The sequence below is a fragment of the Hathewaya histolytica genome (genome assembly GCF_901482605.1).
GTDB classification, from domain to species: domain Bacteria; phylum Bacillota; class Clostridia; order Clostridiales; family Clostridiaceae; genus Hathewaya; species Hathewaya histolytica.
Genome location: NZ_LR590481.1, coordinates 1 through 115,343, shown reverse-complemented (window position 1 = coordinate 115,343; position 115,343 = coordinate 1). Strand labels below are relative to the sequence as shown.

Genomic DNA, 115,343 nt, shown 5'->3' with positions numbered 1-115,343 from the left:
TGCATGAAACATCATTGCCATATCAACATCATCAAAATATCCTTTTTTAATAAGTTCTTGCTTTCCGCCAAAGAACTCAATCTTACCTTGTTTTCTTAATTTTTCTCTAAATTCAATTTCAATAAATTCCTCTGATGGAGTTGCCATAAAATCAACATTAGCATTTAACTCTTTTAATGCACCAGAATTGATTAATCCTATTGCACTACCTATTAATCCTGCTACTTGAATGTTATGGCCACAGCCATGAATTTTACCACCATTTTTTGCATCTTTATGTCCATAACAGCGAATACAGTCTAGCTCACCCATAATAGCAAGCCTTGGTCCATTACTACTACCTATTCTAGCCCTACATCCAGTAACTGCAATATTTTCTTCCACATTACAACCTAATTCTTTAAAGACCTTAGATACCTTCTTAGTAGTATTCACTTCTTCATATCCTAGTTCAGGCTCAGAATATATATCTCTTCCCAAATTTATTATTTTATCCCTATTCTTATCTATTTCTTCTATAACTCGCTGTTTTAGTTTATTAATTTCCATTTTTGTCTCACTTCCTATTTAAAATGGGGTTAATTATTCTGTTATCATTTTAAATAAAACTTTTGTAGTGTTACATAAATCTTCAATGTTTAGGACTTCGTCTACAGTATGAACCTTATCCATTCCACAGCTAATTATTGCACAGTTAAATCCATGACCAGTATATTGTTTTCTTTTACACACTCTATGACTTCTAGAACTGATGCTATTCCTGACTTATCATCAGCAGCTAAAATAGTTTCCCCTTTACTTGTCATATAATTACCATTTATAACAGGTTCTATGTTTTCGCCTGGCTCTACAGTATCCATATGACATGCAAAACATATAGCCTCGCCTTCCATATTACCTTTTATATGAACTAAAATGTTACCACAATTTCCATTAAAATTTTCACCACAATTATCTCTAAAAACTTCTACACCTCTAGCTTTAAAGTAATTTTCTATCCAATCACCTATAGCCTTCTCGTTTAAAGATACACTATCTATTTTTATCATTTCTAACAAATTATTTATAAGTCTATCCTTATTTATACTCATTTACTACTCCCCCTGACTAAGCTCCTTAGCATATATTTTTCTACCTGCCAATATTGTTCCGAATACTGATATTATAATAACCGCATAAGTTGGAGTACCTGGTAAGAATCCTAAATAACCAGCTTTTAATAAGAAGGTCATAATACCTGATATAACTATAGCAATCCCTCCTAATTTAAGTCTTTGAATAGCGAACTGCCCAAAAACTGCTCCAAATAGAGCTGGTAATATTAAGTTAAGTACTCCTATAACATTTTTAGGTAATCTGGCTAAAACACTTGAACCTAAAACAACCGCAATAGTTAAGAAAACTACGTTTACAACTATAGATACTGCAATACCTAATGTTGAAATAATTGAACCCTCATTAGTTCCCTCTTTTACACTTGCTGCCTCTTGAGCAACTACAGCACAAGGAATTCTCATATTAACTAAATTTCCTGATAAAAACGCCATATAAGTTCCGGGAACTCCTAATATAGGAAAATATGATATAGGTTCAACAATATAAAATGCTCCACTAACACTTATTTGGGATATAGCGCCTGCAATTATAGCTTCTATTGGTGGCTTATATCCAAAAACAAAAGTTAAAACTAATGCTGGTAATAAAGCACATATAATTCCTAAAAGTAAAATTATTCTACCCCATCTTATTATCCCTGGTATGTATTCGTTATCATAATAATTTTTCATATGCTCACCTCACTATTTTTTTAAAAAAGAGCTCCAATTATCATTCCACCAAACATTGCTATAGATAAACTCCATTGCTTGAGCCATTCAATGTTTTTCTTTTTAGTTAAATAAGTTAATCCCATCATTATTACTAATCCAGCAACACAAGCTATTGAACCTTTATCAAAGTTTAAAATTTTATCTGCATTAAAGTAGGAAAATGCACCTAACATAGCCCCTGCAGATATTATTGGCACCATAGCCTTTTTTCCTTTAGATAATACATTATTCAACTTGTCCATTTTGTGAGTAAATAATAAAGTGAATATTAACCAACCCAATGACCCTAATGTCATCGCCCAAACTGCATTGGTAAACACTACATTAGTCATTCCTTGACCACCTAAAGCTACTCCCATTGCATCTGCACCAAAACCTGCTGCCATAAGTTCGTAAGTAACAGAACCTATAAGAGATAATCTCATCCAAGAAAGTGGACCACCCATTGTAACAATTAAGGACACCATACCAGCTAGTATTACCATTGAAGGCCCTATAGATGATATAGCACTACTCTTCATTGCCGATTTCATTTGTTTGTCTGTTATGCCCATTTCCTTTCCAGCTTTATACGATTTTAGAGAAAATATTATAGCTTGAACAATAACTACACATACAGCCAGTCCTGCAAGTAACCACATTATAGGATGGTTAGCTAATTTTAAATAATCCATTCTTATCCCTCCAATTAATTAAAGTTATTTCCTTAATATGTCCTAAATATAAAATATCATTTTTTTATAAACTTTGCAATAGATTTTAAAGACTTTTTAAAATTTTGTGAAAATTAAAAAAGTCTAGAAAAATAACTTTTCTAAGACTTTTTATATAAACGTGTAACCTTAAAGTATATTTAGTTTAAACATATTTAGAGGCCTTCCAACAGAGTTAGTTTGTATAGATGTTATTAACTCTCCATATCCTGTATCCACCAATTTTTTAAGAATTCTTCTAGCACTTCTATCTGTAATTCCCAAAAGCTCACCTAAAGCCTTGGAATCTACATATTCTATATTGCTATTTTTTAGTAAAAATGCTATTTTAGATAAATAAGTTGTACTAATACCCGTTTCTTTTGATATATTGTTTATATTTTTATTTATAATTAAGGACTTATATTGTATAGTTTCCTTATTACCTAAAGGACCATTTATATTCCTTTCATCATCTACTATAAAATATGCAGTCTCTCCCAACTCATAAGATTTATTTAAAGCTGTTCTGGCATTAAAATCTGCATCATAGGCCGTATTTCCAAATCCAACTCCACTATATACCGTAACTTTTTCTTTTTTTAACTGATTTAATATATCTACAAATTGTTTTTGAGAGGATTGATTTTCTATAGCCCCTCTAGTACTTATTATCTGTAAATGCCCCACTTTATTTGAAAAAGGTATTCCTTGTATTATAGATATATAATCTATAAGTTTGCTTTCAAGTAAAGAGCTTTTTCTTAAGATGTCGTATCTATACTTATCGTCACTCTTTTCCTTAGAATCTATTTCTACAATTTGAGTGGCTATTTGAGACTTTTTTATACTTCTATTTTTTATCTTATATATTATATGATCTATAGAATTTCTAATAAGATGGTGTGTTATACCCAATCTTAAAACAGGTATTCCTTGGTTTTTAAGTTCATTATATATCCAACCATAACTCGTTATAACTAAGTCTATTTTTTTATCTTTCCACAGCCTTTTATGTTCTTCTTTGTATATTTTCTCCTTTTTATCTTTTTCAAAAGGGAAAACATATATTTCTTTAAACTCCATATCGAAATCCCTACATATATCATCTACTAAACCCTTATCTACTACATCTAAACTAATTCTACTAGCATTTATCCCCCGCTTATTCATATTCCAAAATGCCTTCATTATACTAGTTCCGTCCCTAGATATATAAACATATGGTATTTTAGGATTATGAAACTTCGCAACTATTTTAGCAAACCCTAATCCAGTAAAAATTATACCATCGGCTTTTTCTTCATAACGAGAGACCACCTCATGACTATCATCTGTATTATTTATAAGAACAGGTAAAAATTCAATATCACTATATGCTTCGTTCGCAATATCATATACTTTAGAAACAGAATCCTCCCAACCGATTATAGCTATCTTCATATATACCCTTGCCCCTTCCCTAAGTACTTCTTATATAGTATATATAAACTTATCTATATAAACTTATATAAAACATATTGATATACACACATTATTATAATATAAAAAAATAGGTAATAACAAAAATAATATAAAAAAACCTTCTATACCAAATTTATAGAAGGTTTAAAATTCAAGTTACAAAAATACACCCCCGAAAAATTATTTTTTTGAAGTGTATTTGTTCGTAAACTGTACTCGTTGCCTTTTATTATTTAAATTTTTAATACCCTAGTTCCTCATTTAGAAATATTACATGTATTCTATCTTTTCTACCTTGTCTTTTAATCAATGTATATTCATTACAAATTCTCTCTTCACTATTACAATCCATGCAATATCCTACCTTTTCACAAGGTGTTTTCTTATTTAATCTCTTAGTATTTGCTGGAGCTGCAACAAACTTATTTCTATTTATAGCTTCCTCAACATTTCTGACTATTTTATTTACACCTGCAACTATAATTACCTTATCAGGACCATATAACATAGCTGCAACTCTATTACCATTGCCATCTACATTGTATAGTTCTCCATTTTCAGTAATAGCATTAGTGCTGGCGAAATAAACATCTGCAGAAAAAGCTGCCCTATAAATGCTCTTTATTTCATCGGGAGTTAACCCTTCCTTATATCTATCTAAAAACTCATATCTACCACTTCTTAAATGCTCCATTACCCCTGTCTCAAATAAAGTCATAGAACCACCACATGCCACAACTGCTCCATCATGTACAATTTCTTTTATTTTATCTATTAGCTCTTCTCTATTTTCTACTACATAACCATTCATATTATTTTTCTTAAGAGCCTCTATAGTTCTAATTATCTTTTCGTTTTTAACCCATTTAATATTTTTATCCACCATGATCACCCTCCTGCGTATATTCTAGCATTAATACAATCATATATAAAGATTTCTATGATTATAACTAAATTTAAATCCCTTACTGTATCTAAGTATTTTTATCTTATTCTCTCTATTTTTTAATCCTACTTTATGGTTATTTCTATATAACCGTCTTTAAAAAAGTTATTATAAATTCCGTTCCTTTTCCCTTTTCACTTTCTACTCTAATTGTTCCATTTTGGGACTCTATTATAGATTTACTTAGAGAAAGTCCGATACCCACACTAGCTGGATTTATAGAATTTTCCCCTTTATAAAATCTTTGAAACACTTTATTTTGTAGCGCTCTTGGTATGCCAGGTCCGTTATCTTTTATACTTATACTTAGTGATATTGGGGTTTCTTCAGATGATATTACTATTTTCCCTTTTTCGCCTATATGCTCTATGGCATTTTTAATAATATTTGATATAGCTTCTGCTGTCCATTCTGTATCGTGCTTAAAACAAGTGCTCTCATCAACATCTATTATTATGCTCTGCTCATTTTCTTTTGCCTTATCTAAAAGTCCGCCAAGAGATTTATTTATCGTAATTAAAAGAGGATTTTCTTTAATTTTAAACTCTACAACACCTGCCTCTAATCTACCTACTTTTAATAAATTTATAATTAGCCATTCCATTCTTTTAAGTTGTTCATCACTTAAATTCAAAAAATTCCTTCGATCTTTTTCCGGGATATCACCTTTCATAATATCATTAAACATTATAAGAGATGATAAAGGTGTTTTAAGCTGATGTGATATGTCCGAAATTATATTCTTTAAAAATATCTTTTCCTTTTTTAAATTATCCATGGATTCTTTTAATCTATTGCTCATTAGGTTAAACTTTGATGCTAATATGTAGAAATCTCCTTCTCTATTTTCATCTTCAAACTTTTTAAACCTTCCATCCATAATATCCTCTGATGCTATAGAAAATTCATCTATTCTTTTATAAACTCCTATAAAACTTAAAAATGAAGTTGCAAAAACACAAATTATAAAAGAAATCATACCAATTCCAAGAGTGCTTAGTAAACCCTTATAGAATCTATCTATAACAGGATTTTTGTATAAAGATAAATTTTCATCATAGGAATATTTACTTAAGATATTCTTTCCTAGTTCATAATTCTCATAGTCCTCCATATTCAATGAAGATACTACTTCCTTTTCTAATTCTGGATGGTTTTTTATTATATTTCCTACTATTAGTGTATTTTGTTTTATATAATTTCTATTAAGATTATCACTTTGTAATTTAAATAAAAACCCTCCAAGGGACATAAATACTATGAATATTAATATAAATACAATAGAGAGTTTCTTAATCTCGGGATTACTAAAATATCTTGTCAACTAAATCACCTCTTTACCCTTTTTCACTCCATCTATATCCAATACCACGTACTGTTTCTATATATTTGGGGTCTTTAGAATCATCCTCTATTTTCTCCCTAAGCCTCTTTACATAAACGTTTAAAGTATTACCATCTATAAAATTCCCATCCACGTCCCAAAGCTTTTCTAAGAGTAAATTTCTAGACATAACATTTCCTTTATTCTCGACTAGTATCAGTAAAAGCTTGTACTCTCCAGAGGTTAGTATTATTTCTTCTTCATTTTTAAACACCCTTGCCTTTAATGGTTCTATCTTTAGTTCCCCATCTATGATTTCTGTAACCTCTTTTCTTTGTTCATTTTTAACATCTGTGTTCTCAAAGTTTTTTCTTCTTAAAACTGCCTTTATTCTAGATATAAGTTCCCTTATTCTAATAGGTTTTGTTATATAATCATCGCCACCTATATCTAGACCTAAAACTACATTAGCTTCCTCATCACAGGCTGTCATAAAAATCACAGGTATATCACTTTCTTTTCTAATGACTTTGCAAAAGTCATAGCCACTACCGTCTGGAAGCATTAAATCTAGTAAAATTAAGTTAAATTCACTACTACTAAACTCCGCAGTAGCCTGTGCTAAATTCTTTGCTCTATTAACTTCAAAACCTTCACTTTTTAAAGTATATTCTATACCAATAGCTAAAGCCTCATCATCTTCTACAAGTAAAATTTTATTCATATAATCCTGGTTAAGAAAAATAGTATAAACTTAACCTACTCCTTTCTTAAGTTTAAATCCTTAACCTTAATTATATCTTAATTTGAACTTATCTCCATATATATGAAAAATAATTCATAAATCTTATAAAATAAAAGAACACTTATTTTCAAGCTAAGTTTCATCCATAGTTTGTTTAAATTACAGTAAAAAAAATAGACCTAGCTTCCACTATAATTTTGTAAAATTAGATAGTGAAGTCTAAGTCTATAAATACTCTATTCTCTAGCTCTTATGTTTTCTACTATGCTCATGTTTTTAAGTTTTCTAAGAGGTATTAATGATGCTATTAAAGTTAAAAGGATAACTCCTACAAACCCTGATATGAAAACTCCTATTGGAAACTTAGGATCATACTGTAGGTATCCACTGGAGGATTTTAGCATCATTTTATATAATACATATGAAACTCCGCTTCCTAGTATACCTGTAATTATTCCATGCAATGTTCCTTCTAACACAACCATTTTTCCTAATTGCTGTTTTGTCATACCTATGGCTGTTAGTGTTGCAAATTCTGATTTTCTAAGAAGAAGTCCTATTGTTATGGTATTCATAATATTTACAACTCCTATAATTGTAATAAGAGTTATAAATCCGTAAATAAATACAGCAATTTGAACCATAACACTATCATTTTCTTTCTTCATATTATATATATCCATATATGAACCATCTACTTCTACTGCCTTATCTTCTAGATAGTTTTGAAGATTCTCTCTAGCATTTGAGTCTTTAAATTTAATAGCCACTATTGAGTTCGGCATTTCACCAAATTCTTTATTAAAGTATTCTTCGCTGAAAACTAAACCAATACCACTATGACGTATGTTACCACCAAAGCTATCTCTGCTTAAAACTCCAGCTACAGTTACTTCTATAAACTCATTATTTTCAATGGTCTTTTTGTTTTCCTTATGAATATCAGTATTTCCATCTTCATTCATTAAATGAAATACGTTCTTAGTTTTTGGTATCTTAATTTTATCTCCAACTTTATAATTAGTTATATTGGATATAACTTTCTCACCATTATTTTTCGATATATCATTTCTATTTATTAATAGAACTCCACCTTTGTTTAGTTCATCTATATCTATTTTCCCCTCTTCTAAATCATTTTTAGCTAACTCAAGAGAGTTTTTATCATAAGATGAATATTTAACATTATTCATCAAAGCATAATCTTTTCCATTAATTTTTTCTATCTCTGGTTCTGGTTCTGCTATTTTCTTATAGTAATCTTTATTTACATAACTACTATCAAAATAAAGAATACCTCCTACAACCTTTGGAGTATATAGACTCTCTATTCCTTCTTTATTTCTAATTTCATCTATAACTTTCTTATCTATACTATCTTTACCCCTCGAATCTCTTAACTGAATTGTTGCATCAAATGGATATGAAAACATAAGCTTGCTACTCATATCCCTACCAACTTTACCTATGGATGTAAATACAACAAACATTACAAGTGATATCATTAATGAGAATATAGTAATTAAAAATCTCTTATTATTTCTTCTAATATTCTTATAAGCAACAGCACCTTCAATACCAAATAAAAGTTTTATAAGTCCCGCTCTTCTTCTTTTTATCTTTCCCTTTTTAAGGCTGCTAGAATTTCTAATAGCATCTATTGGAGATACCTTAGACGCTGTCCTTGCAGGTCCCATAACAGAAAGGATTATTGTAATTGCTGTAAGTACTAAACTTATTAATATAATTTCAGGATAAAATGCTACCTTCATCTCACCAAATATGAAACTTTTAGATGTACCTAATATTTTTATTGTAGTATATATTCCTAAATATCCAGCTAAAATTCCAAGAGGAATTGCAATAGCCCCCATAATAAAGCCTTCTTTAAATACAATCCTTCTTATTTTGTTAGGTGTTGCCCCTATACTTCTTAATATTCCAAATTGATTTATCCTCTCTGCAACTGAAATATTAAAAGCGTTGTATATAACCGCTACGGTACAAACAATTATAAGAATTGTAACAAATAATAACATATTCTTCATGCTATCATTTAAAAGAGCATTGTTTCCCTCTGCCATAACTCTTAGAACATTATCATTAAAATCTATTTCATTATCACGAGGATTTTCATGAACTTTAGAACTTAACCCTATGCTTTCTCCTACTTTTTTACCTATTGCTCGTTTGTTTCTTTTCTCTTTTAAGTTAACATATACAGTGTACTTATGATTTTTATTAATGCTATCTGGTGATAGATAAGTAACTCCACTAAGTGGAACATCTTTATCTCCAGATATTACTTTCGGATCGTAAAATCCTACTATTTTATATTTATTTTCAGGCTTTATATGTTTTTTTACATCTTTAGAACTATATAATTCAATATAATCCCCTACAGATTTTTTAAGCTTAACCTTAGATCTTTTGTCTAATAGGATTTCCCCCTTAGCTGCAGGTTTTTCTCCTTCAGTTAATTTAAAGTATTTTACGTTGTTTAGCATATTGCCATCTAATATATTTAATCCCACACTAAAGTTATCATGGTCTTTAATAGCCATAACATTCTCAGCATCTTCAATAGATATTCCGTAATTTAACACCTCAAAATTCTTAGTAATTCTATCTAATTTGTCATCTGTTACATTTCTATATAGAACTTCAAAATTACCGCTTGATCTCCTTTCGTGTTCTAAAAACCAGTCTCTCATACCAAAGAAGAATGTAGAAATACCTGAGAATAAAGATACGGCAAGAATGATTCCTGTTATAGTTAATATAGTTCGTTTCTTATTTTGCTTTAAATATCTTCCCGTTATTTCACTATATGTCCTCATTCTCCATCACCTCATTCCCCTTAACTTCACCATCTGATATAGTTATAATCCTATCCGCCATCTTAGCTATATTAAGATCATGAGTTATAAGTACTAAAGTCTGATTATACTTCTTAATAGAGTATCTCAAAAGCTCTATGATCTCCTTTGAATTCTTAGAATCTAGATTTCCTGTAGGCTCATCTGCGAAGATTATAGAAGGCTTATTAGCTAGTGCTCTTCCAATAGATACCCTTTGCTGTTGCCCGCCAGATAACTCTGAAGGTAAATGATTTTTTCTTTCCTTAATGCCTAATATATCTAAAAGCTCTTCCATATAAGCCTTATCTGGTTTCTTTTCGTCCAGTAATACTGGCATCTCCATATTTTCCTCAGCTGTAAGAACAGGAATTAGATTATAAAACTGAAATATAAATCCTATCTTTCTCCTTCTCAATATAGCAAGCTGTTTTTCCTTTAAATCATAAATACTAGTTCCATCTAATATAATCTTACCTGAAGTAGGTTTATCAACACCACCCATAAGATGAAGTAGTGTACTCTTACCAGAACCAGAAGGTCCTACTATAGCTACAAACTCACCTTTATTTATAGTTAAATTTATATTCTTTAAAGCATCTACCTTAGTTTCGCCTTTTCCGTAACTCTTACAAAGACTTTCAACTTTCAATAATTCCACATTTATCTCCCCTTTCTCTCTTGTAACTTAATAATAAACCTTTATTATTACAAACTCATGAAATAAATTATTACATTTTCGTAATAAACTCATAAGTTTTGCTTACGTTTCTCTTAAAAACTTGAAAAATATTTATCTCCATAATTAACTACCCTAAAAAAACATATACCAAATTTAAAACATAATTATAAATATTATCATTAGATGGCTAAAGATTCTTCAGAAATATATGTAGTATTTAATCCAAATACTAACCTTGTACATGTTATTGAAGAGTTTCATTAATCCTAGAAGTTCTAAATCCCTGTGACAATGAGGTTAAAATGCAGACTTAATGAAAACTTTTTTTAGAACCTTGGGTTATAGAATTACTATTTTGTCAGAATATAAGTAAATGCTCAATTATACTGTGAGCATCATATACTACAGTAATGCTTTTTCTAGGTATTCAATTTAAAAATGTTCTTTTAAAAAATTATATATAATAATTATTTCAATAGTTTACATAAATAAAAGAGACTACTTCAATTTTTTTGAGGTAGTCCCTTTATTTAATCTCTTAGTTAAAATAGTCTTTTCTAAACTCAATTCGTCTATATCTTTAACTGATTATTCTCTTTCAGTTAGTGCCAATAATAGTTCAATTATATGTGCAATAAGCAAATAAATTATAGTTACTGAAAGCATAAAATAAAATATATTAAATAGCATGGATATGTTTTTTATAGCAGCTTCCTTTGTCATATCAAGTGATGTAACGTACTTCATATATTTTCTAATATAGTAACTTTCCATCCACTCTTTCCAAAGTGGCGTCTTGTTTATTAAGGTATCATTCTTATACTTATATTGCTTTTCTTTTTTCAGATATACTGTTTCTGCACTCCTAGTTGCTCTTCTAGATTCTTTTTCTGTTAAAAGCATTGAAGATATTGTTAAGATCTAAAACATCTTGCAGGCCCTTCTCAACGTCTTCTGTAAAATAACATAGATAATATCTATATAAAAATAATATAAATTCTCTATGTCCTTTTAAATCATACTCTCCTAACTCACAAAGCTTTCGTATATCCTGTATTCTTGCATAATAAGGACTTCTCTCTCTGTAAATGAATACCGTCTTTTTAGGTCTACCCTTTTTCTTAGTATGTTACTTTAACTTTGGAAAATAGTTATTTTGAATTTCTCTTAAATCATATATATAATCATATTCATTTAAAATCTTCACTACTGTACCTGTCTTTGAATTTATGCTTCCAGTTAATACATTCCTTTCAAATATAATAAAAAGTGACTAAAAGTATTGATATACAATGCTTTTAGCCACTTTAACTTTATGTACTAACTCTTTTTTATACTAGTATATAACTTCGCTAAACTTCAATTTTACGAAATTATTGATTATATACACCATATATTATTTTTTTATTGTGTTTATTATTAATGTTTTTATATTATTTCTTACCAATTATTTTATTTTAATTATAGAAATATATTATTTAAACTTACTATTTATTACCATGATTGAAATATCTATTTTTCAATTCATCTGTAAATGGAATTACTTTTTGGTCTTCAATAAAATAAATTTTATCGCATAATGTTTCTATGTCATGATGATTATGACTTGTTATCAGAATAGTTTTTCCCTCTTCTTGGCATTTATTTATTATATTGATTATATCACTATGTGTTTTGAAATCTAGTGCATTAAAGGGCTCATCTAATATTAAAATAGTTTGATCTTCCATTATAGCTTGTGCTATACCAAGCTTTTGTCTCATTCCCAGAGAATATTTCTTAACCCTAGTTTTATCATCAGGATTAAGGTTAAGATCTCTCATAGTCTTTCTTATTTTATCCTTATCTATTTTGTTTTGAATCATTGACAAGTAATATAAATTTTGGAAGCCTGTATATATGTCAACAAACCCTGGAGAATTTATAAAAACTCCAGTATTTTCTGGAAAGTCAACATCTCTACCAATAATCTTATTGTTCACAATAACACTTCCTTCATCAGGGGTTATTGTTCCTGCTATAATACTAAATAGAACTGATTTTCCTGATCCATTTCCTCCAACAAATCCTACAGTTTCTCCTTCTTTTATTTCTAAATTTATACTTTTAAAAAGTATTCTATCTTTAAATTTTTTACTTATATTTTCTAACTTTATCACTGCAACGCTCCTCCTTAGAGATCAAATATTCTATTTTTCGCCCATCTATATAAAATAAATCTTGATATAAAAAAAGTTATTATAAGTATTGCAAATATTAAACTTATTTCCCAAATACCATTTAAATTATAATACTTCATTCGTTTTACTGACGATATTCCAAAGGGAATATAGCAAGATATATTATCTGGTAATCCTATCATCATATAGAACAATAACATAATTATAAATGAAATAAGTGAGTTTTTAATACAAATACATAATGTTATAAAGAGTTCTCCTACAACAATTATTTCCATAATCCATAATAAAGAAAAAAATGCAAATGACCATATTTCATTAATTATATTTTCTACAAATAATATTCCAAGTATAAGTGACACTCCGATATATACTAGTGATAATATTAATGTTCCAGTTATAACTGTAAATTCTAATTCCTTTACCCAATTTCCTTTTTTGAGATATCTTATTATGTGGGAAGAAATTCCTTGAGCAATTAGTCTTTCATAAAAAACACCCACAAGGTATATAATGAATAAATTCGTCATGGCAAAAAATGACCAGTGCGGAATAAATAAACTACCAGGTATACATCCTGAGAATGGAGCAACTAGTGAATAGCCTTCTTCAACACCTGAAACCATAAAATGTGCTGTAGATAAAATAATCGAAATTATTAAAGTAATAGTTATATTTAATTTATTTATTAAAAATCTTCTTGTTAAACTCCTCACATTCATCTCCTAATTCCTTTATATTTTACTTTAAACATAAAATGTAATATAAAAATTACTTCTATTGTTATAATAAATAAGCATCCATACACTCCTTTATTATTAATAACAAAAGGTAATGAAATATAATAATTAGGATATATAAACCATATCCATTTAAAGAAATGAAAATAAAAAGACATATCTCCAGCTATTGCCATTTGAGTAGTGAGTACTATTATAAAAATAAATATTATTTTAGATTTTTCCTTACCAACCTTATTTATTATATAAAAATATAATATTCCGAGAAAGAAATATCCAAATATTGAATACAAAATGGACATAGGAATAATTTTTTCTCCAAACATATCTTTTATTGAAGTAGAGTAAGGTAATTTTACTATTGTTGGATCAAGAAATTTATATAGGAAATTAGGCATATCAAATACCTTATAAAATATTCCTCCAATAAAAATTCCTATTAAAGTAATAAGTACAGTTAAAATTGATAAATAAAGTAAATATTTAAACTTATTTATTAAATATTTAAAATATTTATGATATCTTATTTTCTCCAATAAAGTATCCTCTTGAAATTTATTAAACCAAAAAATTGACCATATTATAAAAATAGCAAATTGAAACAATAGCGCACTATCTAATTCATAAATAAGAAAGTCATTAAATGAATTTCTTATTTTCATATAGGGTCCACCTAAATAAGAAATTATTATAGTAAATATAAAAATTAACAATGGTATGGGGCTTTTTAAATATTCATGTAAATATCTATCTTTCATTACGTCAATTCTCTCCTCCTTCTTATGCTTCCAATAAAATTAACCAGTATTATAAACATTATAAATATTATAAATCCAATAATTCTTGCAAATGTACTACTTTGAGGAAATCCTGCTAGTGATTCAGATGAAACTAAACTTATATAACTAAAAAAAGGTGTTATTGTACCAATTAAGTCACTTAAAAATCTATAAATAAAACCACCTGTAGCTATAACAAAAAAGTTTCTTATATTAAAACTTAAAACAACTGCACATATAGCATGAAGAGAAAAAGTAAATGCTCTCCATAAGGAAAATGCAATTGAATCCAAATACGCTGAACCTGAGGACATGCTTGCTAATATTATAAGTGAGGAATTATTTTGTGAGCTTATAATATTTCCTTTTAGTAACACAGCCATATAAAAAATAATTCTCTCCTTAAAAAAGATAAAAAGAAAGCAAGATAAAAAAGTAACTATAAATATTTTTATTTTATAATTAATAATAGATATTCTTGAACCTATATAATTATCAAAACCATTTTTTCTATCACTATAATATATGTAACCATATAAAGAGGGTATCAATAAATATGGAATTAAAAAAAATACTGTTGTATTAGCATTTACGTATAAGTGAACTCCATCTACATAAGCAAAATTATCTGCTATATTCTTAAGTTCAAAAATCTCTGTAATCACAATAAATATAAAAGTAGCTATATAAAATGGCATTATTCTTCTTAAAATCATTTTTATAGTATTCATTAAGCCCACCTCTTTATTATAAAAAGGACAATAGCAAAGTATACAATGTCCTTTTTATAGTCTTTTAGTTTAATATTTTAATTTGATTTCCAGTTTCCTCTACACGTTGTTCTATAAAGACCTGCATCACTCACAGGGGTTGTTGATTGCAGTTTAACGGTTTGTCCATTTCTTATAGACCCAACTGGCAATTTTGAGCCTTGGCCTTGATATAAATTAACAGTAGGGTTTCCTACAGCCTGATTACTTTTCATTCTATAAGTAGATCTTCTTCCATTAGTTGTACTATTTACTCTTACAGATCCATCCCCATTCCATTTTTTAGTATCGTATGATGTAGATGTATCTCCCCAACCTCCACCTACAGGGGATATAGTAGTATAAGAAATATAGACATCATTTGCAAAAGCCCCCCTCCTACAGATAAGAGCATTAAGGCAGCTAAAGAAACACCCAGTTTCTTTTTTAAACTTTTCAACACAAGAAATCACTCCTCACATATATAATACACATATTGTACTATGTATACCCATAACAGTCAATAAATATAAAACATATATTAGCATGGTTTTATAACCATATTAAGGAAGCATAAAAAAGGATACACAGAAAGAAAATATGGAATTACGATCATATTTAATATAAATAGTACAATACCAACTATGAAATAAGCCCTTTTTACCTTATCTCTAAAACACATTTAAGTTACTCCCCCATTTATAATTATATTTCCTTAAATTATTAACGTTTAGATGAAATATAATATCCAACTTTTACTTTTTAAGTTTATTTTGGACTTCTAGTTTTCTTTCAAAGGTAAAGATACTTAATCCTAATATTATAATTGCTGATATACATAAATTCATAATTGCATTATGAGGATTAACACCACTATTTTTAAATGCTATTGCTATATTCCCTTGTAGTACGTTTGATATATCTATATAAGTAAAAGGAATTAGGTGCGCTATACTATTAATAAAACCATGATTGATAATCATATATAATGATACGACTATAATAATTGCTATAGATATTGAACTACTGGTATTACTGCATACTATGGAACTAAATATTGATAAAGCACATGTAAATGTAATAAGTGTTAACAATGATAATAGCCCAACTCCTATGTATCTGCCTATTTCTATATATCCTATCTCTCCATTTATGAAAAATTGGGTAGGATAATTTAAATCTCCAAATCCATTTTTTACTCCTAAAATGAAGAATAATAAGGCAAGCATTGAAAAAATAATCACATTTACTATAATTGTTATAGAAATTGTTTTACTAAATAAAATTGAATTCTTACTTATGGGTTGAGTAAACAACAATTTATATGTATTAGACTCAAATTCACTTGAAATAATATCAGCGCTTAAAATAATTGCTACAATTATAATTATTAAGGTTAATGCACTGCCCAAAACTAATTTAATAAAATTATATCCTTGCATTGATACTGTATCATATATTGGCTCTATATTTTTTTCTAGTAATATTCCATTTACCTCTATATCCTTTTTTATTTCTTCTTCACTCTTCCCGGATATGGTATTACCCTTTTTTATATCTTTTAACAATTCTTTATCTAAATCTATCTTGCACTTTAAGTAATTAGACCACTGCTTATTGGTATATGCAATATTCATACTTTTTAAAATTTCGAGATTTTTATCATAGCTTGTCTTAATAATCTCCAATTTTTTATTATTAGGTGATTCTTTTATTTCGTTATTTATTCTTATTAATGCACTTTCTAAGGATTTAATTTCACTTTCTATATTAAATGCTTCACTCTTTTTCATATTTCTTTCGACTGAAGTATTTAATATTGCAAAAGCTACTAATATTACTAGAAATAATGCAATTATAATTAAGTTCTTTTTTTATGTAAAAATTTTTTCATCTCAAAACATATTAAAGTTAACATTTATTTTCTCCCGTAAACCATTTTATATAGATTTTCTGTACTATCATTTGAAATTTCAATACCTTTATATTGAATGTTTTTCTTAGACATTTCCTCTATAAACTGAAAGGTATTATTTTTATTTAAGGTTATAGATACTTTATCATCATCAACAATAATAACATCATCTATGAGCTTTATTTCTTTTATGTTTAAAATTATAGTACTAGGATTACTAACAGTTAATACTATATTTTGAGTGTTTAGACTATCTTTATTCAATTGAGATTCTATAATTTCTCCATTTTTAAGAAATAACATTCTTGAGCACATTTTATCTAAATCGGATAATATATGTGATGATATAAGAATACCTATCTGCTTTTCTTTTGCTAAAGTTAATAATAGCTTCCTAAATTCCATAACCCCTTCAGGATCTAACCCATTAGTAGGTTCATCTAAAACTAATATTATCTAATACTTTCTGTTTGTATGATTTATTAACATTTTTAACATGTAAAATATTCATAACACACCTCTTTATTCTATTAAGCTTACTACATATTTTTACACACTATTATTAATAAGCTATAAACCTTCTTATCATCCAATTATATAATACCAAATTATAGTATTGATAACAATATATATAATATTGTTCTATTTTGTAACTATAAAAAGTAGTGTTGTAAATTTAAAATTTTTAGCTCATAAAAAAAGAGAGTAGCTTCCAAAATTATTTTTGAAAGCTACTCTCTTTTTAAACTACTTATCTCTTATATATTTATAGAATATAATTATACACAAAGTTAAATAAATAAAATTTATTGAAATCACCGTACATAGTACACCAACTTCTGGATACACAGTTTGTCCATCATAATTAAATAATGACAATTCATTTATAAATAAAGCTAGCTTATATGAAAATAAGTTTATTAGTGAAAAAATAAATATACCCAAACATCCTGCTAACTTGCTATTTTTAAAATTCATAAATTACCCCTCTTCTATTTTATAATCTTTTTGTTATAATGAATCCCTATAGGCTTATACGCATATCCTACTCCTAATTTAGTATCCTTAATCCAAGACTTCCCTTTCAAATAAACTGAATATTGATATCTTTGATATAAAGGATATGCAGTAAGTTCAGCTCTACTTACATTAGATGGCACTTTATAACTGCCACTATATGTTAAGGTACTTGAACTAGATACATTAAAACCTACAGCACTACTAACTTGTCCATAACTTGCACCAAATGAAGAAGATATAGAAGAAGATACTGATATCGATTTAGATAAATTTATTGTGACACCTTTATTCCCCGATACTGTTCCAAAACTACGAGAATAGTCAACATATGTACCTAAATTTTTTACATCCTGAACTTTATATCTAGGTGCCCTCAGCGGCATATCGTTAATTGATAGTTGAGATATATCAAATGAAGAATTTAATAAGCTATTATCGATAATCGTTATACCATCTTCCAAATAACTCATACTATAGTTATTTGAATTTAAACTTTCTGTAGCAAAAACATTAGTTGTCGAAAATAAATTTATAGCTAGAAACACTGCTCCAACTATAATTACATATAATTTTTTCATACATTCCCCCCCTAATTTTTGATAACTAAATTATACATGATAAAGATTATCAGTGTCAACAAATTATGGGTTTTTTTATAATACATACCATTAAATCTATAATACATTATAGTATATATATTGTATGCAATTTCAATACCACTGTTGAATATGATATCTTTATACCATCTGAATGTATTAAAACTAAGTCACGTTTAAATTTATTTATTGAGCTATTTAAATCTAATACAAGTATAAGTACTAAGTACAACTATCCTGACCAAATAAAATTTAAACAACTCTCTGTTAAATAAACAGAGAGTTGTTTAATTCAAATTTGGTCTTTTTCTTAAATTCCGTAATAAATCTTGTCAATATTATCCCTTATATTACCTATAAATACCTCGAAAATTGCAGTTTAATTCTTATCTATAACCCTTGAAAAATTCTATATTTTAAAATATTACATTAAGGTTATTTATGGTTTATATACCATCTTATTCTTTATATTCAATACAAATAATGATATAATATTTATATAATATAATTTTGTTGAATAATATCATAAAAGGGGAATAATCTATGAAAATTAAATCTATGTTTAAAAAAATCTTTCATAACAAAAATAGCAAACTTTTTGGGGCTACATTTTGTATTTTATTAGGAACAATAATTATAATTACAAAACCATGGAAAGATAATAAACAAATTGAATCTTCTAAAGCTGTAAAAAATAAGGTAGATATAAACAAGGAAGTTTCTAACACTTCAATAAAGGCTAATTCTAATGAAACTAAAGAAAAACCTAAAAGTAAAGTAAAAAACTTGCCCACTAATAAAAAAGAAAACATTAATAAAACGACTACTTCAAAGAATATTAATAAAGATAAAAATACTAATAATAAACCTAACACAAATAAAGATTCCCTAGGAAATGATAAAACTGATACAAAGGATAAACAGAAAAAAACTAAAAAAACTGAAAATAAAAAACTAACACCTACTCCCCATACATTTAAAAGTAAAAACTTAGGCTTTTCTATTACATTTCCAGCAAGTTGGCACAACAAATATAAAATTACAGAAGAGAAGGATGAATTATCAGTTTATTTTAAATCTGAAAACACTTTTGGACTTTTATTTACTATAGCTGAAAAAAGTGATAAATTCGATGAAAGTTTTTATGATTGTATAAATAAATCTCTTAAGTGCAATGGAAAAACTTATTTCGTTGGTGGTTCAACTGATGTAGGCTTTCAACCAGATCATCCTGAATTTAAAACTTTTAGAAAAATGAAATCCGAAGTTAAAAGTGTTTTAGGAACATTAAAATAATACACCTACATCTTTATTGCAAATAAAGAACTAAAAATTAAAAGAATAAAATGATGTGTAACATAAATGCCTTAAATTATGTGGATTACGCCACTCAATTTAAGGCATTTTTTAAAATCCCAAACTTTTTGTTTAACTTACCACTTTTTTGTGTATACTTTTCTAACTCATCTATTACTTTTGATTTTTCAATACTAATTTTATTCACTGGAATAATAATAATAATATTTCCTAACCTATCCACTATATATATGTAGTTCCCTGATTCATGATAACCTTCTATCATATCCCAATAATATGTGATCTGTTTTATATTATCTTTAACATGTAGGCCATCTTCTTCAATACTTACAGTAAATTCATTATCTACAAAATAATTCAAGCCATTTTTATTAACTTCTTCTTTAAAATTCTCTTTATACTTTCTTTTTCGTAATAAAAATTCAATTGGTATAATTAACATACTTACAGTCACTATATACACCATATATATACTATACTCTTTAACTTGGTTAGGAAAATATCTTTTTCCCAAAAACGCAGCAATAGCACAAAGCATTCCAACCTCTATAATCTCACCTATATACATCAATACATTAGTTCTTTCAACTGTATCAATTATATAATTATTTAAATCTTCCCTGCTAATTGTAAAATTAAAATTCATCATTTCACCTTCTTTAACTTCTTATTTGAATATCTCGATATAAAACCCAATAAAGCTTCCTTATTATCTTCACTCAAGGGTATTATAGAAAATATCCTTTTATTTGTTTCAAAAAGGTATAGATAATTTTTAAATAAAACAATTTCATCAAGACTTCCCCAGTCAACTTCTGCTTTAAAAAATTTAGTCTCCACTGTTATCCCCTGACAATCCAAACCAATATTATACTCATCAATACTATTATTAATATCATATGGTCCCATATCTATACCATATATATTAAATTGTCCTTCTTTTAATAAGTATATAATATTATATTGTTTATTTTTAAATCCTATAAAATACAATAAGTATATTGTTGCAATTATAGGAATGATAATTTTTATTATTTGTTCTACCATATTTATAAATAATAAATCTTTATATACAACAAATGGTAAAATAATTAAATATAATATAATTATAGCTGATACTTTTACCCCTCTTAAAATAATATTTTTGTCTAATCCCCTTGACATCTTAGATTTTTCCGAGAAATATTCCATATACGTATTCTTATCCTCAATGCTCACATTAACTTTCATATTAATTTTATCTTCCCCCATTAAATCACCCCTATATACTATATAAACAATTATACCATTTCACAGCGTTTATGTCATAGTAACGTATAATAATACTAATTTTACATTAATTACATATAATTACTCTATTGGAGATTACATTATTAAAAATATATATGTATATAAAATAAGTACTATATTAGCTAATACCTTGAACTTATCTTAATTCTTTAAAATAATTTATGAGAAAATAAAAAAAGCTCTAGATAGAGCTTTCCACCCTTCTATCTAGAGAAAATAGTCATTACCCTTATATTTAACTGCTTCTTTTCGAGAGTTTTAATCCCGGGTTTTTACATCCTTTATTTGAATATATACAACATCCTTAGTACCCAAAGCTAAAAATGGTGCTTCTAAATAATTCAAATTTACTTACCTCCTTCGGATTTTATTTCCGTTAAAATAATCCTTGAATTAATATAATTTTTTCTGCTTTTTTAATCTGTTAACTCTATTATATATACAATGTCTGAATATTCAATACAAGGAACCTCAAAGACATAATATTCTACATAAATCAATAATTCAACATAAAATATTCTTATTATGTCTATTTATGTATCATTTATTACATTTTCATTTACTTTAAACATCAATATTGGTAAATTATATTTAGAGTCGTAAGCAATGCCCCTCTAAATGGAATCTTTTTGATATAAAGATTTTATTTTAATGTTGTTCCATTACATACTGTAGTGGAACAACATTTTTTACATAAAAAGAACTTTTTTAATATTAAATTAATATTTATTTTTTTATTTACTTTCATGCTTCATTTTTTACTTTTCATGCTTTTATCCTTCCTTTACTTCCTTATCTATTCTATATATGTACAATATATATTATAATGTTAATAAAATCATAGTAAGGGTGAGTAAAGTGATAGATATTCTAGCGGATAAAATAAGTTTATTTATAAAAGATAACACAAAATTTAAATCAGAAGACGATGTTGCAAAAATGAAATATTCGCTTCAGATTATATTTGGTGAATCTTTTAAACTTACCGTATTACTAATCCTATTCCTGATAATAGGAAACTTAAAATACCTATTATTTTCAATGGGTATATTATTTACAACAAGGCCTCTCATTGGAGGATATCACTTTAAAACGGTTATGGGTTGTCTTATAAGTTCTATAATATTCTTTTTAATTACTTGTATTATAGGGCCTATAATTCCTAAACTAAATATATTAGCTTACTACATAATAAGTATAATTATTATTCTAATAGTTTTTTTAAAATCACCATTCCCAAATAGAGTGAGACCAATTAAAAATAAAAAAAGAAAACAGACTTTTAAGAAAAAAGCTATCTTCTTTAGTACACTATGGATTATTATTTTATTAACTATAAAAGATAAGAATTATTTGAATTGTGGATTCCTAAACCTTTCAATGCAAGTATGCCAAATATTCTTCATTAAGGAGATGTAAAACATGAAATTAAAAATCAAAAATAAACAAGCTTCATTATTAAATATTTTAGGAGCATTTCTAATTTTCTTTTCTATGTCCTCAAATGGTAAATCATGCTTTGTTTTTTTTGGTGAACCTGAACCCCCTAGATGTCTTTTGGACAAATAATATCCTAAAAACTGTACAATCTTCTTCAAAGAATAATTGAACCTTTCCATTGTTTCGTTCAATTATTCTTTTTACATTGTATAGTCCATATCCCCTATTCTCTCCTTTTGTAGAAAAACCTTTTTTAAATATATTAACTATATTTTCTGTTTTTATAGTTTTCCCACTATTTATAACTTCAATAATATGTTTTTCATCTTCTATAAATATATTTAATATAACTTCTTTTTCTGCTCTACACTTTGTAGCTTCAAAGGCATTGTTCAAAAGATTACCTAGTATATCAGATATCTCACAATCATTTAAATATCCTTCTATTACTGAGTTTTCTACATTAAAAGAAAACTTTATGTTATTTCTTTCTGCATCACATAATTTACTATATATTAAAGATTTTATTATAACATTATCAATATATGTTATGTCTTCTATACTTTTATTTAAAGTTCCTAAAGATTTAATATATCTCTTAAGTTCCAGTTTTAGTTCTCTTTCAGTACATACTTCTACTATTCCATTTATGGTATTTAAATAGTTTTTAAAATCATGTTGCCTTCTTCTAGTTTCTTCTATAATATCTTCAAGTATAGGAGTATATTTATTTTGAACCTCTAGAGTTTTCTTCGCTTCAGTTATCTTAACAATATAATTATATATAAATAAGTTTACTATTAAAATAATTAATATAGTCATTAAAAATAAAATTAAATTATCAACTATAAATTCTCTATCATTCTCCCAAATTAATTTAAATACTGTAAAGTATAGACCTAAATTTATTAAAAAATAAAATAATATCTTAGAATCTAAATCAAAACGCTTAAAGTTACCTCTCAAATAAATTAAATAATATGCAATTAAAACTACAATATATTCAATTAAAATTGCACTAATTAAATAACTAGTTTTACTTGAATACTTAAATCCAATTAAATTGCCTATAAAAATAATTGCTAACTGAAGTATCATACTTATAAAACATACTATAAAAAATTCTAAAATTGATTTAACTATAGATTTTTTATAGAAAACTTTAATTAATAAAACAAAAAGTACATAATTAAAAAGCATAGTATACGTATTGTGAAAATAAGTCATATCAATTGCTGAAATAATAGAACCTATTAGCACTATAAAAAAATTTTTATATATACTTGTATCATGGTCCTTATATAAAAATTTTGACCATATAAAAATATATACCGTGATTTCCATAAAAAGAATTGTAAACTGTTCTAATAGATCGAACATTAAATCACCCTCTATTCACTAAAATCTATATCGATCTCCTATGAGAATTTCTCTAGAACTTCATTTTTAAACTTGTACCCTAAAAGGGCTTTGTCTTTATAGTTCTCAAAATATATTTCGCTTAATTTACTATTTACACTTTCTATTTTTCTTATAAAAGTAATATTTGCTGCAAAAGATTTATGGCATTGGATTATATTTTCATCATCTATAAGTTCTAGGATTTTCTTTAGAGGTAATTTGTTGACCTTATATGTTCCGTTTATTGTATGTATAAAGCTTGTTCTAAGATTTGTTTCTATAAAAATTATTTCATCTATGTAGATCTTAACACTAATTCCTGTCCTTATCTCTAAGACCACATGTTTTCTAATATTATTTTTAACCACTTTGTTAGGAGTATGTGATATTAACCGTTTAGCCATATCTATAACTTCCTGTTTATCATATGGTTTTAATATGTAGTCGTAACAATGAACTTGTTTAAAAGCCTGAGTTATATACTCAATGTGAGTTGTTAAAAACACCACCCAAGTAAGCTCATATCCTTTGATATTTCTCATCTCCAGTGCGAATTCTAATCCTGAAGATTCTTTTAGAGAAATATCTATAAAAAAAATGTCTATATGTGCCTTATTGCAAATATTTAAAGCTTGTTTTTTATCTTCTGCTTCGTATACTTTTATATTACTAAATGTTTCTAGTAATATATTCTTTAAGTTTTTTCTTTGAAATTTTTCGTCTTCTACTATAAGAATATTCTTCATAAGCCTTGTCCCCCTCCTTAAGACACATTATTCAAATGAATAAAATTGAAATCCTTTCCTATACCACTATTATAAAGCTATTAGGAAATATTTAAAGCAGATATTGAAATAAATATAAAAAATTCATAACATTTTAATCATTATAGCTAAAATATCTAATTTGTAATGACCATTATTTGAAAAAAGAATCGTATGTACACTTCCCAATAAGTAGCAATATATAAAATAGAATTTGATGTTTGATTTAGAGAATATCTAAACTAAATTTCATTATTTGACATAATTTAGAAGTAAAGCTATAATTAGCTTAATATCTATTACTATAAAAGTGGGGCGTTTATTTTGGATTATCTTGAAGCAATTTTTGCGGTTTTATTTCTAAATTATTTTTTTTATCAATATACCTTTTTATATAATTTAATTCCAATGCTTATTGAAATCATATTTTTATATTTTATACAACGTAAAAATCTATTGAAAATCACAATTACTATTTTTCTATCTCAAGGTATTGTTCTAGGAATAACTGGCTTTATCTATGATATAGTATATCAAATTCATGATATTCGCAACACTCCCACATTGCCAAAATTTTGGAATACTATAAAATCAAGCGATTTTATATTTAATATTGGACTTAGCTTATTATTGTTTATTATATTAGTATTAATTAATTATCTTGTATATAGAGATGAAATAACAAAAAATAGTTATAAACAACTTATATATTTAATAAGTGGAGCATTAATAAATTCAATAGTTCTATTATTAATAATGATTAAATTTCCTAAGCCGTTCCAATTTTAGCTAATATATAAAACTATGAAATAATTAATCGTTATACTTTCCTTATATACTAATTATTTATGAAGCGAAAAATTTTTAGCTATAAGAAAAGCCAATAATCTTAGATTATTGGCTACAGCCTGAGGTTTAAATATTAATCTAAATCTCTTCTTTCTTACAACATAAGTTATTAATAAAATAAGTCAATTGAAAATAATGTTGCAAATATTTCTTTATTTATATTAAGCACAAGATTTGAATATATTGGCTCAAAGATTAGGATAAATACTGATAAAAATATAATTATCCTATATTACATTACTCACATATAATTATTTAAACGTATTTACTCATATCTCCCAAAATCTCTAGCTGCCTTTATCATTGCATGTAGGTTTGCTGTTGGTGCTTCTGCTATTAGTGTACAATCAGGTGTAAGTACAAAGCCACCTTTTCTATGCTTCATTTTCTCTATAATTCCCTTTGCTTCTTCATATACCTCTTCCGGTGTACCTTTTTGAAGTGTTGTATTTCTTAAATTTCCACCGATTATATAGTCTTCACCTAAATAATCACCAACATACTGCATATCCATTTCGTATCCCATAGTTATTAGTGTTCTTTTAGCTAGTGGTATTTCCTCTTTCCAATACTTTAAATTTTTATTATGATCACCACATAAGTGAACAGTACCTATTCTAATTCCAAGCTTTGAGAATTTCTCGTATATCTCCTTTAGGTAAGGCAAGCTAAATGCTTCAAAGGTCTTAGGAGCCATAATGGCATGGCATTCCATAGGACATGAAATCCCTGCCCCTATTTGCTCACTTCCAAACTCTTCTACATAATATTCCGCCACATTAATTAAGTAGTCTGTAGAAATTCTAAGAAGTTCATGTATTGCATTTGGTTCTTTTATAAGCCATCTAAATACTAGATTTCCTGCAAGTGCATATGCTATGTTCATAGGCGATCCTGCACTTATACCTACTCCAAAGCCATGCTCATAGCATAATCTATTGAATTTTAATATTCTAGAATGTATTGGTGCATCATCCAAATTTGGAATTCTTAAATTCTTAATGTCCTCCAAGGAACTTACGGGCCTTTTGATTATCTTTGGATATCCTAGTCTTGGTGACTGTGGAATTTCCACATCTCCTCCAAATTCCCAAGCATGACATTCTGGAAATCCATACCCAATTCCGCCATCATGCTGATGAAGATCTCTTGCCCACATTTGAGCTACAAAAGCTTTTTCTGGATTTAAATAATATTCCCTAGAAGTCATATTGCAAATTTTAGCCGCATAGGTTTCCATATGAGGAATAACAGGAACCCTATCAATCTTCTCACCTTTAATTAATTTTTTCATTCTTTCATCTATAGTTAATTTATCAATATTCATATACATATCTCCAAATGTTATATTAGTAAAATTTACTTTTCTTTGAGGATTAGCTCACCTTTTGTAGCACCATCTCCCACAAGTTTAATTATGTACTTTCCAGACTTAGGAACATCTATTTTTATATTTTCTTCTTTATTAGTTTCTAATATTTTTAAGATATTATAACTCTCATCTTGAATTAATACATTCAACTTACCACTTTCCACCTTGCTTTTGTAATACAAAGATATAGATTTTCCTTCTCTTATATTAAGTGTTTTAATTGTATACACTCCCTGGAAATTTTTAAAGCATATCTTAGAATCTGTATCTGAGTTACAGGTTATAAAATCTAATACACTGTAAGAATCACCACTTTTATTTATAGTAAAAACACTTAAATCCACATTGGCATTCTGGGAATCTCCTGATGTTAAATTGGTTCTAGATTCTTGTATTTCTTCTATACCCTCTTTAATTATATTTTTTTTAGAATTATTATCCTTTAATTCTTTTGCATCTTTATTTTGTCCACAGTTTTCTGCATTAGCTACCTTTTTCTGTTCTTTTACCTTAGAATTTTCTGTCTTAGGATAAGAACAACTTACAAGTGACATACTAAGTGATAAACATATGATGAAAAAAATTTTCTTCATTAAATCCCCTCGCTTATCTAGCTTATAACTAATTAAGATTATATTTTAAATTATATGATAGTTTACTAAAATATATTAATATAGTATTATATAAGATTATTTTTGTAAATGAAATCTGAGTATTTCAAGACTAAAATACTAAATACGACAGTTTTATATTGTTTTCTGAATTGAAATTATAAATGTTATATTTTTATCACTTTCTCTATTCTTTCTATGCTTTTTTGACAAATAATTATCTATTTCAATATAGTTATATTATATTTTTATAAAACATCTCTAATACTATTGATTTTTTATATTCCTATAATACTTTTAAACTTATATAAAAATAATATAACTACTTAAAACTAACTGGAATAATTACTATATATTTAGCTAAAAATACTTATATAATTTTTATTAGATAGGATGAGTCTTATGAAAGATAAAACACTTATTATACATGAAAGTCTAAAACCTCAAACTAAATTATATAGATATATGAAGTTAAGTTGTTTCCTCGAGCTTATGGAAATGCATGCCATGTACCTTACAAACTTAAACTCTTGGGATGATATTTGGGAACTGCCTGCAAGAGATAGTATGCCTACAGAATATAAAGATAAATTCTACGGACAATGTTGGAGTCTTGAAGGTATTTCTGATGCCCTTTGGAAAATATACGCTAAGGATAAAGAAGGTATATTAATAGAAACCTCTGTTAAAAAGCTCAATGAATTAGAAGGATTAAAGTTAGGAAAGTTGAGTCCTGTTATATATTATGAAGACTTAAATGCAGCATTACAGCACTCGAACTCCTTAGAGGGAATGGACAAGATATTTTATCATGGTTTATTAAAACGAAAGGCATTTGAACATGAAAAAGAAGTAAGACTTATAACCCTAAAAACAGATCATTGTATGAATTCCTCTATTAAAGAGGATAATTCTAACTTACTTTTAAAAATAAAGCCTGAAAGTTTTATAGAAAATATTTATATAGATCCTAGGGCTAGTAATTGGTTTGTAGATACCATAAAGGCATATTGTACTCGGTTAAATTTAAGTGTAATTCCAAAGAAATCAGACCTTTCATAGATTATATATATTCTTATTTAACTCATGCATTAATCTAGGTTATAACTTTAGTTTATAGTATTAAATATAAGTATTCTCTTAAAACAAAATTTAAAATCCATTGCCAATATACACAAAATTATAAATTATTATAATTTTGTATTGAAATTCTCAATTATTAATGTTAAACTATTAACAAATAAACGTTAAATTAATGGCTATGGAGGTAATATTATGTGGGAAAAGAATATGCCTATTGATCAAATATCTGAAATTAGATGTAAATCTACTGTATTTCTTGGGGTTGGAGCTATAAAGAAAATTAATGATATTTTAAAAGAACTAAAGGGTAAAAATGTAAATAAAATACTAGTTGTAACAGGAACATCTTCCTATAAAAGAACAGGTGCTTGGGACCATGTGGAAAATGCACTTAAAGATAACAACATGGAGTTTGAATTATATAACAAAGTAACAGCAAATCCAACAACAACTCATGTTGATGAAGCTACAAAAGTAGCTTTAGAACTAGGTGCAGAAGCTATTGTAGCAATTGGTGGTGGAAGTGTTATAGATGCAGCTAAGAGTGTAGCTATAATGATTAAGTACCCAAATAATAATTGTTCTGATTTATATGAATATAAATTTACACCAGAGGAAGCTATCCCTGTTATTGCTATAAACTCAACTCATGGAACAGGAACTGAAGCAGATAGATTTGCAGTTGTAAGTGTTCTTGAGAAAAAGTACAAGCCATGTATAGCTTATGATTTATCTTATCCATTATACTCAATTGACGATCCTCAATTGATGACAGGATTACCTAGAAATCAAACTATATTTACATCTGTAGATGCTATTAATCACGTAATAGAGGCATGTACAACTACAGTTGCAAGCCCATACTCTATATTACTTGCAAAAGAAACTGTAAGACTTGTTGCAAAATACTTACCTATTGCCTTAGAGGATGGTACAAACTTAACTGCAAGATATTACTTAGCATACGCTTCATTAATTGCTGGTATTGCTTTCGATAATGGTCTACTACACTTAACTCATGCATTAGAACATCCATTAAGTGCAGTAAAACCTGATCTTGCTCATGGATTAGGCCTTGCAATGTTAGTTCCTTCAGTGGTTAAATACACTTATGAAGCACGTCCAGAAGTTTTAGCTGATGTATTATCTCCAATAATACCAGAGCTTACTGGCGATAAATCAGAAGCTCAAACAGCTTGTGATGGTTTAAGAGCATGGCTTAGAAAAATAGGCGTAACAGAAACATTAAAAACTGAGGGCTTTAGAGAAGACCAAATAGATGAATTAACTCATCTTGCATTCAATACACCAAGCTTAGATTTATTGCTAAGCTGTTCTCCTGCTAAAGCTACAGAAGAATTAGTTAGCAATATTTATAGAGAATCTCTATAAATTTGTTATAGATGTGAATATTCTTTATAAGAATATTTATAGGTTTTAACATAACCATAATGGATTTTTAATCCTCTTATAATATGATTAGATTAAAATATTATTAGACCTCATTAAAGAAATAACTGCTTGGTATTTCCCCAAATGCCAAGTGGTTATTTGTTTTTTATGTAATTATTTGAATTTATACTTAATGTGTAACAAGTTTGTAACTAAAAATGCTTATATATATGCTATACTTTCATTGTACTTAAATCTATACAAGGCTTTTGCAGAAAAGATTGCCCATACCAAATAATAAACTGCAAAGGGCCTTTTTCATTTTTTTGCATATCTTATCCACATCTTTATATGATTTTCCACACTTTTACGTAGTTATTCACATAATAATCCACAACTTTTGTTGATAACTTTTAAATCTTCCAATACGCTAATATTTCTAAAACGCAATAAACTTAAGATTAATTTAAGGTTATTATAAGATTATTATAAGAATTACAGTGTACTATTAGACTATAACATTAGTGATGTTAAGTTTCTGCAAAACAATTATAATTATTCATTGGAGGATAAAAATGATAGAAATAAAAGGTGTTACTAAAATGTACAAAATGGGAAAAGAATCTATTTCCGTTTTAAATAATGTAAATCTTACTATTGAAAAAGGTGATTTTGTAGCTATAGTAGGACCTTCTGGTTCAGGTAAATCGACCTTAATGAACCTTATAGGTTGTCTTGATAAACCTTCCTGTGGAACTATCCATATTAATGGTGAAAATGTCAGCACATTTAAAGATAGTAAAATGTCTAAGTTTAGAAATAAAGAGGTAGGCTTTGTATTTCAAAGCTTTAATCTAGAATCTACTCTAACTGCTCTTGAAAACGTAATGCTTCCATTAATGTTTGCAGGGGTTGGCACTAAGGAAAGAAAAAAACTGGCTATGGATGCCTTAACTGCTGTTGGTCTTGAGGATAGGGTAAAGCATAAGCCTACAGAAATGTCTGGTGGACAACGTCAAAGGGTTAGTATTGCAAGAACTCTAGTAAACAAACCTAATATCATTCTTGCAGATGAGCCTACTGGAAATCTAGACACTAAAACTGGTGAAACTATTATGAAGCTTTTAGGAGACCTAAATAGTAAGGGATATACAATTATAATGGTAACTCATAACATCGAAGATGCTGCTAAAGCAAGAAGAGTTATAAAAATTAGAGATGGTGTTATTGAAGGGGAGGAAATAAACTATGAAATTTAGTGATTATATAAAAAATGCATTTTTAAACTTGAAAAGAAGAAAATTTAGAACATTTTTAACTGCTTTCGCTATATCTATAGGTACTATGTTAATTGTTCTTATTATGGGCCTTGGTATCGGTACTGAAAAATATGTTATAGAAACTGTTAAAAAGAGTGTTCCAATTCCCCTTACACAAATTGATGTTAGTGCTTATAATAATTTACCTTTTAAAACTGAAGATGATAAAAAATTAAAGAAAGTTATTGAAGAAAAAGATATAGAAAAAATTAAAACTATGCCTGGGGTAAATGATATAATTGTAAGCGTGAATACAACAGCACAGGATATAGAAATAGAAGGTAAAAAATTAAGTGCTACAAAAGCGAACTCTAAAAAGGAAAATAAAAACTCTGCACCTATAAACATAGAAGGTATTAACACAAAATATAAAACATTCTCTGATGCTCAGATTGAAAAATCAAGATTGAAGAAAAACAAAAAAGATTTAAACCCTATAAAATACGGTGAAAATATAACTAAAAAAGGTGAAATATTAGTACATGAAAATACACTTAAAGATCTAGGATTTAAAGATTATAAATCACTTTTAGGAAAAGATGTTAAGCTAAAAATTTCTCTACCTGAAATTCCTGGGTATAAAGCACCACAACCAATGTACAAAAATTTTAAATTAAAAGGAATAATCAATAAAGATTTTGCTGAAAATGTATATGCAGTGTGTGAAATAAATGAAGCTGGTGAAATATCAAATTTCTTAAAATCTGATAAAAATCATTTTAAAAACAACGGAGTTTCTCTTTTTGTAAATGTTAAAGATATGAATAAAGTAGATGTAGTATCTAAAAATATTGAAGCTATGAAATATAAAACTAATAGTGTGCAAGGTACTATAAAGCAAATCAAAACTGGTTTTGCTATAATCGAAGGTTTACTTTTAGTAGGTGCCATTATAGTAGTTTTCGTTGCAGCTATTGGGGTTATAAATACAATGACTATGTCTATATATGAAAGAACAAGATCTATTGGAATAATGAAAGCTTTAGGTGGTTCAAAAGGAAATATACTAGGATTATTCATAACAGAATCTGCTGCCTTAGGTTTCCTTGGAGGACTTATCGGTATAGGATTATCTTTGATTAACTCAAAAATTCTATTAATATTCTTAAATGAGTATATAAAGAAACAAGGTGTAAAAGAAACTGTAAATATATTCTCAACCCCTGTTTGGCTTATATTAAGTTGTATAGGATTCTCTATGTTAATTTCTATGATTGCTGGATTAATACCATCTCTTAGAGCATCAAAGTTAGATCCTATAGAATCTTTAAAGTATGAATAAACTTAATTAACCTTTTCTTAAATATATTTTATTAATTTTAATTTTAAGATTAAAAAGGCAGATAGGAAGAGCAAACTCTCTATCTGCCTTTATTGTATAAACCTAAATAAAATCCTATTTACATACTACAGAGTTAACATCCTTATTTTGCTTTTCCTTTTTCTTAATTACTGATAGGAATATACCAAGTGCTATTATTGCAAATACTACTCCTACTGGATAACCTATTTTTGTACTTATCTTAAATCCTTCTGGTGCTATTAATATATAAGTTGATGTCACTGCTGTCATAAATGTAGCTGGAGCTGTAGCCATCCAATGAAATTGCCCTCTTAGAGCTAGATACATTGCTGTTGTCCATAAAACTATTGTAGCTAATGTTTGGTTAGACCAAGCAAAATATCTCCAAATTATATTGAAATCTACTTTTGTTAAGACAAAAGCTACTAAAAACAATGGAATACTAAGCATTAATCTATTCTTAATTTTATCTTGTTTGAAATTTAAAAAATCTGAAATTGTAAGCCTTGCACTTCTAAATGCTGTATCTCCTGAAGTTACGGGACAAGCAACAACACCTAATATAGCCATAACTCCACCTATTTTCCCAAGAAGAGAAGTTGATATTGTGTTAACTACCCAAGCTTGTCCACCATGTGCTGTCATTTGCTTTTGCAATTCTCCAGTACTTCCGAAGAAAGCCATAGCTGCTGCTGCCCAAATTAATGCAACTATGCCTTCAGCTATCATAGAACCATAAAATACAAATCTACCTTGCTTCTCGTTTGTTATACATCTTGCCATAAGTGGCGATTGGGTTGAGTGAAATCCTGATATAGCCCCACAAGCAATAGTTATAAACATAAGTGGCCACATTGGTAATCCTTTTGGATGTAAGTTTGTTAAAGTGATTTCAGGTATTTTATATCCTTTAAGTATAATTCCTCCACTTACCCCTACTGCCATTAATAAAAGGCATATACCAAATATAGGGTAAACCTTACCTATAAGCTTGTCTATAGGTAGCATTGTAGCTAATAAATAATATGTAAATATAGCGTATATCCAGAAATTTTTATCTAAAGACTTTGGAGTTATGCTATCTAAAAGACCTGCAGGTCCTGTTATAAATACAACTCCTAAAAGAACTAATAGTATAACTGAAAATACTCTCATGAATTGTCTAAAACCATTTCCTAGGTAATTACCTACTATTTCAGGTATACTAGCCCCATCGTGTCTTACAGAAAGCATTCCTGAAAAGTAATCATGAACTCCCCCTGCAAATATAGAACCTAGAACTATCCATAGAAATGCGGCAGGTCCCCATAATGCCCCAGCAATAGCACCAAATATAGGTCCTAATCCTGCAATATTTAAAAATTGAATTAAGAAAATCTTCCAAATAGGCATTGGAACAAAATCCACACCATCTTCCAATCTAACAGCTGGTGTCTCTTTAGTCTCATCAGCCCCGAAGAATTTCTCCACTATAGCTCCATATACAAAATATCCAACAATAAGTGCAATTAAAGATATGAAAAATGAAACCATTGACTATACCTCCTATTAACCCTAATTTCATAATATTTTCATAATTCATTATACTATTAAGTAGAAGGCTTGTTTTTAATTAAGCATGAGATAACAAAAAAAGCACATGAAGTGCTTTAATATAATCATAAGTGTTAAACAAAATTAAATAGTTCAAAGTTCATATAACTTATTATATCCTTATATACCCATGAATGCTTTAAATTCATTTATATTATTTCTGCTCACAGGAATTACTTCATCTCTATTTTTAACCTTAACCTGATAAGTACTATTAAACCATGGTATTATTTCAACTATTTTGTCTATATTAACTATATATGATCTATGACTTTTAAAAAAATGACTCTTAGGTAATTTCTTATAAAACTCAGAAATACTACTATTAGATATATACTCTCCCTCTTCTGTATACACTATGGTCTCTCGTTCTCTAGCTTCACAAAAGCATATATCTTCTATATCAATTACCACCATTTTATTATCTTTTAATAGAGTAATTCTACTATTAATCACTTTTGAATTTTCTAATCTCTTTAATTTATTTAATGTTCTAAGTATCCTTTCTTCTGAAAATGGTTTTAATATATAATCAAAAGCATCTACTTCAAAGGCCTCCACTGCGTACTGTTTATATGCTGTTATGAATACTATTATAATTTCATCTTTCTTTTTACTTAAAACCCTACTTAAAGTTACACCATCTAGTTTAGGCATATTTATATCTAAAAAGACAATGTGAGGCTTGTTATTTTCTATATACTCAAGTGCTTTTATCGAATCATCAAACTCACCTATTATCTTAATGCTACTAAAATTCTCAATAAAATATTTAAGTTCTTCCCTTGCTGGATACTCATCATCTACAATAATGCAATTCATTTATCCCACCACCTAAATATAAAATTCTAAACTTCAAAGCTAATTCTAGTTCCCCTATCTAACCTTTCTATAAACAATCCTCTACCATATATGTTCAAAAGTCTTTGGTGTACATTTATTAGCCCTATTTTGTTTTCCATAGAATCTCCATTATATATCATATCTATAATTTCTGTTGATATTCCTATACCATCATCCTCTATTACTACTTTTACCTTACTATTAATTTTCTTTATATAAATTAATACCGTTCCCTTTCCATCACCCTCTAATATTCCATGTTTTATGGAGTTCTCTACTAAAGGTTGAATTAATAGACTAGGTATTTTTATGTCTAGACCTTCATCTACATCATATATTATATTTAATTTTTCACCAAATCTAGCTTTTTCTATGTCTATATAAGCTCTAACTTGCTCTAATTCTCTATAAATATCAACTGGATTTTCTCCAATATCTAAGTTATACCTTAAATAAGTGGAAAGATCGATTATAAGTTCTCTTGCCCTATTTGGATTTATTCTTACAAATGAAGTTATAGTGTTTAAAGCATTAAATAAAAAGTGCGGATTAATTTGAGCTTGCAATGCTTTTATCTCTGCCTTACTTGCCATAGTTCTTAGCTTCTCTAGTTTACTTATTTCAAATTGTGTAGATATTATTTGAGAAAGTCCTATAGCTAAATTCTTTGTTCTCCTTGTTACTGCATCTTCACGAATATAGTATATTTTTAAAGTTCCTATAATCTCATCTCTTTCCCTTAAAGGAACTATAATTGCAGATCTTAATGGACATTCCTTAAAGGAGCATTCTATACACTTTTTATTTGTAATAGTTTTAATTTCTCCATCTTCAATTACTTGTTTTGTAGCTTTAGTCACTATTTCTTTTCCTTTTATATGGTGATCTTCACCTTTACCAATATGAGCTAAAATATAATTTTTATCTGTTATAGCTACGGCATCAGCACCTACAGAATCTTTTATTATAGTACATATTTTTTCTAAAGAATCACCATCTATATCTCTGAAATAAGGTAAAGTCTTATTAGCTATTTCCAAAGCAATTTGTGCCTCATTAGCTGCAATATCCTCTTCCTCTTTTAATATATTTTGAACTAAAATAATTAAAAATGAAATTCCTAGAGCATTAGTTAAACTCATTGGAAGGTATATACTACCTACAATTTCCTTGGCCATACTAAAAGGTTTGGTAATTATTAATATAAGAATCATCTCTAAACTTTCTAATATAATTCCAAAAATAAATCCATACAACCATCTTAGTTCCTTTTTTTCAACATTATACAGCTTAGAGCTTATAACTCCTGCTAAAATAGTGGCAATAGCACATGGAAGTGCCGTACTGGTTCCAAAGGGAACAAAGTACCTATGGATTCCCGCTATAAGTCCAGATGCTATCCCAACAAAAGGGCCACATAAAATTCCACCTGTGACTATACCTATTATTCTAGTATTAGCTATAGCACCACTTACCTCTGTCCCCACATACGTACCTAATATACCAAAAGCCCCAAAAATCACAGATAATAAAATTAAGTCAACCTTCCTATAATTGGCCCTACGTGCAATTTTTTTAAAACTAGACATTCTAGTTACAATAAAAACAATTACAATAATATAGCCTAAATTATTAATTAAACGTTGAGCAAGGTACATCATAGACTTCACCTACTCCTAAATTTTATATTTATTTTTAATTATACCACTTAAGCACTATTTTTATAAATAAGGTCTTAATTTTAATATAAACTTTTGATTCCTAGGTGTCTAAATAAAAAGGCTACGTTAGTACCAACCATACCTAAATCTATAACTATACTCTATTCTTACCTATAAAATAAAAACTCATCTAGTTTCATAGTAGTTAGATGAGTTCCTATCTTACTTATATCTAATATAAACATATTAAGAATTATAAACTTATATTGTATTTATCCGAATTAAACTTAGGTAAATTTAGCTTGAACTTAATAGATATAATCCTTAATCCAAAGGTTAAAATAAAACATAAATACAAAGATACTATTTGATATACCTTATAATAATTACATATATATAGTAAAATACTTCCTAAGATTGACGCTACTGCGTATATATCTCTTTTAAAAATCATAGGAGTATCCTGTACAAATGTATCTCTTAAAATTCCTCCACCTACCCCTGTAAGAAGCCCCATACACGTAACTAAAAACATGTTACTACTCTTATGATAAAATGCCAAATTCGACCCTACTGCTGTAAATGCTCCAAGTCCTATAGCATCAAATAACACTATAATATTCTTTAGTACTCTCATTTGGTCATACTTAGTCATAATATTTAAAAGCTGCTCTTTTGTCATGTATTTATTGTTTTTTACCTCTTCCATAGTTAGGGTTCTTTCTTGCTTGTCTTCATATCTATTAATAAATACTGGATATAAATAGAAAGCAGCAACTGAAGATATAATGCTTATGATGCAATAACTAGGCTTTCTGAAAGTTGTGGGTGGTAAATTTCCAAGTATGATGTCTCTAAATATTCCTCCCCCCACAGCTGTTATTATCCCCAAAAAGGTAACTCCAAATAAATCTAATTTTTTCTGCATACCAACTAAGGCACCAGATATAGCAAACGCAATGGTACCAATTATCTCAAAAATTTTTAACATAAACATTTTGTCGCCTCCTCAAAAGTAAATTATAAAAAAGAACATAAAAAGAGGGTAAAAAGCGTATAGTAGTCCATATGCTTTTTACCCCCTGTCCTTTTATCTGAAAGATTCCTCATTGAAATAAATACAATAAGTTGCTTCTTGGATGCTCTAATTAAAGAGACTCTCCAGGGCCATGTCCGATTATTGTATATTACCTGAAAGCTTCGATGTAATCTTAAGCTGGACTACAACTTTCTTCTACGGTTACTATTAGCTATTGTAGCTTAAGTATCTCCAATAATCCTCATCCATAATTATTAAATTTATTATTTCTTTTTACATATCTAATTTAACTTTAAATAGTATAAAAATCAAGCATTATATAAGTTATTTATTGTTAAATATATTCTATAAGCCTTATCTATAATTAGCTTATTTCCTCTTCTATTGATTTTAGTGAATCTTCCTCTATAACATCTTTAATCTTAATATCTGAGTTTAGATGTACTGTATTTGTTGGGTAAGGAATTTCTATACCCTCTTCTTTTAATATTTCTATTATATTAAAGTTTATTTGTTCTTTTATCTTTAAAAATGTTTTAAGATCGGTAATCCTAGTAAAATAATAGACTCCTAAATCCAAACTACTATCGCTGAATTTTTCTAAGACAACCATAACATCTTCCTTAATAACCTTCTTATTTTCTTTTATCATATTTTCAATTCTAACTATAGCTTTTTCTATCTTCTCTCTACTAGTTTCATATGCAATGCCTACAGTAAAGTTACACTTTCTTTTCCTTCTTCTTGTAAAGTTAGTAATAGGTCCATTGGCTATATCAGAGTTTGGTATTGTAACTACTTCTTGTGTAAAGGTTCTAACTCTTGTACTTCTAAAGGATATATCCTCCACTGTACCTTCTATACCGTCTATTAATACCCACTCACCTATATTAAAAGGCTTTTCAAGAATTAATATTATACCTGCAATTACATTGGCCGCAGCATCCTTAGCAGCTAAAGAAAATGCTAAACCTCCAAGTCCTACTCCTGTTATAAACATTTGTATATTTATATTCCATTCAGCTAATATAATAGTAGCTGCAAGAGCAATTATTAAAACTCTTATGCACTTCGATATAAATGGAAATAAAATTTTATCTACCTTTAAACCAAATTTTTCTTTAACTCCACTAGGAAGAAGTGAAAATTCTCCACTTAAGTTATATAACCCCCAAGATATTAGAGCTACAAACGAGGTCCTTAAGATCTTCGTAATAAATACCTTGTTTATTAAATAATTACCTCCCAAAATACTTAAAGCAGAATATATACCAAAAATCACAAATAACATATTTATTGGTTTTTCAAAGGATGTAATTATTTTAAAATTAGAAAAAACTTTAATCTTTCCTACTAACTTATTAATTAGTGATAATACATATTTTGTAAACACCCTTCTTAACACTAGAAATATGAAAAAAACTATAATAGCAGTAACAAGTCTTTTTAAGTTTTCATATTCATTATTAGAAAAAAAGCTTAACATTTTTGTAAGTCCGCTACCTATGCCAATAATTCCACTAAAAAATAGATGTGAAAAATTCATATTGTCATTCTCCTCTCTTTTGTTCAATTAAAATTCCTCACATACTATTTTAATATTAAACCACCTAATATTGCAATAATACCTATAATGGTCCAACTGGTAATATTTTCTCCTAGGAAAAAGTATGCAAATATTACGGTAAACACAGGGTTTAAGTTATTATATAAGGAAACCCTTGTAGTACTCTTACTCTTGCTAAGTCCATAAGTCCAAAGGAAATTTGCTATAAACATGGCTATAACACCAGAGTATAGAAGACTTATAAATAATTTAAAATTCATAGCTTTTAAGTTTATGTTAAGTCCTGACATTACTAGCATCATAATTGCTGTAATATTTATGGCAAATGTAGTTATCTCACTTGAAGGATATTTATTTATAAGTCCCTTGGAAAAGACCATATATACAGCATATCCAAAGGCACTTACAAAAATAATTACACCACCCAACATGTTATCTCTTGAAAAATTTATGTTTCCAGGTGAAAAAATCACAAATACTATACCTATAAAAGATATAAATATAGCAAGCATTGACCTCTTGCTTATCTTCTCAACACCATAAAAATGATTAAGTAAAGACACTAAAATGGGCAAAACCCCCATTATAATAGCTGTATTTCCTGCAGAAGTTTTTCCTATTCCTATTCCATATAACCATTGAAATATAAAGAATCCCACTAAAGATACAAATATAATCTTTTTTATGTCTTTTTTCTCTACAGGTACATAATCCTTTTTTAAAAACAAAAATATCCAAGAAAATATGGCCGCAAATAAGATTCTTAATACATTATATTCAGTAGGAGTAACAATGCCTAGACTTCCCTTTATAACAATAGGTTTTATACCCCATATCATACTAACTAATATAAGAATAATATCTACATGGTAATTAGAATATTTCATTATTTATCACCTCAATAAGCTTACATAGATACAAATATAAAGTATATATATTTATATATTTTTATTATTTATTTTAATAATTAGCGATATCTCAAAATATAATTTACTACTATTATTTGAAGATAGATATATACTATACAAAATATAAAAACCAACTTTTTAAAGGTGCAATTACTTTTAAAAAGTTGGTTCCATAAAATAAATATTCTAGTATACAAATTAAATCTCTTTCTTTTATATAAATAATTATCCAAGTTGCATTATGATATATGTTATTCTATCTCTCTATCCTCCTAAATAATTTATCACTTATAAACACTACAAATAAATTAATAACAATTAAAACTAAAATTGATAATCCAAATGCCGTATTAGTTTCTTTAAATAAATAATATATAATACTTAAGGGGAGAATCGTAATCATTGCCATTATAGCACAGGATATTCCAGCTAAAATACTTTCTGATATATTAATATCTAAAGGTGTAGCTAATATAAATATATTATTAACAGATATACTTATAAAATTAATTAAAAGAAGGCATATAAGCCCTGTTAAAAGTTCAATTCTATTAATACCCTTCATGAAAAATATAGGTATAAATAATACTATGGTCACAGCTGATTTTAAAATATAATTATATATCACTATATAATTAATCTTCCTATATATTTTATCCGGTACCATTGTAAAATACATTTTTCCCATCTCATACTTTAAATTATCTGAAAAACTTTGTGAGAGATTTATATTCAAAATACAAAATGTTATTAAAAATCCTTTTAACTTATTTACTAAATCTGCATTAAAATAATTATTATATATAGTTAATATTATACCTACTACAAATGCTATTCCCCCCATTATAATATATTTTTTATTTGTATTATTTCTTGTATTGAAAATGTAAGATTTGTATAAAAAAGCCCCTGCTCCATTTATTCTAGTTAGTATATTGTCTTTATAACTTTCAATTTTTGTATCTTCCTTCACTCTCTCCTCAATTATATAAGTGTTAATATCTGTATCTTTTCTATCTTCTTTCATTTCTTCAATAAACTCTATTTTCTCTGCAATTTCTTCGTAGTAGTCTACAGCATAATAAACTGAAAGATACATAATTATTATAACTAATGCAATCATAAGAATAAAATCCAAAACACCTATCCTAGATTTAAATGGATAGATTATGAAGTTTTTTAACTGCCAAAACCCTATGGCCCTAAATTCCAACTTACTGTAAATAAGGCTATATAACCCACATCCTAAAGAAATCAATAGAAAAATACTAGTACTAATTCTAAGCTCTTTTCTGCATTTAACCCTAGACCTTAAAGAAAATATTAAAAAATTAAAACCCTTAATAAAGAGATATATTAAAATAAACCCAAGTCCACCTAAAAGAACCTTATAAAATCCTATCTTAAACTTTAAAATAAGGAATAATCCTATAAGAACGTAAGATATAAATAACCTTATAGAACTTTTTATAAGTGTAAATATAAATATGGCTCTTTCACTAATAGGACTTGAAAACAAATAATGCACATCGTGGGTATTAAAACTAAAAGAAGAATACTCATTATCTTTTTTTAGTAAGTTAGATAAAAATATTATTATTAAAATTCCCATTATAATATAATCTATTACAGCATAACTAAAAATCTTTGAAAGATTTATGGATTTTTTACTGAAAAATATTATACCAAAATACAGAATAGAAAATAACATTGTCCAAATTGCTTTAAAAAATGCTTTTATACAAACTAAGGGGTTAGAAAGTGCATATCTTTTATAAGCCCTAAACTGTAGAAATTGTATTCTTACTAAAGTTTTTAAATCTCTTATAACCATATACCTTCCCCCTTATTTTAAATCTACATTTTCTTGAGCACTATCAGTCATATTAATGAATATATCTTCAAGTTTCATATTGTTACCTTCTACTTTACACCTTAATTCTTTCATAGAACCATTAAATAAAATGTTTCCATTTTGCATAATTATAATATTATCTCCTAATTCTTCAACAGTAGCTAACATATGTGTACTTATTAAAACACTCTTTCCATTATCTCTTAATATTTTAAGAGCTTGCTTAAATTCCTTAATTCCAAGTGGATCAAGCCCTACAAAAGGTTCATCTATTAAAAATATATCTGGCTCGTGTAAAAGGGCCATACAAATAGAAAGTTTTTGTTTCATACCTTTAGATAAACTTTTTCCTATCTCATTTCTCTTATCAAATATATTAAACATAGATAGGATTTCTTTTGCCTTCCCTTCCCACTGTTTTAAGCTATAGGCTAGGGAAATAAATTTCATACTCTCCCAAACAGTTAAATAAGGATATATATCTGGGTTCTCTGGAACGTATGCAACATTCTCCTTCATTTCTCTAATATTCTTTCCATCAATTAATACTTCACCACTATTCTTTTTAAGTAATCCTAAAATACACTTAATAGTTGTTGTTTTACCTGCTCCGTTAGGACCTGCTAATATAGTTATAGCACTTTCCTTTAATTGAAAGTTAATATGATTAACAGCTAAATCCTTCTTGTATCTCTTAGATAAATCTTTTACGTCTAGAATACTCATAACTATACACCCCTAATATAGATTTAATCCCATATATAAATTAAGCACACAGACTAATTATATATACTTATTTATATAGTCTATAATTTATATGTTATATATACATACTGGTAAATTCAACATTAACCTCCTTAAATTTATCTTAAATAAAGTTTTAATCGCCAAAAAATAAAAAAAACATCTTACATAATGTAAGATGTTTTTGGTGATCTACCGGGGAATCGAACCCCGGACACCATGATTAAAAGTCATGTGCTCTACCGACTGAGCTAGTAGATCATATTACCCGGCAGTGTCTTACTCTTCCACAGGGCTTCCCCTGCAGTACCATCAGCGCTGTAAAGCTTAACTTACCTGTTCGGTATGGGAAGGAGTGTTACCTTTACGCCATTACCACCGGATGCATTGAGAGATGTTCTCTCAAAATTGCACAATGAAAATTATATTGGTCAAGTCCTCGACTTATTAGTATGAGTCAGCTACACATGTTACCATGCTTACACCTCTCACCTATCAACCTTGTGTTCTTCAAGGAGTCTTACTGACTTTCGTCATGGGAAATCTAATCTTGAGGTGGGCTTCACACTTAGATGCTTTCAGTGTTTATCCCTTCCCGACATAGCTACCCAGCTGTGCCACTGGCGTGACAACTGGTGCACCAGAGGTCAGTCCATCCCGGTCCTCTCGTACTAAGGACAGCTCCTCTCAAATTTCCTGCGCCCGCAGCGGATAGGGACCGAACTGTCTCACGACGTTCTGAACCCAGCTCGCGTGCCGCTTTAATGGGCGAACAGCCCAACCCTTGGAACCGACTTCAGCTCCAGGATGCGACGAGCCGACATCGAGGTGCCAAACCTCCCCGTCGATGTGGACTCTTGGGGGAGATCAGCCTGTTATCCCCGAGGTAGCTTTTATCCGTTAAGCGATGGCCCTCCCACGAGGTACCACCGGATCACTAAGCCCGACTTTCGTCCCTGCTCCACTTGTATGTGTCGCAGTCAGGCTCCCTTCTGCCTTTGCACTCTACGCGCGATTTCCGACCGCGCTGAGGGAACCTTTGGGCGCCTCCGTTACACTTTCGGAGGCGACCGCCCCAGTCAAACTGCCCACCTAACAATGTCCGACGACCAGATTCATGGCCTTTCGTTAGAATTCCAGTACTGTCAGGGTGGTATCCCAAGGATGACTCCATACCCCCTGACGAAGGTATTTCCAAGTCTCCCACCTATCCTGTACAGACAATACCGAAATTCAATGCTAAGCTACAGTAAAGCTCTACGGGGTCTTTCCGTCCAACTGCGGGTAGCAAGCATCTTCACTTGCACTACAATTTCACCGGATTTGTTGTTGAGACAGTGCCCAGATCATTACGCCATTCGTGCGGGTCGGAACTTACCCGACAAGGAATTTCGCTACCTTAGGACCGTTATAGTTACGGCCGCCGTTTACTGGGGCTTAAGTTCACTGCTTCGCTTACGCTTACAGATCCCCTTAACCTTCCAGCACCGGGCAGGCGTCAGCCCCTATACATCAGCTTACGCTTTAGCAGAGACCTGTGTTTTTGTTAAACAGTTGCCTGGGCCTATTCACTGCGGCCTAGCTTTCGCTAGGCACCCCTTCTCCCGAAGTTACGGGGTCAATTTGCCGAGTTCCTTAACAACAATTCTTCCGCCGGCCTTAGGATTCTCTCCTCATCTACCTGTGTCGGTTTGCGGTACGGGCACCAAACTTCTCCATAGAGGCTTTTCTTGGCAGCGTGGAATCAGATACTTCGCGAAAAAAATCGCTCCTCGTAACACCTCAGCATTGACTAAACGGATTTGCCTGCTTAGCCTGCCTAAGTGCTTGAACACACACTCCAACAGTGTGCATATCCTATCCTTCTGCGTCACCCCATTTGTCAAACGAAGTTTGGCGGTATCGGAATATCAACCGATTGTCCATCGCCTACGCCTTTCGGCCTGGGCTTAGGTCCCGACTAACCCTGAGAGGACGAGCCTTCCTCAGGAAACCTTAGATATTCGGCCAATAGGATTCTCACCTATTTCTCGCTACTCATGCCAACATTCTCACTTCTGCATCGTCCACCGCTCCTTTCGGTACGACTTCAACCAATGCAGAAAGCTCCTCTACCATGTACATAGTACATCCATAGCTTCGGTGGTAAGTTTTAGCCCCGGACATTTTCGGCGCAGGATCTCTTGACTAGTGAGCTATTACGCACTCTTTAAATGAATGGCTGCTTCTAAGCCAACATCCTAGTTGTCTTAGAAATCCCACATCCTTTACCACTTAACTTACACTTTGGGACCTTAGCTGATGGTCTGGGCTCTTTCCCTTTTGACTACGGATCTTATCATTCGCAGTCTGACTGCCAGGATACAAGTATACGGCATTCGGAGTTTGATAGAGTTCGGTAAGCGGTGAAGCCCCCTAGCTCATTCAGTGCTCTACCTCCATTACTTAATTACCTGACGCTAGCCCTAAAGCTATTTCGAGGAGAACCAGCTATCTCCGAGTTCGATTGGAATTTCTCCGCTATCCACAGCTCATCCCATGGTTTTTCAACACCAACGTGGTTCGGACCTCCACGAAATTTTACTTTCGCTTCATCCTGGCCATGGATAGATCACTCGGTTTCGGGTCTACGACATGCAACTAATTCGCCCTATTCAGACTTGGTTTCCCTTCGGCTCCACACCTTCAGTGCTTAACCTCGCTACATATCGTAACTCGTTGGCCCGTTCTACAAAAAGTACGCCGTCACACATATAAAGTGCTCCGACCGATTGTAGGCACACGGTTTCAGGTTCTATTTCACTCCCCTCCCGGGGTTCTTTTCACCTTTCCCTCACGGTACTTCTTCACTATCGGTCACCAGGTAGTATTTAGCCTTGGGAGGTGGTCCTCCCTGCTTCCCACAAGGTTTCACGTGTCTCGTGGTACTCTGGATCAGATCTGTAGTCTTCTTGTTTTGTTTACAGGACTATTACCTTCTATGGTGAAGCTTTCCAGCTTACTTCAACTACAATAGCCTCTACGTTTATGATCTGTCCGCAACCCCAGAAACAAGTTTCTGGTTTGGGCTCTTTCCCTTTCGCTCGCCGCTACTTAGAAAATCGATTTTTCTTTCTCTTCCTCCGGGTACTTAGATGTTTCAGTTCCCCGGGTCTACCCTCCTGAACCTATGTATTCAGTTCAGGATATATACCGTTAGGTATATGAGTTTCCTCATTCGGAAATCTGTGGATCACAGCCTATGTGCGGCTACCCACAGCTTATCGCAGCTTATCACGTCCTTCTTCGGCTCCTGGTGCCAAGGCATTCGCCATGCGCCCTTTCTAACTTGACCTATCATGAGTAACTAAATTAATTTATATTAATCAGTTAATTATAGTTTATTTATTCATTGTGCAATTTTCAAAGAACAAAATTGAAGAACTTTAGTCCTTCAAAATTAAACAGAGTAAGTGCTCGCTACGAAAAGGCGATAGCCTTCTCGATTTCTCCTTAGAAAGGAGGTGATCCAGCCGCAGGTTCTCCTACGGCTACCTTGTTACGACTTCACCCCAATCATCGATCCCACCTTCGGCCGCTGGCTCCTTACGGTTACCTCACGGACTTCGGGTGTTACCAACTCTCATGGTGTGACGGGCGGTGTGTACAAGGCCCGGGAACGCATTCACCGCGACATTCTGATTCGCGATTACTAGTAACTCCAGCTTCATGTAGGCGAGTTGCAGCCTACAATCCGAACTGAGATTGGCTTTGTGAGATTGGCTCCACCTCACGGTCTTGCTTCTCTCTGTACCAACCATTGTAGCACGTGTGTAGCCCTGGACATAAGGGGCATGATGATTTGACGTCATCCCCACCTTCCTCCTGGTTACCCAGGCAGTCTTGCTAGAGTGCTCAACTTAATGGTAGCAACTAACAACAAGGGTTGCGCTCGTTGCGGGACTTAACCCAACATCTCACGACACGAGCTGACGACAACCATGCACCACCTGTCACCGAGTTCCCCGAAGGGCACTCCTATGTTTCCACAGGATTCTCGGGATGTCAAGCCCAGGTAAGGTTCTTCGCGTTGCTTCGAATTAAACCACATGCTCCGCTACTTGTGCGGGCCCCCGTCAATTCCTTTGAGTTTTAATCTTGCGATCGTACTCCCCAGGCGGGGTACTTAATGTGTTAACTGCGGCACCGGAGTATTGAAACCCCGACACCTAGTACCCATCGTTTACGGCGTGGACTACCAGGGTATCTAATCCTGTTTGCTACCCACGCTTTCATGCCTCAGCGTCAGTTACAGTCCAGAAAGCCGCCTTCGCCACTGGTGTTCTTCCTAATATCTACGCATTTCACCGCTACACTAGGAATTCCGCTTTCCTCTCCTGCACTCTAGATATCCAGTTTGAAATGCAGCACCGGGGTTAAGCCCCGGGATTTCACATCCCACTTAAATATCCGCCTACGCATGCTTTACGCCCAATAAATCCGGACAACGCTTGCCACCTACGTATTACCGCGGCTGCTGGCACGTAGTTAGCCGTGGCTTCCTCCTCAGGTACCGTCATTATCGTCCCTGAAGACAGAGCTTTACGATCCGAAGACCTTCATCACTCACGCGGCGTTGCTGCGTCAGGGTTTCCCCCATTGCGCAATATTCCCCACTGCTGCCTCCCGTAGGAGTCTGGGCCGTGTCTCAGTCCCAATGTGGCCGATCACCCTCTCAGGTCGGCTACGCATCGTCGCCTTGGTGAGCCGTTACCTCACCAACTAGCTAATGCGCCGCGGGTCCATCTCAAAGCGGATTGCTCCTTTAATCTTTCTAACATGCATTAAAAAGATATTATGCGGTATTAATCTCCCTTTCGGGAGGCTATCCCCCTCTTTGAGGCAGGTTACCCACGTGTTACTCACCCGTCCGCCGCTAATCCGTTCCCCGAAGGGAACTTCATCGCTCGACTTGCATGTGTTAAGCACGCCGCCAGCGTTCGTCCTGAGCCAGGATCAAACTCTCAATTTAAAAGTTTTCCTTCTTGCTCAAGCATTTTACTGACTTGAATTGTTTTTTCTTTTTCTCAAAAGAATGCGAGTTCTTTTATCTTACTCTGTTTAATTTTCAAAGACCAATTTCTTTCGCTTTTGTCACTCTCTTCAAGCGACTATTATATCTTATCAGATGTTTTTACTTTTGTCAACATTCTTTTTAATTATTCTTCATAATTTTTAAGAATGCTTGTCACTTATTGTTGTTTTATGTTTCCCTAAGCGACGAAGATTATTTTAACATATTAATTCACACTAGTTCATATATAATATGTCAAAAATCTAAATTAAATTTATATAGCTCAATATAACTAAATTTATCTATAGATTTTATATATAGATACGCCTGGTAGATTGTACCCCCAATATATCACTATTTTTTATAAATAACACTACACAGTGTAAATAATATGATTTAGAAATTCTATTATATTACTTATTACTTAGTAACATTCTCTACAAACTCTATATTATCTATAACCTTATTATAATTATAAAAACTCTAAAATATAACAACCTATAAATTATATATTCTATATCTTTCATTTCCTACTTGATTTTATTATTATATTCAATAATTCTTTACCAAATTCATTAATGCTATTCATTAGATATAAATATAATTTATCTAATACGTTATAAGCTTGTTAATTCATAATGATTATTATATAATAATTATGAATTAACAAAAATATTATATTCTTGAGGTGATAATAAATGGATCAATTAAAAAAGGGAATGATGGCACCTGATTTTAAAATCATAGGATCTGACAATAAAGAACATAGTTTAACTGATTATAAAGGAAAAAATGTTGTATTATACTTTTATCCAAAAGATAATACTCCAGGATGTACTATTGAAGCTATAGACTTTAAAGAAAATGCAAATAAATTTAATGAACTAAATACTGTGATTCTAGGTGTTAGCCGGGACTCTTTAAAATCCCATGATAAATTTATAGGAAAGCATTGCCTACCATTTACACTTCTATCAGACTCTGAAGAAAGTCTTTGCAGTCTTTACGGAGTTCTAAAGGAAAAGAATCTATTTGGGAAAAAATCTATAGGTATTGAAAGAACTACTTTTATAATTAACGAAGAAGGAATAATTGAGAAGATATATAGAAAAGTTAAAGTTTCAGATCATATTGCACAAATTATTTCCTTTTTAGAAAATAATAAATAACATTTTCTCTAAAGAGTATTATTATAAAAACAACTTAATTAATAAAGATAATGCTATGCTTTTATTGTTTAACTGATATAAGGCATAGCATTTTATATGCTAAGTAAAAAACTTTATATACATACATAATTTTATTTATTGACAACATCTATTTAAAACACATAAGATATTCAATATATAAATATTTTCACGGAGGTGATATTCTTGAGTAAAAATATAGATTTAACTGAAGGTAATATATTAAAGTCTCTTGTTTCTTTAGCTCTTCCCATCATGGGAACTTCTTTTATACAGATGGCTTATAATATGATAGATATGCTTTGGATAGGAAGGATAGGTAGTCTTGCTGTTGCTGCTATAGGAACTGCTGGTTTCTTTGTATGGTTTGGACAATCCTTTGTCATACTATCTAAAACAGGTGCTGAAATATGTGTGTCACAAGCATTGGGAGGCAAAAAATATAATGAAGCTAAAAGCTATGCTACAAATGCAATACAGCTAAATATAATACTTTCTATATTTTATTCTATTGTTTTAATTCTTTTTAGAAGTAATTTAATTGGTTTCTTTAAGTTGAATACTAAAGAAGTAATAACCATGTCACAAACCTATTTAATGATAGTTGGGTTTGGAATGATTTTCAACTTTATAAACCCAGTATTAACTGGAATATTTAACGGTACTGGTAATAGCAAGATTCCTTTTAGAATTAATTCCATAGGCTTAATATTTAATATGATATTTGACCCTATCTTAATTTTTGGAATAGGACCTTTTCCTAAACTTGGTGTTAGTGGTGCAGCTATTGCAACTGTGTTGGCTCAATTTGTAGTTACTATGTGTTTCCTAATAGAAATGAAAAGAGAAAACATTGAATTGTTCAAAATAAATATTTTCTCAAAGTTTGAATTTGAATACATAAGAAAACTAGTTAAGCTAGGTCTTCCCGTTGCTATTCAAAATGGACTATTTGCTTTCTTCGCTATGGTTTTAGGAAGAATTATAGCAACTCATGGAGATACTGCAGTAGGAGTTCAAAAGGTAGGCTCTCAAATTGAAGCAATTTCTTGGATGACTGCTGGAGGATTTTCTACAGCCTTAGGTGCATTTGTTGGGCAAAACTATGGTGCTAAAAAGTATAATCGTATAATAAAAGGTTATTTTATAGCCCTTTGTGTGTCTAGCATAGTGGGGATACTTACAACATTATTATTAGTATTAGGAGCAAAACCTATTTTCTCTATATTTATATCAGAAAAAGAAGCTTTACGTTTAGGTATTGTGTACTTAAGAATTTTAGGACTATCTCAATTATTTATGTGCATAGAAATCACGACTGCTGGTGCCTTTAATGGTTTAGGTAGAACTACATTCCCAGCTATTATAAGTATTTTATTTAATGCAATGCGTATACCAAGTGCGTTAATTCTATCTAAACCAGAGATATTAGGTTTAAATGGTGTTTGGTGGAGCATAAGCATTACTAGTATATTTAAAGGGATTATTTTAGTTTCTATTTTTATGATTTTTGTACTTAAAAATAAAAATTTCAAAGCATTATTGCAAGATAGTGTATAATAGAAGTTTCTCCCCTAAGATAGATATATTTATATAAGACTTAAATCTATCTTAAGGGGAGTCTTTTTATATATAAATCCTACTAAACAATTATCTAATTTATACTTAAAAACTTGAGACTTAAATTAATTGTTTTATTTTTCTACTGAATTAAAATATGCTAATATTATTTATATAGTATTGATTATATGAGACTTCAAAACATAAAGGAGAAAAATATGAAAAAAAAGTATTTAATATTATCGCTTATAATAACTACTGCATTCACCCTTTGTTCTTGTAGTATGCAAAGTAGTAGTAAAAGTTCCCCTCTTTCCAAAACTGAATTTTTAATGGGTACAACCGTATCTGTTTCTCTTTATGATAATAAAAAGGAAGATATATTAAATAAAAGCTTTCAAAAAATAAAAGAAATAGAAAATGAAATTAGTATAAATAAAAATGGTACAGAATTAGATAAAATAAATAATTTATCAGGTAAAGAAAAGGTAAATGCTAAAAATACTACTTATGATATTATAAAAAAGGGATTATATTATTCAGAACAGTCCAAAGGATCTTTTGATATAACCATAGGTCCCCTAGTTAAACTTTGGAGTATAGGACTTCCCGAAGAGAAACTTCCTACGAAGAAGGAAATAGATGAAAAAAAGGCTCTTATTAATTATAAAGATTTAGAAATAAATGATTCTAGTCATTCCGTTTATCTAAAGAAGCCAGGAATGATAATAGACCTTGGTGGTATAGCTAAAGGATATACTGCTGATGAGGTAATAAAAATATTAAATGAAAATAACGTTAAATCTGCTTTAGTTGATTTAGGTGGTAATCTATTTGCCTTAGGTAGGAATCCGAAAAACAATAACCCTTGGAAAATTGGTATTCAAGATCCTAAGAACTCTCGTGGAAAAATAGTAGGATCAATAAGTGTTGAAAATAAATCCGTAGTTACTTCTGGAATATATGAAAGATATTTTAAAAAAGATGGTATTAGATATCATCATATACTCAATCCATTTACTGGGTATCCTTATAATAATGAGCTAGCTGGCATAAGTATAGTGAGTGCTAAATCTGTAGATGGTGATGCCCTTTCAACTTTTATATTTTCTAAAGGCCTTAATGAAGGGAAAAAGATAATCGAAAAATATGATGGTGTAGATGCTATATTTATAACTAAGGATAACAAGATATATTTAACTTCTGGACTAAAAGGAAATTTTACTAAAACAAATGAAAATTACAAACTTATATCAGAGTAGATAACTAAAAGCTTATGTATAAATTCTAATCATACATAAGCTTTTCCTTTATACTTTCAAATGATGATAATTATTTAACGGATTAATGCTATTTACACATAAATCATGCTGCTAATAATTTATTTAATATATTAATATTTATATTTGAAAAACCTTCTATTTAATGATATATTATCATTAATAATATTTAATTTATGAAGAAAATATGTAGTAATCATATGCATTCTTTATATATAATTATTAGCTTAATATGTATATATTTGTTAAAGTTTTATCTATCTATTATTAAAAGGAGAGATTTCATTATGACAAAGAAAAGAGTCTTAAGTTTATTAGTAGCAACAGCTATAAGTTTATCAATAATTACAGGTTGTGGAAGTAAAACTGAGCCTAAGAAGGATGATACTAAATCAACCGCTGCTACATCTCAATACAAAGATGGTAAATATAAAGCTGAATATGATAAAGCTGATGAAAGAAAATGGAAAGCATTTATAGAAATCGAGATTAAAGATGGAAAAATAGCATCTTCAAACTTTGACTATGTAAATGATAAAGGTCAATTCAAGAGCAAGGACGAAGGATACAATAAAATGATGAAAGAGCAAGGTAAGAAAACCTGTGCTGAAGAATTTAGTAAAAAATTTAATGAAGGATTGGTTAGTAAACAAGATGTAGAAAAAGTGGACGGTGTATCTGGAGCTACTCACTCTTTCGATGATTTTAAAACTCTATCTTCTAAAGTTTTAAGTGAAAAAGCAACTAAAGGTGATACATCTACTTTATTAGTACCAGCACCAACACCATCTAAATAAAAAACATATACTTTTCTATTTGCAAAACAGTTAAATCCTATATGATAAATACCTCCTTAAAGTAGTTACAGTAAATACTTTTATACCTACTTTAAGGAGATTTCTTTTTTATAATAAACTTATGATTCACTTAAAATTAAATATAAAAAAACCATCTTAATTACTTAAGATGGTTTGGTGGCTAGACCAGGAATCGAACCAGGGACACGAGGATTTTCAGTCCTCTGCTCTACCGACTGAGCTATCCAGCCATATTGGCTCCGAAGAGAGGATTCGAACCTCCAACCTATCGGTTAACAGCCGAGTGCTCCACCATTGAGCTACTTCGGAATAATATTTACCCGGCAGTGTCTTACTCTCCCACAGGGCTTCCCCTGCAGTACCATCAGCGCTGTAAAGCTTAACTTGCCTGTTCGGTATGGGAAGGAGTGTTACCTTTACGCCATTACCACCGGATATGTTGTTGTTAGACGGTATACATTGAGAGATCGTTCTCTCAAAATTGCACAATGAAAACTATATTGGTCAAGTCCTCGACTTATTAGTATGAGTCAGCTACACATGTTACCATGCTTACACCTCTCACCTATCAACCTTGTGTTCTTCAAGGAGTCTTACTGACTTTCGTCATGGGAAATCTAATCTTGAGGTGGGCTTCACACTTAGATGCTTTCAGTGTTTATCCCTTCCCGACATAGCTACCCAGCTGTGCCACTGGCGTGACAACTGGTGCACCAGAGGTCAGTCCATCCCGGTCCTCTCGTACTAAGGACAGCTCCTCTCAAATTTCCTGCGCCCGCAGCGGATAGGGACCGAACTGTCTCACGACGTTCTGAACCCAGCTCGCGTGCCGCTTTAATGGGCGAACAGCCCAACCCTTGGAACCGACTTCAGCTCCAGGATGCGACGAGCCGACATCGAGGTGCCAAACCTCCCCGTCGATGTGGACTCTTGGGGGAGATCAGCCTGTTATCCCCGAGGTAGCTTTTATCCGTTAAGCGATGGCCCTCCCACGAGGTACCACCGGATCACTAAGCCCGACTTTCGTCCCTGCTCCACTTGTATGTGTCGCAGTCAGGCTCCCTTCTGCCTTTGCACTCTACGCGCGATTTCCGACCGCGCTGAGGGAACCTTTGGGCGCCTCCGTTACACTTTCGGAGGCGACCGCCCCAGTCAAACTGCCCACCTAACAATGTCCGACGACCAGATTCATGGCCTTTCGTTAGAATTCCAGTACTGTCAGGGTGGTATCCCAAGGATGACTCCATACCCCCTGACGAAGGTATTTCCAAGTCTCCCACCTATCCTGTACAGACAATACCGAAATTCAATGCTAAGCTACAGTAAAGCTCTACGGGGTCTTTCCGTCCAACTGCGGGTAGCAAGCATCTTCACTTGCACTACAATTTCACCGGATTTGTTGTTGAGACAGTGCCCAGATCATTACGCCATTCGTGCGGGTCGGAACTTACCCGACAAGGAATTTCGCTACCTTAGGACCGTTATAGTTACGGCCGCCGTTTACTGGGGCTTAAGTTCACTGCTTCGCTTACGCTTACAGATCCCCTTAACCTTCCAGCACCGGGCAGGCGTCAGCCCCTATACATCAGCTTACGCTTTAGCAGAGACCTGTGTTTTTGTTAAACAGTTGCCTGGGCCTATTCACTGCGGCCTAGCTTTCGCTAGGCACCCCTTCTCCCGAAGTTACGGGGTCAATTTGCCGAGTTCCTTAACAACAATTCTTCCGCCGGCCTTAGGATTCTCTCCTCATCTACCTGTGTCGGTTTGCGGTACGGGCACCAAATTTCTCCATAGAGGCTTTTCTTGGCAGCGTGGAATCAGATACTTCGCGAAAAAAATCGCTCCTCGTAACACCTCAGCATTGACTAAACGGATTTGCCTGCTTAGCCTGCCTAAGTGCTTGAACACACACTCCAACAGTGTGCATACCCTATCCTTCTACGTCACCCCATTTGTCAAACGAAGTTTGGCGGTATCGGAATATCAACCGATTGTCCATCGCCTACGCCTTTCGGCCTGGGCTTAGGTCCCGACTAACCCTGAGAGGACGAGCCTTCCTCAGGAAACCTTAGATATTCGGCCAATAGGATTCTCACCTATTTCTCGCTACTCATGCCAACATTCTCACTTCTGCATCGTCCACCGCTCCTTTCGGTACGACTTCAACCAATGCAGAAAGCTCCTCTACCATGTACATAGTACATCCATAGCTTCGGTGGTAAGTTTTAGCCCCGGACATTTTCGGCGCAGGATCTCTTGACTAGTGAGCTATTACGCACTCTTTAAATGAATGGCTGCTTCTAAGCCAACATCCTAGTTGTCTTAGAAATCCCACATCCTTTACCACTTAACTTACACTTTGGGACCTTAGCTGATGGTCTGGGCTCTTTCCCTTTTGACTACGGATCTTATCATTCGCAGTCTGACTGCCAGGATACAAGTATACGGCATTCGGAGTTTGATAGAGTTCGGTAAGCGGTGAAGCCCCCTAGCTCATTCAGTGCTCTACCTCCATTACTTAATTACCTGACGCTAGCCCTAAAGCTATTTCGAGGAGAACCAGCTATCTCCGAGTTCGATTGGAATTTCTCCGCTATCCACAGCTCATCCCATGGTTTTTCAACACCAACGTGGTTCGGACCTCCACGAAATTTTACTTTCGCTTCATCCTGGCCATGGATAGATCACTCGGTTTCGGGTCTACGACATGCAACTAATTCGCCCTATTCAGACTTGGTTTCCCTTCGGCTCCACACCTTCAGTGCTTAACCTCGCTACATATCGTAACTCGTTGGCCCGTTCTACAAAAAGTACGCCGTCACACATATAAAGTGCTCCGACCGATTGTAGGCACACGGTTTCAGGTTCTATTTCACTCCCCTCCCGGGGTTCTTTTCACCTTTCCCTCACGGTACTTCTTCACTATCGGTCACCAGGTAGTATTTAGCCTTGGGAGGTGGTCCTCCCTGCTTCCCACAAGGTTTCACGTGTCTCGTGGTACTCTGGATCAGATCTGTAGTCTTCTTGTTTTGTTTACAGGACTATTACCTTCTATGGTGAAGCTTTCCAGCTTACTTCAACTACAATAGCCTCTACGTTTATGATCTGTCCGCAACCCCAGAAACAAGTTTCTGGTTTGGGCTCTTTCCCTTTCGCTCGCCGCTACTTAGAAAATCGATTTTTCTTTCTCTTCCTCCGGGTACTTAGATGTTTCAGTTCCCCGGGTCTACCCTCCTGAACCTATGTATTCAGTTCAGGATATATACTGTTAGGTATATGAGTTTCCTCATTCGGAAATCTGTGGATCACAACCTATGTGCGGCTACCCACAGCTTATCGCAGCTTATCACGTCCTTCTTCGGCTCCTGGTGCCAAGGCATTCGCCATGCGCCCTTTCTAACTTGACCTATCATGAGTAACTAAATTAATTTATATTAATCAGTTAATTATAGTTTATTTATTCATTGTGCAATTTTCAAAGAACAAAATTGAAGAACTTTAGTCCTTCAAAATTAAACAGAGTAAGTGCTCGCTACGAAAAGGCGATAGCCTTCTCGATTTCTCCTTAGAAAGGAGGTGATCCAGCCGCAGGTTCTCCTACGGCTACCTTGTTACGACTTCACCCCAATCATCGATCCCACCTTCGGCCGCTGGCTCCTTACGGTTACCTCACGGACTTCGGGTGTTACCAACTCTCATGGTGTGACGGGCGGTGTGTACAAGGCCCGGGAACGCATTCACCGCGACATTCTGATTCGCGATTACTAGTAACTCCAGCTTCATGTAGGCGAGTTGCAGCCTACAATCCGAACTGAGATTGGCTTTGTGAGATTGGCTCCACCTCACGGTCTTGCTTCTCTCTGTACCAACCATTGTAGCACGTGTGTAGCCCTGGACATAAGGGGCATGATGATTTGACGTCATCCCCACCTTCCTCCTGGTTACCCAGGCAGTCTTGCTAGAGTGCTCAACTTAATGGTAGCAACTAACAACAAGGGTTGCGCTCGTTGCGGGACTTAACCCAACATCTCACGACACGAGCTGACGACAACCATGCACCACCTGTCACCGAGTTCCCCGAAGGGCACTCCTATGTTTCCACAGGATTCTCGGGATGTCAAGCCCAGGTAAGGTTCTTCGCGTTGCTTCGAATTAAACCACATGCTCCGCTACTTGTGCGGGCCCCCGTCAATTCCTTTGAGTTTTAATCTTGCGATCGTACTCCCCAGGCGGGGTACTTAATGTGTTAACTGCGGCACCGGAGTATTGAAACCCCGACACCTAGTACCCATCGTTTACGGCGTGGACTACCAGGGTATCTAATCCTGTTTGCTACCCACGCTTTCATGCCTCAGCGTCAGTTACAGTCCAGAAAGCCGCCTTCGCCACTGGTGTTCTTCCTAATATCTACGCATTTCACCGCTACACTAGGAATTCCGCTTTCCTCTCCTGCACTCTAGATATCCAGTTTGAAATGCAGCACCGGGGTTAAGCCCCGGGATTTCACATCCCACTTAAATATCCGCCTACGCATGCTTTACGCCCAATAAATCCGGACAACGCTTGCCACCTACGTATTACCGCGGCTGCTGGCACGTAGTTAGCCGTGGCTTCCTCCTCAGGTACCGTCATTATCGTCCCTGAAGACAGAGCTTTACGATCCGAAGACCTTCATCACTCACGCGGCGTTGCTGCGTCAGGGTTTCCCCCATTGCGCAATATTCCCCACTGCTGCCTCCCGTAGGAGTCTGGGCCGTGTCTCAGTCCCAATGTGGCCGATCACCCTCTCAGGTCGGCTACGCATCGTCGCCTTGGTGAGCCGTTACCTCACCAACTAGCTAATGCGCCGCGGGTCCATCTCAAAGCGGATTGCTCCTTTAATCTTTCTAACATGCATTAAAAAGATATTATGCGGTATTAATCTCCCTTTCGGGAGGCTATCCCCCTCTTTGAGGCAGGTTACCCACGTGTTACTCACCCGTCCGCCGCTAATCCGTTCCCCGAAGGGAACTTCATCGCTCGACTTGCATGTGTTAAGCACGCCGCCAGCGTTCGTCCTGAGCCAGGATCAAACTCTCAATTTAAAAGTTTTCCTTCTTGCTCAAGCATTTTACTGACTTGAATTGTTTTTTCTTTTTCTCAAAAGAATGCGAGTTCTTTTATCTTACTCTGTTTAATTTTCAAAGACCAATTTGTCTTAATCTAACGACAATTGTTATTTTAGCAAATAATTTGTATGTTGTCAAACTATTTTTTTATTGTTGTTAAATTTATTTTGTGTTCTTTTGGAGAACGATTTATATAATATCACATCTTTCATACTCTTTTATTATGATTACCGCGTTTAAATAAAACATTCTCATTTTTTCTCTTTTTATTATTATTTTTCTCTATTTTACTCATATAGATACACAAGGATAAGTTTATTTTGATTTTTACATTAAAAATACAACCCTATTACTCAAAACAACATTTTTTATTTTAAAAAACACTATTTTAAATTAGGATTGTATCAAAAATTCTATTTAATTATATATAAAATTCTAAAATTGTTCTTTCCAGTTACATGTTCTATAAAACATAATATGATCTCTCCATTCGCCATTAATAAAGAGATATTTTTCATTTACTCCAAGCTCTTTAAAGCCACATGATTTCAGTACCCTTTGAGACTTTTCATTATCTAAAAGTGTAGATGCTTCTATTCTATGAAGTTCAAGAACCTCAAAGACATATCTCATAGAAAGCTTTAGTGCCTCTTTCATATATCCTTTTCCTTGTTCAACTTCATCCATAGAATATCCTACAGTACAACTCTTTAAAATGCCTAAGACTATATTAGAAAACCTTATTTTCCCTATAAGATTATTTCCTTTAAATATACCAAAACTAACTTCTTTTCCATTAAGATATTCTTTATAAGATTGAGTAAGATTATTTTTTTGACCTGCTAGTGTGAAGTATTCCTTATCCCTTGATGGCTCATAAGGTTTAAGATGATTCTTATTTCTTATACAATACTCTAGTGAAACCTGACTATCCTCTGGAGTTAATATTTTAAGTTCTATGTTGTTTCCTTTTAAAGAAAATCTATTTTTTATTTTTCCAATTCTAAACTGCTCTATAGTAATTCCAAATAAAAATTCAGACTTATAATTATTAACACCGCAATATATAGTATCTTTTAAAATCCCTTCTAACTTGAATCCTTTTTCTATTATAGATGAGAAATCAAATTCTTCACTTACTATCAAATTTATCTTAAATAAATCTTTCTTACAGAAAAATGTATCTGTTAGTATATCTAAACTTTCTAATATATGCTCAAAGTACTCTTCTGTTTTCTTGTAAAACTTAAGTCTTATAAGTACATTTTTATTCTTTTTATCAAACTCTATTATAAATACTCTTCCTAGATTTATACCCACAACGTCTTTTATTATGTATTCACTAGGATTATCTTTTATAGTTTCTATACTAATTAATTTATTATTCACCATTTTGACCGCCTTAGATAATTAAATATTGTTTTTTAAATTGTTTTTTATAAGGATCTGAGTACATAAAGATATAAATAAACCGAGTGGGATTATTAGGAAGGCATATCTTGCTCCCACAAATTCATTTAATGCACTTAATATGAAATTAAAAATCATACTAATTATACTTGCTACAGATACTATTATTCCCGTTACATAGGAAGAATCCCTCTTAAATGCCTCAGATATACTTAAAACAATAGTTGGGAATGTTATAGCAAAAAATCCACCCGATATTGCTATATATACAAATCCTTTTTCTCCTAAAAGAACACCAGATAAAAACAATACTAGCGCTATAGCTGTAGAATACATTACAGAGTTTATATAACCAAGCTTTTGTGCTACAAATCCGCCTAAAAGCCTACCTATTGCAAATAATGCTGTAAATATTGATAGATATTTAGTCGCACCGGCTACAGTAAGACCATAACCCCTTTGTATATAATTAACTAGCCAACTTAAGGTTCCCCCTTCTGCAAAAATATAAAAACCTAATGCTATAACATAAAAATATACAAGCTTATCTTTAAATAAAATTTCACTATGCGTTTTTTCTTCTTTAACAACACTTATCTCTGGTATTTTAATAAAATAAAAGCATATACCTATTACAATATACATTATGGCTATAATAAAATAAATATATTTCCAAGAAATATTTTTATTTAGTAAATATCCGGCTGAGCTTGTCCCTACTGTAATACCTAATCCATAGAAAAAATGAGTTAAATTCATAAGTACAGCTTGAAAACCTATGGATATTGTAGGAATAATGGTATTTATAGCTATAGCGCATAATGATAATGCTCCATTTAATATAAATGTATCTATAAATAATATGTATACATTATCAGTTATTGAATATAATAAACAAGCAATAACCCCCATAAATATACCTAAAATAAACACCTTATTTTGTCCTATTTTCTTGGATAACAATCCACCGAAATATGTAAATATTATATAAGCAAACGAACCTACCAGTAACCATATACCTATAACACTATCACTTATATTGAAACTAGTTTTGAATATAGGAATAAATATCCCCTTCATATTTTCTGCTATAGCGTCCAAAACCATTAACATAAACATGAATATTATAAGCGAAAAATACTTGTTCTTGATCAAACTTTTGTTTTTCAAATTTTTTTCTCCCCTCTCGCAATGTAAGCAATTTTTATTATATCATAATTATGTATTTAAATAAGGAGATTTTCTATTAAGTTAAATTTGAAATATAATAAAAAGAGTGACATATTTTTATTATATTATCACTCTATATAATTTATATAATTTAAGTTTGATCTAGCGAAGATAAAACTTTATCATATAGATTCTTTTCGCACTTATTATGTTTTAGATGTTCACAATTTATACAGCTTATAGATTCTTCACTTCCTATGTTAGAAATAAAATCTTTTCTCTTATTTTTATTTTCATAACCATAACAACTGTTAGCAACATGCATCATATCTTGTAAGCTTGCTGAATTGTACATTAAAATCACCCCATCAAATTCATAAGTTGTTTTCCATACTATTTAAGCTTTAATTTAAACTAATAATTTCTTTCATAACATTGAAAATTTTCTTAGTACATTGACCATGCTTATAATTTATACATCTACTACAAGTGTTATTATTAAATGATTTATCTATTATAGAAATTTTATCAACATACTCATTACAATTTTCTGCAATTACCATTTTTAATTGTTTGTCTATCATAAATTTCACTCCTAGATAACCTTTTTTATAAAGTTTATATAAGATTATTATTACCAACTTAACAAAATTTAATGTAAAAACACTGTTATTATAGTTATTAAAATAAAAAAGTATCTTAGAAATACTTATATAAGTATTTCTAAGATACTAGTTAGTGTTAATCAATTATTAATAAAAATACCTTTCAGTGTATAAAGGTGATTCAGTTTCTCTACAATATCTTACTATAATACATTCTCCTAAATTCCTTGGGCATTTTAAGCACATGCAATCTTTAGCATTTCCTTTGCAGTTCTGAGTCTTAAATTCAGGACAACTTAAACAATTTTTTGCTATAACTTCTTTCATATCATCGCCTCTTTTATTTATGAATAACATACATAAAATTTTATCACTTTATAGATTATAGTAAAGTCTTTATAAAAAATTTATATTTATAGTATCTACCCCTCCAAAAACAAAAGATTTATTGATATAATATAAAGTGCGTAAGATTTATACAATTAAGATAATTCAAAAGTTTAATAACTAAGGAGGTTCTTAATGGCTCATAACATTAAGCGAAAAATTTATAAAACCTACTACGTTATGATTGGTTATTTTTTAATCTTTGCATCAGTAGGACTAATAATGGATAAACCGAAAAAAGTATTTTTAGGACTAAAAAACATTTTATTTCAATCTAATATATTAATAACAGACTACGTTGCCCTTGGCGGTATAGGTGCTGCCCTTTTTAATGCAAGTATCCTCTCAATAATATTCCTATTTTTATTTATATATGTAGGTATAAAACCTAATGGTTCTACTATATCATGTCTATGGCTAATGTTTGGATTTGGCCTATTTGGTAAGAACTTATTAAACGTTTGGCCTATAGTTTTTGGTGTATGGCTTTATTCTAAATATCAGAAAGAACCATTCCTAAATTATATACTAATAGCTAGTTTCGGTACAACCTTAGCTCCAACATTAAATGAATTAATCTTTACAAATATTTTTCCACTATACATTTCAATACCTTTTGCTTTATTTATTAGTACAACTATAGGCTTTATCCTAAGCCCAGTTACCTCTTATTGTATTAGAATACATCAAGGATATAATCTTTATAATACAGGACTTTCTGCAGGACTTATAGGCACGGTTCTAATGTCTATATTTAGAGCCTTTGGAATAAATTTTGAAACAAGATTAATTTGGGCAAAAGGACATAACTTATTTTTTGGTACACTTTTAATTTGTATCTTTATCTCATTTATAATTTTAGGATATATTTTTGATAAAGAGACCTTTAAAAAGCTAAAAAAAATATTTAAACAACCAGGTAGACTTGTTAGTGACTTTTATATAATGTATGGAAGTGGAGCAACTTTTGTAAATATGGGTATACTTGGTATGACTTTTACAATTCTAGTGATACTAATAGGAGGGGATCTTAATGGTCCAACTATGGGAGGTATATTTACGGTAGTCGGCTTTGGTGCCTTTGGAAAGCACTTGAGGAATGTAATTCCTGTTACTGTAGGTGCAATGTTATCTTCATTCTTAAATATATGGGCAATAAACTCTCCAAGTATGCTACTTGCCATACTGTTTAGTACCACTTTAGCTCCTATAAGTGGTCACTTTGGATGGATATTTGGAATTATAGCTGGATTTACTCACGTTTGTATGGTAATGAATCTTGGCTATTTACATGGTGGAATTAATCTATATAATAATGGATTTGCAGGTGGTATAGTAGCTATGATTTTAGTACCTATTATTACCTCATTTAAAGATAAAGTGGTGAGTTCTGTAGATTAAATTTAACAATTTATTTTAAAAAACTTATTGTATTTATATTACAATTAAAATATAATATATCCTTGTAGTCAAAAAAGATTTTGAAAGGTGGGATAACCCATATTTAATGGGTAAAGTTTAATGAAGCACACAAATCAAAAAATTGTAAAACTAATCAGTGAATTAACAAGTTTTTGTTACAAATATGAAGCTAGCAAAGTTAATATTGACATAGAAAATAAGCCTGAAGAAGTTGAAATCCGACTAAATGCTAATATAAAAGATTTTCCTATGGATGTTTTAGAAACAGTAAGAACTATGCTATCAGCTCCCCGATCACATGAAATAGAAGAGTGCTATTGGAACTTAAGTGGTGATGATGATACTGATTCGGAATTAGTTTTAGTGGGCATGATGGTAGACTATGCTGAAATAGACTATAATCAAGAAACTAGAATATTAAATTTCAACCTAATAAGAAAACTATAAAAGCTTAAGGAGTATAACCCTTAAGCTTTTATTTTGTAACTACATTTATATAATTATATTTAAAATTACAAAAGTACATCTACTTCTTTAGAAAGCTCCATAAAATCAGTACCAAGCTTACATTTATATGCAAAAATATCCACTCCATTATTTTTTGCATATCGAAGTGCTTCTCCAAACTCCCTATCCATTTCATCATGAGGTGTAAATGACTTTACATTATCCATTTGAATAAGAAATAACACCCCAGCCCCTCTTCCCGTTTTTTTAACCTCTACAAGTTCTAATAGATGTTTACGTCCTCGCTCCGTAGGTGCATCAGGAAACATAGTCATTCCATCATTTTCAAGAGTTACTCCCTTTACCTCTAAATAATACTCTTTCCCTTTTTCATTTTCAATTTTGAAATCAAAACGACTATTTCCAAAAGTCTTTTCCCTATTAACTATATTAAATTCCTTTAACTTTGATATTTTACCTTGTCTAAGTGCTTCCTCCACAACCTTATTGGGTATCTGAGAATCTATGTTTATAAGCTTATCATTTTTATAACCTGCAATTAAATCATATGGAGTCTTCCTATTGGGTGTCACTCCTTCTCTTAAAAGTACTGTTATTCCTGGTATTAATATTTCCCTACATCGTCCCGTATTAGGAACATGAACCATTATTTCCTCCCCATCCACATTTACATAAGCTTGAAAACGATTGGGTCTTTCAATAAACTTAGCAGAAATAATTTTTTCTTTAAATTTCATTTAAATTCCCCTTTCTTGAAAATTAATTTTATATACTTACTTTAACTCTTCTCAACACTTAATTAATAAAATATTTTAGACTATCTAAAATGAAATTTCATATTAGATATATTTTTACCCTCAACTATATTTTAAAACTCAATTTAGTTATGCACATATAAATTATTTTATTATCCACATTGTTAATAAAAATTATTATACACTGTGGATAATAAAATAATAACAAAAACAAAGACCTTCCACAACAATTATGGAAAGCCTTATTTATTATATCTAATATAGTTATAGTTCTATGCTAAAAATTCAAAAAATAAAAAACAAAAGATAAAAAATGGTGCGTCTTAAGGGAGTCGAACCCCTGGCACACGGCTTAGAAGGCCGTTGCTCTATCCAACTGAGCTAAAGACGCATGTTATCTTTTGTATAAATAGAATTAAAAAACCTGGCAACGTCTTACTCTCCCACAGGGCTTCCCCTGCAGTACCATCAGCGCTGTAAAGCTTAACTTGCCTGTTCGGTATGGAAAGGAGTGTTACCTTTACGCTATCGTCACCAGATATCAATTACAATTTTATTAAATTGTTATATGAGATCGTTCTCTCAAAATTGCACAATGAAAACTATATTGGTCAAGTCCTCGACTTATTAGTATGAGTCAGCTACACATGTTACCATGCTTACACCTCTCACCTATCAACCTTGTGTTCTTCAAGGAGTCTTACTGACTTTCGTCATGGGAAATCTAATCTTGAGGTGGGCTTCACACTTAGATGCTTTCAGTGTTTATCCCTTCCCGACATAGCTACCCAGCTGTGCCACTGGCGTGACAACTGGTGCACCAGAGGTCAGTCCATCCCGGTCCTCTCGTACTAAGGACAGCTCCTCTCAAATTTCCTGCGCCCGCAGCGGATAGGGACCGAACTGTCTCACGACGTTCTGAACCCAGCTCGCGTGCCGCTTTAATGGGCGAACAGCCCAACCCTTGGAACCGACTTCAGCTCCAGGATGCGACGAGCCGACATCGAGGTGCCAAACCTCCCCGTCGATGTGGACTCTTGGGGGAGATCAGCCTGTTATCCCCGAGGTAGCTTTTATCCGTTAAGCGATGGCCCTCCCACGAGGTACCACCGGATCACTAAGCCCGACTTTCGTCCCTGCTCCACTTGTATGTGTCGCAGTCAGGCTCCCTTCTGCCTTTGCACTCTACGCGCGATTTCCGACCGCGCTGAGGGAACCTTTGGGCGCCTCCGTTACACTTTCGGAGGCGACCGCCCCAGTCAAACTGCCCACCTAACAATGTCCGACGACCAGATTCATGGCCTTTCGTTAGAATTCCAGTACTGTCAGGGTGGTATCCCAAGGATGACTCCATACCCCCTGACGAAGGTATTTCCAAGTCTCCCACCTATCCTGTACAGACAATACCGAAATTCAATGCTAAGCTACAGTAAAGCTCTACGGGGTCTTTCCGTCCAACTGCGGGTAGCAAGCATCTTCACTTGCACTACAATTTCACCGGATTTGTTGTTGAGACAGTGCCCAGATCATTACGCCATTCGTGCGGGTCGGAACTTACCCGACAAGGAATTTCGCTACCTTAGGACCGTTATAGTTACGGCCGCCGTTTACTGGGGCTTAAGTTCACTGCTTCGCTTACGCTTACAGATCCCCTTAACCTTCCAGCACCGGGCAGGCGTCAGCCCCTATACATCAGCTTACGCTTTAGCAGAGACCTGTGTTTTTGTTAAACAGTTGCCTGGGCCTATTCACTGCGGCCTAGCTTTCGCTAGGCACCCCTTCTCCCGAAGTTACGGGGTCAATTTGCCGAGTTCCTTAACAACAATTCTTCCGCCGGCCTTAGGATTCTCTCCTCATCTACCTGTGTCGGTTTGCGGTACGGGCACCAAATTTCTCCATAGAGGCTTTTCTTGGCAGCGTGGAATCAGATACTTCGCGAAAAAAATCGCTCCTCGTAACACCTCAGCATTGACTAAACGGATTTGCCTGCTTAGCCTGCCTAAGTGCTTGAACACACACTCCAACAGTGTGCATACCCTATCCTTCTACGTCACCCCATTTGTCAAACGAAGTTTGGCGGTATCGGAATATCAACCGATTGTCCATCGCCTACGCCTTTCGGCCTGGGCTTAGGTCCCGACTAACCCTGAGAGGACGAGCCTTCCTCAGGAAACCTTAGATATTCGGCCAATAGGATTCTCACCTATTTCTCGCTACTCATGCCAACATTCTCACTTCTGCATCGTCCACCGCTCCTTTCGGTACGACTTCAACCAATGCAGAAAGCTCCTCTACCATGTACATAGTACATCCATAGCTTCGGTGGTAAGTTTTAGCCCCGGACATTTTCGGCGCAGGATCTCTTGACTAGTGAGCTATTACGCACTCTTTAAATGAATGGCTGCTTCTAAGCCAACATCCTAGTTGTCTTAGAAATCCCACATCCTTTACCACTTAACTTACACTTTGGGACCTTAGCTGATGGTCTGGGCTCTTTCCCTTTTGACTACGGATCTTATCATTCGCAGTCTGACTGCCAGGATACAAGTATACGGCATTCGGAGTTTGATAGAGTTCGGTAAGCGGTGAAGCCCCCTAGCTCATTCAGTGCTCTACCTCCATTACTTAATTACCTGACGCTAGCCCTAAAGCTATTTCGAGGAGAACCAGCTATCTCCGAGTTCGATTGGAATTTCTCCGCTATCCACAGCTCATCCCATGGTTTTTCAACACCAACGTGGTTCGGACCTCCACGAAATTTTACTTTCGCTTCATCCTGGCCATGGATAGATCACTCGGTTTCGGGTCTACGACATGCAACTAATTCGCCCTATTCAGACTTGGTTTCCCTTCGGCTCCACACCTTCAGTGCTTAACCTCGCTACATATCGTAACTCGTTGGCCCGTTCTACAAAAAGTACGCCGTCACACATATAAAGTGCTCCGACCGATTGTAGGCACACGGTTTCAGGTTCTATTTCACTCCCCTCCCGGGGTTCTTTTCACCTTTCCCTCACGGTACTTCTTCACTATCGGTCACCAGGTAGTATTTAGCCTTGGGAGGTGGTCCTCCCTGCTTCCCACAAGGTTTCACGTGTCTCGTGGTACTCTGGATCAGATCTGTAGTCTTCTTGTTTTGTTTACAGGACTATTACCTTCTATGGTGAAGCTTTCCAGCTTACTTCAACTACAATAGCCTCTACGTTTATGATCTGTCCGCAACCCCAGAAACAAGTTTCTGGTTTGGGCTCTTTCCCTTTCGCTCGCCGCTACTTAGAAAATCGATTTTTCTTTCTCTTCCTCCGGGTACTTAGATGTTTCAGTTCCCCGGGTCTACCCTCCTGAACCTATGTATTCAGTTCAGGATATATACCGTTAGGTATATGAGTTTCCTCATTCGGAAATCTGTGGATCACAGCCTATGTGCGGCTACCCACAGCTTATCGCAGCTTATCACGTCCTTCTTCGGCTCCTGGTGCCAAGGCATTCGCCATGCGCCCTTTCTAACTTGACCTATCATGAGTAACTAAATTAATTTATATTAATCAGTTAATTATAGTTTATTTATTCATTGTGCAATTTTCAAAGAACAAAATTGAAGAACTTTAGTCCTTCAAAATTAAACAGAGTAAGTGCTCGCTACGAAAAGGCGATAGCCTTCTCGATTTCTCCTTAGAAAGGAGGTGATCCAGCCGCAGGTTCTCCTACGGCTACCTTGTTACGACTTCACCCCAATCATCGATCCCACCTTCGGCCGCTGGCTCCTTACGGTTACCTCACGGACTTCGGGTGTTACCAACTCTCATGGTGTGACGGGCGGTGTGTACAAGGCCCGGGAACGCATTCACCGCGACATTCTGATTCGCGATTACTAGTAACTCCAGCTTCATGTAGGCGAGTTGCAGCCTACAATCCGAACTGAGATTGGCTTTGTGAGATTGGCTCCACCTCACGGTCTTGCTTCTCTCTGTACCAACCATTGTAGCACGTGTGTAGCCCTGGACATAAGGGGCATGATGATTTGACGTCATCCCCACCTTCCTCCTGGTTACCCAGGCAGTCTTGCTAGAGTGCTCAACTTAATGGTAGCAACTAACAACAAGGGTTGCGCTCGTTGCGGGACTTAACCCAACATCTCACGACACGAGCTGACGACAACCATGCACCACCTGTCACCGAGTTCCCCGAAGGGCACTCCTATGTTTCCACAGGATTCTCGGGATGTCAAGCCCAGGTAAGGTTCTTCGCGTTGCTTCGAATTAAACCACATGCTCCGCTACTTGTGCGGGCCCCCGTCAATTCCTTTGAGTTTTAATCTTGCGATCGTACTCCCCAGGCGGGGTACTTAATGTGTTAACTGCGGCACCGGAGTATTGAAACCCCGACACCTAGTACCCATCGTTTACGGCGTGGACTACCAGGGTATCTAATCCTGTTTGCTACCCACGCTTTCATGCCTCAGCGTCAGTTACAGTCCAGAAAGCCGCCTTCGCCACTGGTGTTCTTCCTAATATCTACGCATTTCACCGCTACACTAGGAATTCCGCTTTCCTCTCCTGCACTCTAGATATCCAGTTTGAAATGCAGCACCGGGGTTAAGCCCCGGGATTTCACATCCCACTTAAATATCCGCCTACGCATGCTTTACGCCCAATAAATCCGGACAACGCTTGCCACCTACGTATTACCGCGGCTGCTGGCACGTAGTTAGCCGTGGCTTCCTCCTCAGGTACCGTCATTATCGTCCCTGAAGACAGAGCTTTACGATCCGAAGACCTTCATCACTCACGCGGCGTTGCTGCGTCAGGGTTTCCCCCATTGCGCAATATTCCCCACTGCTGCCTCCCGTAGGAGTCTGGGCCGTGTCTCAGTCCCAATGTGGCCGATCACCCTCTCAGGTCGGCTACGCATCGTCGCCTTGGTGAGCCGTTACCTCACCAACTAGCTAATGCGCCGCGGGTCCATCTCAAAGCGGATTGCTCCTTTAATCTTTCTAACATGCATTAAAAAGATATTATGCGGTATTAATCTCCCTTTCGGGAGGCTATCCCCCTCTTTGAGGCAGGTTACCCACGTGTTACTCACCCGTCCGCCGCTAATCCGTTCCCCGAAGGGAACTTCATCGCTCGACTTGCATGTGTTAAGCACGCCGCCAGCGTTCGTCCTGAGCCAGGATCAAACTCTCAATTTAAAAGTTTTCCTTCTTGCTCAAGCATTTTACTGACTTGAATTGTTTTTTCTTTTTCTCAAAAGAATGCGAGTTTTTTTATCTTACTCTGTTTAATTTTCAAAGACCAATTTCTTTCGTTTTTGTCACTCTCTTCAAGCGACTATTACATCTTATCAGATGTTTTTTATCTTGTCAACACTTTTTTATTTTGTTGTATTGACCGTGTTTCCTGTTCCTCTGTGGAACGTTTTTTATTATATCACCATACTTAGACATAGTTTCTTACTTATATCCCATTTATGGCGATTATGCATGAATTTCATATCTTTACTCGTTTTTTTAACCTTTTTACACCCCCTGATACACCAGGTAGTGTTATCTTTATATTTTTTAAAATATAAAGAGCATGTCCTTATATTGAAGGTCATGCTCTATTAGTTTGTACTAAAAAAACTTATTAAAAATTATTAAAAATAAAACTCCTGGCACCCCAAAAATTCCGGCTATTAAACAACTAAGTGCATTAGTGGGTATATATACCCCTATAGACTTACCAAAAACATTTACAAGGAGTAGAAGTACATATCCTAAAATACCATTTATTAATAAACGAAGTAGAACCTTCATTGGCCAAGCCAAAAGTTTAACTACCAATACTAGGGTTAAAATAGCAATTACCAAATATATAAAATTACCCATGGTATTCCTCCTATTTAATCTTATTTAAATTTATTATACATCAATTTCTCTTAATTTTCATTAATTGGTTACTAAGCTTATATAAATTATTCTATATGCTTTTCTAGACTAGCATTTATAATATAAACTTATGTATATATACCTTTGTTAACTATCAAAAGTAAGGATATAACCTATAATCATGTATAAGGCTATACCCCCAACTTAATAGTGTAATAGCTATTTAAACTTAAACAGTTTCTTTTATCCTATCATATATACCCAGTTAACTTCTATACCTTTATCTCTAGCCTTAGATAGGTAATACATGAACTTCGACTTTGCAGCATCTTCCCTATGTATGGCATAATCAACTAAGTCAGGTTCACTTACATATTGAAAGAATCTACTTGCTGAGTGCCACTCTTCTCTTGCCTCTTCCAAGGAATAAATTATGTCCATTTGTTCATTACTATATTTTACTTTTTCAAATAAAACATCTAATACATCTTTCTTATCCATATAACTACCCTCCAACTTATCAAAGTATTATATCAATTATTTATCAGTAAGCTTATTGAGTCCTTATATAAATTATTGACCTGTTTTTATTTTTATAAACGTATTTAATTTTAGTTTTGTTATAAAAATCCTTTTTTGCTTCTTTTGTTATATTCTTATGATGTTTATTTTAAATTTATGTATATAAATTAAGAAAGTTTTAGTGTTTTATGAATATATTAATTATGAGATATGAACATACAATGTAATATTATGCTATAATTAAAGAAAATACTAGAAATCAACTTATAATGTTTTCTAATAGTCTTAAATAAATTTATTTAAAATAATTTAAGTAAATTTAAAGCTTGATTTTTTTAAAAGGAGAGTGATTATTAGTGGGGTTACTTAACTTACTAAAAAACATTGCATCCTCTGCTCGAGACATTCTGCCCATTGCTTCATTTCTAATTATATTTCAGGTATTTATTTTAAAAACCCCTATTGATAACCCTAAATCTGTATGCTTTGGATTAATCTTAAGCACAATAGGTTTGTACTGTTTTGTACAAGGATTAGATATTGCACTAATTCCACTAGGTAAGTCTGTAGGATCTAACTTACCAAAATTAGATAACACAATATTAGTAGTTCTATTTGCTTTTATAATGGGATATGGTGCAACTTTAGCTGAACCTGCCCTCACTTCATTAGGGGCTCAAATTGAAGAAATCTCGTCAGGTGTTATGACAAATAGAATGTTTACTCACACCGTATCCCTAGGTGCTGGTTTTGGCATGTCTATTGGAATGATGAAAATACTGTATAAAATCCCTTCTACTTATGTAATAATCCCCATGATAGCAGTAGTGGGTATACTTGGCTTCTTTGCACCAGAACGAATAACGGGAGTTGCCTTTGATGCAGCTGGAGTCACAACTGGCCCTGTAACCGTGCCATTAAATATGGCCCTTGCCATAGGTCTTTCCACTATGATTGGGGGTAGTGATCCTTTAATAGATGGTTTTGGAATTATTGCACTTTCATGTTTAGGAACTATTCTCGCTGTTCTACTTCTTGGGATAATAATACAATTTTAATAAGGAGGAATAACATTGTGTAATATAGAGGCCATAATAATAATTGTAGATAGGGGCAAAGCTGATAAAATAGTTAAAATAGCTAAAAAACATGGAGCTAATGGTGCAACTATTTTCTATGGCAGAGGTACTGGTGGTACTGAGGCAAAACACTTCTTTAATATCGAAGTAGATGATTGTAAAGAAATTATAATAATACTTTCTGAAAAAAATAAAGTAAACCCTATAATGGATGCCATATCTAAAGAAAAAAATTTAGACAAGCCTGGAAAAGGTATAATATTCAGTTTCCCTATATCAAGATTAATTGGATTAAACAATATAAATATATAAAATAAAAACTCAAGGGCTAATAAATCCTTTGAGTTTTTATTTTATATATTTAGTTATATTTCTTTTCTTCCTTCCAGTGCTTTTGAGAGAGTTACTTCATCTGCATACTCAAGGTCTCCTCCTACTGGTATACCGTGAGCTATTCTTGTAACTTTTGCTCCAAGTGGTTTTAATATTTTAGATATATACATAGCCGTAGCTTCACCTTCTATATTAGGATTAGTTGCAACTATAACTTCTTTAACTTCTCCATTAATTCTTCTTATAAGCTCTTTAAGTCTAATATCCTCTGGTCCTCTACCAGCCATAGGTGATATGGTGCCATGTAATACATGATATACACCATTAAATTCCCTTACTTTTTCAACGGTCATAATATCTTTAGGATTTTCTACTACACATATTAAACTCCTATCCCTATTAGGATTTGAACATATAGAACAAGGATCTTTTTCTGTATAGTTTCCACATATAGAACAATATTTTATAGTACCTCTAGCTTTAACTAAAGCATCTGCAAATCCCTCTACCTCTTCTTTAGGTAGATTAAGCACATGTAAGGTAAGCCTTTGAGCTGTTTTTTTACCTATGTTAGGCAACTTCGCAAACTCTTCTATTAACTTTTCTATTGCTACAGGATAAAAATCCATAAACTCACCTCACACTTTAATACGTATGAATTTAATTAAATAAAAACCATTATATTAATTAATATTTCTACGCAAATCCATCTATTGTTTTAAGCTTTTTTTATTAGAATAAACCTGGAATATTCATTCCACCTGTTAATTTACCCATTTCTTTAGCTGTATCTTCTTCTGCTTTTCTTAGTGCTTCATTTACAGCGGTTACAACTAAATCTTGTAACATTTCTACATCATCTGGATCCACTACATCTTCCTTAATCTTTATATCAGTAATTTGCTTCTTGCCACTAGCTACAGCCACTACAGCTCCTCCACCAACAGAAACCTCAAAAGTTTTATTTTCTAATTCGCCTTGCATCTTTTCCATTTGTTGTTGCATCTTTTGTGCTTGTTTTAGTAAGTTATTCATGTTTCCTCCCATTCCTGGGAATCCGCCTTTTGCCATAATAATATACCTCCTGATTATTCAATTATTTCTACTTTATCTACTCCAAAGGTTTTATTTAAAATTTCCTCGGGAATTGTCTCTTCTTCCTGTTTAATTACATTATACCTTAATTTGACCTTTTCTTTTAGTGCTTCACAAAAAATATTCTCTGCTTTATTTCTATATTGGTCTTGTTCCAATCTTCTTTTGTTAAAAGCATAATTTTCTTCATAAGTTATGTAAATTACTCCATTTTTAAAATCTGTTACTTTTCCAGTTGCTAAAGATGCATATATAATCATCTCTCTTCTAGCCTTCAACATGCCTAAAATGTCGTTCCAAGCTAATTTTACCTTTTCTAATGTTAAATTTGAATGATAATTCTCATCACTGATTATTTCTTCATCTAAACTAATTTTTTCTTCTTCTACTTTATTAACAAAAGATTCTTCTTTTTTTTCTACATTAATCTTTATGTTATCATTTTTATTGGACTTTATAGTTATTGTTCCTTCTTTTAATGCTTTTTCTAAAGTATTTATTCTGGCTAATAAAACTTCTTTAGAAGTATCATATTCAAGTTTTATCATTTTTATAATTGCGAGTTCTAAGAATATTCTACCTTGCTTACTCCATTTACACTGTTCTTCTGCTTCTTGAAGTATTCTTATATACCTCATTATTTCCTCTACTCTTAGTTTCGATCCTTGCTCTTTTAACGTCTGTATACTTTCACTAGACATATCCAAAATTTCATCTGGGTTATCACTAATTTTAGCCATCATTAGATTTCTCATATGAATAACCATATCTTTTATAAAGGTATATATGTCTTTACCACTGAGAATTATGTCATCTAAATTCTTTATAGAATTATCTATATTTTTATCTATTATACTATCTACTAGATGTATGAGATTTTCATTAGTTACAAGGCCTAGTATATCAACAACACTTTCATAATCAATTTTATTATTATGCATGGATATTACCTGATCTAATATACTAAGTGCATCTCTCATAGCACCATCACACATCCTAGATATTAACTTAAGACTCTTATCATCAGCCAGTATTCCTAACTCATCTATTATATCCCTAAGTCTCTCAAAAATGTCCTCACTTTTAATTCTTTTAAAGTCAAAACGTTGACACCTTGATAGAATAGTTATAGGTAGCTTTTGTGGATCTGTAGTAGCAAGTATAAACACTACATTAGCTGGAGGCTCCTCCAAGGTTTTCAAAAATGCATTTACGGCACTAATTGATAACATGTGTACTTCATCTACAATATAAACCTTGTATTTAGCCTCACTTGGTGGATATTGAACATCTTCTATAATATCCCTTATATGTTCAACTTTATTATGAGATGCTGCATCTAGTTCCACTACATCTATAGCTGTTCCTAGATTTATTTTTTTACACATTTCACATTGATTGCAAGGTTCCCCATTATCAGAATTAAGACAGTTTACCGCCTTTGATAAAATCTTAGCTGTAGAGGTTTTTCCTGTACCTCTAGTCCCACATAACAAATAAGCATGTGCTATTCTATGATTTTTTATTTGATTTTTTAATGTTGTAGTTACATGGTGTTGACCTACTACATCTTTAAAACTTTTCGGTCTCCACTCTCTATAAAGTGCAGTATAAGCCAAGAAATCACCTCTTCTTTTAACATATAAAAGTATATTCTAATTAATTATGTCCATTTTAAAATTTCTAATATAAAAATAGCCCGACTATAAAGTCGAGCTCAATATTCTATGTAAATCGTACACCCTGTTTTGACTAATGCCTTATAAGCGTTACCCATACAGTTAACTCAAACCAGGTTAATCCACGGCACACAGAGGGGTTCGCTTATCGCTGCTTCCTTCCGGACCTGACGAGGTTCACGAATCTCTGTTGCGTGGGACCCAGTTCTCAACGCCACTTATATGGGCCAGACCAAACAAGACATAGCCTAGACAGGGAATTCATTCCTGCTGTAGCGGATTGCAGGTTACAGGGCACCGCTAACTCCCCAACTAGTACGACATTGGCGGAGAGAGTGGGATTTGAACCCACGGTAGAGTTTCCCCTACACACGCGTTCCAGGCGTGCTCCTTAAGCCACTCGGACATCTCTCCATAAAAGTATCTTTCAAAGATACATCATTTATTATACTATGCTTTATATATTATTTCAACCATTTTAAATTAAATTTTTTTAACTTAATAAACATTTTTTTGTAATTATATATAAAATTAAAAGGTATCGGAGGGGTACCGATACCTTTAGGGTAAAGGGGATTGTGGAATATTTTAAAAGTCTATAACTTTTAAAATTGGAGGATAACATTACAAAACTTTATTGTATAAAAAACTTTGTGTTTCATTGTTTAATTAAATTTTACACTATAATTATATTATTTTCAATGTTTTTTTATTAAAATTTTATTAAAATTAAACTTTTAATTTAATATTTAATTAAAAGTTTATTCATTTTTTTTACATTTTCATAGATTTTATTATATGGGTATTAACTACGTTAATACTCAGGAAACATTTAAGAGTGTATTCAATTTAAGATTGTATTTAAAATAAAACAAAAGTAGCACTAAGTATAGTGCTACTTTTAAAATTATATTTATTATTAACTATTATAGTTTAGTATCATCTACTGAATCTAAGTAAGCTTTTACATCACCTATAATAGACTCTATGCAACCATCTTCGAATGGCGATTTAAGTCCTGCAATCTTAATAAGATTTAAGAATGACTCACTTCCACCTTCTTTACATAAGTTCATGTAATCTTTCCATGCAAGGCTTCTATCTGCTTGTGACTTTTTCCAGAATTGAAGAGCACAGATTTGAGCTAATGTATAATCAATGTAGTAGAATGGCATTTCAAATATATGTCTTTGTCCAAACCACCATCCGCCTCTTTCTAGGAAGTCATAACCATCATAGTCTTTGCTTGGTGCATATTTCTTTTCAATTTCTCTCCATGCTTGTTTTCTTTCTTCTGGAGTTGCTTCTGGATGTTCATATACAAAATGTTGGAACTCGTCAACTGTTACACCATAAGGTATAAATAATATAGCTGCACTTAAATGTGAGAACTTATATTTATCTGTATCTTCCTTGAAGAATAAGTCCATCCATGGCCAAGTTAAGAATTCCATACTCATTGAGTGAATTTCTGAAGCTTCATAAGTTGGGAAATTATATTCTGCAACCTTATATCTTCTACTTGTATAAGCTTGAAAAGCATGTCCTGCTTCATGAGTTAAAACATCCACGTCTCCTGAAGTTCCATTAAAATTAGAGAAGATAAATGGACACTCATATTGCATCATGTAATGACAATATCCTCCACCCGCTTTACCTTTTTTACTTACAAGGTCAACTAAGTTATTATCTAACATATAGTTAAAGAATGTGTTAGTTTCTGGAGATAACTCAGCATACATTTTCTTACCATTTTCAATGATCCAATTTGCATCTCCTTTTGGAATTGGATTACCTGATAAGAATTTGAAACTTTCATCATAATATTTTAAAGAGTCTAATCCTAGTCTCTTAGCTTGTCTTTGTTTTAATTCTTCAGCAAGTGGTACTATGTATTTTCTTACTTGCTCTCTAAAGTTAGCTACTTCTTTAGCTGTATAATCAGTTCTATTTAATCTATAATACCCTAATTGTACAAAGTTTTCATAACCTAATTTTTTAGCCATAGTTGTTCTTGTTTTAACTAAGTTATCATAGATTTCATCAAATTCCTTTTCATGATCTTTAAAGAAATCAAATTTAGCTTCACTAGCTTTTTTTCTCATGTCTCTATCTTTTGATTGTTGGAATGGAGTCATTTGAGCTAGATTTCTTTCTTCTCCTTCAAAATCAATTTTAGCAGAAGCTACTAATTTGGTATATTCTCCAGCTAATTTGTTTTGTTTTTGAAGATCCTCAATTATATCATTAGAAAATGTTTTATCTGTAAGGCTCGCAATATTGAATACTTGCTCCTTCCATTCTTTTTTAAGCTCTTCTTTAAACTTTGATGCATTTATAACTTTATAATACTCTGAAACTAACCCTTCATATACTGGCGTATTTTCATCAAAGTATCCTTGTTCTTCTTCATAAAATTTATCTGTAGTATCTATAGTATGTCTTATCATTACTATAGCTCCACTTGTTTCAAATTCCCCTCTCAAGTCATTGATTTCTTTCATTAAATCATTAGCTTCCTCAATGTTTTGAGCATTTTTTAACTTATCTAAATTTTCATTAAATTTAACCTTGTATTCATCCATATTAGGCCTAGTATAAGGCATTTCTTTAAAATTCATATAGATAACCCCCCTTAATTAACTTAACTTATTTACTATTTTATCACAACTTTCTAAATATTTATAGTTTCATATAAAATAAATATAAATATTATTATAATTATTAAAGATAACCTACTATGTATATATTGAAATAATTATATGATTTATTACTATTCTTACAAAATCCTTACAATTAGAACTTTTTTTATTTTTTATGTAATGGTCTTGTAACCCCATTGTAGCTTTTATTTAGATTTAGAATACTATAATGATATTGTAATCATAATTAATTATAAATAATTATATTTTAAGGAGATGCTTGCAATGTTAAAGGTATCAAAATTATTATTAATTTCTTTATTAGTAACTACCACTTTAGGATCAAACTTCTATGGTTTAACTAAGTTAGAAGATTCTAAACAAAAAAATCAAAATGTAACTAAATTTCAAAGTTCAAAAGAAACAAAAAAAATATCCCAAAATGAAAATTTAAAGACTAAAGAGATTAAAACAAAAGATGATTATAATATAGATAGTAAAAAATCAGAAAAACCACAGAATTTAAACATGGAAAAAGATAAACCTTCAATTGCTTCTAAGAACAAGACAAAAACTACAAAAATAACAAAAGAAACTAATTCAAACAATATAAAAAATTCAAATCCAGTAAAAAATGAAATTTCTATAAAACAACCAGAAGTAAAAATTGATGCTGAGAAAAAGACTAAACTAAAAAATGAAGAAATCCATAAAAAACCTGAAATAAATACTTCTACCCTAAGTAATAAAGAAATACTAGACAAATATTCTAATATGTTAAATGGATGGTACTCAAATTTCGAAAAGGTAAAAGTTAAAGATTATATTTCTATAAATGGAAAAACACATTATATAAGTGACAGATATAAAAATAGAGAAGATGTAGTAAATGTGCTTAAAAACTATTTTACAGAAGACACATCAAGAAAAATGGCAAACAAAATGTCTACTAACTACAATGGCAAGTTTTATATGGCTTATGGACAGATAGGTAATGTGCCTAATTATAAGGATAATGCATGTGAATTTAAAGCAACACAAATTGGGAACAAGATAACTTTAACTATAACTGATAAAAGAGATTTAAAAAATGTTAGAACAACCGAATTAACCTTAGTAAAAGAAAGTGGAAAATGGTTATTTGAAAACTTTCCATTTATATAAGTAACTTATTAATAAAGAGCTATCCCCTTATAAAGATTAATTTATAGAGTGAGATAGCTCTTTTACTATTAATATTTAATTACAGTAAATCTTGATTTATATAAATAAATTTACATTAGATTCCTCTGCTTGACCCAAATAGTAACCAACTCCACCTATTTTAACTCCTTCTATCAACTCTTCTTGTTTAAGTCCTAAAAGATCCATAGACATTTGACAAGCTACTATTTCAATCCCACTGTCTACTGCTGATTTTATTAAGCTTTCTAAAGAATCTACATTCTTATCTTTCATAATTTTTCTAATCATTAAAGGTCCCATACCTGCCATATTCATATTGGATAATTTAAGTTTCTTACTTCCTTTAGGCATCATAAAGCCAAACATCTTCTCCATAAAAGACTTTTTAACCGTAACATTTTCATTTTTTCTTAATATATTTATTCCCCAAAACGTGAAGAACATAGTTACCCTTTTTCCCATAGATGCAGCTCCATTAGCTATTATAAAAGAAGCTATAGCTTTATCTAAATCTCCACTAAATACTACCATAGTCTTATTATCCTTATTATTTGATGTATCTATAAACCTAGTTATCTCATCTTTTTCTGTATTCTTTTTAACATATGCAGTTATTATGCCTTTTTCTTTTTTTAGACTTAGAAGCTTGTTTCCAGTAGTCTTACTCCAAGACTTTATATCCTCATAAAAACCTGGATCTGAAGCATTTATTCTTAGAACTTCTCCTTCTTTTAAAATGTCCATTTTTGATTTTACATTCATCAAAGGTCCAGGGCAACAAAGTCCACAAGCATCCAGTGAACTATCAAAACTCAAATCTTCTATTTCTTCAGTATTACTACTTAACGATTTGTCCTCTAATAAACTTACGCATCTATTCTCTTCTTTTCTCACCTTAAAATCCTTATATATATTGCCATGTTCCACTCCTTTTGGTTTAAACTTATTTAATTTATATAGTTTATATCCACCTGTAAAATTCTTAACTTTAAAGCCCATTGAGCTTAAGATTCTAGCTGCTATATATCCTCTTAACCCAACTTGACAATAAACTATAATTTCTTTGTTTTTATCTAGTTCTACTGCTCTTTCTCTTAAAGAATCTAATGGTATATGAACTGCACTTTTAATGTGTCCATTATCCCATTCTAGATTTTCTCTTATATCAAGAATTATTTGACTTTCCTCATTATAGTTTTTTAATTTATCTAAAGTTATATTTTCGACTAATCCATTTAGTGTATTTTGTACAACAAAACCAAGCATGTTAGCTGGAGATTTTGCTGAATTGTATGGAGGTGCATAGCAAAGTTCTAAATCGGCAAGGTCGTCTACAGTTCCTTTAAGCTTTATAACTGTCGCTATTACATCTATTACTTTATCAACTCCCTCATATCCAAAGCCTTGTGCACCTAAAATTTCTCCCTTTTTATTAAATATAAGTTTTAAAGTCATTTGGGTTGATCCAGGGTAATAAGAAGCATGTGAGTTTGGATAAGTATAGACTACATCATAAGGAATATCTAGATTCTTAAGAGTTCTTTCATTATTCCCTGTGGATGCTCCTATAATCTCAAATATTTTAATTATAGAACTACCTAATGTTCCTTTATATGAAGAACTTATATTACATATATTGTCTGCTGCTATTCTCCCCTGCCTATTAGCAGGCCCTGCTAGTGGTATTGCGGATTTATTACCATTTACAAAATCTACAACCTCTATAGCATCTCCTACAGCGTAAATTCCTTCTATATTTGTTTCCATATGTTCATCCACAATAATGTGACCCTTTTTACCAAGTTCTATGCCAGAACCTTCTAAGAATTTCACATCAGGTACTACGCCTATAGCCATGATTACTATATCTGCACTTAGTACCTTTCCGCTACTTAATGTTACCTTAACAACTTTATCTTCCTCTTTAAAGGATTTAACACCATCTCCTAAAACTAAATTAACCCCATTGTCCTCTAATTCTTTTTCAGCTATAACCACCATTTCACTATCAAATGGTGCCAATATATGTGGTGTTGCTTGAACTAAAGTTGTATTAACTCCTCTATGAATTAAGTTTTCAGCAGCCTCAACTCCAATGTACCCTCCCCCAATAACTAAAGCACTTTGTATATTACCTTGATCTACTTTATTCTTTATACTATCCATATCTCCTATATTTTTTAGAGTATGAATTTTATCTCCATATGATTCTTCCATATCAAGTTTTATAGGTTTAGCACCTGGTGATAGTATTAGATAATCAAACTTTTCTTCATATATCCCCTTATCCTTTGAATTTACTAGAATTCTTTTATTACTAGAATCTATACTTATAACCTCGCTAAATATTCTAACATCTATGTTAAATCTAGCTTTCATAGCCTCTGGTGTTTGGATAAGCAAACTTTCTCTATCTTTTATAACTTCACCTATGTGATATGGAAGTCCACAATTCGCAAAAGAAATAAATTCTCCTCTTTCAAATAATATAATTTCTAAATCTTCACTAAGTCTTCTAAGCCTAGCCGCTGCAGAAGCCCCCCCTGCAACCCCACCAACAATTAAAACCTTCTTTCCCATAATAAATTACCTCCAAGTATAATTTATCTTGCTCTTTAAGATTTGCCTTAATCTTCCTTTATTATTTGAATTAAATATTTTACTCTTTCATCTACAACCTTATAAATTATCTCAATTCCATTTCTTTCTCCCTCTATAATACCTGCACTTTTAAGTTTTTGAAGATGTTGAGATACAGTAGATTGTGGCATATCTAAACATCCTTGCATTTTAGATACATTACACCCTCCATTTTTTAAAAGTCCATTTACTATACAGAGCCTTACTGGATGAGCTAAAACTTTTAAAAGTTCCGCGCCTTCATTAAACCTTTTAAAATCCTTTTCCATAATATCCTCCTAGGACAACATTTTTATCTTTAATAAAAATTACACGCTATTAATCTACATATCTATATATTACGATATATAGATATGCACTGTCAATAAAAATGAAGATTTTAATAATACTTTAATAAAAAAGGCTATCACACGCCCACCGTGTAATAGCCTTTTTCTTATTTCCAATCTCCTCTTTCATACTGCTCTATAAGTTCTTGTATCTTTACACTACATCTTCTACCACCACAACCACCAGATCCAGAGCCAACTTTTGCATTAACCTCTTCTACAGTCTTAGCCCCATATCTTATAGCTCTTTTTATAGTCGATCTTGGAATGGCCTTACATAAACAAACCTTAGTTAATTTATCTAAAATCTCTGGACTAATATCGCTCATTATTTTCACCTCTTCATTCTCTTCTTCTTAAAAAAATCACTTAAAATTTCACTGCATTTATTATTATACATCCATTTCGTATTTATAAACGTATTTAAATATTCATTTTGAGTTATATTACAAACAGACCCACAGCACCCTGTTGTCCCATCAAAAGCACCTATATACAAATTACTAATTCTAGATTGAATTATAGCACCGGCGCACATAGGACAAGGCTCTAAAGTTACATATAAAGAACACCCTATAAGTCTCCAATTATTAAGAACCTCTGACGCCTTCCTAATTGCTAAAACTTCAGCATGTGCTGTAGGATCATTTAAGGTTTCTCTTAAATTGTGCGCTCTAGCTATTATTTTGCCATCTTTAACTATAATAGCTCCAACTGGCACTTCATCAAAAGACTTTGCTTTTTCGGCTTCTTTCAGTGCCTCAAGCATAAAGTATTCATGAGTTAAATAATCTACCATAATTATAAACTCCAATTTATTATTTTTATTATAACATAATATCTATTTCTAATCTATAATAATTATCAATTAATAATAATTTTATAATTTAAAATTATATGTTTCAATACATAAATTAAAAAATAAAACCACTTAAACATACTTAAGTGGCTTGGTGCACCCAAAGGGAGTCGAACCCCTGGCCTTCCCCTTAGGAGGGGGACGCTCTATCCTACTGAGCTATGGATGCATAATATATAATAATACTTTATATCAACATTTTAATAATATTACAATTTTTATTAAGTGTCAACCTTGTACATGCTATTTAGTTTGCATAATGCTTATACCTTAGGTTAAAATATCCATATATAGGGCATACTTTTATATTGATTAAATGTTTAGGAGGTAAAGTTTCTCTTAATATTAAGAGAGATATAATTCATATGAAAAATTCCATTCAAAGGTTTCGTGAAATAATTAAGGTTTTAGCATACTACGGTTTTGGATTTATAATGGATAACACTATAAAAGGTGATACAGAACAATCTCCTAAAAATCTTAGGAAAGCTTTTGAAGAACTAGGGCCTACCTTTATAAAAATAGGACAAATTTTAAGCACTAGACAAGACTTACTTCCTGAAAATTTTACAGATGAATTATCTAAATTACAAAATAACGTACTTCCTGAAAGTTTTCATAATATAGAAGAAGTTTTTGAAGAAGAGTTTAATGCAACAATTAAAGATACATTTAAATTCTTTGATGAAAACCCTTTAGCCTCCGCATCCATAGCTCAAGTTCATACTGCTATATTAAAAGATAGTCGAGAAGTTATAGTGAAAATACAAAGGCCTAATATTAAAGAAGAGATGGAAATGGATCTTCAAATTTTACATAAGATACTCTCACTTACAAAATCAAAACTTGCAAACTTTATAATAGATCCTAAAGAAGCCATAGAAGAACTTCAATTAAGTACAAAATTAGAACTGGATTTTACAAATGAAGTTAATAATCTAAAAAGGTTTAAAAAAGCAAATTTAAAAGTTCCCTATATACACGTACCATATGTTATAGATGAACTCTGCTCTACCCGTGTAATTACTATGGAAAAGCTTAATGGTTTCTCTATAAAAAACATATCAAAACTAGAGGAATTTAATTATAACAAAGAGAAGCTTTGTAAAAACCTCATATTATCCTTTTTTAAACAGATTTTTGATGATAACTTTTTTCACGGTGATCCTCACCCGGGAAATATCCTTATTGATAAAGGAAAAATATGTTTCATAGACTTTGGCATTATGGGTTCACTATCTTCTACTTTACAAGAAGCATTAAATGAACTTATAATAGCTATTGTATATGAAGACATAAATAAAATAATCTCTGTACTTATGAGTATAGGAATAAAAACAGGCTACATAGATAGAAATAATCTTTATGAAGACATAGATTATTTATTATCCTGTTATATGTCTACCTCTCTAAAAAATATAAAAATGTCTCAGATGCTCCAAGAAGTGATGGAGTGTGCAAGTAGTAATAATATAAGACTTCCCAAAGATTTAACCTTGCTCATTAGAAGTTTGGTTATAGTAGAAGGCGTTGCTGTTAGAATATCACCTGATATAAACATACTTTCCATAGCTGCCCCATATGTTAAAAGTAAAAATAAGAACTTTCTATTTAATGATTTGAACTTGGAGAATTTTATATTACGTTCTTCAAATTTTATAAAAGATAGTGCAAAAGTTCCTACAAAGTTTATAGAGCTATCTGATAGCATAGTAAAAGGAAGGGCCAAATTACAATTAAAAATGAATGGACTTAATAGGTCTATAAATGAATTAAATAAAATGGTAAATAGATTAGTGTTTGCACTTATAATTTCAGCTATGATAGTTAGTTCTTCCATGTTTCTAATATATAATATTGGTCCTAAAGTTTATAATACCTCTTTAATTGGAATTGTTGGCTATTTTATAGCTGGTTTTATGGGATTTTGGCTTTTAATTTCTATTAAACGTTCTGGAAAACTTTAATCCTTAATTTGAAAGGAGTTATTTATGATAAAATACTACAACAGAAAAGATAAAACCCATGAAGTAGAAAAAGTTGCTGGAGAAAAATATTTAAACTGGCTTTATTCTTCACCTGTAGGTAAAAACATATTAGAACTTTTAGTTAAGAAAAAAGGCTTTTCTAAAATTTATGGTACTTATTGTGATACAAAATTTAGTGCGAAGAAAATTAGAGGGTTCATAGAAGATTTAGGAATAGATATGAATAAGTATGAAAAGGAAATTTCAGACTTTAAATCCTTTAATGAGTTTTTTATAAGAGAACTTAAACCTGAACATATAAATTTTAGTACTAATCCAAAAGATTTAATTTCTCCTTGTGATGGAAGACTTTTAGTATACGAAAACTTATCTTTTAAAGAGAATTTAGAAATCAAAGGATTTAATTATTCTTTAGATGAACTTTTAAAAGACAGAGAAATAGCTTCAGAATATGAAGATGGTACTTCCTTAGTATTTAGACTTTGCCCCACAGATTATCATAGGTTTCATTTTATAGATGACGGTATATGCAGAGAAACTAAGAAAATTAAAGGTATGTATTACTCAGTAAATCCAATTTCTTTAGATAATATTAAGAAAGTATTTGTAGAAAATAAAAGAGAGTGGTCAATATTAGAATCTGAGAACTTTGGTAGTATTATTTATATGGAAGTTGGCGCTACTTGTGTTGGCTCTATAATTCAAAGCTATAAGGAAAATTCTAAAGTTAATCGTGGAAGTGAAAAGGGTTACTTTAAATTTGGTGGTTCTACAGTAGTTTTATTATTTAAAAAAGATACTATAAAAATTCATGAAGATATCATATCTCAAAGCACGCAGAACATAGAAACCTTAGTTTCCATGGGCGAGACTATAGGAAAAGGGTTATAATAGAAAATATATATTAAAGTAGATATATGTATACCACCCCAAAAGGCAGCAATGCCTTTTTTCTTTCTTTTCTTATAAAATTACATATAGCTACTTTGTATTTTATTATTATATTACCTTAAAAGGCTTAGGATCTTTATTTTTTAAATCAATATGTAATTTCCCATCGCTACTCATAAATGCAAGTAAAACTTCTTCATGTGAATATATATCTTTTTTCTTTAATTCTTTAAGTAGCCAACTCTTGCTTCTATTTACCAACACTAAAGTTTCAATAATTATTTTTCCATCTATTATTAAGTTAGCACATAAACCATTATAATTTACTGGAATATTCATATCTCTTGGTGTAAGAGGTCGATTTTCTGATTTTAACTCTATACTTACCTTCCCACTAGTTTCTAAAATAGCGAATTGAACAGTACTAACGTCAAATATCCCATTTAGCCTACACTCTTCCAATACATCATTAAGGGTGACCTTTGACTTTTTCAGATTACCTTCCATAATCTTCCCATTTTGAATGAGTATAGTTGGAGTTCCTTCTAAAACCTTTCTTGCCCAAAGACTGCCTACAGATATATAAGAAACAACTATTGGAATTAGTCCATATACTAAAATAGCTATTAAACCATGTATATATGAAATATTTTCATCTACAGCAAAATTAGCGCTAATTGATCCTATGGATATTCCTACTACGTAATCAAAAAAATTTAATTGAGCAATTTGTTTCTTTCCCATTAACCTTGTTAGAACAAATAACACCAAAACCGAAATTATACTTCTTAATATAATATCGATAATATCCTTAGGCATTAAAATATCACTCCTTATTTTATATACTTATTTTAGTTTTTACTAGTAAATAATTTTTATTCCAACTAGCTTAGTGTCTTTTAACCATAATTAAAATAAAGTAACCACCCTGTGGTGGTTACTTTATTTATTTCCGAATTTATCAAATATCTCTGATATCTTTTCTTTATTAGTATGTTTATCGACACCTACTAACATTATACCATTCTTGAATTTTACAGGTGTACGAGTTCCTGATATGTTAACAGTTCCTTTTTTAGCTTCATCTGTTACTTTCTTTCCTTCTGCTGATAAGTTATTCATATCAAATTCGTATACATCAATTACATCATTATCTACTTTAACTCTATAGCCATTCTTTGCACCTAAATTTTCAAACGGTATTTTTTCATTTGCTCCAATTGCAAATCCAGCCTTTCTAAATTGATCCATTAAATTATCGATACCGAATTGATTTTGTATATTTTCACTTTGCTTCTCTACTTGCTCTCCAACATTCTTAGTTTGTTTCTGTACGTTCTCTCCTAAATTCTCTGATTGCTTCTGTACATTTTCTCCTACATTCTCAGATTGCTTCTCTACTTGGTTTCCAATATTCTTAGTTTGTTTCTCTGTCTCATTTTGAGCCTTTTGCATGTTTTCACACCCAGTAAAACTAAATACTATAGCTCCAGTTAGAACTAATGATAATAACTTTTTCATCTTATGACCTCCTAAAAATCTCATCTTTTGCATATAATATCTAACATTAAAATGTACCATTAAAGTTTCACTAATTATTATGCTATTAACTAAAAATTATATACTGTTAATTATTACATACATAGTAAGTTGCACTATACAACCGTTGTATAATGTTAAATAAAAACCTAGCAACTATTTAAGTTACTAAGTTATGATGCGTCATAAAGTAAAATATTAGAACTCTCCACTATAGTTATAACATAACTAACAATAAAACCTATGAGAAGTGAATTTTTATAGCTTGGACTTAAAGAAGATAGTCCTCCATATATAAGAAGAAAAATAACCAATATTAGTGATATTAAATTTAAAGTAACGGTAACCAAAAGTTTAGAATATAGTCTTTCCCTGATACTTAAATCTAAAGTATCTATAATTTCATTTCTGCTTTTACCTACATAATATAAAATTATCATCAAAGGTAACATTATCAAATTAATTGGTAACCAAGAAAAGTTTATAATGGATGATACTCCTCCCATAAACCTCCCTTCTCCAATCAAAGCAGAATACATTTGCTGAAGCCCAAATAAAAACAATCCTGTATATCCCCAAAATATTTTAGACTTAACAAGATTAATCATTTCATATCTGTATAAAGCCCTTACTTTTTTCATATCTTCCTCCACTTTATTATCTGCATTGTGAAAATTATTGTAAAGCTAAAACTTATTTAATTTAAACTTTACACACTTTATTTATCATCAATACGTATTTCTTGAGCTATTTTTCTATTAGCTAATTTTACTCCGAAAGGAATAGCTATACCCAAGGTGATAATAAATAATAAAGAAACCATTATTAACATAACCTTATATCCTAGGTAAAATCCATTAAGTTCATCCCTAATTATATTAGATACAATTATGACTAAACCACAACCTAATAAGGTTCCAGTTAAAAGGTAAATCACTATTTGTGTTAATATTAGTTTTACTAACTCTTTTTTATCTAATTTTAATGTTCTTAAAATTGCATATTCCTTTCTTTTTGAAAGAATATTATTTATCAACATATTAATAATCCCTAAAATTAAAGAAGATAAAATTATTACTAATACTACAATGAATAGTACCCACCTTTGAAAGGTCATTTTTCTCGAATCTGCTAGAGCTTGACTTAAAGTAGTATATTTAATCTGAGGATATTTTCTTTTAAGTTCCTCTATGGATTTTAAAGTACTTTTTTCTTTATATGAGGATATTAGCGCCGTTTCGAAGTTAAGGAACTCATCTATATATTGATTATTAATCCAATCTATTAAAATATTACGACTTCCTAAGAGATTGGAATCATCCACAATAACTTTCACTACTACTTGTTGGAATCCTGAATTACTATCAATCTCCTTTATAGCTTTTCCATTCTCTGATTTTTTTATCTCTATTGTATCTCCAACTTTTAGTTTTTGTTTATTTGCAAATTCTTTTGAAATAATTGCACTAGATTTTAAATCTTCTTTATTATTTGGAATTGCTCCTTCCTTAATCAATCCTTCTTTACCTAATCCATCAAGATCCTCTAATGAAAAGCTTGCACTTTGTAATTTATCTTTTCCCTTAAAGTATACTAAACTTATATTGCTTAAAGTTATAACATTTTTAACTTCATCTAACTTTCTTAAATCATTTTTAAAGTCATTCCCTAATTTACTACTAGTTTCGTTTCTATCAGTAATTGAAATTTCTAAAGGCATTTGAGACTTTATAAAGTTTTCACTATTCTTTGATATTGCACCCAAAAATGATTCTCCAAATATAGCAATAATAATAATAGTACTTAAAGAAATAATAATTATGATACTCTTTTTTATCTGAGAAATAACACTCTTAATAGCAACAACAACCCCATTGCCAGCTAGTAATTTAAAAACAGGCAAAAGCTTTTCCAATATACTTTTTATATAATAAGGGAATAACATATATATGCTTATAATTAAAATAATTGATGCAATAGCTCCAAATAAAATTCCATTTTCACCACGGTATAATTTATACATTTCAGTGATAACTAATATTAGGGAAACTACTACCCCCATTTTTCCTAATATCTTTCCTATATTACCTTCTTTATGTATTTTCTCATTTTTTTCAGTTATTTTTAATAGTAAAATTTTTGAGCTCTTCATAGCTGGAATAAGCATAAAAATTTCGATAATAATAAAAGCAATAAGAGCTATTATTATGGCTTGTGGAAATGAAAAATAAATACTAGTAATTTTAAAAGAAAACTTATTATTTAATATCTGAATTAAATACTTATTACTTATATAAGATATAACAAATCCAATAACCTGACCTATTATATTTATAAAGGTAGCCTGTATAAATACAATTTTAAAGGCTTGTTTAGCACTTCCCCCTATAGCCCTGATTACTGAAAATTGATTTCTATAATTGTATAAGAAAACTTGAAAATTAGATAATATAAAAAGAGAACACATAATTATAACTAATACTGATAAAACTATAGTAAATATTTTTAATCTTTTCCGCTACCTCAATATTCTTATTTTCATCAGATAATTTAATTAATAGAAAGGTAGCTTCACCATTATCCTTTATAATATCTTTAAAAGTATTTAAATTTATATATACCATATCTGGAATGTTTGCTATTTGTCCAGAATTATCAATCACCTCAATAATTTTAAAACTTCGTCCTTCTATAGTAATTAAATCTCCTATATTCAAATTCATATTCTCTTTTAAGACTTTATTTATTACTACTTGATTTTCTGAAATATTTTTTTTATACTTATATTTACTTTTACATAATGATGAATTGTCAACCCCTACCGAATAAGGCTTAAAATTAACTTTATCCTTTATTTCTAATTCCCCTATTATCACTGGAGAAATTTCTTTTATTTCCTTTATTGAAGATATTCTCTGTACAGTGGCTTTATCTAAATTATTATCATACATTGAAGGAACTCCTACAGATAAATCCATCTCCCCATAAAGTGTTTTTAGGTTGTCCCTCATTGATTTTTCAGCATTACTAAAAAACATACTCATATTTATGATTAACGCTACAGAGATAACTATACTAAAAATTGAAGATATCATAATAAACTTATTGGATTTAATAAGCTTTTTTGCACACCCCTTTATAGAAGTAATCATTTTAACCCTCCATTATGCCTTTAAACTTTTCTAATATTTCATTAATATTTCCTTTATCCTCACCTTTAATATACTCATCTACTATCATACCATCATGTATAAATACTACTCTATCTGCATATGTAGCTACTTTAGGATCGTGTGTTACTATAATAATACTTTGTTCTAACCTTTCCTTCATTTCTTTAATAATACCCAAGATTTCCAGTAGGTTCATCTGCTAATAGTACAGATGGATTAGTAATTAATGCTCTTGCTATTGCTACTCTTTGCTGTTGTCCTCCTGAAAGTTCTACTGGTCTGTGATTTTCCCCCCCTTCCAGCCTAATCAACTTTATTAGATTTTCCACTTTATCCTTTATCTCTTTTGGGGAACATCCTTTTAGTATTAAGGGCAATGCTAAATTTTCTTCTATAGTTAAGTCTTTAAGCAAATTATAACTTTGAAATATAAACCCTATACTCTCACTTCTATACTTTGTAGCATAGGGCTCTATATGGTAGTCTTTAATCTCTTCCCCATCAATAAAAATTTTTCCACCTGTTGGTGAATCTAATGCCCCAAGGATGTTTAACAGTGTACTTTTCCCCGATCCACTAGAACCCATAATTGCTAGCATCTCCCCCTTGCATAACTTTAAAGTAATATTTCTTAGAGCATGTACCTTATTCTTTCCACTGTCATACACCTTCTCTATTTCCTTTGCTAGTAATACAGTTTCATTTTTTTTCATAATATCACCTCTTGCTTATGTTTTATGATAGATAGCAGACTGACGATCTTTAAATCCTTAAACAAACCCTAACTATGTGTATAATCAGGATTAAGTTCATAATTATTACTAATATACCAATTCTAGCATTATACTTAATTTCCTTCCATGATTTTAAATTAGAATAAATATTTGTACAAAATAGCCTGCTAAAATATTGCAATATGTGAAATATGTAAAATATTATTATATAATCGGGAACTGCTTGTTTTATGGATATTATATTTGAAAAAGAGTTATAAAATTTATATTACTAGAGTTGTACATTGGATATTTGTAAACATGAAGGTATTATAAAATTAGATGATTTATATAGAAATGTGAGGCAACATAGCGAGACCACTGAAAAACTTATAGTTTTTCGGGGGTTTACTTTTTACATAATTTAAAAGACTCAAGTTTATACCATTTTGTGGTATGAGCTTGAGTCTTTTTGTATTATTAAACCCTAATCGGGTATATTTACTGATTGCTTAGAGTCAATATTCTCTTCAAGTTTACAGCAAAAATGGTCAATGCACCTTGCATTTGCATGCCAACAAGACCTGCGGCTGACGCAACATCATACCCATGTCTATGTTTCATTTCACTATTTTTAGCTTCAATTTTATATCTCTCTTTTGATTTTTCTTTAAAAAAATCAGTTTCTTGAAATTCAATATGTTTTTGATGCGTATTCGTTTTGATTGAAACTGAGTATGATTTAGTTTTAGCACCTTCTTTATAGCACCCTTGTTTTAAAGGGCAACACTGACACTTTTTAACATCAAAAAAATAAGAAATTACTGTACCTAGTCCATCTTTGGCATGTTTTTTAGGTCTAGTACTAGTTTTCTTAGTACTCATATGGCCAGCTTCACACGCATACATATCTGCATCTTTATTATATTCAAACTTCGTTTTAGTTTGTCTTTTGTTACCATGAGATACTGATTTACTAAGCTTTGCAATTAGATTTTTTTCACTTTCATTTACATATTCTATATTTTCTTTTTCTGAATAAGCTGCATCTCCAATAATATTTTCTATGTTTAAGCCAGAGGCTTCGCTCTTTTCAATAAGTGATTTTAGTTGTTTTCCATCGTGTTTTTCTCCCGAAGTAACTACAGCAGCAGTAATAATACGTTCCTCAGTCATTGCAATATGAGTTTTATACCCAAAGAAAGATGTATCAGCAGTTTTGTGTCCAACTTTTGCGTCAGCATCTTTAGAGAATGACAAAACCTCTAAATCATCTTCGATTGTTTCTTTTAATAAATTTAATTTTTCTTTTACAGCTGGATAACTTGAAATGACCTCTTCTTTTTCAATAACTGATATAAGTTTTTGACAATACTCTATTTCATCCTCAAGAAGACCGTTGTTAACTTTATTAGGAAACCTTGCTTTCATTGACTCATCAATGTTATAAACTGACTTTCGAAGTTTTTTAGATTGTTCAATTAAAACTTCCCTAGGTGTTTTTTGATTGTATCTAGCTTTGGTATGAGTTGAATCAACAATAATTGATTTTGATTTTATAATTTCCTTTTCCAATGCTATTTCTACGGTTTTAGAAATTAGCATGTCCATTAGATTAGTGTCCTTTAAGCGTAGCTTTCTAAATTTAGTTAAAGAACTTGGATTAATTACATCCTCCTCCGGAGCCATATCTAAGAAATATTTAAAAGACATATCATATTTAGAGCGTTCAACAACATCTACATCAGAAATATTGAAAATAGTTTTTAGTAAAAGATATTTAAACATTCTTATTGGGTCAATCGCTCCGCGACCGTTATTATTGCAATATGTAGAAACTAATTCATCGTAGATGAATGAGAAATCTACCATTTCTTTAATCCTTCTCAACATATTATCTTTAGGGATAATCCTATCATATATATCACCATATTCGCTTAATATCATCTTTTGATGCATTAACATAAAATCACCTGCTTAAATTAGTAATATAAAAATTATACTAAAAAATAGACATAACATCTACACAAACTGTAGTGTTATGTCTATTAAGATTAGGAGGGTACTTTTTCAGTACCCTCCAACATAGCCCTCTTTTTATATATTAGAACTCTGTAAGGGGCAAAAAAGGGGGTGAAATGTGCATTTGAACAAAATAAAAAACCGCTAAAACTTAGTAGTTTTAACGGTTCATGGTGCGTCGGAGAAGATTCGAACTCCCGACCAACTGGTTCGTAGCCAGCTACTCTATCCAACTGAGCTACCGACGCAAATTGTACTTATAATTTTATCATAATTATACTAATAAATCAAGCTAATAAGTATATTTTACATCTTATAATGCTTATTAAAATCTTCTTCAATCATTGCCATTACTATTAAATCCTTATATTTTCCTTCTGAAAAAAACTTTTCTCTAAGTACACCTTCTTGTATAAAACCACATGTTTTATAACAGTTTAATGCTTTTTCATTGTCACATACCATTTGTAGTTCAACTCTTTTTGCTGCTACATTTAAGAATAAGAATTTAGTTAAAGTTTGTATTGAATCTTTTCCGTACCCTCTTCCTCTAAAATCCTTTCTTATGGTTATTCCAATCTCAAATACATTTTTACAGTCTTGTAAAGCTTCATATGTTATATATCCTACTACAACGCCTTTCTCATTTACTATAGTTAAATGTTTTTTCTTCAAATTCATGATTTTATCAAAGTTTTCTATAATAAAATCATTGCTCGGAATAATTGTAAAGCCACTATCAAACTTTCTTACCTCATCATCAGACCACATTTCATAATAGAAATTTAGATCTCGTCTCTCTACAGATCTTAAAAACACCCTATTTCCTTTTAACACCGTTACATCACTTCTTTTCTGCAAAATTTAAAAGAATATCAAACCATTAATTATAGTAAATATATCTTCTATATATGATTATATTTACTATATATTTATTGTATAAAATTATATTATTCCTTTTGAAATAATTTTTCAATGTCGACTATTATTATTTCCCCTTTACATTGAAATAAAACAATATAAATAAAAAAGGATAGCTAATATTTAGCTATCCTTTAATTCTCTATTTAAATAAAATTGGCGGAGAGAGTGGGATTTGAACCCACGGTGCGCTTCCACGCACGCCGGTTTTCAAGACCGGTGCCTTAAGCCAGCTCGACCATCTCTCCATATATTTTTCTTAAACACAAGTACGATTATAACAACATCACTTAAATATGTCAATATCTTTTTTATAACTTTTTATCTATAATTAAATTTATATTACAAAATGTAAGATAAATTTATAGAGAATACGTGATATAATTATTGAGGAGTTTTTATACTAAATATAGGAGGATTTTATGGAAGCTATAAAATTTATACAATCTTTTTCTAATTCATTTTTAGATTTTTTCTTTCAGGCTATAACTATGTTTGGAGAAGATGCTTTTATTATTGTGGCAATTACTCTTGTTTATTGGTGCATAGATAAGAAATTTGGTTATAGATTAAGTTTTGCATATTTATCTAGTATAGTATTAAATGGAATTGTAAAAGAAACTTTTAAAATAGAAAGGCCTTTTCACAAAGAAGGGATTCGTACTTTAAGAATCAAAACTGCTACAGGATATTCATTTCCTAGTGGACATTCTCAAGGTGCTACTACCTTTTTCACATCTATTATGATTTATCTTAAAAAGTCCTGGGGGTATATTTTATTTCCCACTTTAACTCTTCTTGTTATGATATCTAGATTATATTTAGGTGTACATACTCTAATGGATGTCTTAGGTGGGGCTATTTTAGGTTTTATTTGGGTCTTTATAGCTAATAAACTAATGAATCGCATTGAAAATGGACAGAACTATCTTTTATTTATACTTTTAATTCCTATAGTTATTGGAGCTTTCTTTTTACGTTCTTCTGACTATTTTAAAGCAGCAGGTATTACTACTAGTTTTATATTAGGATATTATATTGAAAATAATTATATTAACTTTGAACCAAAACAAAAGTTAAAAATACAAGTAATAAAATATTTAATTGGAATTATTGTAGCGGTGTTTATAAAAAGTTTATTTAAAAAGATATTACCTATTGGAAATATAGGAGCTTTTATAAGATACTTCTTCTTAGGAGTATGGGTTACAATATTTGCTCCTCTATTATTTAAAAAGATAAGTACATAGATTGTATTACTAAAAAGAAACATGGTATGTAATTTACTCATGTTTCTTTTTATTTTAAATAAAAAAGCAAATTATCTCTTTCAAAATTAAACATTTATATTTATAGAGTTTCAAAAAAATAAAAAAGACATCTAAATTCTTAGATGTCCATGGCGGAGAAAGCGGGATTTGAACCCGCGCGCCGGTTACCCGACCTACGCCCTTAGCAGGGGCGCCTCTTCAGCCTCTTGAGTATTTCTCCAAACTGAAGTTAATATATATTAACTTTTTGGCGGAGAGAGTGGGATTTGAACCCACGGTGCGCTTCCACGCACGCCGGTTTTCAAGACCGGTGCCTTAAGCCAGCTCGACCATCTCTCCACATATAATATTGTTACGACATGATTTATTATATCAATGTCATTATAATATGTCAACTATTTTATTAACTTTTTTCTAATTTACTTTATATTTCTGTATATTATAAAGGTTTTATCTAAAATAAAATTATTATTTTCACTTATTTAGTAAAACTCTAGAGGTCATATTATCTTAAATATAATAATATAACCTCTAATTTTATACCTACTCCACTACTTTTCTATTACTTCTCTTCCACCCATATATAATCTTAAAGCTTCTGGAATTTCAACTTTTCCATCTTCTTTTTGATAATTTTCAAGTATAGCAGCAACAGTTCTACCTATAGCTAATCCTGAGCCATTTAGTGTATGAACAAATTGAGGTTTAGATTTTCCATCTTCTTTATATCTAATATTAGCACGTCTCGCTTGATAATCTTCAAAGTTACTACAGCTTGAAATTTCAACATACCTATTATAGCTTGGCATCCAAACTTCTATATCATATTTAAATGCTGCTGTAAAACCTAAATCACCTTTGCATATTCTAACTATTCTATATGGAAGTCCTAAGCCTTGTAATACTGATTCTGCATCACCTACAAGCTTTTTAAGTTCATTATAAGATTCTTCTGGTTTTACAAATTTAACAAGTTCAACTTTATTAAATTGATGTTGTCTTATAAGCCCTCTAGTATCTCTACCTGCAGAACCTGCCTCAGATCTAAAACATGCACTATAAGCTGCATATTTTATTGGAAGTTCGCTTCCTTGTAACATTTCATCTCTATGCATATTTGTAACTGGAACCTCTGCTGTAGGAATTAAAAAATAGTCATCTTGCGCTATCTTAAATGCATCCTCTTCAAATTTAGGTAATTGCCCTGTTCCTGTCATACTTAACCTATTTACCATATAAGGTGGCAATATCTCTGTATATCCATTTTTCTCTGTATGAGTATCTAAGAAATAGCTAATAACAGCTCTTTCAAGCTTTGCTCCTAATCCCTTATAGAATGTAAATCTTGAACCAGTAACCTTTCCGGCTCTCTCAAAATCTAATATATTAAGACTTGTTCCTAAATCCCAGTGAGCTTTTGTTTCGAAACTAAAGTTTTTAGGGTCTCCCCACCTTTTAATTTCTACATTATCTTCATCTGTTTCTCCTTCTGGAACCTCTGGATTTGGTACATTAGGTATTCTAAGAAGTAAATATTCTATCTTATTATCTATTTCATTTAAATCTACATCAAAAGCCTTTATCTTCTCTGCAAGTTCTTTCATTTCATTTAAAAGTACTGTAGCATCTTTTCCTTCTTTTTTTAGTTTAGGAACTTCAGAAGATTTTTTATTTCTTTCATTTTTCATTTCTTCAACTTTAACTAATATATCTCTTCTCTTTTGATCTAATTCTAACACTTCATCTATTTGTGATACATCAAAAGATTCTCCTCTATTTTGCATAAGCTTTTTAATTTCATCTGTATTGTTTCTTATCCTTTTAAGATCTAACATTTTATCTTCCTCCATTTTAAATTTTTATAGTTTATTAAATATCAAATAAGTTTAATAAGAAAATTTCACTTATAGAATTTTATTTTAGAAAACAAAAAAGAGCCCCTCATCCCCCTAAAAAGGGACGAAAAACTCCGCGTTGCCACCCTAGTTGATTAAATTTAATTTACATTCATAAATTTAATCCTCTTAAATAACTTAACGGTTAATTACCGTACTGCTCTTCACAGTCCCTCAAAGGTGGATTCACTAAAACCTAGGTATCAGTTTGCACCAAACACTGACTCTCTTAAACCTCAATTATAGTTACTAGCCTCTTCAACAGTTTATATTCTTATTATGAATTATTCTACAACTTTAAATCTCTAAAGTCAATATATTATCTATATTATGTACTTAAAACTTATTTTCATCCCTTTCTAAGTTTCTTGTACACACAATATCTATTCCTGTATTTAATATATTTTGGCAGACAACATCTCCTATTTTAAGAGGTGGACCTACTCTCAACCTACTTAATGCCTTAGAAAATTCTATCCATAAATCTTTATGAACGGGTTTTGTACTTTTTACAGATACTACGTTAAAATCCTTAGATCCCTTAACCCTAATTACTGTAGTGAAAACATCCATATTGTAATCTTTTTCTTGATTTATACTACTTTTTTCTTCTTCTATACTTTTTAAAAATTCTTTTGGAATAATATTATCTAAGCTAATATCTCTCAAGCTCATCACTCCTACATAGTATCAAATTCTTTTACTCTATTTAAAAGAATTCTAGAATTTTTAGAGTCTTTAACTATTTCTGTTAAAGATTTATTTGTTTCTCGTGCAAGAATCAATAGAATCTTATTTAAACACTGAGAGCCTTGACACCTTCCAAGTGCTGCTCCAGTCCTTCTTTTAACTCCTTCAAGTGTTCTAGCTCCTAATGGTCTTCTTATAGCATCTATAATTTCACCTTCTGTAATTTTATCACAAGAACAAACCATATTTCCATATCTTGCATCTAATTTAATTATATCAGTTCTCTCTTTATTGCTTAAATCCCTAAACTTATAATAATCTCTTCTTTTATCTATGAATTCTTTCCTTTTAGTACAATTTATATGACTAACTATTGTCTCACAAACAATCTTAGATATGGCAGGTGCCATAGTAACTAATGCATAGTGTTTACTTATAATTTTTATATATCCAATATCTATAGACCTATCATCTATTACAAAAGGTTCATCATAATGTTCATTTTCATAAAAAGTTGATATAAAATTTAGATCTACACTAGGTACTAATGGATCTACTTTATCCAATACTATAGAATTATCAATATCTTCATTAGTAACAACTGCACCAATATGTTCACCTGTTAATGTAGGTACTGTTAGTATGACTTCTTTTCCCTCATCTACATTAAAAATCATATTAGACTTACTAATATCAATATCCTTGTTTATAGTAAAATACTTCATTTTACCATTGCTTGTATCTTTATGGACAGTTTCTTCTTTATCTATACTAAGACTTCTATTTGGGGTTGTATTTATAACTATCTTGCAACTAAACCTATTTTTATTAGTTGTAACTTTAAATCCTTTAGACTCTTTCTTTATATCTAAAACTTCTTCTTCTAATTTAAAATTAACATTGTTATCAAAAGCAATTTCTCCATAAGCTAGAGCCAAATCATAAGGACATATTACTCCTGTATTTTTGTTGTATATTGCTTTTTTACACTCTAAAGGAATACTAGGTTCTATTTCCTTTATATTAATTTCATCTATAATATCTATATTTTTTATTCCTTTTTTTAAAGCTCTATCATATAAATTATCTATATAACTTTCATCTTTTGATAATATTAATGATGGTAACCTTTTAAAAGGTACATTAAATTTTTCTGTAACCTCATCCATTAACCCGTTTCCCATGGCTTCCAATTTAGATGTAAAACTATCTTCGCATTCTAAGCCATCAAATACTATAGAGGTATTAACTAAAGCTACATCATCTGCTATATCATAATCTTTTTCTATAAGCGCTATATTTAAATTGTATTTTGATATTTCATATGCAATAGCACATCCAATTAAACCTCCACCTAGAACAAGTACATCATAGTCCATACCCTACCTCCATAAGTTAAAAAACTCTAATCGTACTTTTCTATTATATCATTTTTGCATACAAATTCCTCTATATTTACATTTCTTTAATATCTAATCTATTTATTTTAATATATTCATTTTTCATTTCCTCTAACTGTTTTATATCTATAGGTTTTTTTAGTATATAATCTACATTATCTTTGTCCTTGTCATTAATTAATTCCACACAGCCAGTCATTATACAAAAATATATATCTTTGAATCTACTTTTTATTTTATTACATAATTCCACACCATTTATAGGCATTAAGAAGTCACTTATTAATATAGAATAGTTATTTTTTTCAATTTCCTCTTCAGCACTTTCTGGTGTACACTCTTTAACCTCTGCATTAAATACCTTTTTAGCAAGGGATGCAACTATAAATCTAATGTTAATATTATCATCAATAACTAGTATTTTTAATCCTTTATCTCTTATATAATTATTCTCTATATTTTCATTAGTTATAAGCTCTTTTTCTACCGCAGGTAGCTTAATTATAAAACTAGTACCTATATATTTCTCTGACTCTACAAAAATCTCTCCTCTATGTTTATCTATTATATCTTTACATATACTAAGTCCTATACCAGTGCCCTTTGATTTTTTAGTTGTAAAGAAAGGAGTGAAAATCTTATCTATATTATCACTGCCTATACCTAACCCACAATCCTCTACTTTAACTACTATATAATCTTGTTCCCTATAAGAATTTACCTTTATAACGACTTCTTTTCCACTCATGGAATCTACAGCATTGTTTATTATATTAACAAATACTTCTCTAAGTTCCGTACTATTTCCTAAAACATTTAAATCTTTCTCTAATTGCTTTTCTACTAGTATATTTTGTGAATATTTACTTTTAGTAATTAAAATAGAATCTTCTATTATTTTTTTTATATTAACTATATCATTTTTATTATATATTTCTTTTACAGACTTTTTACTATTGTTTAAAATACTTACTGTATCTTTTATACATAATTCAATTATATTTAATTCACTAGATATATTGGCATCGAACTTATATATTTTATCTTTTATAAGTTCTATTGCATTTAAAGCTGGCATTAATATATTATTTATGTCATGTACTACCCTTAAAGTACAACTATTAACATCTAAATTTGTATTACTACAAGTTTCTTTTTTGAATGTTGAATTTTTCATAAACCACACCATCCTATCACGTTAAGTATAAATTTCAGCTCTTTTTCTGCCTTACTCATAGAAAAAGAAAAAGCATACATATTTTTATATTATATGTATGCTCAAATCTACAATTTTAAAACTTATTTTCCAAGTTATTATTATATTTTCTGTTTTTTTATTTTTTACACCTAACAGCTAACTACAATTAATTATCTTCCACAATAAGATATCCTGATTTCTCTAACTCTCTTAATATACAATCCATTGTATCCTTATCTTTAGCTTCTATAGTATGAAGATGTATTCCATTAGTAAGTTTGGATAAAGGCTCTGCTCTATACCTATCTAGTTTTCTCATAAAATTCTCTAAATCTGCTAAATTAGAAATCTTAAGCATTGCTCTTATTTCCCCATATAATGGATGTTCTATAATTACGTCATTAATTATACCACCAAACTTAATTATTAAATATAATTCATTCTCTATATCTTCCCTTTTATGAGATACAGCTATAATCTTCTTTAAATTACTATCTAAATTATTATCTAATATGTATCCTTCAGGTGTTGCAATAATATTAAAACCTTCTGCTCTTAAAAGTGCAACATCTTTTACTATAACCTGTCTTGTTACCTTTAAATTTTTAGCAATTTCTGCACCCTTTAAAGGAGTATTACTACTTATCAAAAATTCCTTTATTAGTCCTCTTCTCTCCTTAGAATTAATAACCCTCTCCTCCTTTAAAAAATAGTAGTACTAATTTAATTTCTATCGTCACACTGCTGAAATAAGCTTATAATATATTGAAAATCATCACAAGGTTTATTATTATGATGATTTTTAACCATATATAATACCTTATCTGAAAACAGTTTGCTTTGCTTTAAAATTTTATAACCTATTTCAGCATGGTTCATATATATATCTAATTTTTTATATTTAGATATATATTTTTTATTTTTAAACCTCTCAGAAATTAAAACCATAAGTACTCTATCTATTATATAAAAATTACCTTCTCTTTTACCTACATCATGTAATAAGCTTGCCTTCATTATATTTAAAATTTCTTGTTCTCCTAAAGATTTATCTGTGATTATTAACTTAATTAAATCCTTAGAAACCCTAAGGCAATGTGCCCTGTCATATTTTTTCATAGTATTGAATATATAAATTTCATCTTTAGTCAAATATTTAAAAATAAACATTTTATCATGCTTTGTAAATGGTTTTATAGTATAAAAGTTTCCTAAGAAAAATTGTTTAATTCTACTTAACATTTTTCATCCGCCTTACTTATCAAGCTTTTATTATTCCAAGAATACTTCTTATTTATGCTATTCCTATTTTAAAATATCAATATATTAATAATATTATATAAAAAAAGAACACTCTTTTAAAGAGTGTTCTTTGGTGGAGATAAAGGGATTCGAACCCTTGACCCCCTGCGTGCAAGGCAGGTGCTCTCCCAGCTGAGCTATACCCCCAAATATGGTGGATCATCAGGGACTCGAACCCCAGACCTACCGGTTATGAGCCGGTTGCTCTAACCAACTGAGCTAATGATCCGTATATTACCCGGCAGTGTCTTACTCTCCCACAGGGCTTCCCCTGCAGTACCATCAGCGCTGTAAAGCTTAACTTACCTGTTCGGTATGGGAAGGAGTGTTACCTTTACGCCATTACCACCGGATTTATTCGACATAAATTATTATATTTTAAATATAATAATTTGTCAACTATTTTTTTGATAAAAGAATTGTTCTTTATAAGAACTGTTCTCTCAAAATTGCACAATGAAAACTATATTGGTCAAGTCCTCGACTTATTAGTATGAGTCAGCTACACATGTTACCATGCTTGCACCTCTCACCTATCAACCTTGTGTTCTTCAAGGAGTCTTACTGACTTTCGTCATGGGAAATCTAATCTTGAGGTGGGCTTCACACTTAGATGCTTTCAGTGTTTATCCCTTCCCGACATAGCTACCCAGCTGTGCCACTGGCGTGACAACTGGTGCACCAGAGGTCAGTCCATCCCGGTCCTCTCGTACTAAGGACAGCTCCTCTCAAATTTCCTGCGCCCGCAGCGGATAGGGACCGAACTGTCTCACGACGTTCTGAACCCAGCTCGCGTGCCGCTTTAATGGGCGAACAGCCCAACCCTTGGAACCGACTTCAGCTCCAGGATGCGACGAGCCGACATCGAGGTGCCAAACCTCCCCGTCGATGTGGACTCTTGGGGGAGATCAGCCTGTTATCCCCGAGGTAGCTTTTATCCGTTAAGCGATGGCCCTCCCACGAGGTACCACCGGATCACTAAGCCCGACTTTCGTCCCTGCTCCACTTGTATGTGTCGCAGTCAGGCTCCCTTCTGCCTTTGCACTCTACGCGCGATTTCCGACCGCGCTGAGGGAACCTTTGGGCGCCTCCGTTACACTTTCGGAGGCGACCGCCCCAGTCAAACTGCCCACCTAACAATGTCCGACGACCAGATTCATGGCCTTTCGTTAGAATTCCAGTACTGTCAGGGTGGTATCCCAAGGATGACTCCATACCCCCTGACGAAGGTATTTCCAAGTCTCCCACCTATCCTGTACAGACAATACCGAAATTCAATGCTAAGCTACAGTAAAGCTCTACGGGGTCTTTCCGTCCAACTGCGGGTAGCAAGCATCTTCACTTGCACTACAATTTCACCGGATTTGTTGTTGAGACAGTGCCCAGATCATTACGCCATTCGTGCGGGTCGGAACTTACCCGACAAGGAATTTCGCTACCTTAGGACCGTTATAGTTACGGCCGCCGTTTACTGGGGCTTAAGTTCACTGCTTCGCTTACGCTTACAGATCCCCTTAACCTTCCAGCACCGGGCAGGCGTCAGCCCCTATACATCAGCTTACGCTTTAGCAGAGACCTGTGTTTTTGTTAAACAGTTGCCTGGGCCTATTCACTGCGGCCTAGCTTTCGCTAGGCACCCCTTCTCCCGAAGTTACGGGGTCAATTTGCCGAGTTCCTTAACAACAATTCTTCCGCCGGCCTTAGGATTCTCTCCTCATCTACCTGTGTCGGTTTGCGGTACGGGCGCCAAACTTCTCCATAGAGGCTTTTCTTGGCAGCGTGGAATCAGATACTTCGCGAAAAAAATCGCTCCTCGTAACACCTCAGCATTGACTAAACGGATTTGCCTGCTTAGCCTGCCTAAGTGCTTGAACACACACTCCAACAGTGTGCATATCCTATCCTTCTGCGTCACCCCATTTGTCAAACGAAGTTTGGCGGTATCGGAATATCAACCGATTGTCCATCGCCTACGCCTTTCGGCCTGGGCTTAGGTCCCGACTAACCCTGAGAGGACGAGCCTTCCTCAGGAAACCTTAGATATTCGGCCAATAGGATTCTCACCTATTTCTCGCTACTCATGCCAACATTCTCACTTCTGCATCGTCCACCGCTCCTTTCGGTACGACTTCAACCAATGCAGAAAGCTCCTCTACCATGTACATAGTACATCCATAGCTTCGGTGGTAAGTTTTAGCCCCGGACATTTTCGGCGCAGGATCTCTTGACTAGTGAGCTATTACGCACTCTTTAAATGAATGGCTGCTTCTAAGCCAACATCCTAGTTGTCTTAGAAATCCCACATCCTTTACCACTTAACTTACACTTTGGGACCTTAGCTGATGGTCTGGGCTCTTTCCCTTTTGACTACGGATCTTATCATTCGCAGTCTGACTGCCAGGATACAAGTATACGGCATTCGGAGTTTGATAGAGTTCGGTAAGCGGTGAAGCCCCCTAGCTCATTCAGTGCTCTACCTCCATTACTTAATTACCTGACGCTAGCCCTAAAGCTATTTCGAGGAGAACCAGCTATCTCCGAGTTCGATTGGAATTTCTCCGCTATCCACAGCTCATCCCATGGTTTTTCAACACCAACGTGGTTCGGACCTCCACGAAATTTTACTTTCGCTTCATCCTGGCCATGGATAGATCACTCGGTTTCGGGTCTACGACATGCAACTAATTCGCCCTATTCAGACTTGGTTTCCCTTCGGCTCCACACCTTCAGTGCTTAACCTCGCTACATATCGTAACTCGTTGGCCCGTTCTACAAAAAGTACGCCGTCACACATATAAAGTGCTCCGACCGATTGTAGGCACACGGTTTCAGGTTCTATTTCACTCCCCTCCCGGGGTTCTTTTCACCTTTCCCTCACGGTACTTCTTCACTATCGGTCACCAGGTAGTATTTAGCCTTGGGAGGTGGTCCTCCCTGCTTCCCACAAGGTTTCACGTGTCTCGTGGTACTCTGGATCAGATCTGTAGTCTTCTTGTTTTGTTTACAGGACTATTACCTTCTATGGTGAAGCTTTCCAGCTTACTTCAACTACAATAGCCTCTACGTTTATGATCTGTCCGCAACCCCAGAAACAAGTTTCTGGTTTGGGCTCTTTCCCTTTCGCTCGCCGCTACTTAGAAAATCGATTTTTCTTTCTCTTCCTCCGGGTACTTAGATGTTTCAGTTCCCCGGGTCTACCCTCCTGAACCTATGTATTCAGTTCAGGATATATACCGTTAGGTATATGAGTTTCCTCATTCGGAAATCTGTGGATCACAGCCTATGTGCGGCTACCCACAGCTTATCGCAGCTTATCACGTCCTTCTTCGGCTCCTGGTGCCAAGGCATTCGCCATGCGCCCTTTCTAACTTGACCTATCATGAGTAACTAAATTAATTTATATTAATCAGTTAATTATAGTTTATTTATTCATTGTGCAATTTTCAAAGAACAAAATTGAAGAACTTTAGTCCTTCAAAATTAAACAGAGTAAGTGCTCGCTACGAAAAGGCGATAGCCTTCTCGATTTCTCCTTAGAAAGGAGGTGATCCAGCCGCAGGTTCTCCTACGGCTACCTTGTTACGACTTCACCCCAATCATCGATCCCACCTTCGGCCGCTGGCTCCTTACGGTTACCTCACGGACTTCGGGTGTTACCAACTCTCATGGTGTGACGGGCGGTGTGTACAAGGCCCGGGAACGCATTCACCGCGACATTCTGATTCGCGATTACTAGTAACTCCAGCTTCATGTAGGCGAGTTGCAGCCTACAATCCGAACTGAGATTGGCTTTGTGAGATTGGCTCCACCTCACGGTCTTGCTTCTCTCTGTACCAACCATTGTAGCACGTGTGTAGCCCTGGACATAAGGGGCATGATGATTTGACGTCATCCCCACCTTCCTCCTGGTTACCCAGGCAGTCTTGCTAGAGTGCTCAACTTAATGGTAGCAACTAACAACAAGGGTTGCGCTCGTTGCGGGACTTAACCCAACATCTCACGACACGAGCTGACGACAACCATGCACCACCTGTCACCGAGTTCCCCGAAGGGCACTCCTATGTTTCCACAGGATTCTCGGGATGTCAAGCCCAGGTAAGGTTCTTCGCGTTGCTTCGAATTAAACCACATGCTCCGCTACTTGTGCGGGCCCCCGTCAATTCCTTTGAGTTTTAATCTTGCGATCGTACTCCCCAGGCGGGGTACTTAATGTGTTAACTGCGGCACCGGAGTATTGAAACCCCGACACCTAGTACCCATCGTTTACGGCGTGGACTACCAGGGTATCTAATCCTGTTTGCTACCCACGCTTTCATGCCTCAGCGTCAGTTACAGTCCAGAAAGCCGCCTTCGCCACTGGTGTTCTTCCTAATATCTACGCATTTCACCGCTACACTAGGAATTCCGCTTTCCTCTCCTGCACTCTAGATATCCAGTTTGAAATGCAGCACCGGGGTTAAGCCCCGGGATTTCACATCCCACTTAAATATCCGCCTACGCATGCTTTACGCCCAATAAATCCGGACAACGCTTGCCACCTACGTATTACCGCGGCTGCTGGCACGTAGTTAGCCGTGGCTTCCTCCTCAGGTACCGTCATTATCGTCCCTGAAGACAGAGCTTTACGATCCGAAGACCTTCATCACTCACGCGGCGTTGCTGCGTCAGGGTTTCCCCCATTGCGCAATATTCCCCACTGCTGCCTCCCGTAGGAGTCTGGGCCGTGTCTCAGTCCCAATGTGGCCGATCACCCTCTCAGGTCGGCTACGCATCGTCGCCTTGGTGAGCCGTTACCTCACCAACTAGCTAATGCGCCGCGGGTCCATCTCAAAGCGGATTGCTCCTTTAATCTTTCTAACATGCATTAAAAAGATATTATGCGGTATTAATCTCCCTTTCGGGAGGCTATCCCCCTCTTTGAGGCAGGTTACCCACGTGTTACTCACCCGTCCGCCGCTAATCCGTTCCCCGAAGGGAACTTCATCGCTCGACTTGCATGTGTTAAGCACGCCGCCAGCGTTCGTCCTGAGCCAGGATCAAACTCTCAATTTAAAAGTTTTCCTTCTTGCTCAAGCATTTTACTGACTTGAATTGTTTTTTCTTTTTCTCAAAAGAATGCGAGTTTTTTTATCTTACTCTGTTTAATTTTCAAAGACCAATTTCTTTCGTTTTTGTCACTCTCTTCAAGCGACTATTACATCTTATCAGATGTTTTTTATCTTGTCAACACTTTTTTATTTTGTTGTATTGACCGTGTTTCCTGTTCCTCTGTGGAACGTTTTTTATTATATCACTGTTAAAACTCATTATAATCATAATATACCTATTTAAATCAAATTATATTCATATATCTCTGTATTACTCTTATTTTTATGCGCATTTTATATATTGATACACCAGGTATAGTTTTACTTTGTTTAAATATAATTACTACTTCTTATATAACTTTTTTATATTTATAAGCATAAAAAAAGATGTAAAAGAAATTTTTCTTTTACATCTTTTTTATTAATCTTCTATAGGACAATCATCTTCTGATTCACAAATTATTTTAGCCATAGCAACTATAGCTTCATTTTCATGTGTCCTCATTAATCTAACTCCCATGGTATTTCTACCTGTAGATGATACTCCTGATACATTTAGTCTTATAGCTACATTACTATCATTTATTAGCATTATCTCATCATTATCTTCAACTATTCTAGCTCCAACTAACTTTCCAGTCTTTTTACTAACTTTATAGGTTATAACACCCTTCCCACCTCTATGTCTTATTGGGTATTCTGAGACAGAGGTCCTTTTACCAAAACCATTTTCTGAAACTACAAGTAATTCTTCTTGTTCAGTTGCAACCTCCATTCCTACAGCTATATCACCTTCTCTTAAGGTAATTGCTTTTACTCCAGTTGCTGTTCTACCCATAGGTCTTACATCATTTTCATTAAACCTTATAGAATAACCATTTCTTGTTATATATAGTATTTCACTATTTCCATTGGTCATCCTAACCCCTAGGAGTTCATCATCTTCTTTTAATTTTATAGCATTTACTCCATTTTTTCTTATAGATGAGAATGCTGTAAGAACAGTTTTCTTTATAATACCATTCTTAGTTCCCATTACTAAGAAATTATCTTCTTTAAATTCTCTAATTGCTATAGCGGCTTGAATTCTTTCATTTTGGTCTAACGGTATTATATTTACTATGTTAGTTCCCTTAGCTGTTCTTCCTGCTTCAGGTATTTCATATACTTTTAATGTATAAGCTCTTCCCTTATTTGTGAAGAATAATATATTATGATGTGTAGATGTTATAAATACATTCTCTACAAAGTCATCCTCTTTAGTTGTCATGGCTTGAATACCTTTACCGCCTCTTTTTTGTGCGCTATATGTATCTGCTGATATTCTTTTAATATAGCCATTATGTGTTAATGTAATTACTACATCTTCCTCTTCTATAAGGTCCTCAATGTTAATATCTGCATCAATATCACCAAATGCATCTATTTCGGTTCTTCTTTCATCACCATATTTTGCCCTTACTTCAGAGAGTTCATCTTTTATTATATTTAGAACTAACTGTTCATCGTTTAATATAGCTTCTAGTTCTTCTATAAGTTTCATAAGAGAATTATATTCTTCTTCTATCTTTTCTCTTTCTAATCCTGTAAGTCTTTGTAATTTCATATCTAAGATAGCTTGTGCCTGTCTTTCTGAAAGATTAAACTTCTCCATTAGTCCAACCTTTGCTTCAGCACCATTCTTAGATCCTCTAATTAAAGCTATAACTTCATCAATGTGATCTAGGGCTATTTTTAAGCCCTCCAAGATATGAGCTCTTTCTTTTGCTTTATTTAAATCAAAAATTGTTCTTCTTCTTATAACTTCCTCTTGGAACTTTATATATTGCTCTAAAATTTGTTTTAAATTTAATACTTTAGGTTCCCCATCAACAAGTGCTAACATAATAGCACCAAAAGTATCTTGCATCTTTGTATGCTTAAACAGTCTATTTAAAACAATATTTGAGTTAGCATCCTTCTTAAGTTCTATAACTATTCTCATACCTTCTCTATCTGATTCATCTCTAAGGTCTGAGATACCTTCTATCTTCTTATTCTTTACAAGATCTGCTATAGATTCGATAAGTCTTGCTTTATTAACTTGATATGGAAGCTCAGTTACTATAATTCTTTGTCTTCCCTTATGTTCTTCTATATTAGTTTTAGCTCTAACCTTTATCTTTCCTCTACCTGTTTCATAGGCACTTTTTATAGCAGATTTACCTAATATTACACCTGCTGTTGGAAAGTCTGGCCCTTTTATCTTCTCCATCAAATCCTTTACAGTAGCCTCTGGATTATCTATAAGCATTGTTATTCCGTCTATAACCTCATTTAAGTTATGTGGAGGAATATTGGTTGCCATACCAACTGCTATACCAGATGAACCATTTACTAAAAGATTAGGAAATCTTGATGGAAGCACAACAGGTTCCATCTCTTCACCATCAAAGTTAGGCATAAAGTCTACAGTATCTTTGTTTATTTCTCTCAACATTTGACTTGCGATTTTATCCATCTTCGCTTCTGTATATCTCATGGCAGCTGCTGAGTCACCATCTACAGAACCAAAGTTTCCATGTCCATCTACTAATGTATATCTGATTGAGAAATCCTGTGCTAATCTAACTAAAGCATCGTAAACAGAAGAATCTCCGTGTGGATGATACTTACCTAGAACATCCCCGACTATTCTTGCACATTTTCTATATCCTTTTTCTGGTGTTAGTCCAAGCTCATGCATAGAAAAAAGAATTCTTCTATGAACTGGCTTTAAACCATCTCTAACATCTGGAAGAGCACGACTTACAATTACGCTCATTGCATAATCTATGTAAGATCTCTTCATTTCACGTCCAATATCTATATGAGAAACCTTTCCGGTATTATTCATTAACTACACCTCTTTTAACTTTACTCACTTTATATCCTAAATATCTAAGTTTACAACTTGTTTAGCATTTTCCTGTATAAATTCCCTACGTGGTTCTACCTTGTCACCCATTAAAACTGTGAATATTTCATCTGCAGCCATAGCATCTTCTACAGTAACTTGAAGAAGTATTCTTTCTTCTGGATTCATAGTTGTATCCCACAATTGTTCTGCGTCCATTTCTCCAAGACCCTTGTATCTTTGAATTTCTGTATTCCTATCTTTACCACCAAGCTCTAGCAACATAGTTTCTAGCTCTTTGTCATTGTAAGAATAATACTCTTTCTTTCCTTTTTTAATTTTATATAGTGGTGGCTGTGCTATATAAATATGACCTGCTTCCACTATATCTTTCATGTATCTATAGAAGAATGTAAGCAATAATGTTCTAATATGAGCTCCGTCAACATCGGCATCAGTCATAATTATTATTCTGCTATATCTTATTTTGGATATATCAAAGTCTTTTCCTATACCAGCACCAATAGCTGTAATTAAAGACCTTATTTCATCAGAGTTTAACATTTTATCAAGTCTTTGTTTTTCAACATTCATTATTTTACCCTTAAGTGGTAATATAGCTTGAAATTCTCTGTTTCTGCCCTGTTTTGCAGAACCACCCGCAGAGTCTCCCTCTACTAGATATATTTCACACTCGTCAGGGTTTTTAGATGAACAATCTGAAAGTTTCCCTGGTAATGATGTACTTTCAAGTATAGATTTACGCCTTGTAAGTTCTCTTGCCTTTCTTGCAGCTTCTCTTGCTCTTGCTGCACTTAAAGCCTTGTCAACTACAATTTTTGCTATTTGCGGATTTTCTTCTAAACTAGCCCATAAAGCCTCACTTAGTATACTATCCACAATACCACGCATCTCACTATTTCCTAATTTAGTTTTTGTTTGACCTTCAAACTGAGGATTAGTAAGTTTTACTGAAACTACAGCCGTTAATCCTTCTCTTATATCTTCTCCGGATAAGTTTTTATCACTCTCTTTTAAAAAGCCAAATTTCTTTGCATAATCATTTAAGACACGTGTAAGAGCAGTTTTAAATCCTGATAAATGTGATCCACCCTCTATTGTATCTATATTGTTTGCAAAAGAAAATATGTTTTCACTATAGGAGTCATTGTATTGGAGAGCAAGCTCTACCACACTATCTCCCTTTTCACCTTCGATATATATAGGGTCTTTGTGCAGAACTTGTTTATTTCTATTTAGGTACTCTACAAAAGACTTTATTCCACCTTCATAGTGAAATTCAGTTAATTTATCTTCCTTTTCAAAGTTTAATATTATTCTAATACCTTTATTTAAAAAGGCAATTTCTCTTAATCTTTTGCTTAATATTTCATAGTCAAAGTTTACCTCGTCAAAAATGTCCGGATCTGGTTCAAAGTAAGTAGTTGTACCTTGACCTTCTGATGCACCTACAATCTCTACATCAGTCATAACTTTTCCATACTCATAGATTTGTCTATATAGGTTACCATCTCTTTTTACTTCTACCATACATTTTTTAGAAAGTGCATTAACTACAGATGCACCTACCCCGTGTAATCCTCCAGAAACCTTATAACCATTTCCTCCAAACTTACCTCCAGCATGAAGTACGGTCATGATAACCTCTAGAGTCGGTTTCTTTATTTTAGGATGCATACCTACTGGTATTCCTCTTCCATCATCTTTTACGGTAACTGTATCATTTTTATCTATTTTGATTTCTATATTATTACAGTAACCTGCTAGAGCTTCGTCTATACTATTATCAACTATTTCATAAACTAAATGGTGCAAACCTCTTAAACTGGTACTACCTATATACATACCTGGTCTTTTTCTTACAGCTTCAAGACCTTCCAATACCTGTATCTGACTTTCATCATAAATTTGATTATTATCCATGGTTTCCTCCTAACTAAGTAAAAACTAAAGAACGTGATAAAAGTTTTCTGTTCTTTTACATAGGGTATTTGATGAAATTGGTGATAAAAAAATCTTGCTTTTTTTATTAACTTCCGCCACTACAAAAGACTTTGGTTTATCTTCTGTTATTCTTTCAACAAATCCATCCTCTTCTGCCATTCTTAAAAATTGAATTGTATCTTGACTATACATGGTAGTCTCCATATCAAATATTCCTATTATATCTTTTATTGGAACCACTACATTTTCTCCTAAATGTAAAAACATAAACTTCCTCCTCTAAAATCCCTGTTTAAACCTATTCAGTAACAATTCCCTCTGAGACCTTAAATATCTTACAGTTATCCTTAGTTGTATATTTTTCTATTTCATTTATGCCTGTGCATGTTATAAAAGTTTGTATATTTTTAAGTGATCCTAGTATATATCTTTGCCTATTTATATCAAGTTCAGACAAAACATCGTCAAGTAGCAATATAGGATACTCCCCTGTAATCTCTTTTATTATCTCCAAAGAAGCAAATTTTATGGTTAATACTGAAGTCCTTTGTTGACCTTGAGATCCATAAACCCTTGTATCTATGCCATTTATTTCTATAGAAAAATCATCCCTATGCGGACCTACAGACGTAGTTTTATATTCTATATCCTTCCCCCTATTCTTTAGCAATAAGGAATACAGGTCTTTTTCTATATTCTCAAAATCTTTAACTGCAGTTAAATATTTAATTTCTAGGTTCTCCTTTTCAGAGGTTATATCCTTATGAATAATTCCGCCCTTATTATTTAATTTTTCTATATATTTTACTCTTTCTCTTATTATTTCAGCACCGAACTTACTAAGTTGTAAATCAAATACATTTAAAACTTCCATATCCTTTATCTTTTTCATAGCTGCATTTCTTTCGTTTAAAGCCTTTTTGTATTGAGAAAGATGAAAAAAATACTTTTTGCTGAGCTTGCAAAGTTCTATATCTAGGAACTTTCTTCTGAAGGAAGGAGAATCTTTTACGATTTTAAGATCCTCTGGAGAAAATATAACTGCATTTAAAACTCCAATAAGGTCTGATATCTTTGTAATTTTAACAGAGTTTATATTTACTCCTTTTTTACCATGCTTGAATATTTTTAATTCAATTTTTTTATCTAAACGTTCTTTGTTTATATAAATACTAATATATGCCTCTTCTTTTCCCCACATAATTAAATCTTTATCTTTATTAGTTCTGTGAGATTTACCAAGACTGCAATAATATATGGATTCTACCACATTAGTCTTTCCTTGTGCATTATCTCCTACAAAAACATTTATTCCTCTGCAAGGTTTTATATATTGATTATTGTAATTTCTAAAATTCACTAATTGAATATCTCTTATATCCATAAAAAACACCTAATTTTTATTATATCATAAAATCATCTAAACAATAAATTTATATTACTCTATCCCTTGAACAACCTTAAATTTCTCATTGTTAAAAGTCACAATGTCTCCACTGTATAATTTTCTACCTCTTTTTTGTTCTATCTCTCCGTTTACTAAAACATCCCCATCTAAAATATACATTTTAGCTTCTGCACCTGTAGATACAATTGCTGCCCATTTCATAAATGCATCAAGTTTTATAAATTCAGATTTAATTTTAATCTCATTCATAAAGAATCCTCTTTCCTACTTAATTTAAAATTTATCTAGTTATTTATAAGTCTAACCGGTAATAACAAGTATGAACCTTTATCAGTTTCTTTATTCTTTATAACACAAGGACTTATGCTACTTGAAAATTCCATAATAACCTCTTCTTCATCCATAATTTTGAATACATCAATTAAGTATTTTGAGTTAAATGCAATTTTCAAAGATTCTCCTTGCAAAGTTATTGCAACTTCTTCTCTAGCTTTTCCCAATTGAGAATTAGAAGTTATAACCATAGTATCATCTTGTATATCTAATTTTACCAAATTGGTTTTTCCTTCTTTCCCCATTAGAGATGCTCTTTCAATACTGTTTAAGATTTCATTTCTCTTAACCGTAACTCTTAAATTATATTCTTTAGGAATTATAGATTCATATTTTATAAATTCTCCTTCAAGTAATCTTGATATAACTCTAGTTTTTCCAAGATTAAATAGAATATGGTTAGGGGTGAAGGTTATATGAGTTTGAGTATCACTTTCGTCTAATATTTTAGAAACCTCACTTAAGGTTTTTCCTGGTATAACAGCACTAATAGTATCATTATTTTCTATAATTTCTTTTCTAAGTGCTACTCTATAGCCATCTAAAGCAACTAAGTTCAAACTATTATTTTTAATTTCAAATAAAATTCCCGTTAAAATTGGTCTTGTTTCATCTTGGGCTATAGCGAAAATAGTTCCTTTTATCATATTTTTCATTAGACCTTGAGGAATAGTAAATATCATATTTTCATTTATTTGGGGTAAATTTGGATATTCCGCTGGATTCATATGAACTAAAGTAGCTATAGATTTCAAGCATTGTATAGTTATAGTTTCATTTTCCATAGATGTTATATGTACTTGTGCATTAGGAAGCTTTCTTATAATTTCACCAAAAAGTCTTGAATCTACTACTATTTCACCTTCTTCCTCTACTTCTGCATCAATTTTTGTTTCAATAGTTAAATCAATATCTGAACCTATAACTATTAGTTCATTATCCTTAGCTTTTATGAAAATACCTTGTAATATTGGCATTGTAGTTTTACCAGTTATTGCTTTTTGAGCATTTGATATTGCTTCTTGTAATACAGACTTTTCTATTGTAAATTTCATATATTTAGATCCTCCTTATTAACAGGTTAAATTTTCTATATAGATAGATAAGATAATATATTTTTATAGTAGTAATAGTAATAGGGGCTGTGAATATGTGGATAAGTACTCAAACCTATTCAAATCAAAGAAAAATGCATATAAAAATTATTGTGGATAACTTAGTAATAATATTTTACTTTTATCCACAATAATCCACAAGTAAAAATTTAAAAAAAATTATCCACAAGATCTTATGTATATATTATAAACATATGTTGATATTAATTTTGTTTAATTTTTTTTGCAAGTTCATTTACTATATCTTCTAAGGTTTCATCCTTTTTTAGGTTCTCAGAGATTTTGTCGTATGCGTGAATAACAGTGGTGTGATCTCTACCACCGAACTCCTCACCTATCTTAGGAAGGCTCATATCTGTAAGTTTTCTACAAAGGTACATTGCTATTTGTCTTGGAAAGGCTATATTTCTAGTTCTTCTAGCAGATTTTAAATCTTCTATTTTTAAATTGTAGTAACTAGATACTATATCTTGTATTAAATCTATAGTAATTTGCTTTGATTGTTTATTTGATATAATATCTTTTAATGCTTCGGCTGCAAGATCTACATTTATTTGCTTATTAGTTAAAGAAGAGTAGGCGACGACTCTTATTAGGGCACCTTCTAATTCTCTAATATTTGATTTTATTTTATTTGCAATGTAAACCATTACTTCGTTGTCTATATTAAGATTATCTACGTCAGCTTTTTTCTTTAATATTGCTATCCTAGTTTCAAAGTCAGGTGCTTGAATATCAGTGATGAGGCCCCATTCAAATCTCGATCTAAGTCTATCTTCCAAAGTTGGAATTTCCTTTGGAGGTCTATCACTAGATAAAATTATTTGTTTATTTGCTTCATGTAGTGCATTAAATGTATGGAAAAACTCTTCTTGTGTTCGCTCTTTACCAGCGATAAATTGAATATCGTCAATTAGTAGAACGTCTACATTTCTATATTTGTTTCTGAATTCTTCATTTTTATCGTCTTTTATAGAGTTTATTAATTCATTTGTAAATTTTTCTGAAGTTACATAAACTACTTTACTTTTAGAATTATTTTGTAGTATGTAATGACCAATTGCGTGCATTAAGTGAGTTTTTCCCAGTCCAACTCCACCATATATAAAAAGTGGATTATATGCCTTTGCTGGAGCTTCAGCAACAGCAAGAGAGGCAGCGTGGGCAAATCTATTACTGTTTCCAATTACAAAAGAATTAAATGTATACTTTGGATTTAAAGTAGATGACAT

At 31.9% G+C, this 115,343-nt stretch carries 92 protein-coding genes, 12 tRNA genes, 12 rRNA genes, 1 other RNA gene, 1 riboswitch and 1 other annotated feature (1 of these 119 running past the window's edge); of the genes, 20 read left to right on the top strand and 97 right to left on the bottom strand.

Translation table 11 applies throughout. The features are described 5' to 3' along the window. The 20 genes from FGL08_RS00580 to FGL08_RS00485 form a co-directional block, all read right to left on the bottom strand. Nucleotides 1-549: the beginning of an amidohydrolase gene (locus FGL08_RS00580; RefSeq protein WP_138208964.1), read on the bottom strand. The gene continues 768 nt to the left of window position 1, outside the view; 549 of the gene's 1,317 nt are visible here — the first part of the coding sequence; the start codon lies at nucleotides 547-549; its stop codon lies beyond the left edge, outside the window. A 134-nt stretch (nucleotides 550-683) separates the two neighbouring features. Next, nucleotides 684-1,091, bottom strand: a complete 408-nt coding sequence (locus FGL08_RS00575; protein ID WP_138208963.1) for a M28 family peptidase — start codon at nucleotides 1,089-1,091, stop codon at nucleotides 684-686. A gap of 3 nt (nucleotides 1,092-1,094) precedes the next feature. Continuing rightward, a complete protein-coding gene (locus tag FGL08_RS00570) occupies nucleotides 1,095-1,787 on the bottom strand; it encodes a hypothetical protein (protein ID WP_138208962.1) in 693 nt (230 codons plus the stop codon). A 20-nt stretch (nucleotides 1,788-1,807) separates the two neighbouring features. Beyond that, nucleotides 1,808-2,503: a DUF5058 family protein gene (locus FGL08_RS00565; protein ID WP_138208961.1), complete on the bottom strand. Its 696-nt coding sequence runs from the start codon at nucleotides 2,501-2,503 to the stop codon at nucleotides 1,808-1,810. A gap of 168 nt (nucleotides 2,504-2,671) precedes the next feature. Next, nucleotides 2,672-3,964 carry a hypothetical protein gene (locus FGL08_RS00560; protein ID WP_138208960.1) on the bottom strand — a complete coding sequence of 431 codons (1,293 nt, stop codon included), beginning with the start codon at nucleotides 3,962-3,964 and terminating at the stop codon, nucleotides 2,672-2,674. Nucleotides 3,965-4,226: 262 nt separating this feature from the next. Then, on the bottom strand, nucleotides 4,227-4,868 hold the full coding sequence (locus FGL08_RS00555; RefSeq protein WP_138211225.1) for a lactate utilization protein: 642 nt from the start codon (nucleotides 4,866-4,868) through the stop codon (nucleotides 4,227-4,229). 145 nt (nucleotides 4,869-5,013) lie between these two features. Beyond that, nucleotides 5,014-6,255, bottom strand: coding sequence for a sensor histidine kinase (locus FGL08_RS00550; protein WP_138208959.1), 1,242 nt, complete (start codon nucleotides 6,253-6,255; stop codon nucleotides 5,014-5,016). Nucleotides 6,256-6,268: 13 nt separating this feature from the next. Continuing rightward, nucleotides 6,269-6,979, bottom strand: coding sequence for a response regulator transcription factor (locus tag FGL08_RS00545; protein ID WP_138208958.1), 711 nt, complete (start codon nucleotides 6,977-6,979; stop codon nucleotides 6,269-6,271). 257 nt (nucleotides 6,980-7,236) lie between these two features. Then, nucleotides 7,237-9,840: an ABC transporter permease gene (locus FGL08_RS00540; protein WP_138208957.1), complete on the bottom strand. Its 2,604-nt coding sequence runs from the start codon at nucleotides 9,838-9,840 to the stop codon at nucleotides 7,237-7,239. Next, nucleotides 9,827-10,519 carry an ABC transporter ATP-binding protein gene (locus tag FGL08_RS00535; RefSeq protein ID WP_138208956.1) on the bottom strand — a complete coding sequence of 231 codons (693 nt, stop codon included), beginning with the start codon at nucleotides 10,517-10,519 and terminating at the stop codon, nucleotides 9,827-9,829. Before FGL08_RS00535 ends, FGL08_RS00540 begins: the two co-directional genes overlap by 14 nt. A gap of 609 nt (nucleotides 10,520-11,128) precedes the next feature. Further along, nucleotides 11,129-11,443, bottom strand: coding sequence for a hypothetical protein (locus FGL08_RS13510; protein ID WP_243117913.1), 315 nt, complete (start codon nucleotides 11,441-11,443; stop codon nucleotides 11,129-11,131). A gap of 584 nt (nucleotides 11,444-12,027) precedes the next feature. Next, nucleotides 12,028-12,699 (bottom strand): ABC transporter ATP-binding protein, encoded by a 672-nt coding sequence (locus FGL08_RS00525; RefSeq protein WP_138208955.1) that lies wholly within the window; start codon nucleotides 12,697-12,699, stop codon nucleotides 12,028-12,030. Nucleotides 12,700-12,713: 14 nt separating this feature from the next. Further along, complete coding sequence (locus tag FGL08_RS00520) at nucleotides 12,714-13,436, bottom strand: hypothetical protein (RefSeq protein ID WP_138208954.1); 723 nt, start codon at nucleotides 13,434-13,436, stop codon at nucleotides 12,714-12,716. A 2-nt stretch (nucleotides 13,437-13,438) separates the two neighbouring features. After that, a complete protein-coding gene (locus FGL08_RS00515; protein ID WP_138208953.1) occupies nucleotides 13,439-14,122 on the bottom strand; it encodes a hypothetical protein in 684 nt (227 codons plus the stop codon). A 95-nt stretch (nucleotides 14,123-14,217) separates the two neighbouring features. Beyond that, a complete protein-coding gene (locus FGL08_RS00510; RefSeq protein WP_138208952.1) occupies nucleotides 14,218-14,970 on the bottom strand; it encodes a hypothetical protein in 753 nt (250 codons plus the stop codon). A 77-nt stretch (nucleotides 14,971-15,047) separates the two neighbouring features. Beyond that, nucleotides 15,048-15,461, bottom strand: a complete 414-nt coding sequence (locus FGL08_RS00505; protein WP_138208951.1) for a hypothetical protein — start codon at nucleotides 15,459-15,461, stop codon at nucleotides 15,048-15,050. A gap of 282 nt (nucleotides 15,462-15,743) precedes the next feature. After that, the gene (locus FGL08_RS00500) at nucleotides 15,744-16,844 is read right to left on the bottom strand and encodes an ABC transporter permease (protein ID WP_279232960.1); all 1,101 of its coding nucleotides are present in this window, start codon (nucleotides 16,842-16,844) and stop codon (nucleotides 15,744-15,746) included. Between the two features lie 62 nt (nucleotides 16,845-16,906). Continuing rightward, nucleotides 16,907-17,308: a P-loop NTPase family protein gene (locus FGL08_RS00495; protein WP_138208949.1), complete on the bottom strand. Its 402-nt coding sequence runs from the start codon at nucleotides 17,306-17,308 to the stop codon at nucleotides 16,907-16,909. 342 nt (nucleotides 17,309-17,650) lie between these two features. After that, entirely contained in the window at nucleotides 17,651-17,881 is a 231-nt protein-coding gene (locus tag FGL08_RS00490; RefSeq protein WP_138208948.1) for a hypothetical protein, read from the bottom strand. Nucleotides 17,882-17,895: 14 nt separating this feature from the next. Then, nucleotides 17,896-18,501, bottom strand: coding sequence for a hypothetical protein (locus tag FGL08_RS00485; RefSeq protein WP_138208947.1), 606 nt, complete (start codon nucleotides 18,499-18,501; stop codon nucleotides 17,896-17,898). A 561-nt stretch (nucleotides 18,502-19,062) separates the two neighbouring features. On the opposite strand from FGL08_RS00485, the gene FGL08_RS00480 reads away from it, so the two are divergent. Beyond that, the gene (locus FGL08_RS00480) at nucleotides 19,063-19,815 is read left to right on the top strand and encodes a hypothetical protein (RefSeq protein ID WP_138208946.1); all 753 of its coding nucleotides are present in this window, start codon (nucleotides 19,063-19,065) and stop codon (nucleotides 19,813-19,815) included. 94 nt (nucleotides 19,816-19,909) lie between these two features. Here the strand turns inward: FGL08_RS00480 and FGL08_RS00475 are convergent, their stop codons facing one another. Together FGL08_RS00475 and FGL08_RS00470 are read right to left on the bottom strand one after the other, a co-directional pair. Further along, nucleotides 19,910-20,482 (bottom strand): YcxB family protein, encoded by a 573-nt coding sequence (locus FGL08_RS00475; RefSeq protein WP_138208945.1) that lies wholly within the window; start codon nucleotides 20,480-20,482, stop codon nucleotides 19,910-19,912. Then, nucleotides 20,482-21,087 carry a YcxB family protein gene (locus FGL08_RS00470; RefSeq protein WP_138208944.1) on the bottom strand — a complete coding sequence of 202 codons (606 nt, stop codon included), beginning with the start codon at nucleotides 21,085-21,087 and terminating at the stop codon, nucleotides 20,482-20,484. The genes FGL08_RS00475 and FGL08_RS00470 overlap by 1 nt, the downstream gene beginning before the upstream one ends. Nucleotides 21,088-21,984: 897 nt before the next feature. Here FGL08_RS00470 and FGL08_RS00465 point away from each other — a divergent pair. Both FGL08_RS00465 and FGL08_RS13735 read left to right on the top strand, forming a co-directional pair. After that, nucleotides 21,985-22,545: an accessory gene regulator B family protein gene (locus tag FGL08_RS00465; protein WP_138208943.1), complete on the top strand. Its 561-nt coding sequence runs from the start codon at nucleotides 21,985-21,987 to the stop codon at nucleotides 22,543-22,545. 3 nt (nucleotides 22,546-22,548) lie between these two features. Next, nucleotides 22,549-22,695: an AgrD family cyclic lactone autoinducer peptide gene (locus FGL08_RS13735; protein WP_138208942.1), complete on the top strand. Its 147-nt coding sequence runs from the start codon at nucleotides 22,549-22,551 to the stop codon at nucleotides 22,693-22,695. On the opposite strand, the gene FGL08_RS00455 is transcribed toward FGL08_RS13735, so the two are convergent. Both FGL08_RS00455 and FGL08_RS00450 read right to left on the bottom strand, forming a co-directional pair. Next, nucleotides 22,639-23,946 (bottom strand): sensor histidine kinase, encoded by a 1,308-nt coding sequence (locus tag FGL08_RS00455; protein WP_138208941.1) that lies wholly within the window; start codon nucleotides 23,944-23,946, stop codon nucleotides 22,639-22,641. The genes FGL08_RS13735 and FGL08_RS00455 overlap by 57 nt on opposite strands. A gap of 38 nt (nucleotides 23,947-23,984) precedes the next feature. Next, nucleotides 23,985-24,713 (bottom strand): LytR/AlgR family response regulator transcription factor, encoded by a 729-nt coding sequence (locus tag FGL08_RS00450; RefSeq protein WP_138208940.1) that lies wholly within the window; start codon nucleotides 24,711-24,713, stop codon nucleotides 23,985-23,987. 342 nt (nucleotides 24,714-25,055) lie between these two features. Between FGL08_RS00450 and FGL08_RS00445 the strand changes: the two genes are divergently transcribed. After that, complete coding sequence (locus FGL08_RS00445) at nucleotides 25,056-25,520, top strand: hypothetical protein (RefSeq protein ID WP_138208939.1); 465 nt, start codon at nucleotides 25,056-25,058, stop codon at nucleotides 25,518-25,520. A 325-nt stretch (nucleotides 25,521-25,845) separates the two neighbouring features. Here FGL08_RS00445 and FGL08_RS00440 read toward each other — a convergent pair whose 3' ends face one another. Further along, nucleotides 25,846-26,907, bottom strand: coding sequence for a uroporphyrinogen decarboxylase family protein (locus FGL08_RS00440; RefSeq protein WP_171011933.1), 1,062 nt, complete (start codon nucleotides 26,905-26,907; stop codon nucleotides 25,846-25,848). A 32-nt stretch (nucleotides 26,908-26,939) separates the two neighbouring features. Next, entirely contained in the window at nucleotides 26,940-27,545 is a 606-nt protein-coding gene (locus tag FGL08_RS00435; protein ID WP_138208937.1) for a hypothetical protein, read from the bottom strand. Nucleotides 27,546-27,965: 420 nt separating this feature from the next. Between FGL08_RS00435 and FGL08_RS00430 the strand changes: the two genes are divergently transcribed. From FGL08_RS00430 to FGL08_RS00415, 4 genes are all read left to right on the top strand, one after another. Further along, on the top strand, nucleotides 27,966-28,625 hold the full coding sequence (locus tag FGL08_RS00430; protein WP_138208936.1) for a DUF2971 domain-containing protein: 660 nt from the start codon (nucleotides 27,966-27,968) through the stop codon (nucleotides 28,623-28,625). A gap of 213 nt (nucleotides 28,626-28,838) precedes the next feature. Continuing rightward, entirely contained in the window at nucleotides 28,839-30,038 is a 1,200-nt protein-coding gene (locus FGL08_RS00425) for an iron-containing alcohol dehydrogenase (protein ID WP_138208935.1), read from the top strand. Between the two features lie 575 nt (nucleotides 30,039-30,613). Next, on the top strand, nucleotides 30,614-31,297 hold the full coding sequence (locus FGL08_RS00420; protein WP_138208934.1) for an ABC transporter ATP-binding protein: 684 nt from the start codon (nucleotides 30,614-30,616) through the stop codon (nucleotides 31,295-31,297). Further along, a complete protein-coding gene (locus tag FGL08_RS00415; protein WP_138208933.1) occupies nucleotides 31,287-32,639 on the top strand; it encodes an ABC transporter permease in 1,353 nt (450 codons plus the stop codon). The genes FGL08_RS00420 and FGL08_RS00415 overlap by 11 nt, the downstream gene beginning before the upstream one ends. A gap of 114 nt (nucleotides 32,640-32,753) precedes the next feature. Here FGL08_RS00415 and FGL08_RS00410 read toward each other — a convergent pair whose 3' ends face one another. The 12 genes from FGL08_RS00410 to FGL08_RS00355 all read right to left on the bottom strand — a co-directional run bounded on the left by FGL08_RS00410 (nucleotide 32,754) and on the right by FGL08_RS00355 (nucleotide 47,881). Further along, on the bottom strand, nucleotides 32,754-34,193 hold the full coding sequence (locus FGL08_RS00410; protein ID WP_138208932.1) for a carbon starvation CstA family protein: 1,440 nt from the start codon (nucleotides 34,191-34,193) through the stop codon (nucleotides 32,754-32,756). Nucleotides 34,194-34,373: 180 nt separating this feature from the next. Then, nucleotides 34,374-35,075 carry a LytR/AlgR family response regulator transcription factor gene (locus FGL08_RS00405; RefSeq protein WP_138208931.1) on the bottom strand — a complete coding sequence of 234 codons (702 nt, stop codon included), beginning with the start codon at nucleotides 35,073-35,075 and terminating at the stop codon, nucleotides 34,374-34,376. A 26-nt stretch (nucleotides 35,076-35,101) separates the two neighbouring features. Then, nucleotides 35,102-36,757: a sensor histidine kinase gene (locus tag FGL08_RS00400; RefSeq protein WP_138208930.1), complete on the bottom strand. Its 1,656-nt coding sequence runs from the start codon at nucleotides 36,755-36,757 to the stop codon at nucleotides 35,102-35,104. 253 nt (nucleotides 36,758-37,010) lie between these two features. Continuing rightward, nucleotides 37,011-37,754 (bottom strand): trimeric intracellular cation channel family protein, encoded by a 744-nt coding sequence (locus tag FGL08_RS00395; RefSeq protein WP_138208929.1) that lies wholly within the window; start codon nucleotides 37,752-37,754, stop codon nucleotides 37,011-37,013. 75 nt (nucleotides 37,755-37,829) lie between these two features. After that, nucleotides 37,830-37,932, bottom strand: a riboswitch (glycine riboswitch). 228 nt (nucleotides 37,933-38,160) lie between these two features. Then, on the bottom strand, nucleotides 38,161-39,369 hold the full coding sequence (locus FGL08_RS00390) for a mechanosensitive ion channel family protein (RefSeq protein ID WP_171011932.1): 1,209 nt from the start codon (nucleotides 39,367-39,369) through the stop codon (nucleotides 38,161-38,163). 17 nt (nucleotides 39,370-39,386) lie between these two features. Next, nucleotides 39,387-40,250 (bottom strand): DMT family transporter, encoded by an 864-nt coding sequence (locus FGL08_RS00385; RefSeq protein ID WP_138208927.1) that lies wholly within the window; start codon nucleotides 40,248-40,250, stop codon nucleotides 39,387-39,389. A gap of 277 nt (nucleotides 40,251-40,527) precedes the next feature. Further along, nucleotides 40,528-42,105, bottom strand: a complete 1,578-nt coding sequence (locus tag FGL08_RS00380) for a putative ABC exporter domain-containing protein (RefSeq protein WP_138208926.1) — start codon at nucleotides 42,103-42,105, stop codon at nucleotides 40,528-40,530. Nucleotides 42,106-42,117: 12 nt separating this feature from the next. Continuing rightward, complete coding sequence (locus FGL08_RS00375; RefSeq protein ID WP_243117912.1) at nucleotides 42,118-42,852, bottom strand: ABC transporter ATP-binding protein; 735 nt, start codon at nucleotides 42,850-42,852, stop codon at nucleotides 42,118-42,120. 203 nt (nucleotides 42,853-43,055) lie between these two features. Next, a tRNA-Lys gene (locus FGL08_RS00370) sits at nucleotides 43,056-43,131 on the bottom strand. 5 nt (nucleotides 43,132-43,136) lie between these two features. Next, nucleotides 43,137-43,253, bottom strand: a 5S ribosomal RNA gene (rrf, locus tag FGL08_RS00365). Between the two features lie 44 nt (nucleotides 43,254-43,297). Further along, nucleotides 43,298-46,204: ribosomal RNA gene (locus FGL08_RS00360) — 23S ribosomal RNA — on the bottom strand. A gap of 162 nt (nucleotides 46,205-46,366) precedes the next feature. Then, a 16S ribosomal RNA gene (locus FGL08_RS00355) occupies nucleotides 46,367-47,881 on the bottom strand. Together the 16S, 23S and 5S rRNA genes with 1 tRNA gene alongside form the textbook arrangement of a ribosomal RNA operon. 740 nt (nucleotides 47,882-48,621) lie before the next feature. Here FGL08_RS00355 and bcp point away from each other — a divergent pair. The 4 genes from bcp (at nucleotide 48,622) to FGL08_RS00335 (ending at nucleotide 52,747) form a co-directional block, all read left to right on the top strand. Then, nucleotides 48,622-49,092, top strand: coding sequence for a thioredoxin-dependent thiol peroxidase (gene bcp / locus FGL08_RS00350; protein ID WP_138208925.1), 471 nt, complete (start codon nucleotides 48,622-48,624; stop codon nucleotides 49,090-49,092). Nucleotides 49,093-49,296: 204 nt separating this feature from the next. Beyond that, nucleotides 49,297-50,670, top strand: coding sequence for an MATE family efflux transporter (locus FGL08_RS00345; protein WP_138208924.1), 1,374 nt, complete (start codon nucleotides 49,297-49,299; stop codon nucleotides 50,668-50,670). 218 nt (nucleotides 50,671-50,888) lie between these two features. Next, on the top strand, nucleotides 50,889-51,932 hold the full coding sequence (locus tag FGL08_RS00340) for an FAD:protein FMN transferase (RefSeq protein WP_138208923.1): 1,044 nt from the start codon (nucleotides 50,889-50,891) through the stop codon (nucleotides 51,930-51,932). Nucleotides 51,933-52,237: 305 nt separating this feature from the next. Continuing rightward, the gene (locus FGL08_RS00335; protein ID WP_138208922.1) at nucleotides 52,238-52,747 is read left to right on the top strand and encodes an FMN-binding protein; all 510 of its coding nucleotides are present in this window, start codon (nucleotides 52,238-52,240) and stop codon (nucleotides 52,745-52,747) included. A 175-nt stretch (nucleotides 52,748-52,922) separates the two neighbouring features. Here the strand turns inward: FGL08_RS00335 and FGL08_RS00330 are convergent. The 10 genes from FGL08_RS00330 to FGL08_RS00285 all read right to left on the bottom strand — a co-directional run bounded on the left by FGL08_RS00330 (nucleotide 52,923) and on the right by FGL08_RS00285 (nucleotide 61,388). After that, a tRNA-Phe gene (locus tag FGL08_RS00330) sits at nucleotides 52,923-52,998 on the bottom strand. A gap of 4 nt (nucleotides 52,999-53,002) precedes the next feature. Next, a tRNA-Asn gene (locus FGL08_RS00325) sits at nucleotides 53,003-53,077 on the bottom strand. 9 nt (nucleotides 53,078-53,086) lie between these two features. Then, nucleotides 53,087-53,203, bottom strand: a 5S ribosomal RNA gene (rrf, locus tag FGL08_RS00320). Nucleotides 53,204-53,268: 65 nt separating this feature from the next. Beyond that, a 23S ribosomal RNA gene (locus FGL08_RS00315) occupies nucleotides 53,269-56,175 on the bottom strand. Between the two features lie 162 nt (nucleotides 56,176-56,337). Continuing rightward, nucleotides 56,338-57,852 (bottom strand): 16S ribosomal RNA (locus tag FGL08_RS00310). 459 nt (nucleotides 57,853-58,311) lie between these two features. Next, nucleotides 58,312-59,268, bottom strand: a complete 957-nt coding sequence (locus FGL08_RS00305) for a GNAT family N-acetyltransferase (protein WP_138208921.1) — start codon at nucleotides 59,266-59,268, stop codon at nucleotides 58,312-58,314. A gap of 18 nt (nucleotides 59,269-59,286) precedes the next feature. Beyond that, nucleotides 59,287-60,456, bottom strand: coding sequence for an MFS transporter (locus tag FGL08_RS00300; protein WP_138208920.1), 1,170 nt, complete (start codon nucleotides 60,454-60,456; stop codon nucleotides 59,287-59,289). Nucleotides 60,457-60,607: 151 nt separating this feature from the next. Then, on the bottom strand, nucleotides 60,608-60,811 hold the full coding sequence (locus FGL08_RS00295; protein ID WP_138208919.1) for a hypothetical protein: 204 nt from the start codon (nucleotides 60,809-60,811) through the stop codon (nucleotides 60,608-60,610). Nucleotides 60,812-60,860: 49 nt separating this feature from the next. After that, nucleotides 60,861-61,040, bottom strand: a complete 180-nt coding sequence (locus FGL08_RS00290) for a hypothetical protein (protein WP_138208918.1) — start codon at nucleotides 61,038-61,040, stop codon at nucleotides 60,861-60,863. A gap of 168 nt (nucleotides 61,041-61,208) precedes the next feature. Continuing rightward, the gene (locus FGL08_RS00285) at nucleotides 61,209-61,388 is read right to left on the bottom strand and encodes a hypothetical protein (protein ID WP_138208917.1); all 180 of its coding nucleotides are present in this window, start codon (nucleotides 61,386-61,388) and stop codon (nucleotides 61,209-61,211) included. Between the two features lie 195 nt (nucleotides 61,389-61,583). On the opposite strand from FGL08_RS00285, the gene FGL08_RS00280 reads away from it, so the two are divergent. Together FGL08_RS00280 and FGL08_RS00275 are read left to right on the top strand one after the other, a co-directional pair. Further along, nucleotides 61,584-62,849: a DUF1576 domain-containing protein gene (locus FGL08_RS00280; protein WP_138208916.1), complete on the top strand. Its 1,266-nt coding sequence runs from the start codon at nucleotides 61,584-61,586 to the stop codon at nucleotides 62,847-62,849. 120 nt (nucleotides 62,850-62,969) lie between these two features. Next, a complete protein-coding gene (locus FGL08_RS00275) occupies nucleotides 62,970-63,317 on the top strand; it encodes a hypothetical protein (protein WP_138208915.1) in 348 nt (115 codons plus the stop codon). A 65-nt stretch (nucleotides 63,318-63,382) separates the two neighbouring features. Here the strand turns inward: FGL08_RS00275 and sfsA are convergent, their stop codons facing one another. From sfsA to FGL08_RS00240, 7 genes are all read right to left on the bottom strand, one after another. Continuing rightward, the gene (sfsA, locus tag FGL08_RS00270; protein ID WP_138208914.1) at nucleotides 63,383-64,075 is read right to left on the bottom strand and encodes a DNA/RNA nuclease SfsA; all 693 of its coding nucleotides are present in this window, start codon (nucleotides 64,073-64,075) and stop codon (nucleotides 63,383-63,385) included. Nucleotides 64,076-64,407: 332 nt separating this feature from the next. After that, nucleotides 64,408-64,484 (bottom strand) — tRNA-Arg (locus FGL08_RS00265). A 31-nt stretch (nucleotides 64,485-64,515) separates the two neighbouring features. Further along, a 5S ribosomal RNA gene (rrf, locus tag FGL08_RS00260) occupies nucleotides 64,516-64,632 on the bottom strand. Nucleotides 64,633-64,700: 68 nt separating this feature from the next. Beyond that, a 23S ribosomal RNA gene (locus FGL08_RS00255) occupies nucleotides 64,701-67,607 on the bottom strand. Between the two features lie 162 nt (nucleotides 67,608-67,769). After that, nucleotides 67,770-69,284 (bottom strand): 16S ribosomal RNA (locus FGL08_RS00250). Between the two features lie 423 nt (nucleotides 69,285-69,707). Next, entirely contained in the window at nucleotides 69,708-69,962 is a 255-nt protein-coding gene (locus FGL08_RS00245; RefSeq protein WP_138208913.1) for a pro-sigmaK processing inhibitor BofA family protein, read from the bottom strand. Nucleotides 69,963-70,205: 243 nt separating this feature from the next. Beyond that, on the bottom strand, nucleotides 70,206-70,463 hold the full coding sequence (locus FGL08_RS00240; RefSeq protein ID WP_138208912.1) for a DUF2508 family protein: 258 nt from the start codon (nucleotides 70,461-70,463) through the stop codon (nucleotides 70,206-70,208). A gap of 377 nt (nucleotides 70,464-70,840) precedes the next feature. Here FGL08_RS00240 and FGL08_RS00235 point away from each other — a divergent pair, with 377 nt between their 5' ends. Both FGL08_RS00235 and FGL08_RS00230 read left to right on the top strand, forming a co-directional pair. Beyond that, the gene (locus tag FGL08_RS00235; protein ID WP_138208911.1) at nucleotides 70,841-71,542 is read left to right on the top strand and encodes a DUF1538 domain-containing protein; all 702 of its coding nucleotides are present in this window, start codon (nucleotides 70,841-70,843) and stop codon (nucleotides 71,540-71,542) included. Between the two features lie 15 nt (nucleotides 71,543-71,557). Then, nucleotides 71,558-71,875 (top strand): P-II family nitrogen regulator, encoded by a 318-nt coding sequence (locus FGL08_RS00230; protein WP_138208910.1) that lies wholly within the window; start codon nucleotides 71,558-71,560, stop codon nucleotides 71,873-71,875. A 53-nt stretch (nucleotides 71,876-71,928) separates the two neighbouring features. Here the strand turns inward: FGL08_RS00230 and recR are convergent, their stop codons facing one another. From recR to FGL08_RS00200, 6 genes are all read right to left on the bottom strand, one after another. Next, a complete protein-coding gene (gene recR / locus FGL08_RS00225) occupies nucleotides 71,929-72,525 on the bottom strand; it encodes a recombination mediator RecR (RefSeq protein ID WP_138208909.1) in 597 nt (198 codons plus the stop codon). 103 nt (nucleotides 72,526-72,628) lie between these two features. Further along, nucleotides 72,629-72,967, bottom strand: a complete 339-nt coding sequence (locus tag FGL08_RS00220) for a YbaB/EbfC family nucleoid-associated protein (protein WP_138208908.1) — start codon at nucleotides 72,965-72,967, stop codon at nucleotides 72,629-72,631. 17 nt (nucleotides 72,968-72,984) lie between these two features. After that, nucleotides 72,985-74,610 (bottom strand): DNA polymerase III subunit gamma/tau, encoded by a 1,626-nt coding sequence (dnaX, locus tag FGL08_RS00215; protein WP_138208907.1) that lies wholly within the window; start codon nucleotides 74,608-74,610, stop codon nucleotides 72,985-72,987. A gap of 115 nt (nucleotides 74,611-74,725) precedes the next feature. After that, nucleotides 74,726-74,991: signal recognition particle sRNA large type (ffs, locus tag FGL08_RS00210), an RNA gene on the bottom strand. Nucleotides 74,992-74,994: 3 nt separating this feature from the next. Further along, nucleotides 74,995-75,084 (bottom strand) — tRNA-Ser (locus FGL08_RS00205). A 512-nt stretch (nucleotides 75,085-75,596) separates the two neighbouring features. Then, nucleotides 75,597-77,291, bottom strand: coding sequence for a M3 family oligoendopeptidase (locus FGL08_RS00200; RefSeq protein WP_138208906.1), 1,695 nt, complete (start codon nucleotides 77,289-77,291; stop codon nucleotides 75,597-75,599). Nucleotides 77,292-77,597: 306 nt separating this feature from the next. On the opposite strand from FGL08_RS00200, the gene FGL08_RS00195 reads away from it, so the two are divergent. Continuing rightward, the gene (locus FGL08_RS00195; RefSeq protein ID WP_171011931.1) at nucleotides 77,598-78,476 is read left to right on the top strand and encodes a DL-endopeptidase inhibitor IseA family protein; all 879 of its coding nucleotides are present in this window, start codon (nucleotides 77,598-77,600) and stop codon (nucleotides 78,474-78,476) included. A 96-nt stretch (nucleotides 78,477-78,572) separates the two neighbouring features. On the opposite strand, the gene FGL08_RS00190 is transcribed toward FGL08_RS00195, so the two are convergent. From FGL08_RS00190 to FGL08_RS00170, 5 genes are all read right to left on the bottom strand, one after another. Beyond that, on the bottom strand, nucleotides 78,573-81,077 hold the full coding sequence (locus FGL08_RS00190; RefSeq protein ID WP_138208904.1) for a DsrE/DsrF/DrsH-like family protein: 2,505 nt from the start codon (nucleotides 81,075-81,077) through the stop codon (nucleotides 78,573-78,575). Between the two features lie 47 nt (nucleotides 81,078-81,124). Continuing rightward, a complete protein-coding gene (locus FGL08_RS00185) occupies nucleotides 81,125-81,406 on the bottom strand; it encodes an ArsR/SmtB family transcription factor (RefSeq protein WP_138208903.1) in 282 nt (93 codons plus the stop codon). Between the two features lie 167 nt (nucleotides 81,407-81,573). Then, nucleotides 81,574-81,795: a (2Fe-2S)-binding protein gene (locus tag FGL08_RS00180; protein ID WP_415578715.1), complete on the bottom strand. Its 222-nt coding sequence runs from the start codon at nucleotides 81,793-81,795 to the stop codon at nucleotides 81,574-81,576. A 5-nt stretch (nucleotides 81,796-81,800) separates the two neighbouring features. Continuing rightward, the gene (gene tadA / locus FGL08_RS00175) at nucleotides 81,801-82,265 is read right to left on the bottom strand and encodes a tRNA adenosine(34) deaminase TadA (protein WP_207670276.1); all 465 of its coding nucleotides are present in this window, start codon (nucleotides 82,263-82,265) and stop codon (nucleotides 81,801-81,803) included. 152 nt (nucleotides 82,266-82,417) lie between these two features. Beyond that, nucleotides 82,418-82,494, bottom strand: a tRNA-Arg gene (locus FGL08_RS00170). Nucleotides 82,495-82,690: 196 nt separating this feature from the next. Between FGL08_RS00170 and FGL08_RS00165 the strand changes: the two genes are divergently transcribed. Together FGL08_RS00165 and FGL08_RS00160 are read left to right on the top strand one after the other, a co-directional pair. Then, the gene (locus tag FGL08_RS00165) at nucleotides 82,691-84,292 is read left to right on the top strand and encodes an ABC1 kinase family protein (protein ID WP_138208902.1); all 1,602 of its coding nucleotides are present in this window, start codon (nucleotides 82,691-82,693) and stop codon (nucleotides 84,290-84,292) included. 24 nt (nucleotides 84,293-84,316) lie between these two features. Next, nucleotides 84,317-85,204, top strand: a complete 888-nt coding sequence (locus FGL08_RS00160) for a phosphatidylserine decarboxylase (protein WP_138208901.1) — start codon at nucleotides 84,317-84,319, stop codon at nucleotides 85,202-85,204. Nucleotides 85,205-85,312: 108 nt separating this feature from the next. On the opposite strand, the gene FGL08_RS00155 is transcribed toward FGL08_RS00160, so the two are convergent. The 11 genes from FGL08_RS00155 to FGL08_RS00110 form a co-directional block, all read right to left on the bottom strand. Beyond that, entirely contained in the window at nucleotides 85,313-86,023 is a 711-nt protein-coding gene (locus FGL08_RS00155; RefSeq protein ID WP_138208900.1) for a DUF421 domain-containing protein, read from the bottom strand. Between the two features lie 123 nt (nucleotides 86,024-86,146). Further along, the gene (locus FGL08_RS00150) at nucleotides 86,147-86,725 is read right to left on the bottom strand and encodes a hypothetical protein (protein ID WP_138208899.1); all 579 of its coding nucleotides are present in this window, start codon (nucleotides 86,723-86,725) and stop codon (nucleotides 86,147-86,149) included. 191 nt (nucleotides 86,726-86,916) lie between these two features. Further along, nucleotides 86,917-87,384 carry a hypothetical protein gene (locus FGL08_RS00145; RefSeq protein ID WP_138208898.1) on the bottom strand — a complete coding sequence of 156 codons (468 nt, stop codon included), beginning with the start codon at nucleotides 87,382-87,384 and terminating at the stop codon, nucleotides 86,917-86,919. Nucleotides 87,385-87,461: 77 nt separating this feature from the next. After that, a complete protein-coding gene (locus FGL08_RS00140) occupies nucleotides 87,462-89,210 on the bottom strand; it encodes an ABC transporter permease (RefSeq protein ID WP_138208897.1) in 1,749 nt (582 codons plus the stop codon). Further along, nucleotides 89,185-89,895, bottom strand: a complete 711-nt coding sequence (locus tag FGL08_RS00135; RefSeq protein ID WP_138208896.1) for an ABC transporter permease — start codon at nucleotides 89,893-89,895, stop codon at nucleotides 89,185-89,187. The genes FGL08_RS00140 and FGL08_RS00135 overlap by 26 nt, the downstream gene beginning before the upstream one ends. Before the next feature lies 1 nt (nucleotide 89,896). Beyond that, nucleotides 89,897-90,076, bottom strand: coding sequence for a hypothetical protein (locus FGL08_RS13505; protein WP_243117911.1), 180 nt, complete (start codon nucleotides 90,074-90,076; stop codon nucleotides 89,897-89,899). Nucleotides 90,077-90,080: 4 nt separating this feature from the next. Continuing rightward, nucleotides 90,081-90,629 (bottom strand): ABC transporter ATP-binding protein, encoded by a 549-nt coding sequence (locus FGL08_RS00130; protein WP_243117910.1) that lies wholly within the window; start codon nucleotides 90,627-90,629, stop codon nucleotides 90,081-90,083. A gap of 501 nt (nucleotides 90,630-91,130) precedes the next feature. After that, the gene (locus FGL08_RS00125; protein WP_138208895.1) at nucleotides 91,131-92,594 is read right to left on the bottom strand and encodes an IS1182 family transposase; all 1,464 of its coding nucleotides are present in this window, start codon (nucleotides 92,592-92,594) and stop codon (nucleotides 91,131-91,133) included. A 228-nt stretch (nucleotides 92,595-92,822) separates the two neighbouring features. Then, nucleotides 92,823-92,899 (bottom strand) — tRNA-Arg (locus tag FGL08_RS00120). 58 nt (nucleotides 92,900-92,957) lie between these two features. Further along, on the bottom strand, nucleotides 92,958-93,488 hold the full coding sequence (locus FGL08_RS00115; protein ID WP_171011930.1) for a GNAT family N-acetyltransferase: 531 nt from the start codon (nucleotides 93,486-93,488) through the stop codon (nucleotides 92,958-92,960). A gap of 241 nt (nucleotides 93,489-93,729) precedes the next feature. Continuing rightward, nucleotides 93,730-93,820: transfer RNA gene (locus FGL08_RS00110), tRNA-Ser, on the bottom strand. A gap of 174 nt (nucleotides 93,821-93,994) precedes the next feature. Between FGL08_RS00110 and FGL08_RS00105 the strand changes: the two genes are divergently transcribed. After that, nucleotides 93,995-94,822, top strand: coding sequence for a phosphatase PAP2 family protein (locus FGL08_RS00105; RefSeq protein ID WP_138208893.1), 828 nt, complete (start codon nucleotides 93,995-93,997; stop codon nucleotides 94,820-94,822). Between the two features lie 150 nt (nucleotides 94,823-94,972). On the opposite strand, the gene FGL08_RS00100 is transcribed toward FGL08_RS00105, so the two are convergent. The 20 genes from FGL08_RS00100 to dnaA all read right to left on the bottom strand — a co-directional run. Further along, nucleotides 94,973-95,063: transfer RNA gene (locus FGL08_RS00100), tRNA-Ser, on the bottom strand. A 28-nt stretch (nucleotides 95,064-95,091) separates the two neighbouring features. Then, nucleotides 95,092-95,182, bottom strand: a tRNA-Ser gene (locus FGL08_RS00095). Nucleotides 95,183-95,394: 212 nt separating this feature from the next. After that, nucleotides 95,395-96,678, bottom strand: a complete 1,284-nt coding sequence (gene serS / locus FGL08_RS00090; RefSeq protein WP_138208892.1) for a serine--tRNA ligase — start codon at nucleotides 96,676-96,678, stop codon at nucleotides 95,395-95,397. 117 nt (nucleotides 96,679-96,795) lie between these two features. After that, nucleotides 96,796-97,009, bottom strand: a binding site (T-box leader). 65 nt (nucleotides 97,010-97,074) lie between these two features. Beyond that, nucleotides 97,075-97,407 (bottom strand): DUF1667 domain-containing protein, encoded by a 333-nt coding sequence (locus FGL08_RS00085; RefSeq protein WP_243117909.1) that lies wholly within the window; start codon nucleotides 97,405-97,407, stop codon nucleotides 97,075-97,077. Nucleotides 97,408-97,418: 11 nt separating this feature from the next. Beyond that, nucleotides 97,419-98,807 (bottom strand): NAD(P)/FAD-dependent oxidoreductase, encoded by a 1,389-nt coding sequence (locus tag FGL08_RS00080; RefSeq protein ID WP_138208890.1) that lies wholly within the window; start codon nucleotides 98,805-98,807, stop codon nucleotides 97,419-97,421. A 76-nt stretch (nucleotides 98,808-98,883) separates the two neighbouring features. Continuing rightward, the gene (locus tag FGL08_RS00075; protein ID WP_171011929.1) at nucleotides 98,884-100,005 is read right to left on the bottom strand and encodes a hybrid sensor histidine kinase/response regulator; all 1,122 of its coding nucleotides are present in this window, start codon (nucleotides 100,003-100,005) and stop codon (nucleotides 98,884-98,886) included. Nucleotides 100,006-100,192: 187 nt separating this feature from the next. Next, nucleotides 100,193-100,714, bottom strand: a complete 522-nt coding sequence (locus tag FGL08_RS00070; RefSeq protein ID WP_138208888.1) for a transcription repressor NadR — start codon at nucleotides 100,712-100,714, stop codon at nucleotides 100,193-100,195. A 35-nt stretch (nucleotides 100,715-100,749) separates the two neighbouring features. Further along, nucleotides 100,750-101,268 carry an HD domain-containing protein gene (locus FGL08_RS00065; protein ID WP_138208887.1) on the bottom strand — a complete coding sequence of 173 codons (519 nt, stop codon included), beginning with the start codon at nucleotides 101,266-101,268 and terminating at the stop codon, nucleotides 100,750-100,752. 131 nt (nucleotides 101,269-101,399) lie between these two features. Then, nucleotides 101,400-101,475: transfer RNA gene (locus FGL08_RS00060), tRNA-Ala, on the bottom strand. Between the two features lie 5 nt (nucleotides 101,476-101,480). Beyond that, nucleotides 101,481-101,557, bottom strand: a tRNA-Ile gene (locus tag FGL08_RS00055). A 7-nt stretch (nucleotides 101,558-101,564) separates the two neighbouring features. Continuing rightward, nucleotides 101,565-101,681, bottom strand: a 5S ribosomal RNA gene (rrf, locus tag FGL08_RS00050). Between the two features lie 115 nt (nucleotides 101,682-101,796). After that, nucleotides 101,797-104,703: ribosomal RNA gene (locus FGL08_RS00045) — 23S ribosomal RNA — on the bottom strand. A gap of 162 nt (nucleotides 104,704-104,865) precedes the next feature. Further along, a 16S ribosomal RNA gene (locus tag FGL08_RS00040) occupies nucleotides 104,866-106,380 on the bottom strand. Nucleotides 106,381-106,836: 456 nt separating this feature from the next. Beyond that, the gene (gene gyrA / locus FGL08_RS00035; RefSeq protein WP_138208886.1) at nucleotides 106,837-109,290 is read right to left on the bottom strand and encodes a DNA gyrase subunit A; all 2,454 of its coding nucleotides are present in this window, start codon (nucleotides 109,288-109,290) and stop codon (nucleotides 106,837-106,839) included. A 36-nt stretch (nucleotides 109,291-109,326) separates the two neighbouring features. After that, on the bottom strand, nucleotides 109,327-111,234 hold the full coding sequence (gene gyrB, locus FGL08_RS00030) for a DNA topoisomerase (ATP-hydrolyzing) subunit B (RefSeq protein ID WP_138208885.1): 1,908 nt from the start codon (nucleotides 111,232-111,234) through the stop codon (nucleotides 109,327-109,329). 24 nt (nucleotides 111,235-111,258) lie between these two features. After that, complete coding sequence (gene remB / locus FGL08_RS00025; protein ID WP_138208884.1) at nucleotides 111,259-111,522, bottom strand: extracellular matrix regulator RemB; 264 nt, start codon at nucleotides 111,520-111,522, stop codon at nucleotides 111,259-111,261. A 31-nt stretch (nucleotides 111,523-111,553) separates the two neighbouring features. Continuing rightward, complete coding sequence (gene recF / locus FGL08_RS00020; RefSeq protein WP_138208883.1) at nucleotides 111,554-112,639, bottom strand: DNA replication/repair protein RecF; 1,086 nt, start codon at nucleotides 112,637-112,639, stop codon at nucleotides 111,554-111,556. 54 nt (nucleotides 112,640-112,693) lie between these two features. After that, nucleotides 112,694-112,912, bottom strand: coding sequence for a S4 domain-containing protein YaaA (yaaA, locus tag FGL08_RS00015; protein ID WP_138208882.1), 219 nt, complete (start codon nucleotides 112,910-112,912; stop codon nucleotides 112,694-112,696). A gap of 35 nt (nucleotides 112,913-112,947) precedes the next feature. Then, nucleotides 112,948-114,051: a DNA polymerase III subunit beta gene (gene dnaN / locus FGL08_RS00010; protein ID WP_138208881.1), complete on the bottom strand. Its 1,104-nt coding sequence runs from the start codon at nucleotides 114,049-114,051 to the stop codon at nucleotides 112,948-112,950. A 263-nt stretch (nucleotides 114,052-114,314) separates the two neighbouring features. Beyond that, nucleotides 114,315-115,343, bottom strand: a 1,029-nt coding sequence (gene dnaA / locus FGL08_RS00005) for a chromosomal replication initiator protein DnaA (RefSeq protein WP_138208880.1), incomplete at its 5' end; no start/stop codon positions are given.

What these genes read in the sequence shown, in the direction of transcription:
- FGL08_RS00480 (WP_138208946.1), top strand. Translation starts at nt 19,063, where the DNA reads ATGAAAATTAAATCTATGTTTAAAAAAATCTTTCATAACAAAAATAGC.
- FGL08_RS00410 (WP_138208932.1), bottom strand. Translation starts at nt 34,193, where the DNA reads ATGGTTTCATTTTTCATATCTTTAATTGCACTTATTGTTGGATATTTT.
- FGL08_RS00185 (WP_138208903.1), bottom strand. Translation starts at nt 81,406, where the DNA reads ATGGAAAAGGATTTTAAAAGGTTTAATGAAGGCGCGGAACTTTTAAAA.
- FGL08_RS00335 (WP_138208922.1), top strand. Translation starts at nt 52,238, where the DNA reads ATGACAAAGAAAAGAGTCTTAAGTTTATTAGTAGCAACAGCTATAAGT.
- FGL08_RS00080 (WP_138208890.1), bottom strand. Translation starts at nt 98,807, where the DNA reads ATGGACTATGATGTACTTGTTCTAGGTGGAGGTTTAATTGGATGTGCT.
- FGL08_RS00490 (WP_138208948.1), bottom strand. Translation starts at nt 17,881, where the DNA reads ATGAATTTTAAAAATAGCAAGTTAGCAGGATGTTTGGGTATATTTATT.
- FGL08_RS00220 (WP_138208908.1), bottom strand. Translation starts at nt 72,967, where the DNA reads ATGGCAAAAGGCGGATTCCCAGGAATGGGAGGAAACATGAATAACTTA.
- FGL08_RS00295 (WP_138208919.1), bottom strand. Translation starts at nt 60,811, where the DNA reads ATGTACAATTCAGCAAGCTTACAAGATATGATGCATGTTGCTAACAGT.
- FGL08_RS00180 (WP_415578715.1), bottom strand. Translation starts at nt 81,795, where the DNA reads ATGAGCGATATTAGTCCAGAGATTTTAGATAAATTAACTAAGGTTTGT.
- FGL08_RS00375 (WP_243117912.1), bottom strand. Translation starts at nt 42,852, where the DNA reads ATGAGTATTCTAGACGTAAAAGATTTATCTAAGAGATACAAGAAGGAT.
- recF (WP_138208883.1), bottom strand. Translation starts at nt 112,639, where the DNA reads ATGGATATAAGAGATATTCAATTAGTGAATTTTAGAAATTACAATAAT.
- FGL08_RS00435 (WP_138208937.1), bottom strand. Translation starts at nt 27,545, where the DNA reads ATGAAGAAAATTTTTTTCATCATATGTTTATCACTTAGTATGTCACTT.
- gyrA (WP_138208886.1), bottom strand. Translation starts at nt 109,290, where the DNA reads ATGAATAATACCGGAAAGGTTTCTCATATAGATATTGGACGTGAAATG.
- FGL08_RS00285 (WP_138208917.1), bottom strand. Translation starts at nt 61,388, where the DNA reads ATGAAAGAAGTTATAGCAAAAAATTGTTTAAGTTGTCCTGAATTTAAG.
- FGL08_RS00540 (WP_138208957.1), bottom strand. Translation starts at nt 9,840, where the DNA reads ATGAGGACATATAGTGAAATAACGGGAAGATATTTAAAGCAAAATAAG.
- FGL08_RS00200 (WP_138208906.1), bottom strand. Translation starts at nt 77,291, where the DNA reads ATGAATTTTAAAGAAATGCCTTATACTAGGCCTAATATGGATGAATAC.
- FGL08_RS00415 (WP_138208933.1), top strand. Translation starts at nt 31,287, where the DNA reads ATGAAATTTAGTGATTATATAAAAAATGCATTTTTAAACTTGAAAAGA.
- FGL08_RS00545 (WP_138208958.1), bottom strand. Translation starts at nt 6,979, where the DNA reads ATGAATAAAATTTTACTTGTAGAAGATGATGAGGCTTTAGCTATTGGT.
- FGL08_RS00560 (WP_138208960.1), bottom strand. Translation starts at nt 3,964, where the DNA reads ATGAAGATAGCTATAATCGGTTGGGAGGATTCTGTTTCTAAAGTATAT.
- FGL08_RS00240 (WP_138208912.1), bottom strand. Translation starts at nt 70,463, where the DNA reads ATGGATAAGAAAGATGTATTAGATGTTTTATTTGAAAAAGTAAAATAT.
- FGL08_RS00420 (WP_138208934.1), top strand. Translation starts at nt 30,614, where the DNA reads ATGATAGAAATAAAAGGTGTTACTAAAATGTACAAAATGGGAAAAGAA.
- serS (WP_138208892.1), bottom strand. Translation starts at nt 96,678, where the DNA reads ATGTTAGATCTTAAAAGGATAAGAAACAATACAGATGAAATTAAAAAG.
- FGL08_RS00305 (WP_138208921.1), bottom strand. Translation starts at nt 59,268, where the DNA reads ATGGTGAATAATAAATTAATTAGTATAGAAACTATAAAAGATAATCCT.
- gyrB (WP_138208885.1), bottom strand. Translation starts at nt 111,234, where the DNA reads ATGGATAATAATCAAATTTATGATGAAAGTCAGATACAGGTATTGGAA.
- FGL08_RS00245 (WP_138208913.1), bottom strand. Translation starts at nt 69,962, where the DNA reads ATGGGTAATTTTATATATTTGGTAATTGCTATTTTAACCCTAGTATTG.
- FGL08_RS00290 (WP_138208918.1), bottom strand. Translation starts at nt 61,040, where the DNA reads ATGATAGACAAACAATTAAAAATGGTAATTGCAGAAAATTGTAATGAG.
- FGL08_RS00155 (WP_138208900.1), bottom strand. Translation starts at nt 86,023, where the DNA reads ATGCCTAAGGATATTATCGATATTATATTAAGAAGTATAATTTCGGTT.
- FGL08_RS13510 (WP_243117913.1), bottom strand. Translation starts at nt 11,443, where the DNA reads ATGCTTTTAACAGAAAAAGAATCTAGAAGAGCAACTAGGAGTGCAGAA.
- FGL08_RS00190 (WP_138208904.1), bottom strand. Translation starts at nt 81,077, where the DNA reads ATGGGAAAGAAGGTTTTAATTGTTGGTGGGGTTGCAGGGGGGGCTTCT.
- FGL08_RS00495 (WP_138208949.1), bottom strand. Translation starts at nt 17,308, where the DNA reads ATGGAATTTAGGAAGCTATTATTAACTTTAGCAAAAGAAAAGCAGATA.
- FGL08_RS00380 (WP_138208926.1), bottom strand. Translation starts at nt 42,105, where the DNA reads ATGGTTATAAGAGATTTAAAAACTTTAGTAAGAATACAATTTCTACAG.
- FGL08_RS00515 (WP_138208953.1), bottom strand. Translation starts at nt 14,122, where the DNA reads ATGAAAATAAGAAATTCATTTAATGACTTTCTTATTTATGAATTAGAT.
- tadA (WP_207670276.1), bottom strand. Translation starts at nt 82,265, where the DNA reads ATGGTAGATTATTTAACTCATGAATACTTTATGCTTGAGGCACTGAAA.
- FGL08_RS00510 (WP_138208952.1), bottom strand. Translation starts at nt 14,970, where the DNA reads ATGAATACTATAAAAATGATTTTAAGAAGAATAATGCCATTTTATATA.
- FGL08_RS00565 (WP_138208961.1), bottom strand. Translation starts at nt 2,503, where the DNA reads ATGGATTATTTAAAATTAGCTAACCATCCTATAATGTGGTTACTTGCA.
- FGL08_RS00455 (WP_138208941.1), bottom strand. Translation starts at nt 23,946, where the DNA reads ATGTTCGATCTATTAGAACAGTTTACAATTCTTTTTATGGAAATCACG.
- sfsA (WP_138208914.1), bottom strand. Translation starts at nt 64,075, where the DNA reads ATGAAATTTAAAGAAAAAATTATTTCTGCTAAGTTTATTGAAAGACCC.
- FGL08_RS13505 (WP_243117911.1), bottom strand. Translation starts at nt 90,076, where the DNA reads ATGAAGGAAAGGTTAGAACAAAGTATTATTATAGTAACACACGATCCT.
- FGL08_RS00150 (WP_138208899.1), bottom strand. Translation starts at nt 86,725, where the DNA reads ATGAAAAAGTTATTATCATTAGTTCTAACTGGAGCTATAGTATTTAGT.
- FGL08_RS00130 (WP_243117910.1), bottom strand. Translation starts at nt 90,629, where the DNA reads ATGAAAAAAAATGAAACTGTATTACTAGCAAAGGAAATAGAGAAGGTG.
- FGL08_RS00145 (WP_138208898.1), bottom strand. Translation starts at nt 87,384, where the DNA reads ATGAAAAAAGTAAGGGCTTTATACAGATATGAAATGATTAATCTTGTT.
- FGL08_RS00165 (WP_138208902.1), top strand. Translation starts at nt 82,691, where the DNA reads ATGAAAAATTCCATTCAAAGGTTTCGTGAAATAATTAAGGTTTTAGCA.
- FGL08_RS00405 (WP_138208931.1), bottom strand. Translation starts at nt 35,075, where the DNA reads ATGAATTGCATTATTGTAGATGATGAGTATCCAGCAAGGGAAGAACTT.
- FGL08_RS00275 (WP_138208915.1), top strand. Translation starts at nt 62,970, where the DNA reads ATGAAGCACACAAATCAAAAAATTGTAAAACTAATCAGTGAATTAACA.
- FGL08_RS00105 (WP_138208893.1), top strand. Translation starts at nt 93,995, where the DNA reads ATGGAAGCTATAAAATTTATACAATCTTTTTCTAATTCATTTTTAGAT.
- FGL08_RS00125 (WP_138208895.1), bottom strand. Translation starts at nt 92,594, where the DNA reads ATGTTAATGCATCAAAAGATGATATTAAGCGAATATGGTGATATATAT.
- FGL08_RS00440 (WP_171011933.1), bottom strand. Translation starts at nt 26,907, where the DNA reads ATGAATATTGATAAATTAACTATAGATGAAAGAATGAAAAAATTAATT.
- FGL08_RS00385 (WP_138208927.1), bottom strand. Translation starts at nt 40,250, where the DNA reads ATGAAATATTCTAATTACCATGTAGATATTATTCTTATATTAGTTAGT.
- FGL08_RS00475 (WP_138208945.1), bottom strand. Translation starts at nt 20,482, where the DNA reads ATGAATTTTAATTTTACAATTAGCAGGGAAGATTTAAATAATTATATA.
- FGL08_RS00575 (WP_138208963.1), bottom strand. Translation starts at nt 1,091, where the DNA reads ATGAGTATAAATAAGGATAGACTTATAAATAATTTGTTAGAAATGATA.
- FGL08_RS00485 (WP_138208947.1), bottom strand. Translation starts at nt 18,501, where the DNA reads ATGAAAAAATTATATGTAATTATAGTTGGAGCAGTGTTTCTAGCTATA.
- FGL08_RS00280 (WP_138208916.1), top strand. Translation starts at nt 61,584, where the DNA reads ATGGCTCATAACATTAAGCGAAAAATTTATAAAACCTACTACGTTATG.
- FGL08_RS00450 (WP_138208940.1), bottom strand. Translation starts at nt 24,713, where the DNA reads ATGAAGAATATTCTTATAGTAGAAGACGAAAAATTTCAAAGAAAAAAC.
- remB (WP_138208884.1), bottom strand. Translation starts at nt 111,522, where the DNA reads ATGTTTTTACATTTAGGAGAAAATGTAGTGGTTCCAATAAAAGATATA.
- yaaA (WP_138208882.1), bottom strand. Translation starts at nt 112,912, where the DNA reads ATGAATGAGATTAAAATTAAATCTGAATTTATAAAACTTGATGCATTT.
- dnaN (WP_138208881.1), bottom strand. Translation starts at nt 114,051, where the DNA reads ATGAAATTTACAATAGAAAAGTCTGTATTACAAGAAGCAATATCAAAT.
- FGL08_RS00135 (WP_138208896.1), bottom strand. Translation starts at nt 89,895, where the DNA reads ATGATTACTTCTATAAAGGGGTGTGCAAAAAAGCTTATTAAATCCAAT.
- FGL08_RS00425 (WP_138208935.1), top strand. Translation starts at nt 28,839, where the DNA reads ATGTGGGAAAAGAATATGCCTATTGATCAAATATCTGAAATTAGATGT.
- FGL08_RS13735 (WP_138208942.1), top strand. Translation starts at nt 22,549, where the DNA reads ATGAAATTAAAAATCAAAAATAAACAAGCTTCATTATTAAATATTTTA.
- FGL08_RS00140 (WP_138208897.1), bottom strand. Translation starts at nt 89,210, where the DNA reads ATGTGTTCTCTTTTTATATTATCTAATTTTCAAGTTTTCTTATACAAT.
- FGL08_RS00195 (WP_171011931.1), top strand. Translation starts at nt 77,598, where the DNA reads ATGTTAAAGGTATCAAAATTATTATTAATTTCTTTATTAGTAACTACC.
- FGL08_RS00430 (WP_138208936.1), top strand. Translation starts at nt 27,966, where the DNA reads ATGAAAGATAAAACACTTATTATACATGAAAGTCTAAAACCTCAAACT.
- bcp (WP_138208925.1), top strand. Translation starts at nt 48,622, where the DNA reads ATGGATCAATTAAAAAAGGGAATGATGGCACCTGATTTTAAAATCATA.
- FGL08_RS00395 (WP_138208929.1), bottom strand. Translation starts at nt 37,754, where the DNA reads ATGTTTATGTTAAAAATTTTTGAGATAATTGGTACCATTGCGTTTGCT.
- FGL08_RS00470 (WP_138208944.1), bottom strand. Translation starts at nt 21,087, where the DNA reads ATGGGGGAAGATAAAATTAATATGAAAGTTAATGTGAGCATTGAGGAT.
- FGL08_RS00400 (WP_138208930.1), bottom strand. Translation starts at nt 36,757, where the DNA reads ATGATGTACCTTGCTCAACGTTTAATTAATAATTTAGGCTATATTATT.
- FGL08_RS00160 (WP_138208901.1), top strand. Translation starts at nt 84,317, where the DNA reads ATGATAAAATACTACAACAGAAAAGATAAAACCCATGAAGTAGAAAAA.
- FGL08_RS00340 (WP_138208923.1), top strand. Translation starts at nt 50,889, where the DNA reads ATGAAAAAAAAGTATTTAATATTATCGCTTATAATAACTACTGCATTC.
- FGL08_RS00570 (WP_138208962.1), bottom strand. Translation starts at nt 1,787, where the DNA reads ATGAAAAATTATTATGATAACGAATACATACCAGGGATAATAAGATGG.
- recR (WP_138208909.1), bottom strand. Translation starts at nt 72,525, where the DNA reads ATGGATTTTTATCCTGTAGCAATAGAAAAGTTAATAGAAGAGTTTGCG.
- FGL08_RS00065 (WP_138208887.1), bottom strand. Translation starts at nt 101,268, where the DNA reads ATGTTAAGTAGAATTAAACAATTTTTCTTAGGAAACTTTTATACTATA.
- FGL08_RS00075 (WP_171011929.1), bottom strand. Translation starts at nt 100,005, where the DNA reads ATGAAAAATTCAACATTCAAAAAAGAAACTTGTAGTAATACAAATTTA.